The sequence below is a fragment of the Dyadobacter jiangsuensis genome (assembly GCF_003014695.1).
Taxonomy (GTDB): Bacteria; Bacteroidota; Bacteroidia; order Cytophagales; family Spirosomataceae; genus Dyadobacter; species Dyadobacter jiangsuensis.
The window spans coordinates 1-114615 of record NZ_PYAS01000016.1 but is presented as its reverse complement, the minus strand read 5'-3'; the positions used below and the strand labels follow the sequence as shown (position 1 = coordinate 114615).

Here is a 114615-nt window from a genome sequence, read left to right as displayed (position 1 = left end):
ACAGGCCCGCTGGCGACGGCCACATTGGTGCACGTATTGGGTTCGAGCAGTCCGGCACGGGCGCTGATGGAGCTCGGCGGAGGCGAACCGGAGCGGCCGCCTTACTTCAACGAGGATTTTATCAATTTCAAAAACGGTAAGCTATATCTCAACGATGCGCCCGGACTGGGGGTAAAATTTGATCCTAAAAAAGCGACCTTCATCATGGAGGTCAAAGAGAAAACCAAATTCCCGCATCCGATCCTGAAAAGTCCGGATGGCGCTATCCATAACTGGTAACTCCATGAAATCCAACCCGAAATCTACCACTTTGTCGCGCCGGGCGGCCATTCAATCCGTCCTGGGCGTTGCGGCTACGGGCACGATGCTGCTGCCCCAAACTTCGTATGCAGCCAATCCCACGCCTTTTCAGGCATACGGAAAGGTCAAGATCACCAAGCTGGAAACATTTTTGGTAAAGCCACGCTGGATTTTTCTCAAAATCCACACCGACGCAGGCATTGTGGGCCTCGGCGAGCCGCTGCTCGAAGGCCGCGCGCTGACGATCCAGACCGCGATTAAGGAGGTGGAACCATACCTGGTCGGCAAGGACCCGCGTGCCGTGGTGCACCATTGGCAGGCCATTTATCGCCACGCGTTCTACCGGGGCGGGCCGATCCTTACGAGCGCATTGAGCGGCATCGACCAGGCATTGTGGGACATCAAGGGTAAGCTCCTGGGCGTACCTGTGCATGAGCTCCTGGGCGGGCCCACCCGTGACCGCGTGCGTATATATGGGCGCGCGTCGAACGCCGAAGACATGAAGAAGCGTAAAGCCGAAGGGTACACGATCATCAAAACCAGCGTTGCCAAGAAGAACCCGGCGAACATCGTCGAGAACCAGGCGTTCATTAAATATGCTTCCGACAATTTCGCTTCGCTGCGTGAGGCCGGCGGCCCGGAAATGGATATCGCGATCGATTTTCACGGATCGGTTCCGCAGCAGACCTCCAAGGTGCTGATCAAGGAATTGGAGCAATACCAGCCCTTTTTTGTGGAAGAACCTTGCCAGGCACAGAATGTCGATACGCTGGTGGATATTGCCAGGGGCACGCATATTCCCATCGCCACGGGCGAGCGGATTTTTACCAAATGGGGTTTCCGCGAAATCCTCGAAAAAGGGGCTGCAAGCATTATCCAGCCGGATTTGTGTCATGCAGGAGGAATTACCGAAGGCAGGATCATCGCGGGAATGGCCGAGGCCTACTACATTCCGATTGCCCCACACAACCCGATGGGCCCGATTTCGCTCGCTACCGGCCTCCAACTGGCCGCCAGCGTCCCGAATTTCCTTGTCCAGGAGCAGGTAACGCTGGGAGAAGGCTACCTCAAAGAACCATTCAAACTACAAAAAGACGGAACCGTGATGGTGCCTACCAAACCCGGCCTGGGTGTGGAGCTCGACGAAGATGCCTTGAAAGACAAGATCGGCCACGACTGGAAGAATCCGGAGAGCTATAACGCGCTGGATGGGTCGGTGGTGGATTGGTAGGGCGGTACTGTACCGCTGTGCGGAATGGCCGTGGACGATCGACTATGGACCGCCGACGGCCGACCGCTGACAGCCGATCGCATGCTAGGGGCGGTTGGCTGCAACAGCTGAAAATCAAGTAAGATAAAACCTAACGATTAAATCAAGCAATCGGCGGTCGGCGGTCAGTCGTCGGCGGTCGATATTGGAACGGTACATCCATGCTTTCGATAAAATAGAATTTAATAACGTTCAACTATAAATATTCCATGAGAAAATTACTGAGTTTATGCTTGGTGTTGCTCGGCTTGGGGGGCGGAAGTTTGCTTGCCCAGAATGCCAGGGTGACCGGAAAGGTGACCGATCAGGACAATGCAGCGCTGCCCGGCGTGAGTATCCTCATCAGTGGTACTTCGCAGGGTACCGTAACCGACGGAGAGGGGAACTATGTGATCCAGGCGCCGGGAAGCGGCACGCTGGTGTTTTCGTTTATCGGCTATGAAAGTCAGACGGTGGAAATCGGTAACCGTTCGGTAATCGATATCAAACTTGCACAGGGCTCACGCAGCCTGGACGAACTGGTGGTGGTGGGGTATGGTACCCAGAAGAAAACCGACGTTACCGGTGCATTGTCGGTGGTTTCGACGCGCGAGTTCTCGCAACAGCCCATTACCCGGCTCGATCAGGTGTTGCAGGGACGTGCGGCCGGTGTGCAGGTAACGCAGTCCAACGGCGCGCCGGGCGGGGATTCGAAGGTCCGTGTTCGTGGGGCCAACTCGGTACTCGGTAACAACGATCCGCTTTATGTGATCGATGGTTTTGTGGGAGCTAATTATAGTTTGCTGAATCCCAACGATATCGAATCGCTGCAAGTGCTGAAAGATGCGGCTTCGACTTCCATTTACGGTAGCCGGGGAGCTAACGGGGTGATTATCATCACAACCAAAAAAGGCAGTAAGGGTATTAAAGTGAGTTATGAAGGGCAGGGAAGCGTTTCGAACGTGATCAAGAAATTCGATATACTTCCTGCGGGCGAATTCGCGGAGATCGTCAATGCACGTGCAGCTGCCACGGGCTCCAATGCACCGTTTACACAAGCCCAGATCGACGATTTCAAGAAGAATGGCGGTACCGACTGGCAGGACCTGGTTTACCGCAAGGGAAGCGGTCAGCAGCATCAGGTGACGGTTTCGGGCGGGAATGAGAAAACCTCGTTCCTGATCTCCGGTAACTATGTAAACCAGAAAGGGATCGTGAACAACAGCGGTTTCAAGCGGTATGTTTTGAGAACCAATTTGCGCACGCAGATCAATAAGAACCTTGCATTGCGACTCAATTTGTCGGGTGCAAAGACAGCCAACCATAATACCGATGGCGGCGGTGCGCTGATCGAAGCGTTGCAATGGGCGCCTACCACGCCTGCGTATGGCTCCGACGGCCAGCCTACATTCGCGGATCCGACGGGTTCTGTTTCGAGGAGTCCGCTGGATCACTTGTACGACAAGTCTATCGACGTCGAGCGGATGAACATCAACGCCATCGGCGGGCTAAGCTACCAACTGCCTATCACAGGCCTGTCGCTCGACTTGCAATACGCGATCAACTACCTCGACGCGCAGAACAAGAGCTTTAATGGCAAGCGCCTTTCGAATAATAACCCGAATGCAACCCGCTACTCGGCCGACCAGGTGACTTTGCAGAACACCAATGCACTGAACTACACCCGTACATTCGGAAATCACTCGATTACGGCGGTAGCAGTATTGGAAACCCAGCAATTTACCGACAAGAACTTCACAGCCACGGCCAACGGGCTTCGTTTCCCGCAACTGGGTTATGATAACATCGGTGGCAACTCGGCCGCAACCGTGAGCTCGGGCTTCTCGAAATGGACGCTGCTTTCGTTGCTCGGAAGGGTGAATTACGCATTCAAAGACAAGTACCTGGTAACCGCGGCTATCCGTCGTGATGGTTCGTCGAAATTCAGCGAGGATAACCGGAACAGTATTTTCCCGTCGGTTGCCCTGGGGTGGCGGCTTTCGGAGGAGGAGTTTATCAAGAACCTCAATGTATTCTCGAACCTGAAATTGCGTGGAAGCTGGGGTAAAACCGGTAGCCAGGCTATTAACCCTTATGCGACCTTGTCGCCCTACAACTCTACGCAGGTCGGTTTCAACAATACCGGCGTCACGGCCGGGGTGATCCAGGGTAACCAGGGCAACAAGAACCTGAAATGGGAGACCACCACGCAGACCGACGTGGGTATTGAAATGGAGATCCTGAACGGAAGATTGCATTTCGAGGCGGATTACTTCAACAAGAGCACGACCGACCTGCTGCTGAACGTACAGCTGCCCAACTACGCGGGCGGAGGTACGCAGCCGCGCAACGTAGGCGAGATCCGCAACCGCGGGTTCGAGTTCGCCATTGGTGGTACGCCTATCGAAAAAGGGAAATTCAGCTGGGAAACGAATTTGAATTTGTCAACCCTGAAAAACGAAGTGGTGAGCCTCGGCGGGTTACCACGGCTCGGAACGGGAACCGGTGCAGGCGGCGGGATGTCCATCACCAACGAGTTTATGCTCATGCCGGGTCAGCCGCTGGGCTCTTACTGGGGCCTCAAATACCTGGGTACTTTCAAACCCAATGAAGCCGACATCGCTGCCAAACAGGGCCGTGTTCCCGGCGATCCGCATTATGAGGACGTAAACGGCGATAATGCGATCACCACCGACGATTTCCAGATTGTCGGCCACGCGTTCCCGAAACTGACCGGCGGTTGGAATAACACCTTTACCTATGGCGGACTTACACTGAATGTGTTCTTCCAGGGGGCATTCGGCGTGGACAAGCTGAACTACACCCGCGCAGGCGCGATGTCGGGCTCCGGGGAAGCACGCCAGTTTCTGCTGACGGAGATTCGCGACTACTACCGTCCGGGTAATGAAGATTCGGATATTCCTGCATTTACCAAAACTTACCAGCCATTTACGCAATCGAGCCGGTTTGTGGAAAACGGAAGTTTTGTAAGGTTGAAAAACGTGAGCCTGGCTTATAACGTGCCGTCTTCGGTTTTCAAGGATAAGGCCAATATCCGCGTTTTCGCGAGCGCCACGAACCTGTTTACGATCACCAAATACACTGGTCCTGATCCGGAAACGAGCAACGTAGGTTCCAGCACCGACACGGCGATTGGTATCGACCGAGGTTCGTATCCGAATGCGAAGGTGTATACGGTGGGGTTGACGTTGGGATTCTGACCGCGGACCATGGACCGCCGACCACCGATCGTTGGTGGTCGTGCCAGGGTAGGAGTAAAAACAATATTTAAACAACAGACATGAAAAAAATAACCATACTTCTTTTAAGCGGCTTGCTTCTGACCGGAGCTGGTTGCAGTGATTACCTGGATGAGGATACGACCGGGCTTTTGTACGGGCCGAATGTGCTTTCGACGCAGGATGGGCTCGAATCGGCATTGACCGGGGCGTATAAGGGTCTCGCCAACCAATGGACTTACGGCTTTTTGCACCCCTCGGCCAATGCAGCCGTGCTGGGCGCGGACGATGTTACTACGCACCCCGCCAGCAACAAGGCCGACTGGCGGGAGTTTGACCAGTTCAATGTCTCGACTACCAACCAGCGCTCGAATGCGGTTTATAACGGTTGCTACAAGGCCATTCAAGGAGCGAATAATGTGGTCAATAATTACCAGAAAACAGTGGGTACCAAAGCTACGATCGATATCATCGTGGGCGAGGCGCATTTCATCCGCGCGTTTTCCTACTACTGGCTGACGCGCTTCTGGGGCAATATCCCGTTGATTCTGGCAGGGGAGTATTCCGATGATTTGCTGACGGTTAAAAAATCGACGCCGCAGGAAGTCTATGATTTGATCGTCGCCGACCTGAAAGTGGCGGAAACCAATTTGCCGAACGCAAAACGCGATCCGGGACGGCCAAACAAAGGGTCTGCGAAGGCGTTCCTGGCCGACGTGTATCTGACGATGGCAGGCTGGCCTTTGAAACAAACCGACAAATACGACCTGGCGGCTGCCAAAGCCAAAGAAGTGATCGATAATGCAGCGACTTACGGCTTCGAACTGTTGCCGACATTCGCAGCGGTTTTTGAAAACGACCCGGCATCGCCCGGAACGAAGGAGGCAGTATTTCAGATCAGCGGTTACCTCGGTGGAAGCGGTACGGCCAATGCGACTTACGGGAACACCACCATGCCCGGTGAGGAAGGCGGATGGGACGATATGTTTGCGGAGCTGAATTTCTTCCGTGATTTCCCTGCCGGACCGCGTAAGGACGCTACTTTCCGCACGGAATTCGGGCTGGGTGCTACCAAAATCCCCTGGCAGAACAGTTTGACAAAACATCCTTACTACCAAAAATGGTATATCAAAGGGAACATCGTGACGTCGAGCATTTCCCTGCCTTCTGTTATGATGCGTTACCCACATGTGCTGACGATCTACGCCGAAGCCAAAGCCCGCGGAACCGGCGGTCCCGACCAGGCGGCTTACGATGCATTGAACAAGGTACGTTTGCGCGGGCGAGCGGCAGGTACTAAGGCATTAGCACCCGGTGATGGCCTGACAGCGGCGCAGTTCGCCGACGAGGTCGTGCAGGAGCGCGCATGGGAATTCGCTTGCGAGCGCACACGCTGGTTCGACCTCGTGCGTCTCGAAAGGGTGGAGGAAGCCAATGCCAAGAAGAGCGCCGACGATTTGCAGCCGATCAAACCGATCGTGAAAGCTAATTACTGGTTCCCGCTGCCTTATACGGATACTTCCATCAATCCGAATCTGAATCAGTAGCGCACACGGGATTTGTTATTGTTGTTGCATCCCTACGGGATTGATTGAACGGGACGTTCTTCTACCAATGTTACGTGCCTGACGGCACTTGCGAGATCAAGTCGCGTTAGCGACGTAAAATGGGTAGCAAACAAGAATGCATCCTAATATTTGGATAATGCCGTAGGCATGTAACAACAATTAGCAGCAAACCCAACGCAACAATACTTCCGGGCCAATTTTGAAATACAAATACCTTTATAGACCCTATGACGATCCGTTTTCCGATCATATGCTCCATACTTATTGCCGTAACATTCTGCGCGCTGATACCGGCAATCCGCGTCCCGGACGGTCGCGTCCCGGACGACGGTAAGGATGCCGACTGGCCCGTGTACGGCGGCAACAATGCAGGCAACCGCTATTCTGCTTTGACGCAGGTCAACAAGAATAATGTGAGAAACCTCCAACCGGCCTGGACGTACGACACCGGCGAAAACAAACCCGGCGAGCGCGGCATGGATATGCAATGCCAGCCGATCGTGATCGATGGGGTGATGTACGGTACCACACCGCGGTTGAAGGTATTTGCAATCGATGCGGCCACGGGAAAAGAGCTTTGGAAGTTTGACCCTTTTGAAGGAAAGCGGCCGCGGTTCCATCCGACGCGCGGTGTGGTATATTGGTCGGAGGGGAATGACAAACGCATTTTATTTACGGCGGGGGCATCGCTGTTTGCATTGAATGCCCAAACCGGGAAACTGGTTGAGAGTTTTGGCAAAAACGGCGAAGTGGATTTTCACGATGGCCTGGGCGATGCCGCGAATTACGGTTACGACCCTTACCAGTTCAATATCCGGAACACTACGCCGGGTGTGATTTTCAAGAACCTGCTTATTACCGGTTCGTCGGTTTCGGAAGGCGGAGACGCATTGCCGGGGCACATCCGCGCATTCGACATGCGGACGGGCAAAGTGGCGTGGGTATTCCGTACGATCCCGCTGCCGGGAGAGTATGGCTATGAAACCTGGTCGAAAGACTCGTACAGGAAACTGGGCGGCGCCAATTGCTGGGCAGGGATGGTGATGGATGAAAAACGGGGAATGGTGTTTCTCGGAACAGGTTCTCCTTCGGTGGATTTTTACGGCGGCGCCCGGAAAGGCAGTAATCTTTTTGCCAACTGCGTGATTGCGCTGAATGCCGAAACCGGTAAGCGCGTGTGGCATTTTCAAACGGTTCATCACGACCTCTGGGATCGTGATATTCCGTGCCCGCCCAACCTGATCACGGTAAAAAGAAATGGCAAGATGGTGGATGCCGTTGCGCAGGCGACCAAAGACGGCTACGTTTTCCTGTTTGATCGTGACACGGGCAAGCCGCTTTTCCCGGTGAAGGAAGTGGCGGTACCGAATGCGAAGCCGCTACCCGGTGATCAGCCCTGGCCAACGCAGCCCGTGCCCGTTAAACCCGCTCGATTTGCCAATCAGACTCTGACCGAAGCAGACATCACCACGCGCACACCCGAGGCGCATGCTTACGTGCTAGACCGGTTCCGCAACAGCAATAGAGGCCCGAAAAACCAGCCTCCTGATCTGTCCGGAGGGTTGCTGTATGGCATCGGCGGCGGTGCGGAATGGGGTGGTACCGCGGCCGATCCGGAAGGAATTGTGTATGTCAATGGCAATAATATGCTCTGGTGGCTCAAAATGAGGGACGCTGGGGAGATTCGGAGTGGTGAGAACGGTCAGACATTGTCAAGGGGGCAGGTTTTGTTCAATACGAATTGTGCGGTTTGCCATGCTACTGATTCTCAAACCGCCGCTGCTTCCGCAGCCACTCAGGCTTATCCTGTGCTGAAAGACGTCGGCCAGCGCATGAGCCGGGAGCAGATTGGTGCATTGCTCGAAACAGGGCGTGGAAGAATGCCTTCTTTCCAGCATATTTCGAAAGAAGACCGCGCCGCAATTTTGGATTTCCTTTTAAAAACAGAACCTAAACCCGCCGCGAACGACATTCATGCTCAAACAACGACGACCGCGTTCAAAACCAATGCCAGCTTTCCGTACCAGCCTCCTTACGTCAACAACGGTAATGTCCAGTTCAGGGATCAGGACAACTATCCGGCCATTAAGCCGCCCTGGGGCACGCTGAACGCCATTGATATGAACACCGGCGAATACCTGTGGAAAGTAACGCTCGGCGAATACCCCGAACTGACGAAACAGGGCCTCCCGCCAACCGGCACCGAAAATCACGGCGGCCCATTGGTGACTGCCGGCGGCCTGCTTTTCATAGCAGCCACTTACGACGAGAAACTAAGGGCATTCGATACCAAAACGGGCAAGGTTGTTTGGGAATACCAGCTTCCGGCAGGTGGTTTTGCGACGCCCATTACCTATATGGTCGATGGAAAGCAATATATTGCAATCGCCGCCGGCGGTACCAGATATGGCCTGAAACCCGGTGGGAGCTATATCGCATTTGCATTGCCGTGACGCATTTTTTTTCGTCCCGTCGACTGAAGTCGACGGCTGGAAATTGACGGAGATAAAAATGACAAATTCGCATGCCTGCCGACGTAATACAATCTTTTCCCGTCGACTTCAGTCGACGGATGGTACCTAACAAAAAAAGAAACTATGAGTAAACACCTGCTGAGTTGTGACTGGGGAACGTCTTCGTTCCGGTTGAGACTGGTCAATGTGAAGGATCACGATGTGGTAGGAGAGGTGACGTCTCCACATGGCATCGGGGCAGTGTACAATGCGTGGCAGGAAGCGAATGCGGACGGTGCGATCGTGCGGGGTGATTACTATCGGTCGATCATCACAACTCAGATCTCCGCATTGAAAAAGCAAACCGGCCTGGATCTGAGGGGTGTGCCCATCGTGCTTTCCGGCATGGCGTCGTCGTCGATCGGGATGCAGGAGTTGCCCTACGCGCGCCTGCCGTTTGCGCTGGACGGGGCACATCTGGGGATGAAGTACTATGAGGAACAGCCGGGTTTTCCCCATGAAATCACGTTGATTTCGGGTGTGCGGAGCGACCATGACGTCATGCGCGGAGAAGAAACGCAGCTGATCGGCCTCGGAGCTGCAATGGATCTTTCGGGCCGCGACGCGATCTTCATTTTCCCCGGTACGCATTCCAAGCACATGTTCGTGCGTGACGGCCGGCTGATTGACTTCAAGACCTTTATGACCGGTGAAGTTTTCAACCTGATGGCCAATCAGAGCATTCTCAAAGACTCCATTGACCATTATCACCAGTCGGATTTCAACGAAGAAGCCGCAGCCGCATTCCGCTCGGGCATACGCGAATCGGGCACAGGAAATATTTTAAATGCATTATTTACAGTAAGAACCAACCAGCTTTTTGATTTATTAAGTAAGCGGGAAAACGGGATGTTCCTGAGCGGGCTGCTGATCGGCTATGAAATCCGCGATCTGACGAAGGAAACGAATGCGCATCTGGTGCTCTGCGGCGGAAATAACCTGTACCAGTTGTACAAAGCCGCGATTGAAACATTGGGGCTGGCAGGCAGGGCAACGATCATTCCGTCGGAGATTGTAGACCGTGCGGCTACCACCGGGCATATCCGGATTTTTGAGAACCAACATTTAACATTGAATAAAACAAATTTATGAGTGAGCGTACATTTTCGTGGGAGTTGTTCAATAAAGCACCGCTGGTGGGTATTATCCGTAACGTATCGCCGGAGGACGTCAAGCGTATCCTGCCCATTTACCGTGAGGCAGGCCTGACGACCGTCGAAATTACGATGAACACGCCCGGCGCGACGGATATGATCCGCTATGCGTTGGAAAACGAGCATTACGGCCTGAATATCGGCGCCGGAACGGTTTGTACCAAAGACGACCTGGATGCTGCGCTGGAAGCAGGTGCGCAGTTTATCGTGACGCCGGTTTTGAGCAAAAAAGTGGTCAAATCCTGTGTGAAAAAGGGTATTCCGGTATTTCCGGGGGCATATACACCTACGGAAATCTTCCAGGCATGGTCATGGGGTGCGTCGATGGTGAAAATCTATCCCGCGACGGCGCTGGGGCCCGGCTACATTAAGGACGTCAAAGCCCCGATGAACCAGCTCAAACTCCTTCCTACCGGAGGGGTCAGCCTGGAAAACATGGAAGCTTTCTTGAAAGCAGGTGCCAACGGGCTAGGCATCGGAGGGCAGCTATTTGACAAGAAACTGATCCAGGACAAAGACTGGGACGGACTGAAAGCACATTTCCTTCAATTCGCACAAAAACTCGCTTAGCAAATGGGTAAAATCAGGAATTACCGCTGGATCATCGTGGTCCTGCTCTTTCTCGCCACGACCATTAATTACCTCGACAGGCAGATCATCGGTCTCCTGAAACCCATTCTGGAAAAAGAATTCGTTTGGACCGAAACCGATTTCGCACGCATTGTGATGGCGTTTACGGCCGCTTATGCAGTCGGTTTGCTGGTTTTTGGCTGGCTCATCGACAAGATCGGTACCAAGGCCGGGTATTCGTTTACGATCATTTTCTGGAGCATCGCGGGTATGCTGCACGCGGTCGCACGCGGCGCATTCGGGTTCGGGGTAGCACGTGTGGGGCTGGGATTAGGGGAAGCCGGTAATTATCCTGCGGCAGTCAAGACGGTGGCCGAGTGGTTCCCGAAGAAGGAACGGGCTTTGGCAACGGGTTTATTTAATGCCGGTACGAGTATCGGCGTTGTGGTCGCTTTGATACTCGTACCCTGGATTCTGAGCCATTATGGCTGGCAGGAGGTGTTCTGGATTACCGGCGCGCTGGGTTTCGTATGGTTGATTTTCTGGCTCATTTTTTATGACATTCCCGTCAAGCAGAAGCGGTTGAGCGCCGAGGAGCTTCATTACATCCTGAGCGGACAGGGGCAGGACGAAAACGAGGCCGAAAAGCAGCCCGTTAAATGGATCAAACTGTTCACTTTTCCGCAGACATGGGCCTACATTACCGGTAAAGGGCTCATCGATCCGATCTACTGGTTCTTCCTGTTCTGGTTGCCTTCCTATTTCGCCTCCACATTCAACCTGGACCTTAAAAAGCCGAGTTTTGAACTTATGCTGATTTATACCGCAACGACCGTCGGTAGCATTGGTGGGGGATATCTCTCGTCCTGGCTTATCAAACGGGGCTGGCCGACGCTCAAAGCGCGCAAGACGGTTTTGCTGGGGCTCGCATTTTGCGAACTATCCGTGATACTGATCCAGTTTTCCAGCGGCGTCTGGATGGCCGTTGGACTCATTAGTCTGGCAGTGGCATTACATCAGGCATGGGCGACGAATGTTTTCACGCTACCGTCCGACCTGTTTCCGAAACAGGCCGTTAGCTCGGTCGTAGGCATCGGAGGCATGGCGGGAGCCGTGGGCGGTATTCTTTTCCCGATCCTGATCGGCAGCCTGCTCGACAGCTACAAAGCGGCGGGGAACATTCAGGCGGGGTACAACATCATTTTCACAATCTGCGGTTTTACTTATCTTGTGGCGTGGCTGATTATCCATTGGCTCACCAGAACGCCCAAAGTAGTAGAACTCGAAGAATTGCAATGATCATTTTAAGAAGAACCGATTCCGACGCCCCCGATTTCAAAGCATTGGTAAAACTCCTCGACGCCGATCTCGCCGAACGCGACGGTGCTGATCATGGATTTTATGCTCAATTCAACAAAATTGACAAGATCCGACACGCGGTGGTATGCTATGAAAACGACGAGCCCGTGGGCTGCGGCGCCATCAAGGCTTTTAGTGAGGAAGCCATGGAGGTAAAGCGTATGTACGTTTCACCCGACGGCCGCAAAAAAGGCATTGCTACCCGCGTACTCACGGAGCTGGAAACCTGGGCCAATGAGCTAGGCTATGCCCAATGCGTCCTCGAAACGGGCAAACGCCAACCCGAAGCCATTGCGCTTTATGAGAAGAACGGTTACCAGCGCACGGAGAATTACGGACAGTATGTGGGAGTGGAGAATAGTGTCTGTTTTGCGAAGGTGCTCGCGGGCTAGTCCTTCTTAATCGCGGTGATATCGATGGGCGGGTACACGATCATGAGTGTCGGTCCAAAGAAGCATTCCTTTTTTAGGTTTCCGCTGATTGTGTAATCGGGAACTTCGCTATTCGCGCTTTTGGCCCAAAGCGAATCCGCATCGCAGGCCCAGGCGGATGTTTTATTAAGAGTAATAGGGTGCGTAAAAGTAAATAGCCCGGCGCCTTCGTGCACCGCACGGGTGTTTTTAAGCACAAGTACCGCAGGGCCATCGCATCCGCAATCCGGCTGAGGATCCTTTTCGCAGCAGAAAAGTGCCAGTGAAAGGATCGTAAGCGAGGCGTTGGTAAGGAGTTTTTTCATGGCTTCTGATTTTTTCAGGTTCAAAACTGGCTAACTATTCCCTTCAAACCACCCAACAATCACCGGGTACAAATCCGCAACGGTTTGCCCCTTTTTGCGCGCTTTGTAGGTTTTAACTAAAAACTGATTGAAATCCGCAAACCGCCGAAAACCGCGGGCGTTTACCATCATCTCCTCGACATTCGCGATGAGTTTGGCTTGCTCCACGGCGGGGGCGTAGTCGATATACCGGAGGTTGACGAGCGCCCAGTTCATGTATTCGTCGAAAGAGGCTTGCGGGGTATTGTAGCCCCGTGCGGGTTTGGATGGATCGTTCCAGATGGTGAGATCGGAGAATGCTTTTTGAATGCGGGCGCGGTAAGCCGGTTTTTCACCTTCGGGGCCGATGAACGCGTGGTTCAGTTCGGTGAATACGATGTTGCCGTCTTTGACATGAAGCGCCTCGGGCGACCAGCCGGTGGTATTCTCCGGCGTATGGAAGGGAAAGTTGACATGAGCCTGTGCCTCCCGGAAACCGTTGGATTCAAAGAAACTTGCGGATTGGTTATTGCCTACGAGCGGCGACAGGATGATTTTAAATGCATCGTAACGGGTCGAAGGGAAGTTTTTGCCAAGCCAGCGCTGCATTTCGGCGACACCGATGGAATCGCGATAGGCCTTGATAAGCTGGTTGTAGAATGGTTGATGGGCCTTGTAAAATTCCTGAAACCGGCTCGACTTGGCGAACTGTTGTAGATCCGCAATATAGGTGCGTAAGCTGTTACTGTTTGAGCGCCCGATGCGGTCGAAAACAGGGCTTTGAACGATGGTGCCGTCCGCATTCAGCTCGAATGCATATGCGTCCATTTTTAATGCATGGTAAACTCCGTCAACTGCCAGTTCAGTGTTGATTTTTTTTACGGCAGGTTGGTCACGATAGGGCGTGAACCACTCCATCACCTGACTATAATAGTCGGTGTTGCGGGGAATAAGGCCATTGCTCGTCCGCCCTTTGTCGGTCAACGCGAACACGACGTTGAGCAGCTCGTACATTTGCGGAATTTCAACCAATGTTTTGCCACGGTTGGCCTGCTGATACGCTTTTGAAAACTGCGCCCGGGGCATCAGTTTGATTCCCCTGATTTCGGTAAATGCGCTATCCTTCCCGTTGAGGACGAAGGCAAAAGGATAAGTTTTGCCCGGCATAACGTCGAAAGTTATGGAATCGCGGTCGGTGATGAAGCTGACTTTTTTACTTTCGCCTTCAATGTATGTTTCGTACACGTCCGGCCGGACCGAGGGGTCAATACCCCATCCGCCTTTTCGGAACCCGCTACCGTCGCGTACGTCCATGCTCGTACTGCCCGTGTGTACAACACGCACGTGCTGAGCCTGCGCATAGGTGTGTGCGTATAGGCATAGGAGTGTCGACAAGGAGCATTTAGCAACGAGCTTGGCAGAGGTTTTCAAAGCGAGGCGTTTATGTTGATGAAAATATCAATATAAACGCCTATGTAACCTTGAAATACTTTTGAGATACCAAACTATTTTTTCATCAGGCCATTCCTGAACTGAAAACTGGCACTCTGGTACCAGGCAATGGCTTCGTCGAGCAATTGGGTGTTTTGTGAAGCCGGAGTGGTGGAGCCGTCGGTAAAGTTAGGGGTGAATGTAGCGGCAATTCGCTGGGGCTTTAATACGATCAACGAGTCGTGTTTAATGTATCCCAGGCTCTGATAGGTGCTCACAAATGCCCGCTCGCGGCCGGGTTCGAGTTTGAAAATGTCATAACCAAAGAACTTGCTGCGGTAGGAGAAGTTAAGCAAGCCCAGCACAGTCGGCCCGATATCGATCTGGCTCATAAGCCTTGGCATCACGCCGGGTTCGATGAATCCCGGTGCGTACATCATCAATGGTATTTTGTATTTGTTAACCGGCAGATCGGTTTTTCCGGCGCTGGATGCGCAATGGTCGGCCACAATGATAAACAACGTGTTTTTGAACCAGGGCTGGTTTCTGGCATTGCGGATGAACTGGCCGATGGCGAAGTCGGTATATTTTACGGCGCCCTCGCGGCTCGTGTGTGAGGGGATGTCAATGCGCCCTTCGGGATAGGTGTAAGGACGGTGATTGGACGTGGTCATGATGTGGGCGAATACAGGCTTGCCGGTCTTGGAGGCGGAGGCGATTTCACGTGCAGCCAGTTCAAAAAGGTTCTCGTCGGCAACGCCCCAGATGTTCTCATAGTCGATGTCCTTTTTCGAAAGCGCGGTCCGGTCGACCACCTTATAGTTGTTATGGCCGAAGAAATAGCCCATATTGTCGAAGTATCCGTAGCCGCCGTAGATGAACCGGGTCTGATAGCCTTTGTTTTGTAATACGCTACCCATAGAGAAGAGGCCTTCGTTGCGGGGCCGGCGTACGATGGATTGGCCGGGCGTCGGCGGTGTGCATATCGACAGTGCTTCCAGACCGCGGACCGTGCGTGTGCCCGTCGCGTAAAGGTTGGTGAACAGCAGGCTCTGCCGGGCCAGCGAATCGAGCGAGGGTGTGATGCCCTGCGTATTTCCGAAGCTTCCCAGAAAATCGGCGCTGAGGCTTTCCACGCTGATTAGGATGATGTTTTTGTGCAGTTCAGCACCCGTATTGACAATATCCCGCTCAATGGAGAATGGTTTATTATCGGTAAACCTGCTTTCCGGCGTTTTTACCAGCGACCGTATGGTCGACGAGGCCTGTTGATCATCAAGTTTGATATAGAACTGATTGTAATCCAGCTCGTTGTTAAGGTAAGCCGCAAAGAGCTCGTACATTCCGTTGCCAGCCAGCTCGTTGACGTAGACATTGCGGCTAAATTGGCGAATCCTGTTGTCGACCGTCATAAAAACCGTTACAACGATCAGGAAATATGCGCCTATCACCAGCGATCGTCTTCCGAAGCGCATTGGCCCGAAGGCGAACCGGCTGGATAGCCGCGATACCAGTATTGTCAGTAACACGGCCAGGATAAGTAATACGCCGATGATCGTCTCCACCGGGTAAGATTGTCGGATATTACCCACCACTTCCTGCGTGTAAACCAGGTAATCGACCGCGATGAAATTGAACCGGGAGCCAAATTCGTCCCAGAATACCCATTCGGAGACGGCGTTCAGCAAAAGCAGGAACACCAGGATGAACTGTAAGATCCCGGCCGCTATTTTAGACCCCATTTTGCCGGCGTACCTGGTGGGTGTTACCCAGCCAAGCAACATAACAGGAATAAGAAAATACAGGGAATTGAGAATATCATAGAAAAGCCCTATACCGAAAATGCCCAGCATATTGGTCAGGCTGTAATCTACGCCGTTGCCGGCTTTCAGCATCAGGGTAATCCGGGTTAGCATCGAAATGCAGACCAGGAGCAGCGCAATAATCAGAGGGCGGGATAAAAAGGTTGATTTTGAGCGTACTGTGCTCGGTGTTCCAACTCGCTGAGTGGCAGAATCCATTTAGTTAGGTTTTGTTAGGTGGTGTCAGTTGGGCTAATGTACCGTATCAGGCGCTTAACGTACTATTGAATTCTGAATTCTTTTTGAATTTCCGAGTGTAAGGCGGGAAAGGTATTTTGTAGTTTTGATCCCGATAAGTTCTCAAACCCGCATTTCAAGCAATAGCACCATGATCGACAAGCTGGCCCTGATTTATATTGAAAATAAAAAGATACTCGCTGCCCGAAGCCGCGGACGAGACACCTACTACATTCCGGGAGGCAAGCGCGAGTCCGGAGAATCGGATGAAGAAACATTGGTGCGGGAGATTTATGAAGAGATCAGCCTGAGGTTGGATCCTTCCTTGTTGGCGTATTACGGGGAGTTTCACGCGCAGGCGCACGGGCAGCCCGAGGGTGTAGTCGTGAGACTCAGGTGCTACATAACCGGCGAAAGGGGAGAGGTGAAAGCCGCGGCGGAGATCGATGAAGTGTCCTGGCTTGGTTATACCGATCGTCCGAGGGTTTCACTGGCTGCGCAGCTGCTTTTTGACGATTTGAACGCAAAGGGATTGCTTGCCTGAGGCGCACTTTGTCGACAAATGGATGCTGTTGGTCGACGCGTGGAACAAATGTGCCGGCTGGCGGATTATGCCGTCAGTTTAATATTCGTTAGCCACATTCAAATGTCAGATTTAAAAATAGCAAAAACCGATTGGGAGCCGGAAAACAGGCTTATTATCACGCATATCAGCGGCGATTTGGAGAAAGAGGATGTGATCCGCTGGGAGCAATCCCTGTACGAAGCGCTGGACCGGGTAGAGGACGGGGGCACGTTCAGGATTTTTGTGAACCTGCATGGCTTCGCGGCCCTCAACCTGGATGCGCATAAGCATTTCCGCACCATCGTGCCGCTGACGTTGGCGGATTACGATTGGAAAGTGGGATATGTGGCGATGTTTGAAGAGGAAGCCCACCAGCTCGTGCTTTCCAGCAAGCGTAACATCCGGTGCGTTGCCGCGGCGCATTGCCACCAGGACGCGACGAAAATCGAAAAGTACGAATCGCTTTACAGCAGTGCGAACGAGCGTTTTTTCACGGATCCGGAAAAGGCGGAGGAGTGGATACGCAGCATTGCCTGACTTTTGCGAAGCCCATCGTTCAACGGTGGGCTTTGCTTTTGCAGCTTTTCAGGCCTCTTCCTGAATGTATTTTTTGTGCTCCTTGCCCCATTCGATCATCGCGAGAATGATGTTTCCGAAGGTTTTGCAGTACGGAGTCGACTCGTATTCCACCAGAACGGGCGAGTCGGGGTAGACGGTGCGCTTGATGAGCTTGTTCATTTCCATTTCTTTCAGCTCCCTCGAAAGCATTCTCGTGGTAATGCCCGGAATGCTCCGCTCGATCTCCCGGAAACGCTTGTTTCCGTTGCATATCGAATTGATAATGGGCAGCTTCCACTTGCCGCCGATGACGTAAATCGTGTCCTGCAAGGCATTCACTTCTTCGGCCTGATTCCTGACTAATGCCGCTTTTGCCATAACGTAGTTGGTATACTCTGTGATACTGATTACAAAGTTATACCAATAGCCGGTAATTTTGTCTCATTCAAATCAAATTTTACTTAAAATGAACGAGCAAAAGACCATTTTCATAACAGGTACCAGCAGCGGGCTGGGAAAATTGACCGCCAGATATTTTGCGGAAAACGGCTGGAACGTGGCTGCCACGATGCGCACACCCGAAAAGGAAACGGAGTTGACGGCTTACGACAACATCCGGATCTTCAAACTCGACGTGACCGATCCCGCGCAGGTGAAGGCGGCCACCGCGCAGGCGATTGAAGCATTTGGAAAGATCGACGTGGTGGTGAACAATGCGGGTATGGGTACTTACGGCGCGCTGGAACTCGCGAAAGAGGAAGATATCGACTGGCAGTTTGCCGTCAACACGCGGGGGCCGATTAACGTGATCCGCGCATTTCTGCCGCATTTCCGTGCAAGCGGAGGAGGGATGTTTATCAATATCAGTTCGTTTATGGGTATTACCACGGCGGTCCCGTTGGGCTCGCTTTACAATATGTCGAAATTCGCGCTGGAAGGACTGATCGAAGGGCTGTACTATGAGTTAAAACCGTTGAATATCGAATTGCGGCTGATCGAACAAGGCGGGTCGAAAGGGAATAATTTCAGAGAGAGCATCGTCTGGAATACCCATCCCGAAATTACCGCATACGACGGACTGACGAACAAACTCCAATCTATTATGGAACACGCCGGCGATGATCAGCTCGACGATCCGATGGAAATCGTGAATGTAATTCATACCCTCGCGACACGCGAAAGCAACCAATTCAGGAATGTAATCGGGGCGACGGGGAATCAGTTAATGCAAATGCGGCATTCGATGGCCATTGAAGATTACATGGACGCAATGCGGAGCCATTTTTGAATTTCGTTTAAAAAGGTGGCGGGTAACGTCCGCCGCCTTTTTAACGATTTGCCAAAGGATGTTGCAGGTAAATGATGATCAGGTTTAGAAACAGAAATGGAAGTTCAATGGCTACCCCTTTCAAATCTTTTTCCAGTAGGTGAAAGCAAATGATCATTAAAATAGTGGCAGCCATCAGGAAATTACCCCAAACAAATGTTTTTGGAAATAAAATCAGCAGAGCGCTGGCTATCGTGACCACTCCGTTGATCATCACGCCGGTTTTGGTAAAGCCCCATTTGCCGAACATTTCGAGCATTTCCGGCTTTCCGCTGGCCATGGCCCATCCCTGTTTGAGACCCATAAACACAGCGATCAATATCAGAATTCCGTTGATTATTTTCAGGATCATTTCAGTGATTGGTTGGAGGTGAATAGGGTTAATTTAAATCAATTTTTGAAATTCATTTGTTGGTAACCGAAGTTATATTATTTTGGTAAAGAATATAACTACTTCTGATATGAACCTTCTCGCATTTTTGGGCCTGGGCCAAATGGAATTGATATTGGTTTCGGCAATGCTGCTCCCTATGCTGCTGACACTTTGGGCATTGATCGATGCGATCCGCAGCGAGTTTGTAAAGGATATTAATAAACTGATCTGGATTCTTGTAATTCTTTGTTTGCCGCTGGCCGGCGGGATACTCTATTTTTTACTCGCGCGCAAACAAAAAGTAGCAGCCTAAAAACCAAAACCGATGATTTCAGCCATATTACTGTTTATGGGCCTGGGGAGTTTCGGGTTTACGTTGCTGTTTATCATTCTACCCCTTGCCATTACCATCTGGGCATTGATCGACGCCATCAGGAGTGATTTCAAAAAGGATATCAATAAGCTCGTGTGGATCATCGTGATCATTTGCTTCCCCTTTGCCGGTGGAATACTCTATTATTTTCTGGCACCAAGTCAAAAAGCTGGCTTTTGAAAACCGGCGCATTGGAATTATAACTCCGGTTTTTATAATGGACGCGTATAACCCTGTGCCTTTTGCTTTTCCAAAAGCGTTTTAAGCTCCTTTGCAATTTCAGGTTGCTTTTCAAACAGGTTGGCGGTTTCCGAAGGATCATTTACAATATCATAGAGCTGTCCTTCCGGGTCTGAGGCTTCGCCTTTCGACGACCATCCGCCGCTTCCCTTGCCGTCTATGAACTTCCATTTGCCCCGGCGGATAGCAAACATGCCGTCGATGGAATGGTGAATGACGCTGGGCCTGACAGGTGCGGAGTCGCCTGCGTTGCGCAACAGGGGCAAGAAGCTGAAACTGTCCTGACCCGCATTCGGGTCGAGCCTTTGCCCGGTAATGGATGCGAGCGTTTCCATCAGGTCTGTCAGGCAAACAGTTTGTGCCGTTTTGCCGCCTTTTTTGACGACCGCCGGCCAGCGTACAATGAACGGTACGCGGTGACCACCTTCCCAGATATCGGATTTCTCGCCCCGGTAAATGTAATTCGCGCGGTGAGCGGGGTAGATCTCCGCGTCGCCAGGTTTCCAGTCCGCGCCATTATCGGAAGTGAAAACGACGAGTGTGTTGTCGGCAATACCGAGGCTGTCGAGCGTATGCATGACCGCGCCCACGACGGCATCGGTATGGTGCACGAAATCACCATAAATTCCGGCCTTGGAACTTCCCTTATGCGCTTCCGACGGTAGCCAGGGCGTGTGCGGGCTGGACAATGGCAGGTATAAGAAGAATGGCTTCGAGCGGTTTTGGGCAGCGCTCACGATAAAGTTCTTCGCTTCCCGGCCGAAAACATCCAGCGTTTTTTGCAAATCGAAACTCTGCGAACCTTTGCCGTCGCGCCAGAAAACCCCGCGGGGAGTTTTGTTACCCGCAATATCCGTCAAATGCGGATCCGTGGGCTTGCCATTTTGCAGGTAAATGTAAGGAGGAATATCCAGCGAGGCCGGAATTATGAAGCTGTGGTCGAAACCAAGGTCGTTGGGGCCGGCAGTTATGCCTTTTTCGAGGGCGAGGTTTTCATTTTTGGTCCAATCTGCATCATATTCAGCGTGATTGATGCCTTTTGATGCGTCAGTTTTAGCCCAATCAAGTCCCAGGTGCCATTTCCCGACTACACCAGTCCGGTAGCCTACTTTTTTCATCAGATCGGCTACGGTAAAGCGGTCGTTTTCGATAAGCATGGTCGAATACCCTCCCAAAACACCCTTTTTGAGGCGCGAACGGAATGCGTAGCGGCCGGTGAGAATCCCGTAGCGTGTAGGTGTGCACACGGCGGAGCCCGAATGCGCGTCCGTAAATACAAGCCCGTTGGATGCGAGCTGGTCGAGGTGAGGGGTGTTGATTTGCGAATCGGGGTTAAGGCAGGAGAGGTCGCCGGAGCCGAGATCATCGGCTAGTATATAGATCACGTTCGGCTGACGGGTGGCACCTTCGGCGAGGCCTTTTTTGCGAAATACCAACAAGGCCGACGACGCCAGTAACATCATCAGGACCGTGTAACTCAGGTTAGGATAATTTCGGAACATAACGAAACGGTTTCCCTGTTCGGGATGGGGCGGGGTTAAGGACTATTCTACTAGCTTGCTAGACAAATAAAGAGAAAGGCAGAGAGATTTGCAAAAGCGCGGGGCAAAAAAATGACGGCCATTTACAGGCCGCCTGCAACCCACAACAAAGAGTGGCACAGCATTAATCTGCGATTACATAATTGTAGTCCTTGACTAATCTTGGGCTTTTACAAGCCTGTATTTGTGGTCAGTTATCACATTAACTCATGGAAAACAGCAACTTGGTTGCTTGCCGTTCGTTCGTTGACCCGACCGGCGCCGGAAATGAAGTTGCCTAAAAATCCGGTTCCTGTAATGTGATAAAAGAGGTTGCGATAGCGAAATTAACACATTCATTTCTTCTGGCAAAACCTTATCGGATTGATAGGCCCACTCATTTTTTGATAGAGTGGCTGGCATCTGCCAAATGGCAATATACGCCGCATTTCTTGTACCCACAGATGGAATTGCCGCTTAAAAGCCCCTTTTGGCATGGCTTTTGAGGGATTCTGGGCGTATTATGGAAAGTTTATATCAGTCAGCTAACACGGGGAGGCTCATTATCGTCGCGTACCGATTGCCGTTCAAGGTGGTCAGGGAAGGCAGTGAGTCCCGATTATTTCAAAATTCCGGCGGCCTGGTTTCAGCGGTGCTTTCGCTGGTGAAAGATCAGCAAAACGAGGCTTTTGACGCCCACCAGAAGATCCAGTGGATCGGTTTTTCCGAGAATACACCGGAGGAGCTTGAAGGGCAGTCGATGGAGAATGAAAATTTCAGGGCACACCCGGTTTTCATTCCCGAGGAGCTTAACGAAAATTATTATGAAGGCTTCTGTAACAACCTGATATGGCCGCTTTGCCATTACTTCCCTTCGCTGGCACAGTTTCACGACGTGTATTTCGATGCTTACCGCGAGGCGCATGATTTGTTCTTCGAAAAGGTGAAAGAAGTGATCCGGCCCGGCGATGTGGTGTGGGTGCAGGACTATCAGTTGATGCTGCTTCCGCAAATGATCCGCAAGGCGTTTCCGGAGAACAAAATCGGTTTCTTTTTTCACATTCCTTTTCCCTCTTTCGAGATATTCAGGTTGCTGCCTGTGGCTTGGAGAAAGGCGATCGTGGATGGTATTCTGGGCGCCGATGTTGTGGGCTTCCATACCAACGACTATGTGGAATATTTTCTGAAAGCGGCGCGACTTGTCTCCGAATTGGGGAATAAATTGCATTACATCAACCTCGGTAACCGCATTGTTAAGGTCGATTCATTTCCGATCAGCATTGATTTCGATAAATTCAATGATGCGTACGACGATCCGGATGTGACGGCCGCACGTTCCGACGCCCGCCAGTCGCTCAAAGAGAAGATTATTTTCTCCGTCGATCGCCTCGATTACTCCAAAGGCATTATCCACCGCCTGCAAGGCTACCAGCGCTTTCTCGAACAAAACGCCGATTGGCATGAAAAGGTATCGTTTGTGATGGTGGTGGTACCGTCGCGGGACACGATAGAACAATACCAGCAGATGAAATCGGATATCGACCAGACGGTAGGCAAGATCAATGCCGATTTTGGAACAATATCCTGGCAGCCGATCATATACCAGTACCGTTCAATGCCGTACCACGAAATGGTGGGCATGTATACGGCCAGCGACGTCGCGCTCATTACGCCCGTGCGCGACGGCATGAACCTCGTTTGCAAGGAGTATGTGGCGAGCCGCCAGGACGGCCTAGGTGTATTGATTTTAAGTGAAATGGCAGGTGCCGCCGCCGAGCTGGGCGAGGCTCTGATCATTAATCCGCTCGACCGGCAGGACATTGCGGACGCGATCAAAACCGCATTTGAAATGCCCGAAGAGGAGCAAAACAAACGAATGGAGGCCATGCGCGAAAGGATTCGCGATTATGATGTGTTCGCATGGACCAGTGATTTTTTTACCCAAATGACAATGTTAGAATTAGAACACGACCGTTTGCGCCAGGTTTTCCTGAACAACAAAGGTATCGACGCAATCCGGCACGCTTACCAATTATCCAATAACAGGATTCTATTTTTCGATTACGATGGTACGCTCGCGCCTATCGTTCCCGATCCGGCGAAGGCCATTATGAGCGAGGATGTACGGAAGTTGCTGACCGATATTGCCAAGCGGGATACCGTGGTGATCGTCAGCGGCCGCGACCGCTATTTTCTTGACAAACTGTTCAGCAACCTGCCCGTGCATATGATCGCGGAGCACGGCGCGTTGATCAAAGCCAAAGATTCCGGTGAATGGCAATTGAATGAAGGTTACGAGGAAAACTGGAAAGAGGGCATCCGTCCGATGATGCAGATTTATGCCAAACGTTGCCCTGGTGCATTTGTGGAGGAAAAGGAGACGGCGTTGGCGTGGCATTATCGTACCGCCGACGACAAAGAATATGCGAGTCGCCGTGCGCAGGAGCTGTTATGGCAACTCAAAAACTACATTCAACCCGAACTGAATTTGCAGGTAATCGATGGAAACAAGGTAGTGGAGGTTAAGAAGACCGCATTCAATAAGGGAACGGCCACACGCACGTTCGCGGAGGGGAGCGACTTCGACTTCATTTTGGCCATCGGAGACGATACAACCGACGAAGACATGTTCGAGGCATTGCCTGACACCTCTTTTACGATCAAAATCGGGGATGACCTTTCGGCTGCGCGTAATCACATCCGAAGTCAGGACGAAGTTTTCCATTTCCTGCATTTTATGGTTTCACCCGTAGGGGAGTAGCAAGTGCTTTTGTATTTTAGCGGTTCTATGGAGGAACCGCTAAAATTGCTTCATTCGGTCGTTCAGGCCATTCATCCGCTCGATCAGTCCGATTGGGAGGCACTCTCGCTGATTTGGAGGCCTTTCAGCGCCCGGAGGAAAGAGATCATCACTTCCGCAGGCGAAACCGAGCGGTACGTGTACTTCGTGACCGACGGTGTTCAGCGCATTTACTATCTCGACGACCAGAGCCGGGAGGCCACCATCGCATTTACCTACCGGCCATCGTTCGGGGGCATTATCGATTCGGTGATGATGGAGGTACCATCTCGGTATTACTACGAAACGCTTACGCCTTCGAGCTTTATCAGAGCACCTTACACGGAGTTTAAGGAGGTAGCTTATGAACGTCCGGCCATCGAGCGCATGCTGCGCGCGGGTATGACGCAGACGCTTTCGGGCATCCTCGAACGCCTTGTGGAGGTACAATGCTTTTCTTCTGAGGATAAGTTTCGGAATTTGCTCAAACGCAGCCCGCATATCCTGCAACTCGTGCCGCATAAATACCTCGCCAATTATCTGGGCATCGATCCTACCAATTTCAGCAAGCTGGTGAATAAGGTACGGATTTGAAAATGTTGGTTTTTACCAAATATTTCAAAAAACCGGATGTGCAACTTTGCAATATCAAAGTATCGAACGTCCATGGAAACCATTAACAAGAAGGAATTACTTGAAAGACTCGACGACGTGGTCGAGCAACATATTGCGGATGCAGTGGCATTGTTTCAGAACAGGGATAACGAGTTCCTGAACAAGCCATCGGCTACCGGGGGGTGGAGCATTGCGCAATGCCTCGACCATTTGAACAGCTACGGGCACTACTATCTGCCCCGAATGCGGGACAAGCTCCGCGTTGCGCCACCGACTAATGCGGAAGGTTTTACCAGTACCTGGCTGGGCGCCTATTTTATTAAAATGATGGACCCGGAAACTGGTAAGCGTAAGTACAAAGCTTTCAAAGGGCATATTCCGACTTCACAACTGGATTCGGCCAAGGTAGTAAGTGAGTTTATCCGCCAGCAGGAAGAACTGCTCCACCTCCTGCGCGATGGAGTGGATAAAGACCTCGACACCATCCGCATTCCCGTATCAATCCTTCCGCTTATCCGAATGAAGATCGGAGATGTTTTTCAGTTCATCATCGCCCACAACGAACGTCATATGCAGCAGGCAAAACGAAACCTGGTGCCCGAAGGCATTTATTAGCCATTTACTCCTGTGCCGGCCTGCGGAGAGCCAGGCCGGCCTTTTCGCATAAAAAAAGCAGCCACCGGGAAACGATGACTGCTTAGGAAAAGGGGAGTGGATAGCCGATAAACGTCAGTATGTTATGCGAGTTTGAGGCCGTTGGCATCCAACCGGCTCTCATTCATGTTTTCGAGTTTGATAAAGTGGCAGACATAACCGGCCGACCGCAAGGCGAGCTGGATACGGGTAAAATCCGGTAGTTCGGAGGTCAGGGTCAGGAGGAAGTCCTGAAAATCGTAAGCCCAGTGTTTAACATTCAACTGTTTCAGGCAATCGTGCAGCTTTTGCAGCGATTTACTGGCCTGGATATGTGTCCGAAAGAAAATTTTATATGTATTGGCCATTGGTCGTTACGTGAAATTTAAGGTCCGGATGTTACCGGCATGATTTAGATCGTTGACTTAATAATTCAAAGCTAATACTTATTTAAAATGATTCCAAATAAGTAAGGGTGTTTATTTTGGGTTTAAAACAAAAAAGCTTCGCAACCATGATACCAAGTTGCGAAGCTTTTTTGAAAACTCCTTTTATTGCTATATTAAGAATTTATTAGATTTTATAAATTCTTGCAAAATAGTAGGCTAATGCCGTCAGGCCCAGTTCCTTTCCAGGAAGTTGACCCAGTTGCGCCACATAATGTGCTCGATATCGCTCGCAGAGTAGCCCCGCGCGGCCAATAGCCCGGGGATCGTTTGGAGATCCGCGATAGAATCCAGGTCGCCCGGCGATTGCTCTTTACCATAGGCACCGTCCAGGTCGGAGCCGATACCGACGTGCAATGCATTGCCCGCAAGCTGGCAAATGTGGTCGATATGCTGCACGACGTGCTCGATTTTCAGCCCGGTGCTTTCCGGAGTCGATTTGCCGCGTACCCAGCCGGGGATCATCATCCAAGCATCGAACGCCATGCCGATCACGGCGTCGCGTTCCAGCAGGGTCTTGATCATTTCGTCGGAAAACTGGCGGTTGTGCGGCGTAATGGCGCGAACGAGGTTATGACTCGCCCACACCGGACCTTTGTACAAGTCCATGGCTTCCCAGAATGCCGTGTCGCACAAATGGGTCGCATCTAGGATCATATCCAGCAGATCCATTTCGCGGAGCAGGTCTTTGCCTTTTTCGCTCAGGGGCGCGTCCGAGTCCGTCCCGTATGCATACACGCCCGGGCCATAATGCGCAGGCCCGATCGCGCGCAGGCCGTAGCTGTAAGCGGTTTCAAGGTTTTTGAGGCTTACGAACGAATCGGCCCCTTCGAGGCTGAGAATGTAGCCGATCGGCAAGCCCTCGGTCGATTCGGCATTTTGCCATAATTCCAGGTGGCTCCGAAGGCCTGCTAATCCGGTGATCTGCACCATTTCGCCTGCATCTTCCATAGCCTTGTACCAGGCAACCTGCGCCTGCGTAATCGCCCAGGCCTGCGCCTGTGAATGCCAGCCGGGTATTTTGCTGTCGGGCTTAATGTAACGGCCAATTTGCGTGGCCACACAGAGCCCGATATTGCCTTTGCGCATTTCCGGAAAACTCACTACACCTTTGCCGCGGTCCGGCTTGTCGGTAAGGTTTTTTTCACGGTCGCGGATCGAATACAGATCCTGGGTAAGGTCCCGGTTCCATTCCACGGCATTCATGGAAAGGTCAAGGTGTGCGTCGAAGAGGAACATATTGGATGTCAATTATGGTCAGATGATGGTCAGGTATTGCCGGGGTGGTCAAGTATTGTCAGGTATTGTCAGGTGTTGGCAGGTGTTGTCAAGTGTTGTCAGGTGTTTTATTAACCTTGGGAAACAATGAATGACTACACCTGACAGAACTTGACTATACTTGACAACGACGAAACCGGCACTAAATAGTAATGCGTCTGCTGCGTGCCGTGATGCGCCATTCGTCCACCACGTTACCATCCTCGATTATCGTTGCGAAATCGTGCAGCGCTACGGTTGGGCAAATGTGGTAGGGGAGTGCGTAAAAAACGTCGCCGATCTGGATGGCTTCCCAGGCATCGGTACCTACTTGCAGGACACCGTGCTCCTCACTTTGTCCCAATAATGTGTAATCGGGTAGGTTGAGCAGACGAAGCCGGTTTTCTATTGGATTTTCGGCGGCAATGGCTTTATGGCCAAGGTCTATCGTGACAATGCCAGGGGCCGGTTTGGACACTACACGCGTCAGGATTAGTGCGGCGTGTTCGAAGGGCTGGCCGTCGAAACGGTCGCCGTAACCCCAATCCCAAAGCACATTCGTCCCCGGGCTCAGGTAGACATCAGGCCGTAGGGTGTGTACCGTGAATGACGGTGACCCGCCGACGATGATCATCGGTTCGTATCCACACTCGGTTTCAATGCGATCGAGGAGCGGAAGCACTTTTTCGTACGCTTCGTCGGCAGCGGCTTTACGCTCCGAGAATTCCGGATTGCGGATATGACCGTCGTAAATATGCACACCGCCAAATGCGAGTCCTTCGAGGCTATTCACATAGCGATAAAGTGATAACAGGCTTTCGTCGGTGGCATGGCCGGTTCGGTTCATACCGTTGTTGACATCCAGAAAGACGTTCGACCGAAGTCCCTTTGAAATGGACGCTTCATGGAGCATTGCCGCAGTTTGTTCGTTGTCCACAAGTGACGCAAATGTCGTATTCGGAAATTTCGCACGCAGTGCGAAGAGCCGCTCGATATTCGGGCCGACGAGCTGGTAGGCGATCAATACCCACGGTGCACCAGCGCTGGCTACCATCTCAGCCTCGGCAACGGTGGCGCATTTAAACTTGGAAATGCCCGCAGAAAGCTGCTTTTCAACGATCTCCGGGCATTTATGGGTCTTGACATGCGGAACCAGCCGATCAGGCGAGCCGGCAATGCTGACCATACTCCGTATGTTGCTTTCGATGCGGTCTTTATAGAATAGGAGCGACGGAGATATTACTTCTCCGGGGTTGTTGAGCTGGTACCAGGACATGCGGTGCAGGTTTGGGTGACAGTTTGGTCAGGTATTGTCAAGTAGGGTCAGGTGTGGTCAGGTGTTGTCAAGTATCGTCAGGTTTGGTCAGATATTGTCGGAAGTTGTCAGGAAGTGGAAGGAACACATTAAATGACTTTCTGACAACACCTGACTAGAAATTGACTAACTCTTTAGGTATTCATCACTTCTCCTCCAATTCAAACATCGCTTCGATCTCTACCGGGATGTTGTCGGGCAATGTACCCATACCTACGGCGCTTCTTACTCCGATGCCGTTTTCCTCGCCCCAAACCTTTGCGAAAAGCTCGCTGCATCCGTTGATGATGAACGGGTGTTTTTCAAAATCGTCGGTACAGTTCACCATCCCGAGGACTTTGATTACTCTTTTAACACGGTTGAGGCTGCCGAGGTTGGCTTTCAGTGTAGACAAAATAGCCAAACCAACCTGACGCGCAGCGAGCTTACCCTGATCTGCATTCAGGTCCTTCCCGATGCGACCGATAATCAGTTTGCCGTCGTCCTGTACCGTACCATGGCCGGAGACATAAACCCAGCGTTTGTCGACAATCAGCAGGGGTTTGTAAACGCCCAGCGGTTTCGGCGCGGGAGGAAGATTAAGGCCAAGGGCTGCGAAGTTTGATTCTGGGGTATTGTCCATATTAATAAAGTGGATTGAATTTGATTTCTTGACTTACTAAATTTTGAGTCTTGTTTTCTGTAAAGCTTTCTTTTAATCTATAATCCAACTCAAACTATAAATCTAATCTGAGACCGTTCGTTGAAACGAACGGCAAGTCGAAAGGATAAAGATTGAAGATAGGGTGCGGAATACTCTATAATTGTTAAAAAATCTATTACCGTCCGTTTTAACGGACGGAATTGACTAGGACTTTCAACGGGTGGTATTCGCTACACGAACAAATTTAATACCAAAACGCCCAGCAAACCCATTATTGACACAATTGTTTCCATTACCGACCAGGTAAGGATCGTGTCTTTGATGCTCAGGTTGAAGTATTCCTTGAAGAGCCAGAAGCCGCCGTCGTTGAGGTGAGAGAACATCAAACTGCCTGAACCAATGGCGAGTACGAGCAGCTCCGCGGGTACGCCTGCGTTTGCGAGCAGGGGCGCCAGGATACCCACGGTGGTGAGTCCGGCAACAGTAGCGGAGCCCACACAAACACGGATCACCGCGGCTATGGCCCAGCTGAGCAGGAGCGGGGAGATGTCCATTCCCTTGAGGCTTTCGGCAATGTAGGTGCTTACGCCGCTGGCGGTCATGATTTCTTTAAAAACACCCGCGCCGGCGATGATCAGCAGGATGGTGGAAACGCCTTTGAAAGCTTCCTCCATGGATTTGCCCACCTTTTTCATACTCATTCCACGTTTCACACCTAATGCGTAAGCAGCAAAAAGCACTGAAACGAGCATTCCGAAATAGGGCTCGGCCAGCAATGCGATCAGTTTGTTATCGGGATAAATGCGTTTGACACCCGACATAGTGGTGAGTAGAAACACGGGTAGTAACGCGGTAACGACGCTGATGCCCAAGCCGGGAAGTTCGGAAGCAGGGCGGGGTTTTACGTCGAACAGGTCGGCGTCGGGTTTGGGCTGGAAGCGCTTCAATGTTTTTCCAAAAATAGGACCGGCCACCGCGATAGCTGGCAGCGAAACGATCATCCCATAGAATAGGGTCTTACCCAAGTCGGCATGCAGCTGGCTCGCAATCGCCGCCGGGGAAGGGTGGGGTGGGAGGTACCCGTGAGCGACCGATAATGCGGATAACATTGGAATACCTATATATAATAATGGTAACCGTGCGGTTGCACTGATCATGAAAATCAGCGGGATCACGATCACGAAACCTGCATTATAGAACAATGGAATACCTATCACAAACCCTGCGAGGGCCATGCCCCACTGGATATATTTCTGACCGAAAAGGCTGATCAGCGCATCGGTAATGCGCTGGGCCGCACCACTGTCGGCGACCATCTTCCCTAGCATCGCCCCGAACCCGACAATCAGTACGAGGTCGCCCAGGGTCCCTCCCACACCTTTCTGGATGGCTTTGCTTACCGTGTCCACTTCCAGCCCGCTCGCGAGCCCGAGCGCGATGGAAACCAGTAAAAAAGAAATGAATGTGTCGATTTTAAGCCAGGCGATGAGTAGAATTAGGGCGAGGATCGCGATAAAGGTTAATAGTAAAGGCATAGGTGAAATTGTCGAAAATTAAGCTAATGCTAATAAGCAGGAAGAACGGGATTTTTAATGATAGATGCCAATTTAGTTTTCCCCGGGATATTTCTGAAAGGTAATGCGCGGATAGTCACGCATATACGCCCCAGGGGCCGAAATAGCACAAAAGATAGTTTGTTAGAATGCTTAAAAATGGCGAAATTTGACTTTTTAGTACCAACAAGATTGTATTAATCCGCTGGGCGATTGAATCTATCGGTTTAGCCCAACTTAAAATTTTGATTCTTTTCTAATCGTTTATGGCAGAATCTTCTGGTGAAAACATTATCCCGATTAATATCGAGGATGAAATGCGTGGAGCCTACATCGATTACTCGATGTCCGTTATCATCTCCCGCGCTTTGCCCGACGTTCGCGATGGTCTGAAACCCGTTCACAGACGGGTCCTTTATGGAATGGACGATCTGGGCGTAAGTTACAACCGGTCCCATAAAAAATCGGCTCGTATTGTTGGGGAGGTTTTGGGTAAATACCACCCGCACGGTGACTCATCGGTCTATAACACGATGGTGCGTATGGCCCAGCCATGGTCGTTGCGCTATCCGCTCGTCGATGGTCAGGGTAACTTTGGGTCTGTCGACGGTGATAACCCGGCAGCGATGCGTTATACGGAGGCAAGGCTGAAAAGAATTGCTGATGAGTTGCTCGCCGACCTGAACAAGGACACGGTTGATTTCCAACCCAACTTTGATGACTCGCTGAGCGAGCCGTCGGTACTTCCGGCCAAATTCCCGAACCTGCTCGTTAACGGGTCTTCCGGTATCGCGGTAGGTATGGCCACCAACATGGCGCCGCACAACCTGGGCGAAGTGGTAGACGGGGTACTCGCTTACATCGACAACAACGACATTACAATCCCGGAACTGATGGAGCACGTAAAGGCTCCTGACTTCCCGACGGGTGGTATCATTTACGGCTACAATGGCGTTCGTTCGGCCATGGAAACCGGCCGCGGAAGCATTATCATGCGTTCGAAGGCGCAGTTCGAAGTTTCTAAAACCGGCCGCGAGCAGATCATCGTAACCGAAATTCCTTATATGATCAACAAGGCGGCGATGATTGAACGGATCGCGTCGTTGATCAATGATAAGAAACTCGAAGGTATTTCCGACATCCGCGACGAGTCGGACCGCGAAGGTATGCGCATTGTTTTCGACCTGAAAAAAGATGCTATACCTAATATCGTTTTGAACCACCTGTTCAAATACACACCGCTTCAAACCTCTTTTGGGGTAAACAACGTGGCGCTCGTAAAAGGCCGCCCGGTGTTGCTCAACCTGAAAGACCTGATCAAGCATTACGTCGACCACCGGATTGTGGTAATTACCCGCCGGACGGAATACGAATTGCGCGAAGCGGAAAAACGTGCACACATTCTCCAAGGTTTGCTGATCGCGCTCGATAACCTCGACGCCGTGATCGCATTGATCCGTGCAGCCCGTGACCCGGAAACTGCGAAGACCGGATTGATGGAGCAGTTCAGTCTGTCGGAAATCCAGGCACGCGCGATCCTTGATATGCGCTTGCAACGTTTGACCGGTCTGGAAAGAGAGAAAATCGTGAAGGAATATGAAGAGATTATGCTCCTGATCGCCGACTTGAAAGACATTCTGGCCAACGAATACCGCAAGTACGAAATCATCAAGACCGAGCTGACCGAAATTAAGGAACGCTACGGCGACGAGCGCAGGACACAAATCGAGTTCTCCGCAGAGGAATTCAGCGATGAAGATATGATCGCCGACGAGGAAATGCTCATTACCATTTCCAAAGAAGGTTACATCAAACGTACGCCGCTTTCGGAATACCGTACGCAAACAAGGGGAGGGGTTGGTTCCCGCGGTGTGAAAACCAAGGATACCGATTTCACCGAGCACTTGTTCTCCGCGACAATGCTTAACTACCTCTTGATATTCACCGAATATGGTAAGCTATTCTGGATGAAGGTTTACGAGGTGCCGGAAGGAAGCAAGACTTCCAAAGGCCGCCCGATCCAAAACCTGATCAGCCTCGAATCCGGTGATTCGATCCGTTCGGTGATCAATGTGAAGACATTGTCGGATGAGGATTATATCAACAACAATTACCTCATTATGTGTACCGAGCAGGGCACTATTAAAAAGACTTTGCTCGAAGCCTATTCACGTCCGCGTACGAATGGTATCATCGCTATTTCAATCAATGAAGGCGACCGCCTGCTGAACGTGGCATTGACCAACGGTGACAACGATATTGTGATCGCGTCTGCTGCCGGTCGTGCGGTTCGTTTCAACGAAAAAGGCGTAAGACCAATGGGCCGTACCGCTGCCGGTGTGCGTGGTATCAACCTGAACGATCCGGAAAACAAGGTAATCGGAATGGTTTGTATCAGCCGCGAGGATGCACAGCTGCTCGTAGTTTCGGAACATGGTTACGGAAAACGCTCTGCGATTGATAGTTACCGCGTTACTAACCGTGGTGGTAAAGGGGTTTCGACCATGAATGCAACCGACAAGGTGGGTAAACTGGTAGCTATCCGCGAAGTAACGGAAGAGGATGATCTGATGATCATCACGCGCAATGGTATTGCGATCCGGATGAGCGTACTCGACATCCGCCAGGCAGGACGTAACACCCAGGGTGTGAAACTGATCCGCCTGAACAGCACCGACGAAATTACTTCGGTAACCCGCATTCTGAAAGACCCGGATGAAAAAGCCGAGGAAGAACTCGATGAAGAAGGCAACGTAGTTGCTAAACCGGTAGCACAAGTGGAAGGTGCTTCGGCGGAAGATGTAATTGTTACGGATGATGAGTTGGACGAGGATGAGGAAATTGCCGACGACGAAGAGGAAGACGACGAAGAGCCTTCCGACGACGCAGAGGCATGATTTTTGTAAAAATTATATTAATTGATTTATATTTAGAACTCGAACAATCAATCACAACCAAAGTTAATATTTATGAAAAAACTGTTTTTTGTTTCTGCACTTAGCCTGTTCGGCTGTGCTGCGATGGCGCAGGACGCTGTGAACAAGGCTTTGGTAGATGGATTTCGTAAGGACAAAGAGAAAAGCGATAAAGATGCCAGTGACCCGAAAGCAAGTGCCAAGGCTTCATTCTGGCTCGAACGCGCCAAGCTTTATGAAAACATAGCCCTACAAGGTTCAGAAGTAGATTCTAGTGCAGCAAAAACGGCTTTGGAAGCCTACAAAAAGGTTGTTGAGCTGGATGTTACGAAAAAAGGGGAGCCAGGTAAATCTTCGAAAGAAGCCGCTAACATCATCGCGGGCGGAGAAGGAACCCAGCTTTTCAATGCTTTCGTAAAACAAGGCGCAGAAAAATACCAGGCTAAGAATCTGGGCGGTGCCTTGGAAATGTTCCAGGCAGCTCAGGAGATCAACAAAAAGGATACTTTGGCATCCCTTTATGGTGGTATCGCGGCGCAACAGCTTGACAAAAAGGATATTGCAAAATCTTCTTTCGAGAAATATGCTGCTAACGGCGGTAAAGATCCCAGCGTTTTCTACGGTCTGGCTCAGCTGTACCGTTCAGAAAACAACTTCGACAAGGCTATCGAAACCTTGAACAACGGTTTGAAACAATCTCCGGGTAACAAAGACCTGAAAGCGGAAGTTGTGAACATCTTGCTTGCTTCGGGTAAAGAAGATCAGGCTATCCAGGAGCTTGAAGCTTTGGCAGCAGCTGATCCAAAAAACACCCAGAATGTGGTAAACCTGGCTATTTTGTATGATAACATGTACAGAACAGCTACCGACAAAGTGAAGCAACTGAACGCCAAAGTAGGTTCCGGAAATAATGCTGCCAGCACTGCGGAGAAAGGTCTTGCTGCCGAAAAGGACAAGATCGCTGTGTATGACGGAGAGGTAAAACGTATCGGTGCGTTGATCAAGAAGCAGCCTAAGAATGCGGACCTGAAACGTCAGCTTGCAGACGTGACTGCTAAGAAAAAGGAGAGCGTCGAAGCGGTTGCTAAACTCGAAGGTGAAGTGAAAGTTGCGCAGGAAGCTGCAAAAGGACAAGATGTAGCTGCAATGCAAAAGGAGCTTGCTGACGCGAAAGCAAAACAAAAAGAAGCGAGCGACAAAGCTGTGTTGAACTACAAAAAGGCTTTGGAGATCGACGCAACGAACTACGACGCGCTTTACAACCTGGGTGTTTTCTACTTCAACGAAGCGGTACAGCTGAAAGGCGAAGTGGATAACATGAACATGACTGAATATCAGCAGCGTGGTAAAGAAGTTGAAGGCCGTGTTTGCGGTAAATTCAAAAAAGCGAAACCATACTTTGAAAAAGCAATCCAGGCTAAGGACGAAGCTGAGGCTAAGGACAACCTGACAAACCTGAACGGCGTTCTCGAACAATTCGCTGCGAAAGGTGTTGCATGTATTGAAGAATAATAAATGGCGCGTAGTTTCGCATCATGAATAGAAGAGAGCATCAGGAAACTGGTGCTCTGTTCGTTTAGGAATATCTATTTAACATAATATAAATTATACAACAATTATATAACAACGCAACAGTGAATTACCAGCGACCCATTTGGCTTCGCAACCACGCACTAGCCTTGCAACCTACGGTCAACGTTTTCGATCGCGACGAGGTTTTGATAGCCTGGCCTGGATATCGGGTTGGAATTTTTGTTGAAATCTCAGGCGCTTTAATTCGGTTTGTTTTCGGTGCTAACTGGCTGAAATTGAGATTTCTTTCCGGGTTTTTCGACGCTTAAAAAACAGGATGATAAAATGCAAAATTGCCTGAAAATAGCTGTTTGAGAGCTTTTCCAGCGTTTCAAACAGCATTTTCAGGCAATTTATCAGAGAAAACCTTGAAAGTATCCCGGTTTCAGATCAGACTATATCACAAATCTTTACACATTCAGCCAAAGAAGCCAACGGCTCGCGCTTTGGAATGAATTCCTGCGCGACAAATCCTTTGTACCCGGTTTCAACAATCGCTTTCATGATCGCAGGGTAATACAACTCCTGACCTTCGTCGATTTCGTTGCGGCCCGGGACTCCGCCGGTGTGGTAATGGCCGATGTATTTGTGGTATTGCTTAATGGTCGCGATCACGTCGCCTTCCATGATCGACATGTGGTAAATGTCGTAAAGCAATTTGAAATTTTCGGAACCCACCATCTCGCAAAGTCCGGCGCCCCAGGCGGTATGATCACACATGTAGTCACGGTGATTGACTTTGCTGTTGAGCAATTCCATGATCATCGTAATACCGTACTTTTCAGCGGATGGCATCAGACGGCGCAGACCGATGGCACAGTTCCGCATACCGTCATAGTCGGACATCCCGCGACGGTTACCGGAAAAGCAGATGACCGTTTTGTAGCCGGCTTCTTTCAGTTTTGGAAAAAGGTCCTCGTAACTTTTGACGAGCTCGTCGTGCAGCGCCAGATCGTTGAAGCCTTTTTCGATTCCCATTCCTGCGCCGTTAGGCAGCGCGCACGTGAGTCCGTACTTTTTTAATGTCGGCCAGTCTTCTGGTCCAAGGAGTTCAATGGAAGTGATACCGATTTTCTTACATTCCTGTGCGAACGTGTCGAGCGGAATTTTTCCGTAACACCATTTACACACCGAGTGATTGATCTTACCATTGAGTTTAGTACCGAGTACGGATTCCGTTTTTGCAAAAACTTCCGAAATGGACATCACTCCGGCTGCGGCGGTTCCTGCGGCTATATTTTTTATTGCGTTTCTTCTGGTTGACATAATCTAAAGTATTGAATATCAGTACTAAGCAATATCGCAAATGGTAACCCCCTGCTTCAATGAAGCCAGATCGTCGCCGCGGCTAGGCACGAACTCCTGCCCTACGAATCCCTTGTAGCCGGTTTCTACAATGGCTTTCATAATCGATGGATAATAAAGTTCCTGGGTTTCGTCGATCTCATGACGGCCCGGCACGCCGCCCGTGTGATAGTGCGCAATGTACTTGTGGTATTTTTTGATCGTCGCGATCACGTCACCTTCCTGTATCTGCATGTGGTAGATATCGTAGAGTAGCTTAAACTTCTCAGAACCAACCGCTTCGCACAGGGCTGCACCCCACTCCGTCCGGTCGCACATATAATCTTTGTGATTGACTTTACTGTTCAAAAGCTCCATCACCAACGTCACATTATACTTTTCACAAGTCGGGATCAATTTGCGGATACCTTCGGCGCAGTTTCGGATGCCGTCATAATCCGACATTCCGCGGCGATTACCGGAGAAGCAGATAATCTTGTCGTAACCCGCCGCGCGCACTTTCGGGATCACATCTTCAAATCCTTTGATCAGCTCTTCGTGGTTTTTCGGGTCGTTGAACCCCTTATCAATGCTGCGGGTCAGTCCTTCGCCCCAGGGTAATGCACAAGTAAGCCCGTACTTTTTGATCACCGGCCATTCCTCCGGACCAAGCAACTCGATAGAGGTCAGCCCGATCTTCTTACATTCCTGCGCGAACGTCTCCAGTGGAATTTTACTATAACACCATTTGCATACGGAGTGATTAATCTTGCCGTTGAGCTGCGGCCCAAGCGCTTTTTCCGACGCAGCAAATGCCTGAGCGAGCTCGCTCGAAAACGTGCCCAACCCAGCTGCGGCAGCCATGTTTTTAAGCGCTTTTCTTCGATTTGAAAGTGACTTCATTTATTAGTTAACTATCTGATATAATATAAGTTAATTATTGCTTTGGGCCATAGCCCCTACCCTTTTTCACGCTTTGAACGCTTTGTTATATACGTTTTACTTTTGCCTCTATTTCCCGTTGCCGTATCCACAAAAAAAGTAGTGATGCTACCGGATCCATTTTTGCTTTGAAAGCATCAGGATCAACACGCAGCACCACTATCTTAAGCTTAATTAATTATAATCTACTCAAAAAATCGTTTGATCTATTTTCCGCTTTTCGGCGCGCCGGATTCGGAATAGATCGGGTTATTTTTGTTACCGCCAGCCATCAGATAAGCCACCAAGTCTCTCAGTTCGTTCGGGTTCAAACCGTTGATCAGGCCTGGGAGCATGATGGATACCGGAGAGATTTTGCTGGACACCACATCCTTCTTGGCCACTTTCCGGATTGTTTTCGGATCGAACGGGTTTTGTGACACATAATAAAAGTTGGCATCCTGGTTTACCTCACGGCCAACGATCGACTGTCCGTCTTTCATCTGGAACGAGATCGAAGCATATTGGTCAGATACCGCTTTGTCCGGTTCGATAATCGCTTCGAGCATATCTTTTACTGAGAAGCGGGTTCCCAACTGAGTCAGCTCAGGACCAACGTCAGCGCCTTCGCCCTGGATTGTGTGGCACCGGCTACAAAGCACAGCGGAGAAAATTTGCTTGCCGCGTTCGAAGTCACGGTTAGCGAGACTGTCTTTTACGAGTTCAACAGCCTGATCTACTTTCCATCCACGGCCTGGTCCTTTCGGGGTGTAGAGCTTCACCAGGTCGTTTCCTGTTCCTGTAAGTAGCTCAGATCCAGACAATTTGTTGTAATAAGCCACTTTGTCGCTTGGTACGTGTTTCAATGCGAGCTGACGAGCCTTGTCAATGAAGCCGATGTAGCTGCGTCCGCCCTGGTAGCTGAATGCCTTATGGAACCATTTGAAATACTCCTCGCGTGAAGCGGGTGTCCAGCCGGTTTTAGCGCTGCTCAACATGATCGCGTAGAAAGTCTGTTGCTGCGGCGGCATCTTTTCCAGGAGACCGGCCAGGTCGAGACCATATTGCGGGTTACGCAGGATCAGGTCGGCCGAAGCGGTTACCATTTCATTGTCCTTGTCATCGAACTTCTCGTTTTTCGCAATGAGCGCCAGAGTTTTTTCAACCACTTTCGGAGCCTCGATAGTTACGAGGATTTTCGCCAAGAATCTGTTCTGCAATGCGTTAGCAGACGGATATTTTGGGTTCAGGTAAGCAACCAAAGCAGCTTTCGTAGCGGCGTCAGGCTGACCAGTGCGGTAGAGGATTACTTCCACAGCACGCAAAAGCGCTTGTTTGTTCAGGTCGTCAAGTTTCGCGTAATCGATAGTCGTCAGTTTTTTCAAGAGCGGCCCTCCTACTTTTGTAGAATCCCCCTGGCGACCCAATGCAATAGCCGCATAAATGATCGACTGAGGATCCTTCTCTGCATAAACCTTAGCTTCCCACTGGCTCACAGGCTGGTGTTCGATGGCCAAACGACCGGCATAACGAAGGAAACGATCCGGGCTTTTCAGCAACGGCCAGGCCTGCTCGATCGCTTTCGGATCTTTCTTTACATGGTATTCTTCGATAGCTGTACGTTGCTTGTGCTCAGGTGTAATCACTGGCGTAACCGCATTCGATCCTGGTGCAATGTTTTTGTAATCACCATAATACACGCGGTAAAGGTCCGATTCCAAACGACGCCCCCCAGTCAGGAAGTACAGCGCACCGTCAGGGCCGATTGCACCGTCGGTCAACGGAAGCGGTGCTCCTGAAAGGAACTCTTCGTGATCAGCAGTGTAAGTAGAACCGCTCGGTTTCAGGTGCAAACCGTGGACAATACCAAAGCTCCAGTCGAATGCGAGCAAAGTGTTTTTGTACTTCGCAGGGAAGCGGGCGTCTTTCAGGTAAATCAGGTTCGTTGGAGATCCCTGCCCGATATTCATCACCGGTGAAAGGAAATCGGCAAATGCAGGCGACGTGTTGGCAGAACCTGTTCTCCAACCGAATTCGCCACCGCTTACCGCATGGCAAACACGTGTAGGACGATACCAGGGTGTTCCGAAGTCCCATTCCATATCCGAGTCATAGGCGAAAAGATCGCCTGCTTCGTTGAATGCGATATCATACGGGTTGCGGAAACCGGCTGTGTACAATTCCCAGTTTTTCCCTTCCGGATCGGTATGGGCAATCCAGCCGCCCGGTGCATGGCGGTCAGTTGCGTGGCCGCGCGGATCCTTGATGAACGGGAAAAGGTTATCGTTTTTCCAATTCGGCATCAAACGGTAGATATCCATTTTGGGCAGGTCGGTGAAGTTACCGGCTACTACAAAAAGCGATTTCTGATCCGGAGCCATCACAATGCTGTGCGGTCCGTGCTCGCCTTCGCCTGTCAGCGGTTTGATGAGCGTGATCTTATCGTATTGATCATTGTTGTCGGTATCCTGCAAACGGTACAAACCGCTGCCTTTCGGGAAGCGTGCGTTCGACCGGTTGTTGATCATCACGTAAAGGCTATTGAATGCGTAGAGCAAGCCGTGGGCATAGCCCATCGCCACTTTCGCGGTATCTCCTTCTATTTTAAGGACTTCAACCTGAGGTTTATCGGTAGAGCCGATCGCCGGCAGTACCAGACGGTACAGTCCGCCGTATTGGTCGGAAGTAATCATTCTTCCCTTGTTGTCGAACGTCATGGACACCCAGGAGCCGTTCTTCTCTTCCGAAACACTGTATAAATGATCGGCCTTGAAGCCTTCCGGGAGTTTCAGTTTGTCGACCTTTGAGCCGGGAGGACGGTGCTTGGCAGTTCGGTTACTTAGCATCACTCCACAGAAGACCCCTACGGCGAGCAGTACCGCGAGCGTCATCGGAAGTTTTAACCATTGTTTTTTTGTGTACATTTTACAGCTCAGAGTTTAAGTAAATATGATTGATAAAAAAGGATGAAGCGCCGGGATGTGTCTGATTGACGTAATTTGTTTCGTCTTAAATAAAGCAAACTAAAACTTTAAATAATCTGATATTGCAATATTAGATTGAAACATCCACGCTACTATCCTGTTCTGTGGGGTATCGGGCTGATAAGTATGTATATAATGGAAAAAGTGCAGCGAGCTCGCGCCTGCTGCACTTTTTTCATTCTTTTACATCCATCAGAAATGTGGCGTCAATGCAGCTTCAACAGCAGGAAGACCGTAGTAGTCGTCCAGAACCGTGAATGCATTGCTTGGCGGAACGGCGTCGGACGGGAAGTAGTAAGCTTGCGGATTTGCTTTCACTCTGGCCCCGTAGGCTCCGATAATCTCTTTCACGCGTCCCGTGCGGGTAAGGTCGAACCAGCGCTTGTTTTCGAAAGCCAGCTCTACCCTTCTTTCCTTGAAGATAGCCTCGCGCATATCCGCCTGCGACGCAGCCTTCGTAGCCGCCAGTCCGGCGCGCGTGCGTACCTGGTTCAGGTAGGTAGCAGCATCGGCAGGTTTACCCTGTTCGTTCAGAGCTTCGGCAAGGAAAAGCAATGTTTCTGCATAACGGTATACAGGCCAGTTCTGACCCGTGTTATTGTGCAGCGAATGCGTCCGGGCGTACTTTTTAATGTAAGGATACGTCTTGTTGGTAACCCGGCTTCCGCTCAATGTCACGTAGCCGATGGAAATATCCTTTCTTTTGTCACCGGTTTCATATGCAGCGATGATGTCAGGCGTCGGAATGTTGTTACTTTCCTGGGATGTGCCCTGCGGGTTGGATGTTCCGGTAATGGGTGCAATCTCCTGCGCTGTGATCGGTGAAGGAATGAAACGGTAGATCTGGTTGCCGTTGTACCCTGCCGATCCCTCCATATACTGGATCTCGAAGAGCGACTCCTTATTGTTCTTGTTGCCGCTGGTTGTCGAGAATGCATCGTTGTAATCAGGCATCAATGTGTACTGACCGCCGGATACGATTTCTTTCAGCAATGTCTCAGCCTGAGGCCATTTCTTTTGGGTAATATAAAGATTGGCCAGCAACATTTTAGCAGTTCCCGAAGTAACGCGTCCTGCCTCCTGGGTTGCCTTATCCAAAAGTCCCGCAGCAGCTTCCTTCGCATCCTTTTCGATCTGTGCGTAGAGATCTTCGGTAGTGGACAAAGGCAGCGGAGCATCATCACGGCCAGTAACCGGAACAAGGTGCATTGGAACTTTACCAAAGAGGCGAACGAGATCAAAATAGCAGAATGCACGCAGGAACAATGCCTGGCCTTTGAGATTGGCTTTGGAAGCAGCGTCAAAATCGACGCCGTCTATCAATGCCAGGATCTGGTTGGCGCGCGCAATAACCCTGAAATTCAGGCGGTATTGTACCAGCACGTTGTCGTTAGCTGTTACGCCATTTGCAGTAGGTACCGCGAAATCGGCTACGTTTTCTGTCGGGTCCACAGCGCCGTAGAGCGTGTTCCGGGCGTAATACGTATTGTCCGAGTGCATTTCTTCTAAAACCCAGGCTCGTTCGTTATACATCTGACGGAAGGGCTCGTATGCCGCGTTGACGGCTTGTTTGAAATCACTCTCGGAGGTGAAAAAATTATTGGAAGTCAATGCAGTTTCCGGGTTGACTGTCAGGAATTTATCCCCACATCCGGTCACCAAACCTGCTGCCAGAATCCAGGCCGCTATATATTTTGTTTTCATTTCTATCGGAATTAAGATGAGATGTTTTACAAGCTAGGGCTAGAAGTTCAGGTTCACACCCACCGTCCACGTACGTGGAACAGGATAGTTGGACAAATCCACACCTTGGCTCAGGTTGCCACCATCACCCTGTCCATCGCCTTGCGCGCTGGTTTCCGGGTTAGGTCCACCCCAATATTTTGTAAAAACATATACTTGCTGAACGCTGGCATAAAGGCGGGCCGACTTGAAGAACTTGTTGATTCCGCCCACGTTGTATCCCAGCGTAATGTTCTTGATCGTAAAGTAAGAAGCATTAGCGAGGAAGTGCGAACTGTTCCAGTCACGTTCCACACCGGTGTAAGTACCGCCATTGTTCGTAGCGCCATACATACCTTTACCGGGGGTTATCACAGTCTGCGCTTCGGGTTTACCCGTTACAGGATTCGGACCGTTTTTCACACGGAACCGGTCTTTAGCTCCTGCTACCATATTGAATACCCCATCGAGGTTGGCTGTGCTGTACAAATGGCGTACCCAAAGCTGATTACCCTGTGAACCGGAGCCAACGATTGAAAAATCCCAATTGCCGTAGCTGAGGTTGTTCGTGATACCATAAGTAAATTTCGGGAAGGGGCTGCCGATAATTGTACGGTCATCATTGTCACCGCCGTTGGTGATCAGCTTATCGCCATTGATATCCTTGTACTTAATGGTACCGATAGCCGATCGACCCGGGATGATTGGCGAATTGGCCAGTTCTTCCTGACTCATGTAGAAACCTTCCTTAACCAGACCGTAGAATTGACCGAACGGCTGACCCACCTGCGTAATATGGAATGTACCATACACACGGTCGATACCGGGAGCCAATTCCATTACCTTATTCCGGTTAAACGAAATGTTGGCATTGGTTGTCCATTTGAGTTTGCCTACAAGGTTGCGGGTAGTCAGGCCGAACTCGTGTCCCCAGAATTTGATCTCTCCGATGTTATCATTGTAGTTGGAAAAACCAGACTCCTGTGGAACCTGAACTGCGTAAAGCAGGTTCGTGGTACGTTTTGTGTAGAAATCGTAAACCAACTGGATACGGTCGTTAAACATACCAAGGTCCAGACCTGCGTCGAATTGCTTGGTTGTTTCCCAGCCCAGATTACGGTTAGCAAGTGAAGTAACCGCTGCACCTGTTGCCACATTCGAACCGTTGACGATGTTGATCGTGTTGCTAACCAGACCGTATTGGGTGTAGTTACCGATGTTGTTGTTACCGATCACACCGAAACTGGCGCGGAGTTTTGCAAAAGATACTTTTGGCATCGTCTGCATGAAATTTTCATCCGAAACAACCCAGCCAACGGATGCCGAGGGGAAAGTACCCCAACGGTTATCAGCACCGAAACGGGAAGAACCATCGGCACGTAACGCAGCCGTAAACAGGTATTTACCTTTGTAGTTATAGGTCAAACGTGAAATGTAAGACATCAATGCCCACTCATTGGCCCCATTGAATGTGTTGGAACCGGAAATACCATTTACGTTGAAGGAGCCCCCACGGTCGATGTTGATCGCACCCTGGATAGTCGGAAGGCGGTCGTCCGTGTAAGTGTTGGCTGTAATACGGTCAAATTCCTGACGGAATCTTTGAAGCGTAACCCCACCCAGCAACTCAAAATTGTGCTTTTCGTTGAAGCTATGGTTGTATGTTGCAAGGTTTTCATTCAACCATGAAAAGTTCTGATAGTTCTGACGGATCGAAACAGCTGTCGTCGGAATCGCAACGTTGATATTGCTGGTAGCTGTCGATGGGTTGAAGAAGAAGAACTTGTTACTCTCCATCTCAACATTCAACGTCGATTTCAGTGTCAGGCCCTTAATTGGCGAGTACTGAAGGTATGTGTTACCCAGCAATTTGTTGATCTTCGTTTCATTGGTAAGCTCGTTCGCTGCACGCACCCAGTTCGGGTAGGCGAAGATATTACCCGTAGCATCAGGAAAGCGGTTGAATTTCGTAAGTTCTCCATTTGCATCGCGTATAGGCATAACCGGCCATGTGTGCAATGCATTAAAAAGAACGCCCGTACCGCGGTCACCATCCGTTCTCGGGGTATTGTCGTAAACGAACTGAGGGGCTACATTGAAACCGATTTTTACTTTGCTCGAAATATCATATTCGGTATTCATCCGCAGAGAGTAGCGCTTGTAATTGTTGTTAAGCACTACCCCTTTCTGATTGAATACACCCGCTACGAGCGATGTACGCATATTCTCTTTGTTGGAGCTTACCGTCAGGTTGTAGCTCTGGATGGGCGCAGTACGAAGCAATGCATCGTACCAGTCGTTGTTTTTGCCGCGGTAATCCTCCGGATGTTCAAATTCCTTTGGTACCGTTTTGTTTTCATCCTCATACATCTCCTTCTTGAATTGTGCGAATTCTTCGGCATTCAGCATTTTGATGCGTCCTCTCATTGGCACCTTCTGAATACCTGCATAAGCGTTGACGCTCACAGACATCTTGCCGGGTGTTCCCCGTTTGGTAGTAATCAGTACCACACCATTAGCTGCCCGCGAACCGTAAAGTGAAGTCGAAGCAGCATCTTTCAGAATGGTAATGTCCTCTATTTCATCCGGGTTCATCTGGCCGATGGTACCGGTGATCGGGAAGCCATCGATTACATAAAGCGGATCGCTACCGGCTGTTACCGATACCTGGCCGCGGATACGTACCGACATCCCTTGCCCCGGCTTACCGGTGGTCTGGTTGATCTGCACACCGGCAAGGCGTCCTTGCAGTTTTTGAGTAACCTGCGATACCGGAATATCTTTCAGCTCCTCACTTTTTACGGTTTGGACCGCACCGGTAATTTCTTTTTTCAACTGGCTACCGTAGCCCACTACCACCACTTCGGTAAGTGCTTTGGCATCGGTGGCAAGTTTAATATCCACCGTAGACGCTGCCCCCAGAGGTACTTCCTGCGTAAGGAAACCTACGGAAGAGAAAATGAGGACACCGCCTCTGTCAGGGACATTGATGGAGTACACGCCTTCCGCGTCGGATACGGTTCCAATGGTAGTGCCTTTAAGTACCACACTCACACCCGGTAGTTTTTCACCGGTGTCGTCGGTAACCCTTCCCTTGATTGTCCGGTCGGCGGTGATGTTGCTACTTACCACCAGCGGGTTAAGATTCAAACTATTATCGGCCATCGCGTTGAATCCGCAAGCAACTCCAATGAGCGCCTGGCCCACCGAAAGTTTCAGGATCGAATTCAATCGGGCACCATAAAGGGATTGTCGAAATTGATTCATAAGCTTCATTTTTAGATTTAGTAATTAGCAGAGGCCCCGGAGCATTGTCTGAAACGCCCGGGTAGCGGGGTTAATCGGTTAAGCTTTGTATTCTCATAGTCATCGGTTTAAGTGAATAATTGTCGGGATTGGGGAAAAACAGCGTTCAGGTATGTAAAAAAACGGTGTTGTCTGATCACGAAACGGATGGCTTCCCTGCGTGTAAACAGGCCTGGAAGCTGGCAGATCTATCGTTGATGAAGATTTTGAAATACTTTAAGAAATAAATGTCTTTGTGACGCATAAAAGACAATTATTCATGCTTAAAGTAACATTTATGCAATAGTAGAACGATTGCCAGAACAGACTGTCCTGCTCTGTCTGGTTTTGATTAATATTTCATTAACATGAGTTTTTTGGATATATCTTATATATGGCAAAGGAATGCCGTCCGTTCGCGGTAAGGCGATGGTCTTCAATATAGGATACGAGGCAGGTGAGGTAGTAAGAAATATGTCCGCCGGAAAGCTGGCTATCAGCATGTTCCGGCGGATCAAGTAGGTAAAATCAAATGAGCAGCTCTTTCACCGCGAGGCCTTTTCCATCAGGTGTTGTATAAAACGGCCGCTTTTCGATTTCGTACTGGGTATCCGGCGGAATACCTAATGCGTGGTAGATCGTTTGGTGGATGCCGTCGATCTTAACAGGATTTTCAATGGTCTTGCAGGGGCGTTCATCGGCAGTCTTGCCGTAGACAAACCCTTTTTTGATACCGCCGCCGAACATGAGCATTGAGCAACCGTCGGTGAAATGGCGGTGCATGCCGTAGAATTTGAGATCCGAAAGAATGTCGGGCTGGGCAACCTGCTCTTTCACTTTGGCGTCAGGACGCCCTTCCACCATCATATCGCGGCTGAACTCGCTCGCCAACACGACCATCGTACGATCGAGCAGGCCTTTCTCATCAAGGTCTTTAATGAGCTGGGCAATCGGCCCGTCGATTTGTTTCTTCATATCCTGCAAGCGGGTGTGCCCATTTTCATGCGTATCCCAACCTTTGAATGGCTCGTACTCAGTGGTGACACTGATGAAGCGTGCACCCTGTTCAGTGAGCCGGCGGGCGAGCAGGCAACCGAGCCCGAAGCGGCCGGTATTGTAAATGTCGTAGCTCTTCTTAGGCTCGGTACTGAGGTCGAACGCTTTCGATTCCGGTGAATTGAGCAATGCATAGGCTTGTTCCATGGATCGTTTCAGCGACTCACGCTGGTAATCGCTGCCGAACTCTCCTACCGGACTGTTATTGATGAGCTCATTGTACAACTGGTTCCGGCGTTCGAATCGCTTCGCGTCCATGCCCACGGGCGGCCGCACACTTTCGAGGCCCTGGCTGGGGTCGGGAATGAAGAACGGCCCGAACTCGTTGCCGAGAAAGCCAGCTGTGTGGAATGCTTTGAGCTCTTCCGCCTCACCTACCGTGAATCGCTGACCAATGTCGATGAACGCCGGGATGACCGGATTTTTCGGTCCGAGCTCCTTCGCGATCCAGGAACCCATGTGCGGTGCGGCCACGGTTTGCGGTGGCTCATAGCAGGTGTGCCAATGGTACTGATGACGCGAATGAAGGATGTGTCCCATGTCGGCCGCGACGTACGAACGGATCAGCGTTCCTTTGTCCATCACCTGCCCTATCGATTGCAAACCATCCGAGAAATGGATGCCGTCGAGCTTGGTGGGGAATGATTTGAATGTGCTCAAAACGCGGTTGCCTTCCATGTCTTTTTCGAACGGCGTATAGGCTTTCGGGTCGAAAGTTTCGGTGTGCGCCATGCCGCCTGCCATCCATAAAAGTATCACCGTGTCCGCCGAAGAATTGGCTCCTGCCTTGCCCCGGCATGAGGTAAGCAGGTTTGATATGGGTGCTCCCGCTGCCAAAGCAGCCATCGTAGCGGCGCTGGCCCGTTGCAGAAACTCCCTCCTATTCCATTGGATATTCATTTCTTATTTTATTTTAAATGATTGTATGTCAAGAGTTTGATATTATTTGCATTTTATACTTTAAATACTTTTAATATTTATAATTAATACTGAAAATTTCATTCTTTATATACATTATAAATGTTTGTACTGTATTTAAAGTGCTATTCATTTGATATTTTAAATACGGATTATTTGTATTATACATTTAATATATCAACTGAAACTCGGGTACCAGCGCAATCGCCCAGACAAGGTCTTGGATACCTTCTTCGCTCGGCGTTGGGCCGAGGATTTTTTTCGCTGCCGCAAGCTCCTTCGGCACCGGGGAACGGCCTAATGCCTTTCGGTAAAGTGCGGTCACGAGCGAGTCCGATGTCGGGTATTGCGACTTCCATACCTTCGATCCGGCTTTGAGGGTTTCCGTGAATTTCGAGCCGTTCGTAAGTTCCAATGCTTGGAGCAGGTTGGCCTGGGAAGTACGGCCGGTACTCACCGTCTCGCGGTTCGGGCGCCCGAGCGAAGTAAGGAAAGGGTCATTCTTTACAAACGCCGCGCGTGGGAATGGCAACCGAGACTGGATATCTTCCGGAAGCTTCTTCAATGCAAGTGCGGTGTCGGCATACATGGGCGTAAAGCTCGTGCTGATCGCGTCGGCGAACTGTTCGGCGGTAAGCCTTCTGCGTACCATGCCGGTAAACTTGAAATCGTTCGCCATCATATCGCCCGCGTCTTTCACCGACGTCGACGGCAGTTGGTAGGTCTTCGAGGTGACGATCGTGTAGATGAGCTTTTTGACATCATAGCCATTGGTCACAAAGTCGGACGCCAGCCAGTCGAGCAAGTCCTGGCTCCAAGGCAAATTATCCATGGCATCCACAGGCTCAACAATGCCGCGGCCCATTAGCTGCGCCCACACGCGGTTTACGAGCGTGCGATACAATCTTCCGTCTTTCGGCTGCACCAGGAAGTCGGCCAGCTGGCGGAGGCGTTTTTCAGTACTTGCATTCACTTCGATTTCACCCAATTCCGGGTAGAGCATGCGGGTTCCCGCGATTTTGCCCGTAGGCTTGTCGCAGCGGTTGATTTCAAGCAGGGTGTCCGCAAAGATATTGGCAAATGCATAAGCGTCGGCCAGTTTCCAATCGCTGATGAAGCTATCGTGACAGGACGCACATTTCAGGTTTAAACCCAAAAATACCTGGGCTACATTCTGGGCCGCCTGCATTTCGGTGCGCTGGCTGGAATTGATCGTCCCGCGCCATTTGATACCTTTAATAAAGCCTTCGGATTCCTTATTGGGGCTGATCAGCTCTTTCACGAACCAGTTGTAGGGCTTATTATCCAGCAAACTCGCGTAAAGCCATTTCGAAATACCGAAGCGCCCGCCGGTAATGTAGCCGGTTCCGTCGTAATCGTTCCGGAGTGCGTCGTTCCAGAATGTCATCCAGTGCTGGGCATAGGCGTCGTTTTGGGACAAGAGCTCTTTGGCAAGTAATTCACGCTTGTCGGGGCGGGTATCCGCTACAAACGCATCCACCTTTTCCGGGGCTGGAAGCAGTCCGATAATGTCGAGATAAACACGTCGAATGTAAGTGCGGTCGTCGACTACCGGTTTCCAGCTGCCCTTATTCTTTTGGAAATATGCATTTACAAAAAGATCCACAGGCTTGTTGAGCTCGGTCGTAGCGGCGGGTACCTGCGGCGTACGCGGCGCAAGATCTGCCACACGGTAAATGCTTTTTTCTTTGCCATCGGGCCAAGGAGCACCTTTTTCAATCCAGAATTGGAGTAGTTTTACTTCCTTCTCCGTCAGGCGCTTGCCTTTGGTGGGCATCGCTTCCTTGTGGCCTTTGGGCAATGAAATACGGCGGATTAGCTCACTTTTGTCGGGATGATTCGGAACAACTACCACGCCGTGCTCGCCGCCTTTCATAATGGCGTCTTTGCTATCGAGCCGCAGCTCGCCTTTCATTTTGGCTTCGCCGTGACAGCTATAACAGTTGTGTGCCAGGATCGTCCTGACTTCCACATTGAGATTCTGTATTTGTTCCGGGGTTAATGCACCATTGTTGGTCAGCACGAAATCGGCTTCGGTTTCTCCTTCCGGCTCCACCGTTTTGTCGGCGCCGGGCAGTACGCTGGTGAGATAATCTTCACCGTGGGTAAGCATAGCGCCGTAATGGCCTGCAAATGAAACGCCGAATACGGTGGTGAGCAACAGCCCACGGAACAGGCTCCTGTTGCCGGAACGCAAAGTAAATACCGTAACGAGGGAAAGCACCATTGTGGCGATTCCAGCCCAGCGGTGGATTTCGAGATTGGTACCGCTGGAATCTTCGGAGCCGGCGAGTAGCAGGCCGAACACTACGGCCAGCACTGCGCTTCCCGCGCTCACCCATGTGATAATGCGCGTGCCATCGCGCAGGACGGTCGATTTGTGCTTCCAGTCGATGAGTTCAAAAAGCAATGCAATGCAGAGAAGTCCAATGGGGAAATGGACCAGTAAGGGGTGCAATCGTCCTAAAAATTGCCAAAGCCAGAAAGTTTCGGTTGCTTGGAGTAACACAAGTTCAAGGGGTTAGTGGTTCAGGAATACCTGCGGCGGTATTCCGCAATCATACAATACTAAAATGCAGCGAAGTGAATAGTATCCTGTGCTGTCTTGTTATGAATAATAAATATTCATGATTTTCTAAAAAGGTTTATATAAATAGTGATTGAGCTACTGCATTGGCTATTAGAATTATAACGAGATTTTTCATGGATTAGTTATAAAATTTAACAGGAGAGGCATATGGAATGTCTCTCCTGTATGTTCAAATCGCTCACACGGATCAATAACCCGGGTTTTGGATCAGCTTAGCGTTGATCAGGATCTGTGGTGCCGGCAGAGGGAGAACGTACTCATTCTCGGTGTAGACGTAGTCCGTCGAGTTAAATGGCACATTGCCCCGGTCGACAGTCGGTTTCGCACGCTCCTGCGCACCGTGCGCATTCATGAATGCCGCCCATTCAGCCGGTGTTTTGGTCCTTTTCAAATCAAACCAGCGGTGGTTTTCAAATGCCAGTTCCAATCTCCTCTCTTTCAAAACTGCTGTCCTGAACGCCGCCTTATCTGCAATGGCGAGTTCTTCGAGTCCCGCACGTTTCCGGACTTGGTTCAGATAGCCCAGCGCTTCTGCGGTCGGCCCGGACTGCTCGTTAGTCGCTTCTGCCAACATCAGTAGGACATCGGCATAGCGCAGTACCGGCCAGTTGGTGTTAGTACGGCTCACGATCGTATGCGGGTAGTTGTATTTCGATACGTATGGCACCGGATACACTTTTCCATCCAGCGTGAAGCTGGTTTTCAGGGAAATGTCTTTCCGGAGATCCCCTTTTTCATAGGCCGCCATAATGTCGTTGGTAGGCACGTTCCGCCCGCCGTTTGCACCTGCCGCATAGCCGGTTACCGCTCCTTTTGAAATCCGCGGTGCAAAAACATACTGAAAGTTGCTCCACTCGCCGAGGTCGTTATCCCCCTGATACTGAATCTCGAAGATAGATTCAATACCGTTTTTCTTGGCGGGCGCGGGGTCAAAATTGTCGGCATAATTCGCATTCAGTGCATAGCCAAGCTTCGTTACTTCTTTCAGTGTTGCCAGGGCATCGGCGTATTTCTTTTGCGTCAGATACGCCTTGCCGAGTAAGCTCAGCGCCGCACCTTTGGTCGCACGACCTTTGTCCGCAGCGGCGGTATATTTCTCAGGCAATCCTGCGGCGGCATCTTTCAAATCCTTCTCGATTTGCGCCCAGGTTTCCGCTTCCGTCGACCTTACCAGATCGAATGCGGGATCCGGAACAGACAGTGTGGAGGTGACGATGATCACGCCGCCAAAGTACTGTACCATATTGAAATACATGTAGCCCCGAAGGAATTTCAGCTGCGCTTGCACTTCCTTTCTGCCGGTTTCGCTCATCGTCGCATCCACCATCTTTTCCAGGGTCAGGTTGCAGTTGTACAAAGTGGCGTAATACCCGTTCCAGAGGTTAGCGATCTCCCCGTTGCCGGAGTTGACGGTCCCGAATTCGAATGCTTCCCAGCTTCCCGCACCACCGCGATCTGCGGGGTTGAGGTCCACAGTGGTGTTGTCCGTCTGGAACTCTCCGAACAAATACCCGGTGTTTGTCAGCGTCTGTACACCGCCGTACACGCCGTTCAATGCCTGTTTTACCTGGTCTTCATTTTTGTAAAACAAATTCACCCCTACCTTCGTCGGATCCGACTGGTTGAGAAAGTCTTCGCTGCACGAAGACGCGAGCGTTGCGAGGAGCATAAGCCCTGCTGCTGTTATTCTATTCATCTTGATGCGATTTAGAAGTTGATCTTGATACCAGCCGAAAAGGTTCTTGGAACAGGGTACGATTCGTCATCGTTGTTGAGCTCCGTTCCGCCTCGCACGCCTGCATCCGGGTTGTTGCCGGGATACTTGGTGATAATCAGCAGGTTTGCTGCATTGATAAATACCCTTGCGTCGGAAAGCACTCCTTTCACTTTCGGGAAAGTATAGCCGATCGTGATGTTTTTGATCCAGGTATGCGTGCCATCGTAAACATAACGATCACTACTCTCGCGCGACCATTTGAAGTAATCCGTTCCGCCTTGTGAATGCTTATCGTTGGGGTTTGGCCCGGGGTTTTCGGGCGAACGCCAGCGGTCCTTCGCTTTTTCGAGCACGTTGAATACCCCATCCATATTCATGGTCGAGGCTTCGATGTTGCGGTAAACGTCGAACTTGTAGGCGCCCATCAGCAAGATATTGAAATCGAATGCCTTATAATCTCCTCCTACTGTCCATGCCCAGTTGAATTTGGGGTTCGGGTTACCGATTTCCGTCATGTCTTTCGTGTCGTAGGATACGATTCCGTCAGGACCTCCGTCGGGGTTTCCGTGCAAATCTGCGAACTTCATCGCACCAGGCACCGCACCCTCTTGTACCGGCGATTCGTTGATCTCCTTCTGGGTGTTGAAAATGCCGATTTTCTTGTAGCCGAAGATCATCCCGATCGGCCGGCCGACTTGCTGGATGTTATAGCCTCCGTATTGACTTCCGTACAACAAGAAGTCGTTCTGCCCGCGTATTGCCAGTACTTTGTTCCGATTGAAAGTAATGTTAGCATTGGTTCTGAGGTTAACTTTCCCTACGCGGACACGGTAGTTAACAGCCAGCTCGATACCTTTGTTCTGTACTTTTCCCAGGTTTTTGAGCGTAGAGGTAAAGCCCGAAACCGCCGGAATGCTGTAAGGAAGCAACATGTCGTCTGTAATTTTCTTGTAATATTCAAACGTGAAAACCAGCCGGTTATCGAATGTAGCAAGGTCGAAACCAATATCGGTCTGATTCGATTTTTCCCATGTCAGCTCAGGGTTTGCGAAGCGTGTAACCGTTTTACCGGAAGCCAGGGAATTGTTGAATATGTAATTGTTCAAACCTAGGAAAGCCAGGCTCGCATAGTTGCCGTCATCGCCTGCATTTTGTCCGATACCAAAGTTGTTGTTGGCGCTGACGTTGTAGCTGTTGTTACCTGTCATACCCCAGCTAGCCCGCAATTTAAGATCATTCAGCCATGCCGCTTTGGGCATAAACTGTTCCTCGGAGAGACGCCAGCCAACGGATGCCGCAGGGAAATTGCCGAACTGATGCCCTTCGCTAAACCGTGAGCTACCCTCGCGGCGGAAGCTCGCGGAAAGCAGGTATTTGTCTTTGAAAGCATAGTTCAGCCTTGCCAGGTAGGCGATCATCGTCCACTTTCTTTCGATGGAGTTGGACGACCGAATACTACCAACACCCAGGTAGGGAGTCAGGTCGTCCGGAAACGTGTTAGCTGAGCCGTAAAGGCCCTTCACGACCTCCTGCTGCGCCGAATAGCCCACCATTGCATCGATGTGATGGTTCGCTCCCAGGTTCACGTTGTACGTAAGTAATTGATCGGCAGCGAAGTTTTTCAGCTCTTCCGAGTCGTCGCGTTCGGTGGCAATGCGTGGCGGAGCACCATTGGAAAGCGTCGCGATGGCGTTTCCGATAGTCGAGGGAACATATTCTTTATAGGTATTATAATTGATTTTCGCATTCACGGATGAGCGGAATTTCAATCCGGGAAGAATGTTGAACTCCACATATCCGTTAGCCAGTACATCCGCGATGTTCCGATTCCGCTTGACGTTTTTGAGCACATACAATGGATTGGGGAAGCCGAATATGTCACCGACCCCAATGTGGTAAGGGATCAGCTCGCCTTTTTCGTCATACGCCGGCCGCCGCGGATCGCTGATCAGCGAGAGACCGACCAACGCACTGCGGCCGTCGGTGCTGGCGAGGCTGGATTTGGAATAGCTTCCCGCGACATTCATCCCCATTGATATGAACTTGTTGATATCACCAAAAAGGTTGGTCCTCACCGAAGCCCTGTCGTACCCGGTATATTGCAGCGCACCATCCTCTTTGTAGTAGCCCAAAGAAACGACCGATTTGATAGGCCCTTTACCCGAAGATAAAGTAACATTTGCGTCCTTGTAAGGTGCATTGTTGTTCAATATCAGATCGAACCAGTTGGTGGAGTACTGGGTTTCGGAAGGTTTTCGAAAATCGGCTGGTATCTGTTCCTCAGTAGGTTGCACGCCATTTTTCAGTACATATCTGCCGATGTAGACTTCTTTCAGAAACTGTGCGAAGTCGGGTCCGTTCAGCACTTTCGTTTTGCGCGATTCGGGCACGTTCTGAATACCATAATCGAAGGACACGCTGAGATTCGTTTTCCCCTCTTTCGCGGACTTTGTGGTAATAAGTACTACGCCGTTCGAGCCCCGTGCTCCATAAATTGCCGTTGAAGCGGCATCTTTCAGCACCGATATGGTTTCAATATCGTTGGGGTTAAGGTTTTGGCCGACTGAAATACCGACCGGGAAACCGTCAATTACATAGAGTGGATCACTACCGGCACCCAATGAGCTGATACCGCGTACTTTTACTTCAAACTGTTGGCCGGGCGTACCACTCTTTTGTTTAATGATGACGCCGGGAGCTTGTCCCTGGATCATGCGGGTCACGTTGGATTTGGGTACCTCTCCAATGTCTTCTATACTAATGACGGATACAGCAGAAGTAATGTCGCGCTTGCGCTGGGTACCATAACCCACCACGACTACTTCTTCCAATGCTTTGTTATCCACGGCTAATTGAATGTCCAAAGAGGTCTGATTTCCCACTGTAATCTCTTTTGGTACGTACCCGACGAAAGAGAAAACTAAAACCGGGCTGCCTGTTTCAGGAACATTGATGTTGTAGCGGCCCTCGGTATCTGTTACAGTTCCGGTACTGGAGCCTTTCACAATGATACTTACACCCGGAAGTCCGGCGCCGTTTTCATCGGTAACTTTCCCACCCAGCGACCGGTCGGTGGTCGCCAGAATCGGGTCCTTCATGGGGGCTGCCGTCGCCGGGGCTTGATAGAAGCCTGCAATTGCAACGCCGAACAATACCTGGCCGAGCATCAGCTTTCGGAGCGGACGCAGCCCGGTATCGAATCTTAATTGTCGAGATTGATTCATACGTTCAGGATTGGAATAGTTAATGATTGAATAAGTAAAATGGGTTTCAAGCTTGGGATCTTTCCATAGGCAGTTGTTTGGGGTGGAACATGGTGGCCGAGCGGCCGGAACGGAATAATAAAATTCAAACATACCGGCGAGAGCCAAAATGTTTGACATTGAAGTACATATCACACACTATGCTTGATATGTACAATAAATGATTTGAATTATATCATTTTTACAATAGTATCGGTATTTGAATTCCATACTATCCTGTGCTGTCCGGTATACTACCAAAATTGTGAGTTGGACACAATTAAATTATTGTTGGCTTGCTAATGAGAAAGTTAACAGCACCTTAAACATGTAAGAGTCAGCCGGCGATAATCGGTGCCGGAGGGCCTCACTCGCATCACGCGAGTTGTGGGGAGGTTTTGGAAGGGACGAGCGTTACAACGACGCAGTCGGATCTTTTTGGGAATCGAGTGACGGTAGTAGTGATACGTTTCGCATTTCGATGCCGCTGGCCGGCATCGAAACGATTTTGAGTTTAAAATGGCATCGGAGAGCTGCTATGACGGAATATTGAATTTGGTGCCGTCCTTTTGTCACCCTTGTTTGAATTCCTGAAAAGTGCCGTCAGAATAGAAAATAAGCACTTTTTCGATCTTTTTGTCCGGTAAAACGACCGGTTTCTCCTTAACGACATTCGGCTGTGTGGGCTGCGGAGCGGGAACTGCTTTTTTACGCGATTCTAAGACGGGTTCATTAACTGTCGCGGGGGCTGTGGCAGGCAGTGGCTCGTCGTCCAGAATCCAACTGATGCCGAGGTCGGGGAAGCGCTTTACAATTTTTTGTACCATGTCCAGACTCGGCTTGTTTCTTCCCGCAAGTATATGTGACATACTCGATCGTTGTATCCCTATTTCATCAGCAAAGAGCGACGGGGTGATATTTTTGTCAATCAGTATCTGTTTAATCTTGTCAGTGAGATCCATGTTGTAATTTATAAAATGTGATTACAAAAGTAAACACTGCGAATTAAAATTGCAATATATAAAAGTTAATTACTACAACATGACTAATTTGAATAAGTAAATAGATGTCAGTTGTAAATCATAAACTATATAATTGTTGTATGAATACATTTGTAAATGACAGGTTCGGGCAAAAAAATAAGTGCGGCACGAAGATTTCATGCCGCACTCAGATTGCGTTATTCGGATGATTTTCCGGAGAACTACACCGCTACGCTATTGTCGCGAAGCGCATCATTCAGTGAAGTTTTGAGGTCTGTGCTTGGTTTACGCTTGCCGATGATCAATGCGCAAGGTACGTGGTAAGTACCTGCCGCAAACTCCTTGGGCAATGTTCCAGGGATTACAACAGAATCCTCAGGTATATATCCTTTGTATTCCACAGGCTCGCTGCCGGTAACGTCGATGATTTTTGAGCTACCTGTAATCGTTACTCCTGCGCCCAAAACGGCTCTTTTTCCAACACGGGCACCTTCCACAACAATGCAACGCGAGCCGATGAAAGCACCATCTTCAATAATTACGGGAGCTGCCTGAACTGGTTCGAGTACCCCTCCTATTCCTACTCCGCCGCTCAAGTGAACGTTCTTTCCAATCTGTGCGCAGCTTCCTACGGTTGCCCAGGTATCCACCATTGTACCTTCATCTATATAGGCACCGATGTTTACATAGGATGGCATGAGCACTACTCCTTTGGAGATATAAGCACCATAGCGGGCCACAGCCGGCGGCACTACCCTTACTCCAAGCTGCTCGTAGCCGGATTTTAGTTTCATTTTATCGTGGTACTCGAAAATCCCAACTTCACTCACGTGCATTTGCTGAATTGGGAAGTAGAGAATGATGGCTTTTTTTAGCGCTTCATTAACAATCCATCCCCCATTAGCATTGGGCTCCGCCACACGCAGCCTTCCTTTATCAACCTCCTCTATGATATCGCGGATAAAATTCTTTGCTGATTCTTCTTTCAATAATTCCCGGTTCGCCCAGTAATTCTCAATTTGTTCAGTAAAATTCATGTTAAAGTATAGAGTTAATAATAATCATTTAATTGATTGTAAATCAGATAGTTATGCGCAGAATTAATATAAAACCGAAATATTGATTTACTAGCAGCGCACCACACTCACGAGAGCAGGAACTATGGCACAATATTATAAGTTATTAATGTAGAATCAAAGCAGCAAAAGGAAGAATAAGGATATAGATTAGCTACTATATTTAGTAATTTAAATAGCTCAGGTTACTAAAATTTTGCACTGCGTTTTACTAATTTACTAAACGCGGTGTCTTTTTGACTCGTAAATACCTAATTTGTTATATTTCCTGTATATGCTTTTCATCCGCATACATTTTTATTAATATTGCGGCTGAAATAACCAATCTACCTCGATATGTCAAAAGTAAAAGTCGCAATCAACGGATTTGGCCGCATCGGTCGCCTTGTTTACCGTCAAATCTATAACATGGAGGGCATCGATATCGTAGCCATCAATGATTTGACAAGTCCAAAAGTGTTAGCACACCTCCTCAAATACGATACTGCACAAGGACGTTTCGACGCAGATGTTAAGTCTACCGACAATTCAGTTGTCGTAAACGGCGAAAACATCGTAATCTACGCACAACGCGATCCTTCGCAAATTCCCTGGGCTCAACACGATGTTGATGTAGTTCTCGAATGTACTGGTTTCTTCACCAGCGCAGAATCTGCAAGTGCACACATCAAAGCAGGTGCTAAAAAAGTGGTTATCTCCGCTCCTGCTACCGGTGACCTGAAAACAATCGTTTTCAATGTAAACCACAACATTCTCGACGGTTCTGAAACCATCATCAGCGGTGCATCTTGTACTACTAACTGCCTTGCTCCAATGGCGCAGGTATTGGAAGACAAGTTTGGTATTGTTAACGGCTTGATGACTACCATCCACGCCTATACTAACGACCAAAACACCCAGGATGCTCCACACCCGAAAGGTGATTTGAGAAGAGCAAGAGCCGCTGCACAAAACATCGTTCCAAACAGCACCGGTGCTGCAAAAGCGATCGGCTTGGTATTGCCTTCACTGAAAGGTAAACTCGACGGCTCCGCTCAGCGCGTTCCTACTCTTACAGGTTCATTGACTGAATTGACTGTTGTTTTGGGCCGTGAAACCAGCGTTGAAGAAATCAATGCTGCTATGAAAGAAGCCGCCAACGAAAGCTACGGTTACACAGAAGACGAAATCGTGAGCAGCGATATCATCGGTATCAGCTACGGTTCACTGTTCGACGCTACTCAGACTCGCGTTCAGAAAGTAGGTGACGTTCAGCTTGTTAGAACTGTTTCATGGTACGACAACGAAATGTCTTACGTGTCTCAGCTTGTAAGAACTGTTTACTACTTCGCCGGCTTGATCCAGAAGTAATATAACATACTTTAATACAAAAGGGCCCGTCCCGGCATATGCTGGAACGGGCCCTTTTCTGTATAGCTCGTGCTAGACGAGCTCTGCTTTAATGTATTTGATGGTATAACCCTTGGCCGTGAAAATGCCTTCGTAATGCGTACGTACACCATGATGCTCGTCCAGCAAATGCGACTGGTACAAATCGTAGGTATGCTCGATAATGCGGAAATTCGGCGCTTCGGCGAGTGTCTGCAATGTGTATTCATACAGGAAATCGCTGTCTGTTTTAAGAAAAAACATCCCTCCTTCTTTCAGGAATCCCGCATATTTAGCGAGGAAACTTGGGTTGGTAAGCCGGTATTTCTCGTTGCGATCCCGTACCTGCGGGTCGGGATGAATGAGCCAGATCTCACTCAATTCCCCTTCTCCGAAAAACTCTTGCGAATATTGAATACCTGCCCGGAGGAAAGCGACATTCGATAAATTCTGCTCGGTAGCGAGCGCGCTACCCCGCGCGATCCGGTCGCCCTTGATATCGACACCGATGAAGTTCTTTTCCGGGAATTTCTTACCCAATCCAATTGTATATTCCCCTTTGCCGCACGCCAGCTCCACTACAATCGGACTTTCGTTGTTAAAGTATAGCTTGTTCCAATTGCCTTTTACTTCCGAGTAGAGCGGTTTCCCTACTTGAACCACATTTTCTGCCTGCTCACTAAACTTGTAATGATGTAACTTTCTTCTTGCCATTATACTTGTATGCTCTATAAACTTTCAATGTCTGCGACTACAAAGGTACTACCGCCAACGTAAATTGCGTCGGTCGATGCGGAATCCCTGACAGCCTCTTCCAGCGCTTCGTTTACATTTCCGAAGGTCTTTCCTGCCAAGCCGTGTTCAAGGGCTCTGGATCGCAATTCTTCCGCCTTTAACGCCCGCATGTTGGAGGGCTCACAGAAGTAATATTCCGCATCCCTGGGAAACAGCGATAACATGGTCGAAATATCCTTATCGCCGACAAAGCCGATTACAAACCGCTTTCTTCCTTCACAAAGCGTATCGAATTGAGCCAGGGTGATGGTGAGCCCCGCGGTATTGTGTGCCGTATCACAATAAACGTCAGGATTTTGGCGCAGCTGCTGCCAGCGTCCTTTCAGCCCTGTGATCGCACTTACGGATTGTAGTGCCCTTTTAACCGAATCGTCTGTTATTTTCCAGCCTTTTTTAACAAGTACTTCTTTCGCAGCCCATACCCCGGCAATGTTCTTCAATTGGTACGAGCCGGTCAGGTCCGCCGCCAGGTCCTTTGAGACAGTAGCTCCCGAAACCTTTTCTATCACATCCACGAGCATCTTACCCGCTGCGAGTTTGCCAAACTTCACCTCAAATGCATTGGACGCAAACGTCAATGGTGCATTTGAGGTCTTGGCCGCTGCGGTAATTACGTCCCCGATCTCCGCATTCTGGTATTCACTTACCACAACCGGAACACCGTTTTTGATAATTCCTGCTTTCTCGCCGGCGATTTTGCCCAGCGTATCGCCCAGGAATTGCATATGGTCGAAGCTAATATTGGTAATAACCGATAGCTCCGGTGTGATCACATTCGTCGAATCCAGCCGGCCGCCCATACCCACTTCTATCACGGCCACGTCCACATTCGCTCTCTCAAAATAGGAAAAAGCCATTGCCACAGTCACCTCAAAGAAGGAAGGAGATAATCTATCGATGTTAGATTTTTGATCAGCAACAAACTCGATAATGAACTCCTCGGGTACACACGCGCCATTTACGCGTATGCGCTCACGAAAGTCCTTTAAATGAGGGGAAGTATACAATCCCACCCGATATCCCGACTCTTGCAGGATAGCAGCCAGCATATGCGACGTACTTCCCTTACCGTTGGTGCCGGCAACATGGATGGTGGGATACTTGTCCTGTGGATCGCCGAGGGATTTACACAATTCCCTGGTAGTATGAAGGCCCGGCTTGAAAGCACGGGCCCCGATATTCTGAAAAACCGGCAATCTGTCGTACAGATATCCGATCGTTTCCTGATATGTCATTTAGGTATTAACGTGAACGTATTTTAAAAGTAATGGTACCAATCGATTCATCTGGCACATTGGCCGATTTCGGCACGAAAGTGAGGTCCCTGACGGCGCTCTTATACTTGTTGACCACCGCATAATCGGTAACAGTTGTCGCCTGGGTAATCACGCTCTTCACACGGCCATTGCGATCGACGGTAATTTTGAAGGTAATATCACCCGTGGCATCCGAATTATCATCTACAACCGGTCTTCTGGACCAGCTCCAACCCGATAGGTTAAGCCCCACGTTCGTTCCACCTCCGCCGCCTTCGCCTTTGTAGGTTTTGGCGAAAAGGCTACCGGTTTTGGATCCTTTATCACCTACACCTTCCGCGTCGTCGCCATTATTGTTACCGCCAATGCCTGTCTTGGTTCCATTCGTACCGTTGCTTCCTGATTTGCTGCCGGAAGATTTGCTGAATAATGCATCCTTGTTGACGGCCTTCTCCGGAGCTGGTTTCGACACGGGTGCCGAAGCGTTTTCACTACCAGTCGATTTTTTCACGTCAGTCTTCTCCGGAGCTTCCACCGGGCTCTCTACCTTAGAAGTTATCGCGGGCTTCTCAGCGACGGTTTTTGCAGGCTTTGGCGATTCTATTTTAGGCGGTGTGGGAGGTGTCGGCTTCGGCGTAGCTACCGATTTCACCTTTTTAACCTCTTCCGCATCCGCTTTCATGTTCTCTCTTACCTTGCTGTCGTTGGGTTTATTGTAGGTCTGCACGTCCCCTCTTCCCACTTTACTGGTTCCGTAGTTGACCTCGACGAACAACTCCATGGGTTCGACTTTCGGAAGTGATGAGCTAAGACGGATGAAAAAGAATATGCCCAACATGGCCGCGGTAATCCCGAAGGACCACGCCCATGATATTGCGATTCGCTGCCGGTCTTCTGCCTGTAATGTGATCATTTATCAAAAAATGGGTTTTCTTTCGGAAAACGTAAAAGTAGTAAAAAACGTATGCAACAAAAAAGGAGGTCGACTGACCTCCTTTCTCTATTTCCAGGTTTAGAACCTTATTTTTTCTTGAAAACCCAACCTGCTTCGCCGATTACCTTTTTCAGTTCGTTGGCAGCGCGGTAGGCATCCGATTCATTGTCAAACCCATCCACGGCAACCTTCACTTTCTTGCTGCGTTCGTCTCCGGGGATAATCAATGCTTTTGTGAGTCCTTTTTCTTTCAGCTGTGCGAGCAAAACATTTGCTTGTTTGGTTCCTTTGAATGCACCGGCGACCACGTAAAATTTCGCAGAAGCTACCTCCCCAGGCTTGGCCTCCGCTACGGCAGGTAATGTAGTCGGTACGGTTGTAGCGGTTTCAGTTGTAGCGACAGGCGCTGAGTCTACCGGCATGGAATCCACTTTCGCTGCAACCACTTCGGCAACTGGTGCTGGTTTCGGCGCTTCAACTTCCTCGTTCTTTACCACGGTTGTTTCAGCAGCTTCTTTACGGCTGAACATTTCCGAGAACGGGTTCAGCGTGCTCTTGATATATTCATTCTCCGTATTGACCAGAAAAAAGCTCAATCCGCAAAGCAAACCTGCGATTACCGCCGCCGCAGCCCAGCCTGTCCAGCGACGCGGCCGTGCTTCGGTTTCCAGTTCAACCACTTCAACATCGTCGCTGATGTATTGTGCCGGGTTTAATGCAGCAACCGGACGAGCCTGTGTTACAGCTGCTTTGATCTTCTCGAAGCCGTACCACTCATCTTTAAAGTACTTACCTGTGTTAGGTTCAAACACCAACTTGCCTTCCACATTCTGTTTGAACTCACCAATACCTGCAATGCTGGCTTCGCCGTTAATATCGAGGCCGGATCTCAGGCGATCGGTATAACCCTTGATGTAATCCACCGCATCTGCGTGTGTCACCTTCTCGTGACGCGAAATGTAGTTTGCCAGCAAGCCATCATCCAGCTTCAAATACTCATTAAACGCAAGTCTTTTGACAGGCGGCGCGAAAATCCCCGAATTACCATCATAAACCGCAGGTACCTGATGCGAGAGCAAGGCACCGAAGCCGGGAATGATCACGAATTCGTATTCTCCAATGAGTTTCCGAATGACTGTTTCGACTGCTATCATGAAGCAAAGTTTGGTGTTAACTGAGCGAAGTTAAAAAGAAAAAGACAATCCCGCAATAAAGTTCAGGCCTTGTTGCGGGTAGTATTGATACCGCTGGTAACGTTTACCCAATACGTTGTTCAGGTTCACAAATGCAGAGAAGTTCCTGGTTAACAGGTAGTCGATTTTAAGATTCAGGTCGGCGATTACCGGAAGTTTTGTCACTTCTCCGGTCTGAAAATTTTTCGCTTTCAACCCTCTCAGCATATAAAAATCCGCCGTTACAAAGAGCTTTTTGCTGATGGTAAGGGCATTGAACCAGTTCAAAGTAAGGTCAGGACGATGCCATGGTTCTTCCACCTTATCCACCGCATAATCGAAGAAATTCGCCTTCAGGGAAGTTTTGAACAACTCATTGAAATTATATCCGGCCTGCGCGGAAATCGTCAGCACCTTGGTCTTACCCGGATCGTAAATGGCCGAGAAACGTGAGGTATCCGATAGCGAGTTGTTGTAAGAGTAAAAATTCCGATAAGAGGTGTAAGCCACTTTACCCTCGTAGTTAATGCCGGTGCCGGTCTCGCCTTTCACTCCTGCGCTGATATCCGAAGTCTTTTCGGTATTCATCACGAGCACATTTGGTCCGAGCCACTGGTTCTCGCTCAGCATGCTTCTCAGCGTATTCCGTACGATATCGCCATTCCAGCCTGCGAAAATGTGTATGCCTGAAAACGGGGTCACATCCAGGTTGACAGCAGGAAATGCCTTCGTGCGGTTGATATCCAGCTGGCTATCCGTCTCATTAACAGCATTAATACCTGCCGAAACCGAGAACATGTCGTTCACGTACTTGAACGTAGGTTTAACACGGAACAAGTTACGGTTGTAGGTAAAGTAATCGACACGCTGCGACACATAAGCGTCGGCTTCCAGCAATGCAAAAAACGTTTCTGAAATAGGTACCGAGGCCGTGAGGTTAGTCCCCCAATCGATTTCCGACGCATTGTAGCGGTCTTTCAGCGTATTCAGGCTCGTTTTCACCGAATAATCCACCAGTACCGAAGCGTCGGTGTTTTCAAAGCCCAGATTGAACCCAAACTGGTTGAGCGTCTGGCGAATCGTATCGCGGTCCACTATCACACCTTCCGGTTGCGGTTTGTAGCCGTAGAAGTAATAGTTCTTGCGGTCAAAATTGAAGCCTGCATCGACTTTATACTTAGAACGGATATACTTGCCGCCAATCTTGAAACCGGTGGCTGCATTAGCCGAATTCTTACCATCTACGGGCCCGTTCGCGGCTGAAAGGTGTTTCAGCTGCACGGTATATGCGAGGTCTTCCTTGGGTCTTCCCCCCACAAACAGTTCGCCAAGGAAACGGCCGTAGTTACCGCCGCCTGCTTTCACGTAATTGTTCAGCACATCGGGCTCGTCCTTGCGGCTCTGCTCGTCCGACGAAGCAGCTACCGCCGGGGTGAGTTTCGGGGAAGCGATGTTGATTTCCGGATCGATGATCTGATAAGACACCTTCTTCTTGCCGGTTTCGCCTTTCACTGGCTGCACCTTGTCGAAAACCCGGTCGGCCGGGGCAAATTCTATGCTTTTATCCTTTAAAATTTCGTATGTCTGGCTTTCAATCTCTCCTTTTTGCGCAACCGCGAACTGGGAAGAGAAACCCAGCGCCAGCAAAAACAGGGAGGAACGTAATATCTTGGAATGCGTCATGGTAACGGGTTTTTCTGTTTAATGAAACCGTAATTCACGGGTTACTTTTCAATTTTGTTCAACTTCTCTTTGGCCATTTCAACCGCCTCCTTATCATCGGAATTCTCGATAATGGAGTTAAGCGTCGCCTTCGCCTGAACCTTCTCGTTCATGCCCACGTACACGTCCGCAAGCAGGATAAACGAGCGTGCGCGCCAGAAGTCGTATCCCTCGAAATTTTTACCCATATCAATGATGGCAGTCTCCGCTTCCTTGTATTTCTTCTCTTTGTAGAGGACCATGGCCGACCAGTAAGCTGCTTCCGCACCGAACTCATCTTTGGATGAAGCCGAAACTTTTCGGAACTCTTCGCCGGCCTTTTTCAAATCGCCCTTCTCGTAAGGTACCTTACCGAGGTACAGGTGCGCCTTTCCGAGGCTTGCAGGAACGATATTGCCCATGTTAATGATCTCTTTCGCATAATACAGCGTCGAGTCGTAGCTTTTCAATGTGAAATACGTATCCATCAGGCCGGTCCATGCAGTAGCCTGATCCTTCTTGTTTTCGGCATTGCGCGAAAGCACCCGGAAGCTCGTCACCGCATTGTTGAAGTTACCGCGACCGATTTCCAGCTCAGCCGAACGCTGCGCTGCTGCTCCAACAAACTGCGAGCGGTTTTGCTGAACCACTTTACCGTAATATTGAAGTGCTTCATTCACGCGGTTAGTCTTGTCGTATGATGAAGCGATGAAATAAGTAGCATCATACTGGTGCTTGCTGGCGGGGTAACTTTGCAAGAAAGCCTGTAATGCCGTAATCGCATTATCGTACTTCTCGGCGTAATACAGGTTACGCACATTGTCGAACTCCACACCTTCCAGCTTCTCGTTGCCAGGGTTGTTTTTACGCACAACACCCAGCACCTGGTTGAACTCCTCCGGACGCCCCACTGCCGAGTAGCTTTCCTGGATACCTTCCAATGCGCTTTCAGCAGACGGCGAATCGGAATATTCGGTCAGGATCTTGCGAAAATCGACGATTGCCTGCTCGTACACCTGCAAGTTGTAATATGACTGTGCGCGGCGCAGCAACGCAGCCGGAATAAGCGTGCTTTTCGGCTTCTCGTTGATCATCCGGGTAAAACCCTTCACCGCTGCCGAATAGCTCTGGTTTTGGAAATCGATGTCTGCCAGCTGGAAGTAGGCATTGTCCAGGTGCTTCGACTGCGGGTACTGGCTGATCAGCAACTCGAACTGGCGTTTTGCTTCCGCCTCGCGGTTCATGTACACATAGGCGCGAGCTTTCTGGAACAACGCGTAATCCTTATCCACTTTACCTTTCGCTGCTACCTGCTCGTACGTACGGATGGCCTCGTTGTAGTTCTTGGCAGCGAGGTAGCAGTCGGCCAGTCTCGCATGTGCGTCCTCGATCATATCCGCCTCCATTCCTTCGATGTTGTTGGTAAAGTCTCGGAAGTAGGGCAGCGCCTGGCTGTATTTCTTTTGGTTATAATAAATATATCCCAAAGCGTACAAGCTTTTCTTCGAGTAAATGCCTGCTTTGGGGTTCTTGGCAATCTGGTTGTACAGCGTCGCCGCTTCATCGACACGCTTTAACCCATAAACCGACTCCGCCTTGTAAAACGATGCGGAATTGAAAAGCTCCACGTCGATCGGGTATTTCAGCGACTTCTCGAACATTTCAATTGCAGGTTCAAAGCGTCCCGCATTGAAATCCGTCACACCCTGGTTATAAGTCAGCCTCTGATAGGTACTATTTATTTTAGCATTACGCGATTTCAGGCCCTCAATGTACTTTATCGCTGCCGAACTATTGCTGGCGCTGGCGTATCCTTCGGCCACTAATTCGGTCGCTTCCTCGGTATGTTTGCTTTCCGGGTACTTCGCCATGTAGTTATTCAGCTCCTTTACGGCATCGGTGTTATTACCGAGTTCCAGCTGCACTTTTGCATGGTTATAAGTCGCTTCTTCTTTCACTACCTGGTTGAAATCCAATGACGCAGCATTGCCGAATGATGTTAAAGCATTACTTAAATTAGTAGTCTTTAAGTTGCTGATTCCCAGTATATATGAAGCGTACTGCGAAACAGAGTCCTTGCCGTTTCCGATTGGCTTCAATGAGGTTATTGCTCCCTCAAAGTTGTTGTTGCGGAACTGCGCGTGGCCATAATGCAAGGCCACTGTCGGCGGTACTGCACCTGGCTTCATACGCTTGTAGCGCTCGTAAGCTTTAACGGCATTAGCATAATCCCCTTTCTCGTAATAGACCTCTGCTACATACAAAGCAACATCGTCGAGCTTGGTGTTACCCCGCTGCGCACCAAGAATGCGTTCACCGTAGGCAAGGAGCTCATCAAACTTTTTAAGCTGATACAGCGAAGAAATGATCCAGTTAGGGGCCTCATTCTTATAATAAGGATGCTCTTCAATCCGCTTGAAATCCTGATAGGCTTCTTCGAAGTTATTTTTCTGATAATTGATGACGCCGGCGTAGAAAGATGCATCGCCCGCATGCTCGAAACCCACCTCTGCTTTCACCTGGTTGAACAACGGAAGAGCGAGATCAGGTTGCTTGGTATTGTAATAAGACATCGCGAGGCGGTAGGTGCTTTCCAGCCTCCCCGCTCCTGCCCCCGGTAAGTCTACTGCCTTTTCCAGGTACGTAATGGCCTTTTCGTAGTTGCCGCTTTCATAATAATACTTTCCCAAATCACTGTAAATAAGCTGCGCTTTGGGGTGTTCGGCGTGGTTCTTGACAAACCTGTCAACCTGCACTTCGGCCTCGGGATAGTTCAGATATAGGCCTGTTACAGCCACATAATACTCGGCCGTAACCTTATTGTAATCGCTCGTGCTGAGCAACTTATCCTGCGAATTCAGGAATTCGCCGAATTCCTGCCTTGCAGCTACGTAATTGGACTTTGCGTAATATTCGAGGCCGTTGCGAAAATGTGCTTCCGGCTCCGTAATACTAAGCGTATTCTGGGCTACTACGGAAGACGCGCCTACACATACAAACATGCCGATGGTGGAGGCGCTGCGTTTAAAAACCATAGATACTGAGTTGGTGGAGTTTTGAATTAAGTTTTTGTGGTCTGCCATATCCTGACAAAAGAATATTTTGGTCCTCACTTACCGCTTAAAATTGTTTGCTATCTAACGAAAAGCGCTTTAAAACCGTATACGTCTGCTTGTCGGAAATACGCCGGAAGCGCTAAAAAAGCACATTATTCCGGACTAACGTGCCGTTGAAATCAGCATGCATGGCATCGAACCGGGAAGCGACGGCTTGTGTGAAAGCTTCGTCCATACAGGCTTCCAGCTCTTCTGTCGACGCTACTTCGTAATCATCGATTTTGTAAGTTTGCTCATACATTCCTGATTCGATCTTGATGATGTACTTGCTGTTCCATTGGTAAAGACCGATTTTGTAGCGAGGGTTAGGGATGTCCTTGATGTACCTCATAACTGGTGTTCTTACTATTACTAATTATATGTTATTCAAATTCAATACTTTAATTCAGCTACTTTTTTTAGTACTAACATTACTAAACTGTACAAGCCAGAGCAAAAAAGATGCGGCTGATTTTTTCCTGAAAGGCAATCAGGCTCTCGGTCAAAAGAACTATGCCGAAGCATTGAGGCTGTACGACGAAGCGATTGCCAAAAATGCAGATTTTTCGGACGCCTATCTCAACAAGGGAATAACTTTGTTGAAATTGGGTCGCGTTGAAGATGCCCATGAGATTTTAACAGAAGCGATCCGCCTTGATCCTACACTCGTACAGGCAAATCTCGTCCGGGCGGAAGCATCACTGGATTTGGGCCGTCTGAACGATGCCAAAGCCGATCTGGAACAGATTGAAAAGGAATATAAGGACTCTACCCGCTTCCATCTCGTAAAGGGTAATCTGCTCGACGCGCAAGGTAACTCGTCGCTGGCCATTCCTGAATATGATCGCGCCGTGCAATTGAGCAAGACAAACACGGAAGCATACGTAAACCGCGGCGCTGTGTATTACCGGATGGGCTCATACAATGAGGCAAGGCTGGATTTCGAAACTGCCGTAGCCCTGGATCCCGCACAACCGCAGGCATTGAACAACCTAGGGCTCATTGCCTCCAAAAACAAGCAGTGGCCGGTGGCAATCTCGTACTTCGACCAGGTGCTTGGCCGCGATCCTGCCGAGCCCTATTCACTCAATAACAAGGCCTACGCATTGCTGCAAACAGGCAAGCCGGAAGAGGCTCGCGTGCTTATTGAAAAATCGCTGGATAAGCTGCCTAAAAACGGCTATGCGCTGCGTAACCTGGGCATCTATTACCAGCAGCAAGGAAATAGCTCAGAGGCGTTGAATGCATTCAATAAGGCCATCGAAATAGCAGAGCCTGTGGAATTGCTCTACGGATTGACCGGGCAGGCCTATCTGGCACAAAAAAACACCGCAGAGGCGTGTAAAATATGGAAGCAGGGAGTCGTGTTAAAAGACTCCCTCGCTACTGCCGAGGCCGCCAAATACTGTCGGTAGCAACTGCCCCGATACTCCTAGTGAGCCGCACGTTTTAATGCCTTCCAGGCTCGCGTGTTTTCGGCGGGATCGGTGAATCCTTCCAGGAGGGCGATCCCGTCGAAATCCAGAAATTCCTTCACAATCCCTTCCGTATCCGACAGATCGGAAACACGGAAATATGCAATCCCCGAATCTTCACAGGTGCGTTTTGCCGAGAACGAATGCCTGGTCTCGAAGAAAGTTTCCAGCTCCGGCAAACTTCCCGGGCCGTCGATCATCCGGAAAATGTTTCCGCCGGCGTTGTTCAGCACAACGATTTTCAGGTTCTGTGGAAGGTTATCGGTGAGCAAGCCATTTCGGTCGTAGAGAAACGCAACGTCGCCTGTGATCAGTAAGGTCCGTTTGCCGTTCACCCTGGCCGCCCCGATTGCGGTACTTACGCATCCATCGATACCACTTGTTCCCCTATTCGCCAACACCCCCGACCATTCGTTTTCGACCGCCAGCACGTTCGCATATCGAACAGACATGCTATTGGCAATATGTAACTGATGATTATCTTTTATAAACTTAAATATTGAATCTAACAAAGTTAAATCACTGAACACTGATAGACTTTTCAGCATTTCGTACTTTTTTTGGCATGCATTTCGCTCATTTTGCAACCATAATGATTGAAATGAAGTGTCATGCCCCAAGTCTGAGTTCTCAACAAAAGACTGATAATCAAGCTTTTCAAATAATTTACCGAAAAATAAAGCCGCATTCCCGGGGATATCCCTCGTTACCGACTGGAATGGATCGGCCAGATAAGTATCCTCACTGACATTCCAATGGTAGCGCGGGGGATTTTTACGGATAAACTGCTTGAATTCCTTTGAAAGGAACGACATTCCGAACGTAATCAGCAAATCGGGGCGGAGGTTTTCGACCTCCTTTGAACCTAAAAAGAGATCGTGGTGACGAATGACTTCCTTTCCGGACAAGTTAGCGATGCAATCACCCAATACTGGAATCTGCCACTCCTCGTTAATCCGATCCAGTACCCCATTTAAAGCAGCATCCGGCTTCCCCTGGCCGCCAGCTATTAGGATTCTAGACGCGCTTTCCCACTCGTCGAGCAGCTCTTCCCAAACCGCCTGCGGCCACACGATCTCTTTCTCCTGCCTATTGATAATCCTCACGTCACCGGAGGCAATGAAATCCTCATTGGCAGACGGATAGAACGGCTCCCGGATGGGCACATTAATATGCACGGGGCCATTCGGACTGACTGACGCCAGGTTAATCGCCTCATTCGTAACCCGGTTGATCGCCCATTGTACGTCGGAATGCTGGTAATCCGGCGATATTTCGAAGGAACGCTTCACATGCTGCCCGAAAATGCCCGTCTGATAGATCGTCTGTCCGTCATATTGGTGCTGCCATTCTTTCGGCCGGTCGGCTGTGAGTACCAGCAACGGTATTTGCTGAAAAAACGCCTCAGAAACGGCCGGAGCAAAGTTGTATGCCGCACTACCCGAGGTACAGATCAAAACCACCGGAGAATCGATTTGCTGGGCCATTCCAAGGGCAATGAAGCCTGCCGAGCGCTCGTCCATACACACGTGCGCCTGGAAGCCTCCGTGACGCGCGAATGCGAGCGTAAGCGCAGCGCTGCGCGAGCCTGGTGAAATAACGACATGGCGGATTCCCTGCCGGTAGCAGATTTCCGCCATGTCGATCAAAGGTTGTAAAATAGCCATGGAAAACTTCCTGTCTGAAAATGAAAATAGCCTCCCGAAAGAGGCTATTAAAGTAATTAGAAGGTTTGCATTGAAATATGCATTAACCCAAATAGGTTTTCAAAGCTTTGCTTCTGGAAACGTGGCGCAATCTGCGGATCGCTTTTTCCTTGATCTGACGCACGCGTTCGCGAGTGAGGTTGAACTTCTCCCCGATCTCTTCCAAAGTCATTGCATGTTCGCCATTCAGACCGAAATACAGGGCAATTACGTCCGCTTCGCGCTGCGTAAGCGTGCACAATGCGCGCTGTACCTCTTTGCGGAGCGATTCATTCACGAGACCCGAATCCGGTTTGTCTTCCAGGTCGTTTTCCAGAACGTCCAAAAGGCTGTTTTCTTCCCCTTGTACGAATGGCGCGTCCATAGACACGTGGCGACCGGAGATCTTCATGGTATCAACAACCTCAGAAGAAGAGATTTCCAATACTTCCGCCAACTCCTCAGGTGATGGCTCGCGTTCGAATCGCTGTTCCAGCTCTGAGAAAGTTTTCGAAATTTTGTTCAGTGAACCTACACGGTTGAGGGGTAAACGTACGATACGTGATTGCTCCGCCAACGCTTGCAGGATCGACTGGCGAATCCACCAAACTGCGTATGAAATGAATTTAAAACCCCTCGTTTCGTCAAAACGCTGTGCTGCCTTGATCAGACCGAGGTTACCCTCGTTGATCAGGTCACCCAACGACAAGCCTTGATTTTGATATTGCTTTGCAACGGACACCACGAAACGGAGGTTCGCCTTGGTCAAACGTTCCAAAGCCAACTGGTCTCCATCCCTGATTTTCTGAGCTAACGTCACCTCCTCATCCGGCGTTAGCAAATCCACCTTACCGATCTCCTGCAAATACTTATCTAACGATTGACTTTCACGGTTGGTAATTTGCTTACTGATCTTTAGCTGTCTCATCTATGTCTTTATTAAGTATGTTATATAACGACGTTTACCGTTCCTGCCTAGAAGAACACTGAATTAATCTTTTTTGTTCTCAGGCTTTGGTAACAATACTTTGCGTGAAAGGCGGTATTTGCCGGTTTTCTTGTCGATTTCGACGAGCTTCACCTGCACCTCTTCTCCTACTTCCAGAACGCCATCCATTTTTTCGAGGCGCTCCCACTTGATCTCGGAAATGTGCAACAAACCGTCTTTGCCAGGGAGGAATTCTACGAACGCTCCGAAAGGCATGATCGACTTAACTTTACCGGTATAGATTTCACCGATTTCAGGGACCAGAATGATGCCTTTAACCCGTGCAACTGCCTTATCCATGGAAGACTTATCGGCAGAGAATATACTTACGAAGCCTGCGCCATCTTTCTCTTCGATAGAGATGGTTGCGCCGGATTCTTTTTGAATGTCCTGAACCACTTTTCCGCCTGGTCCGATCACCGCACCGATCATCTCACGATCGATCTTGATCACGATAGCGCGTGGTGTGTGAGGTTTCAGGTCAGGACGGCTTTCGGTGATGGTTTTGTTCATTTCACCAAGGATGTGCAGACGGCCCGCTTTGGCTTGCATCAAGGCTTCTGTCAACACTTCAAATGAAAGACCGTTCACCTTCATGTCCATCTGGCAGGCAGTGATACCTTCCGATGTTCCGGTTACTTTGAAGTCCATATCTCCCAGGTGATCTTCATCGCCAAGGATATCTGAAAGCACCGCGTATTTGCCGGTTGCTTCGTCAGAGATAAGTCCCATTGCGATACCCGAAACAGGTGCTTTGATTTTCAGACCTGAGTCCATCAGCGCCAATGAACCTGCGCAAACTGTCGCCATGGAAGACGAGCCGTTGGATTCGAGGATATCGGAAACGATACGGATAGTATACGGGTTGTCTGCCTCGGGAGGAAGCACTTTTTTCAATGCACGCAATGCGAGGTTACCGTGACCTACCTCACGACGGCCAGGGCCGCGGTTAGGCTTCACTTCGCCGGTTGAGAAACCTGGGAAGTTGTAGTGCAAAAGGAATTTGCTGTAACCGTATTTCAACGGGGTGTCAACGATCTGCTCGTCCTGCTTGGTACCAAGTGTTACTGTGGTCAAAGATTGTGTTTCACCACGTGTGAACAATGCCGAACCATGTGCATTCGGCAGGTAATCCACTTCCGAAGCGATCGGTCTTACCTGGTCGAGTTGACGGCCATCAAGACGGATTCTTTCGTCCAATACCAACCGGCGTGAACCTTCCCAAACCAGGTCGTTGAAATAGCGTTTCGCCAGACCTTCGTTGAATTCCGCAGCTTCTTCTTCCGTAATAGTAGTTTTGAATTCTTCCCAAACCGCTTTGAAACCGTCTTTTCTAACGTTTTTGTTGGTAGAACCCTGCTGAGCGACAGCATATATTTTAGGATACGCGAATGCGCGAACGCGTGCTTCAAGCGCCTCGTCGGCAGGATCGCCTACGTATTCTCTCTTTTCAGCTTTACCAACAGCCGCTTCGAATTCTTTCAAAGCAAGGCATTGGGTTTTGATAGCTTCGTGTGCAATTTTCAATGCTTCGATCACTTCCTCTTCGGAAACTTCGCTCATTTCACCTTCCACCATCGCGATATCGTTATACGTCGCGCCTACCATGAGGTCGAGGGTTGCATTAGCCAATGCAGTCGTGCCCGGGTTGATCACGTATTCGCCGTCGATTTTCGCAACGCGAACTTCTGAAACCGGTCCGCCGAAAGGAATATCGGACGCCGCCAATGCAGCTGATGCTGCCAATGCAGCGAGCGCGTCAGGCAATGCTTCTGCATCCGCAGAGATCAAAAGGATATTTACCTGCACTTCCGCGTGGTAATCGTCCGGGAACAATGGGCGCAATACGCGGTCAACCAGGCGGCTGGTCAAAACTTCGTGATCGGACAGCTTGCCCTCACGGCGCTGGAAACTTCCCGGAATACGTCCCGCAGATGCGAATTTCTCCTGATAGTCAACAGACAATGGCAGGAAGTCGAGGCCTTCCTTAATATCCTTGTTAGCAACAACCGTAGCCAGCAACATGGTGTTACCCAGTCTAACTACTACCGACCCGTCGGCTTGTTTGGCTAATTTTCCTGTTTCAATTGTGATTTCCCTGCCGTCCGGTAAGGTTATAGTCTTGGTAACTATATTAAAGAGCATAGAATATTTGATTTTTGTAGCTGTGAAACGCCATCCTGACGTCCCGGTAAGTTCTTGTTTTTTCCGCAAAAAATCAGGGAACTTTCACATATGTCAAGTTCCCTGATTTTAAAATTACTTACGTATGTTCAATTCGGCGATGATCGCACGGTAGCGATTGATGTCTTTTTTGTAAAGATAATCCAACAATCTTCTGCGCTTTCCTACCATTTTGAGGAGGCCCAGACGTGTATCATTATCTTTCTTGTGCGTTTTGAGGTGCTCGTTCAGATAATTGATACGGTACGTAAATAAAGCAATTTGTGATTCAGCAGAGCCGGTGTCACCGCTCTCCTTTTTAAAACCTTTCGATTCGAAGATCTCGCTCTTCTTTTCCGCGGTTAAATACATGATTGTAACAACAGATTAAAGTGATATGTAGTAATTACGGCACCTTGCCGCAAATAAGGTTGCAAAAGTAGGCTTTTTAAACCGCTTTTTAAAATAATTTAAATTAAATATCAGTGATAAGCTCCCTTTTGCCAAATCTACTTGCCCATTTCGACTTAATTCTTTTGAAGAACATCTGGTAGACGTCTTTATCGAACAGCCGTGAATCGCTTCGTGCGCGATCGATGAAGTAAATTCCGGCCGAAAGCAGGATCGTATTTGCCATCCACGCACCAATCGGAACCGCGACCAGCCCTTCTTTCACCCATTTATCCCCCTGGTTGGTCAATACATACAACAGGATAAAGAATAGGATCGAGACCAGCACCGGCACCCCGAATCCGCCTTTCTTAATGATAGCCCCCAGCGGCGCGCCGATCAGGAACATAATCAGGCAGGAAAGGGCCTGGGTGTATTTGTGATGTCTTTCCAACTCGTATTTGCTCGCATCCTTCAATTTCGCCTGCAAATAATCCTGCTGCGACTTGATGTAGCTCAGCATGCTATTCGAAGCCGCCTTCGTATTCATCAGGATATCCTTCTTCAAACTGTCGGAAACGGGCTTCGTCAGCAAAGAGTCGATCCATTTGCCGGACTTGATCGTTTTATCCGTCCCCTCCCGGTAGTTATACGAATAATACTGCTGGCTCCCAGCAACAAGATTCTTCTTGGTCTCCTGATAGGAATTGCGCAACGAATCCGCCGTTGAAGTGAGGTCGCTGATGTTCTTCATAAACTCGTGGTATTTGAACTGCCCCTCATCTGTACGCTTCATACCAAACGACGCAAGACTTTCCGTAAGGCGGTAATGCCTGAATGATTGGCGGTTGAAGTTACTATAAGGCGTCTGCGCCCCCGCCGGAGTGGAAATATACACAGGCCTCGAACTGCCCGATCCCTGCTCGTCGGTATACCGCGTACCGTTGTACAATTCGATCACCAGGTAACGGTTCTCGTTAATGGCGTACATCCTTCCCGAATCGGCCAGGATAATTTCGGTATTCCCCAACTCATACGACCGGCTGTTGTGCTTGTAGATCACCATGCCGATCATCTTGCCGTTTTCCAGCTTTTCATCAACTTTGATGCTATACCCCGGCAAATCATTGTAAAAAATCCCTTCCTTGATCTTCAATGTAGCCTTGGTCGTTTTGATATCATATAGAAGGCTGTACCCTTTCAGGTTGGCCCAGGGCGAAACTCGGTCGTTAAAAAAGAAAGAGAAAACGCTGATCCCGATCGCGACAATAAACATCGGCAGCATAGCCCGCACCACGGAAATACCTGCGCTTTTGATAGCCGTAAGCTCAAAGAACTCGCCCAGGTTTCCGAATGCCATCAGTGAGGACAGCAGCATGGCCAGCGGCAATGCAGTAGGTACGGTAATGAGACTAAAAAAGAAGAATAGCTGTGCATAGTCCATGACATTCAGGTCCTTCGACACGAAGTCATCTATATAAAAGATCATGATCCGCATCAGGAAGACGAACACCACGACCGACATTGTAATCACAAAAGGTCCCCAAAAGGACGTTAAAATAAGCTTGTCCAGCTTTTTCATCAACTGCCTACTATTTCTCTTAAATTATCAATAAATCCCTCCCACAACGAAGTCAACTCATCTTTATCCTTGTTCGACGAGTAGTCGATGATCCGCAAAAAGGTTGTCTGGGTTAACTCGCTTACTTCTAATTTTAGTTCCAGATGGTTGTTGTCGAGATTGTCTTCGCTGGTATCCTCGAAATCGAAACGCACCGCTTTGTTAATCCTCAGTCCTGTCTGCCGGGCTATGTGGCTGTCGCCGTCCCATTGGAAATCGAACCGGTGGTCGGGCAGCACAGTAACCTTCTCGGCAAACCATTGTTGGAGCCCCGAGGGCGTGGAAATATATGGAAAGAGAACTTTTGGGGAGGATCGCAATTCAAATTCTGTAACAAATTTATATTTTTCCATATGTGCTGAAATTAAAGGAGCCGCCTCGTTAGCGATCGCCTTATGTGCTGATTTAAAAGTTGTAATATAACATAAATCGACAATAAAAGCGTGTAAATTTAAATTTGTTGTTTTAAAAATATGCGAAATTTACGCTAAAAATGGACAAATGGGTTGCATCGTAATATTCTTTAACATACTTTTGCACCACAATACAACGGCGGGGTAGCTCAGATGGTTAGAGCGTAGGATTCATAACCCTAAGGTCGGCAGTTCGATCCTGCTCCCCGCTACACGATAAAGCCCCTTTTTGGGGCTTTTTTTATGTCGTTTTCAAGATTTGTAAAACATATGTGAAACATCGAGCGCTTGAAAATTGTCAGCGCTCATGATCCTTATCATGGTCGCGGGGCTTGAACTTTTTTGCAAATTCACTCTTACGCCTCTCTCTTTCGGTCATATCCTCGAATAGCTCCTTATTCTCCTTGGCAATTCTGGCCTTCTGCTGGGTGCGGATATTTCTGATAACTGACTTGTCAGATGGAAGCTCAATGTCCTTCATGCGCTCCTTCATTTGTGCAGTCCGTACTGAGAACTTGTTCGGCTTGTCGCGAAGTTTTTTCAACAAATCGAAGCTTCTGCCGTTTTCGTCGATAATCATGAATGGACGGCGGGTTGTGCTGGACGCAACTGTGTATCCGTAATCTTTGCAACGATCAAAAAACTCCTGTCCGGTCTTGGATTTCTGCCAAGCATCAATGACATTTTTAGTCAGGATAGGTCGGTTTTCGTTGCGCTGCGGTGTTCGCGCATGGCCTAACTTAATCTCACAAGTGGCTCTTGCACGGTCATTACCTTTATAGGAGTGGCTATCAGAAATGAACCTTCCCAATTCTACACTGTACCGCTGATGCGTAGTGTGCATATGCCATTTACCATCCTTCAAGTGCTTCTGTGCTGCCCAAGGCTGTCCATGTAATCCCTGCTCTTTGGCAAGGGTATCGATACAAAACAACCAGTCTTCATCGGTCATTTTGTGACTTTCATCCCTGTCCGGGCTGATGATCGCATGGTAAATAGATTTGCTTCCCTTTGTCAGTTTTGCAAACCTGTCCATCTCAATTATGGATGCAGTAAGATCGTCCGGGTTCGAGGTCCCCCACGCCCCGAAAAATTCGACACGTTCGTTCTCGGCAGGGGTTTGAAGGTACTGGGCAAGCTGCTTGCCATTCCCCCGAGAGGCACCACGGATAATCATTTTAGTCCCTTCGATATAAGTTGCCCTGCCGCCATCAGCTCTGTCCTGACCATCATCAGGATCTCATCGGAGACATTACCTTCCTTGGCAAGCAAATCAAGGTTCTTGCTGATTTGTTGCACTGCCGCAAGACCTTTGAGCATTTCCTCTGCCTCCGGTGTAGGCTTCAAACGCATAGGCTGAACTTCTGCCATACGAAATCTCCCCCACTCTGAGAGGGTCATTCGGGCTTCCCGAGCGTTGCGCTCAGCAACGGTTAGCTCCGAGTCGCTAAAGCAGATTTGAGGCTTGTTTGTTCTTTTTTCGAGAGAAGGTTTTCGCGCCATGGTTTTTAAACGTGAGGGTTAAGGGAGAGTGTAACGTCTCCTTACAAGATGGTTCTGGACGGGTCAATAACGGAGTTTTGATACGTATAGAACACGTCTTGCTATACTACGCTATACTACGAAAACATGCACATGAAAACAACCCCCAATCGGCTAAATCCCAAACTTTTACACCCTCAATCATTCCATGAAAATAAATCCCCAAGTGGTTACACGCATTAAATAAATTAATAAATATCTTGGCAAAGTTAAACCTCACCTATATCAGTTATGCAGAACAACCAACCTCCTCAGTGGACGGCTGACGACATCCTCGCGCTGTTCCAATCCCCCAAAAATCCAGAAGCAAAAGTCAAATACATTCTCTGGGCAGTCGGTATCTTCCTAACCCCTATTACGCTTGCCGGTGCTGTGTGGGGCTTTATCAGGGCTTACAATCGGAAGCTCTACAAGCTTGACGTCGCCCCTACCCTTGCACCCCTTCACCCGTTTGCCCGTGTGTCGATGATTATTTTCGCCGTCGGGATATGGGTAGTTCTATTGGTCGGGTTCTTCATTATATCCCATGTGTATCACTGGATCGTGGGAAGTAATGGTGATCTGTTTCCTCTATTGGCGTACCTGACCACAAATCTTTTTATTACTGTCGTGGTGATGGTTGCCTTCAACCGCTGGCGGGAAAAGATGTTTCTGTTAAAGGCTGATATGAACCGTTACGGATCAGCGAAGTGGGCAACCAACGACGATTTAAGACCATACGAAGGTAAGAAGGGACTGTATATTGGCGGTGGTTATACTTATCCGAAGCAAGGGCATTTACTCTCGGTCGCAGGGACGCGTTCAGGGAAATTCACAAACCTCATAGCGCCCAACCTTCTCGGAATTGGCGGGTATGATGGTTCGTGGTTTGTAATTGACCCCAAGGGTGAATGTGCTTATGTGACGGCAAATTACCAGCGACAATCAGGCAAAGATGTTCGGGTTATTGATCCTTGGAAGGTATATTCGACAAGTCCAGACCGCTATAACCCCCTTGATGTAATGGACGCCACGAATACCGAATCATTGGGCGATGACGCGGCTATGATCGCTGAAATGATCGTTCCCGAGGATGCCAAGACTTCGGACCCGTTCTGGAATGACCGCGCCAGATCGCTGATTACTGCATTGATAATACATTGTGTTATCGAGGGATCGAAGGGCAATTGTTCACGAGAGCTTGCGACGGTGTGGAGATGGCTAAGAAAGTCCGAGGAAGATTTTAAGGAATTGCTCACTGACATGGCGGTAAGCGATAATGAGATCGTTGCGCTGACCGCTACCGAGGTTCAGTCAGTAATGGTCAACTCCGAAAAAACTTTTGGTAGCATAATGTCAAGCTGCCACTCACAGACTGATTTCTTAAAATCCTCTGCATTGCAGGATTCAATGTCGGAATCTTCATTCGATATTAACGGGATCTCCGATGGCAAAACCGCGTTGTATTTGATTATCCCCCCGGATAAGATGAACAGCCAGTCAAAATGGCTTAGGCTGGTGGTTGCAACCTCATTGAGGGCTGTTGTCAGGACACGGAATAAGCGCGTAACCTTCATTCTGGACGAGTTTCCATCACTCGGGAAGATCAACGATGTTAGCAGCTTCATGGCTATGGGTGCGGGGTATAACATCACCCTCTGGCCGATATTTCAATCTCTGAGCCAGTTGCAAGCCATCTATGGCAGTTCTTGGCAGGTGTTCATGGCAGGTGCTTCTGTGAAGCATTTTTTCGGGATCAACGATGCTTTCACAGCCGAACATGTTTCAGGATTGGCGGGAAAGGCCACGTATGTGGTTTATGACAGAAATGTTGTAGGGGACGAAAAAGGCCAACCAAACGCCCGACCATTGGTAACTGCTGATGAAATCAGGCGGGGTTCTTCTGATAAGATATTTACTTTCATAGATCAAAACCCTATCGCAGAATTCCAGAAATGGCCGTATTACGAAATGAAGCAAGCAAAAGAACGGTCTGACAGAAACCCTTATTACGAGGAGACTATCGGGGTCTAAGTGTTTGTCTCGGTGAATTAGCCCGATACGCACTTTGCAATCCGCTCGTATTCCCTATATGAGCAGCACTCAGGTCTTTATGACCGTCATAAAGATGATCCATTGATCCAAAATGTACGCCTTCCGCTTCCAGAATTGAGGCGAGGGCGTGCATTGTTCTTTCCCCTGAGCCTGACACGTCATGGTCGGTAAACGATAGGACACGGGCGATTTGAACGTTTTTGGACGTAAGGTACTCTCCAACAGAAGAAATCATGCTGTCGCCGTTGCTGACAATATATTCCTCATTTGGCTTTGGCAGACCTTTCAAGTTAAGCCAGGTCAAAAAGTCGAAAAAGCCAGTAAACACAAAAGCAGTTACGTCCGTTGCCTCTGGATGGGCTGGAAAGGTACTGATAGCCTTTGGGCCGATGCATGTTTTGAAGGATTTATGCAGACGGGGGTTGTAAATATTTATCTCGTGGCCTTCCTTATCGTTTTCGAAAGCAAAAGCATAAAACGTCTTTTTCGTCTCATTGTCGTAAATGCTGGACTGTTTAACGTAGCGCTCCACCAGACCTTTGGGAAGTCTGCGGCGGTCAATCTCTTCTTTCAGATTTGCGGCTGTCACACGGTCTGACAGCTTTTTGATCTGATAATGATCTGAATAGGTCATTGCCTTGGCTTCCTTGTAAATGGTGGTGCGTGGGATTGTATCGAATGCTTCCAGAGCTTTCAATGCCTGTTTGGTGCTTTCGGGGTCATTCCGTTTCAGTCCGTGGAAGTCCACCCAAAGATCGATCACGTCACCCTTCGGTAGATGGTGACCCCAATCTTTAAAGCTGTTGGTTCGCTCGTCGATATGGAATGAAGCAGTTTTCTCATTCCGAAACGGGCTGAACCATACAGTGATGTGTGGCTTGATCCGCTTGTGCAGCTTCGCCCCCAGCCTTTCGGCTACGTCACTTATTGGTATGGTTTTGGCTTGATCGACGTTCATAATCTATTGCTTGGATGATGGCGTGAAGTTCGGATAGTTCTTCGGTGGGCAGTACTCCGGCATCAATAATGGTTGATCCGATATGAATACTGGAAATGCTTCCCATATCAACGCAAAAAGTCGTCCTAATCCATTTTACACCATCCGGCCTGATTGCCTTCAACTCTTCGCGGCTGCGAGTGTAGCGAATTATTAACCGAGACATATCTAAACCAACAAATTTTTCCTTCGGTCCTAAATATTTTGCAATGAATGAATAACAGCAATAATCCTTGTCTGTATTATCGGACATAGAAACATAGCTGAACTCTTCAGGTCTTACATAACAATAAACCCTTGCATCAATCTCATCCAGCTTTTCCGTATCATTCGGATCAACGGTTTCTATTAATCTAAGGATCGTTTCAGCTTCAATCATTACATAACCTCCTTCATGATGGTTTTTACGGCCCTGCTATATGGTGCTTTACGTTCGATAGTAACCCAAACGGCAACAACCTTATTTCCTTCATAGCAGTTTTGCTGGGCAAAGGATTTGCTCTTAAAGACCATCGGACATCCATTGAGGTCTTTATCAATTCGGCCTGATCTTCCAATCACGCCCCACATTTTTACTTGGTTCATTCCTGTACTCCTAATCGTTGTTTCAATGCTATCCACTCTGGATGGGTTTTGAGGTCTTCTATTTTGATGTGGGCGTTTAGCCAGTTGTATATTTGATCGTTGTCTATCGGTGTAGGTAATGGCCCGCAGCAACTTTCATCCCCGCAATGGTTTCTTCTCATAGCTCTACTCCTGTCACTTCACAATAAACAGCGTATATAAGAATCAAGCCGACAATGGCGCAGAAGGTGATGGCGAGGATTGTTTTAAGGTGTTCGGTCATTTAGATATCCCTTTTTTGAACTCGTTGTAAGCGGCTAGTTTATCTCTTGCAATACAGTTGTAGCAATCGCATTCACCGGGAGGGCTACACTCATATCCTGCAAACGGCTTTATGGCTTCCGCAAGATCGTCAGCATATTTCCCCAAGTCCATTGCAAGCAGAGATTGATGATTATAACTTTCCATGCTCAAGGGCATAGGCGGCAACGATGCACGAATCTCAACCAATTTGTCAGTCGTTGCACGCAATTCTATAATTGCATCATAAAGATCTTTCGAAGTAGCATCGCTCATCAAATCACCTTCTTCTGCTCACCATGGAGCGCTAGGGTTCTCATTTCAGTGTTTATTGCTCTTGCAGCGATGTGGCCGCGTGATGTGCCCTTTGCGACACGTGAGGCGTATTTCATGCCTTCAAAGAAGCGCTTTACTTCAAGTGGTGTCGGCTCCGGGCGTGGGTTGGCGAGGTTGTATTCGTGGAGTTGCTGGAGAATGTTCATGCGTCACCTTTGGTTTCAGCATCTCGATAATTCCTTAGTCCGGCGCAATAGGCATTAACAGCTATTTTCTCTTCAAGATAGGCTTGGATTTCCTGTACAGAAAACGCTTCTAGCACTTCTCGTACTGTTGTTTTTCTTGTGTCTGTTGGTAAGTTTTCGGATATATACGGTTTACCGCCCTGAACTCGATAGTCATTAATGTAGACACATCTCCTTCCAATAATATCAATAGATATCTGACGGCTGCACAATTCATTTTGAGGTCTTTTAGCGTATGCTTCATTCCATTTGCACATGGTATTATCCTTTCAATAGTGAGGTTATAAAGCATCCAGCGAATAAGATGCATAGTGTGGCTAGGGCGAGGTGGATTATATCAGACATGGCGACTCCTTACTGGCTCAAAATGTTGTAGGCGTTGCTGTCTTCATAGCGGATTTTATCGCCATCCCACATAGGGCCGAGAAGTTTGGCAAAGGTTGGTTGGTTTTGAAGTTCGGCTCGGTTGTGGGGATTATCGTTATATCCTTTGTGTTCGTACCCGAGGTTAGCAGCGAAGTCGATCAGGGCGTCAGTGGTGGTTTCCTGAACAGTGAAGCCCTTTCCTTCGCAGAAGGTTACGATAATGGCTTTCATTATGCACCTGCCTTTTCAATGTTTAACGGCTCTCTCAGACTGTTAAAAGCGCGTCGGGCATTGTCAGTTAATTGACGCTGCCAAGCAGAAAATCTCAGAGACCAGCGAAAACCGTTCTTTTTGAGTAATGAGCGGGCTTCCTCAGTGGGCTTTCCGTCAAAAATCAATTGCAGTCTGTCTTCATCATAGTTCTCGACAACTTCCAGTCCTTTAAAATAATGTGTTTTGTTTTCCTTGTCGGTTTTGCGTCGATCAACCGCCTTCAAATATGACAGAGCATATTTCTGCATGTTATCGTAATAGGCAAGCATTTCAGTTGAGCGCTTGTGTTCCGCGCTGTTTGCCTTTTCTGCTTTTCGAACAGGAAAACGAGCTGGGCCAGTAATCATAGAAGATAGACAACGGGATGTAGCCGACAACCAAGCTTGGGTGCGCTTTCTGTATCCTTCGCGCAGTTTGTCAAAAACTTGCTGCCCAAGCTCCTTGTCTTCCGTGTTCTCTGCGATGAAAGAAGCTAATTTAGTCATTGTCTGAATGTACCCATCTACGACGCTATCACCGCGCTTTTCGGGAGAAAAACTTACATTGAAATATGCACGGCGGGCGGTTTCTCTGTTAATGTCGTTTTCGATTCCGGTGATATTGATCACTGCATATTCTCCTTAAATTCTTGATATATGTTGGTGAAGTAGGGCTTGTAGAAGTAGAACCGTGCGTTAATCACGGCGTGGGTAAAGGCGCGTAACTCATCCATCGATCTGCTCCAAGATCATGTCATCGAATGCATCAGTGGTTTGGATTTCGCGGAACTTGCCGTTGTATTCCAGTTTGACGCTTTCGATCTCAGCGCCGCCATGGATACCGACATCACGCTCGGCAGGATACGTAGAATAAGTTACTTCGATTTGGTGGCCGTTGTAGTCAAAATTGAAAGTGTCGGACATTGTTTTCTCCTTGGTTGTGAATACACCGTATCACTAAATGATACGCTCGTCAACAACTTTTTTGAAGAAATCGCAATTATTTTTTAGGGCGAGATGGCTTGTGAACCAACCTTCTAACCCTTCTGCTTTTACCAGCTATGTAAAGGTCAATATAGAGTTTTCCCTTGTATGACTTGGGATTCCAATTGAAGTGGTATACCTCCGCTAGCTCAAGTTCGTAACGATCATGGGGTGGAATGGTAATTGGCCAGTCATAAGGACCACCTCGATCATCAGCTCTTCTTTCGACAGGCCAAACAAAAAACTTTCGTCGCTTCCATGTCATCTCCCAGTCTTTAATCAATATTGGTGTGGACGACAGATTTGTCAAAATAACTGAATTCCATTCTTTTTGTTCGTGCTTCGGCCTTCCTTCAACGATAATTCCACGGCGGTCGCGGCGATATTGAGAAATCTGAATCCATGCCAGTGGCACTGATATTAATAATGCGATAATGGCTGTAACAAGCGCTGCGAATGCTATTGAGTCTGTCGTGTTCATACCCAAATATCAGCAAAATCCTTCTTTCTTCCTCCCGATAGCCCCTTGTGCCGAAGGCGCGCCGAGCCTATACTTTCTAAAAAAAGGAGACACCATGTCGAGATTACTTACCCCCGCCGAGCAAGCCTTACTTGAAGAAAACGGTATGCGTACTGATCAGGGAAATGAGATTGACCCGCCGCCGGTTGTCAAACTGTTCGCCGTAAATGGGGTTGCTACTTGGTTGCTGACAGAGCTTAGTCCCTTTTACCCTGGAATGGCGTTTGGGTTGGCGGACTTGAACGATGGCAAGCCTGAGCTGGATAATGTATTCATGCCAGAGCTGGAAACAGTCCAGTTTGATGATGATGGCGGATTCATTGTCGAGAAGGATGAAGACTTTAAGCCGGAGTATCCCCTATCTGTGTTCACCGAAGCGGCAATAATGTGCGGCAAAATCACAGAAGATCCAGAGCAGTTGGCGTTGGCCCAAAGGCGTTTAGAATCGCGAGCGCCTTAATTAGCGATTTTCTGAACAATATCCTAGGAAAATTTTGTTTTTTCGACAAATTCCGTTATCTTTGTGTAATGCCATAGGTATGGCAGGTTTAAACATGCATAAGGAATCATTTAATGACATTCCGAGAATTCGAAGATCAATTAGTTGATCAAACCGTTAACGACAGCAGAAACAAGTCGTTAGCACCCTTCCTTGGCCTCACGGTCAAACAATTGTCCAAACTGAGTTACGGTGTCTCTGATGAGCGAGACAAAGACGGAGCAGTGACACACTACGTTGTGACGTTTCATGACGATAACCCGCCGAAACTGTTATCAAAAGTGAAAGGCCTAGAAAACGGAAACATGGTTATTTTACCACCGCACGTGTTCGGCTGACCAGACGAGAAACTTCATTTGACATTCGCTTGATCCCTCATAACGAGGTAATCGGGCATAAATACATTTGAAAGTACAGGACAGTGGCCGCTCTCAATTTCGAGGGCGGCTTTTTTTTGCACTTCTTTTGAGTACTGAACGACGTCCGGCTGCGCGTTAAAAGGAACCGTCTCGCAAGCGGTTAACAACGCCAATGGCATCAGGGCGATTATTGCGGATTTCACGTTGTTTCTCCTTTACCTGTACGATCTTTTCAATTGTGACGGTGCGTTGCTTCTCTTTGCCGTCTGAGTATCCAGACCAGTAACCAAGGGTTATCCCCAAAATGAACGCTGCGAGGCCGATGGCAATAGAATTCAAGACTGACACAGGCTCATCTCCTTCATTCGGCGCTTAGGTAATCCCATACAGCCATTGGCTGCAATTTTGCAATCCGTTTTCTTCACGAACGTCCAGCGCATTAGCTCCTGACATGCCTGCGGGTGGCCTGCATTCAGCTTTCTACGCAAGGTGGATGTTCTGAACGCATTCAATCCAACGTTATAGGTGAATGACGTCAAAGCTGCCCATCGGCTATTCGTCATCGGAGTGTCAACCAGATACCAGACGGCTATCCCAATGGCGCGAAGCTTGGTTCTCAGTAGAAAATCACATTGCTCTTTCGAAACCGGACCAGATGGCTTCTGCCCTTCAGTTTCTCCATAGCACCATGTCCACACGCCTCCAATATCCTTGTACGGAACGGATCGAAAACCTTCCTCGACTGCGACAAACGGAACTGCAATGGAGAGCATCGCCGCGACGGCAGCGCCAGTAAGTTTATTTCCCAGAGACATCGAGCTTTCTTTCCTTGTTCCACTTCCAGATAATATAGAGCGTTTGAACAAAGAAATACAAGGCGGTGCAGATCCCTGCGTACTCAGCGGGGCTAAGTCCAAAAACAAGAAATCCCCCTGCGACTTTGGAGCTGGCGGTCAGGACTTCGAGCTTGGCTTCCATTCTCTTCATTCTCTCTGTTTAGTAGTGATGGTATAAGTAATCCATGTGGTTTAGTCGTCTCTGCCACGTTTATCAAAGTATCCAAGTGTAGAGATGTACAAATTGCTGTTACTGGCCGCGACGCGGGTTCTGATCTGTCCAGATGTATTTGTCCAACAGGTAGCCTCACCGCCTACGACGGAGGAGTTAGCACCATCCTGACCTTGAAGCGTAGCCAGTGGGGCGACAGTTGCGCTCGGGGCAAGATCAACGGTGTCAGGCGCACTCAGATATAGAGCAGCAAATCCCCCCGCATTACCATTCGTAATCGAGGCATTGACGCTTGCCTTTAACTTTAAGCCAATCGGGACTGACAAGGTTTTAAGAACGGCCGTGGTCACTGGCGATGCGTCGCTCACATCCAGAATGGGTGTAAGATATTCGAATTCATCCCCGCGCTGTGCATATGGGCGGATCGCCCCCGTTGCATCGGTTTTGAACGAGGCAATACGGCGTCTCTCGGTGAAACCACTTGAAGCGACAAAGGCTGTCCCGGAAGGAACAAACTTGTAATCAACTGCGTAAGTTGTCGGGTTGTAGATGGCGAACAGGTCAATCGTCTGGTTATTGGCCTTAGCAGAGCCTGATTGCATCCCCCCGGCGTTGTTTCCTGCCGCCCAGGTTGCGTCTTGCTGTTTCGTCATGGCGACAGATTGGATTACCGTCCCCTCGTCTGTGGCAAACCATACGCCACCAGCAATCGTAATGTCATTGGCAACATCCGCCGCGTTGCTTGTTTCTGGAGGTGCCTTGCTGCGAGAAAGCCTGCCTAATAAACCTCCACTTGCAGGGTAAACAAGCTCAAACCAGCCAGAGACAGGTTTATAGACAGCTTCAAAATAACCGCCTACTGCCAAAACATTGGCAGCAGGATCGACACCGTTTACCTTAATATTCTTGTTGCCGAGGGAATTAACGTTTACTTGTAGCGCTCCTGCGGCATTAGCCTGAGTTGCGAAACCGCGAATAGTCATCGCATCTGAGTATGCTTTCGGTGCAACAGGGAGGGTTAATGTGAGTGCGTTGGCTGTGCCGCCAACTACGCCGAAATGCTCAATAAAGTTTAGGTTTTCATCTCTTGTCGGTACAATATCAGCGATGAAACCAAGATAGACGTTCTTGGTGCCGGACCCGAAATTAACGGGCGCGTTGGCATTTGAAGATTTCAGTACGGTATTTCGCGCCAATGTATCGGGAGAGGCATCTGTTACCGTACCAATGCCGCATTCCCACGAAACAATGACCCCAGAAATATCAGCTTGTGTGATCGTGTAAGGAACTTTCGCACCGCTACCAACGCCAGTGACAAACGCTTGAAAGCCGTCTACCGGCCCACCGAGCGAAAGCGTCCCTGTTCCAGTGGTGGTGGATGTTTCAAAAACGCGATCTGCTGTTTTCAGTGTCATACGGGAATTTCCTCAATGCGGAAAGCTTTGTTGAACAGGGAGAATTGATAATTCACCTTTGGATTGATTATTTCCATCGTGCCATAGTACGAGCGGATTTGCAAAAAATCTTTTGCGTCGGGATCAGGAACAAACAAAACATCCTTTGTACGCCCACAGGCCAGTTCCAAGGCGTATATCTTACCGAACATCTCAGCCTCGTTTGAATACCCGAGTGCGAAATCTGCCGTTTTGTATTTCACAAACTCTCGTGGAACCTTACCGCCTGACACCACCCGGCTTACGCGTGACGGATCAACAACACCTTCCGCAAGGCCGTAATCCATGTTTGTTTCTGGCTGGAAAGCGTTACTAATATAAAGTCGGCCAATATCAATGTACTCAGCGCCTGTGTCCACTACATCGATAAACCAGTATCGGTAAGTCTGGGCAGAGAAGAAGGAAAGAAACATATTCTTTTCCAGCGGGTATCCACTGTCAGAAAATCCTGTTTGATTTGATCGGGCTGGTAACAATCCCGTGTCATACGGTGCTGTGCCTGCGTCATTCGTGTTTGAGGCACGAACTCTCACCGAAGCTGCGGCAGAGCAATTGTGTGCTATTAATGCAACAAGATTTATTTCTTTTGAATTGAGCAGATCAATCGTCAACGAAACTGTGTCTCCAATAACCCGGTAAACGGCTTTCAAATCCATTTTTTGAAGGTTCCCGATAGATAGATCACCGGCTCCTGTTGTTCCGGTAATGGTCGCTGCATCAGATAGAGTGGCGCTTGCCAAAATCATATTCTGCATGGCTTACCCCCACAATTCAAATACAGTTGCGCCAGTTTCAGCGTCCTCGGATATGCCGGAAACCATAAAGACCTTTCCGTTATCAAGGTTGAACCGATTGTATATCAGTTTCACCTGATCGCCAATGTATAATTTGAATAGCTCACGGTAAACCGTCAGTTGGAAAACCTGTCTCGGCTCGCTGTAAACGGACACAAGACGATCAAGAAGTATCTGTGCATTGGCTTCGTCAGCAATGTTCGTGTAGAAAATCTTTTCCACCATCTCTCTGCTCTTACCTCGGACACCGCGATCTTCATTTGTAACGAATCGGTATTCATTCGAGACAAAGGAACGTATGTCATCGGTGGTTGCCGATGCAAGCTCGCTTTCGTCCTGAACCGTCCACGCAGGGGCGTAAGCGACAGAAACACGCCAGGCGGGTTTAGTCACACGGTCTAATTTAATTCCCTGTTCATCAATGTCATCAATGGAAATTGTTGTCGTTTCAAGCGTTGGTGGTGAAACCGTACCAGCAAACAACAGCCCTTGCCGGGTAAAAGTCCAATAAGCCCCTACCCCTGAAATGAGGTCATTGATTGCATCACTGGCGGTTAAATTCCGATTGATGTAGATCCCGACATCTCCGGCCAAAACGGTATCAAGCTTATTCAAAGAGCCACCGTCGATGTATTCAGGCTCAATCGGATTAAGTCCGAGGCGTGTTGTAACAATTCTTTCGATGATGTCGCCTGTCTTTGAAACGTACCCCCCGGAATTTTCACCCTGAACATCAAGGGTAATTCGTCCTGCCGGGGTCGATCCAAGCTTTACAAATCCGCCTGATAGCTGCGTTTTGAACTGGCCGGGAGATACTGAAGCCGCCGTAATGTCCGCAACATCTCCACCGTTTGTTAGCGCAACACCTCGATCACGGCACGCATCAACTGCGAGTGCTGAACCGTCGTGAAATTGGTAGATGAGGTTGACCGAATCTACCAGAACAGGCTCGACGTTCTTGCAGACACCATAGGCAAGCGGTTTATAAGTGTTGGCAATGTCAGAACCACCATCAATCCCGCCCGTTCCGCCGTAAATGCCTGAAACAATCTGTTGATCGGTTTTTGAACGGTTATCCTTAATCGTCAGGGTGAATTGGTCGTCATCCCCGTCAAAATCGTCAATTGCGCCATCGAAGATTGTTGCAAAATCCTGATAACGAAACCACTTTGCCCCAGCCTTTACAACCACCCTTCGAGATGACCAGTAATAATCTACCAGTCTATCAAGATCACCATTGCCATTCTGGATCACGATTGAACCATAAGACTGGTTGCTATTCCCGAATTCATCATTTGAAAGCACTGAGACATCGAACTGGAAGGCGTTATTGACCTGTCCGATGAAGTATTTATTTGCGAGTGTGTCTGTGGGCTTGGTAACAAATCCCGCATCAGAAAGGCAGATAAGCGTCACACCTCCATAGTAATTAAAACCATACTGGCTGATTGGCAGCGTCCCATACGGCGGCTCTCCGCTAAATGAGCTCTCCTGTGTGAGGTCATAAGGATAAGCCTCAATCAGATAAACAAGCTGGGCATCCGGATTTTGTTGAAGCGTTACAAATGGATCTGGCGTGGAATGGTCGAGATCATCCGCCAGTTGGCTGATGGCTAGATCACCAAAGAAATTCAGGTATTCGGTCATGCAGCTACTTTCATGTAGTTCAGTAGTCGCTCCATTACCTTACGCATCTTTACGGTTTCCTTACGGCTTGCACGGGCTTCCTCTGTGTTTTCCTGCATTAGTGCCGCTACCTGCTGGTTTCCACGGACAATATCACCGGAAACATTACCGGACAACGCCATTATTCCTGCCGTTTGCCCTGCGGTGTAAACCTGCTCACCGCCGTTCATACGAACTAATTCACGGCCTTGCTCACCCACCATCGCCAACCCGGGTGAAGCGGAGTTTGTACCCTTCGCGTACCCGGGAACGCCTGCGGCTCTCGCAATCTCACTAACACTGGAACGTACAAAGCTTTCCAATGCAACAAAACTCACAGATGATGCATAAATGCCACGTCCAAGCTCAACAAGCGTGGCAGCAGCGCCCAAAAGATCACTTGTGACGGTCAAATCGCCACCCTGGGCGGTTTTCAGAAGATCATCAAAATTGCGTTGTGCAAGTCCAAGCTTCTCCAATGGGGTCAGTGAAGAATTGTTGCTCAACGACTGTCCATCAAGGAATGCCTTGAATGTCTTGGTCATGTCCTCCAAGCTCGCAAATCCTGCGGCCTGAGCTTTCAACGCTCCCACGGCAGCATCTCGCTGCTTCTCAAGCGCTTTTGTGTACTCCTCAATAGGCAATCCGAGATTGGTTGCAGTTTCCAGCAACTTTTGCATGTTGTCATTGACGGTTTTGATCGCAGTAGCAAGTTGGTCGGCGGCAAGGTTCGGATTAATCGCGTCTTTATAAGACTGACCGAACGCAAAGGCGTCAGAAAGCGCAGAAGCGTTCTGAGTGCCAACCTTCCCTAAGATTTGACTAAATGTTTCATCCAGCCCTGTAATGCTGTTTTGAAGGTCGGTGAATATCTTGTCAGTGAACGCTTGGGAGTTATTTCCGAAGTTTTGACCGTTGTACCGCAAACCATCTCGGCTACCCACAACGATATTGGCAGAGCCATTGACCGCACCGCCGTACTGTTTAATCGTCGCAATAACGCTCGACATTGTGCTGAATATCGCATCGCGGTAATTCGCGTTCTCCTGGCTGAATTTCTTACCGGTCTGGCCGTTGGTAGACAATGCGCCTGAGGCGAAGTCCAGTGTACCGCCTTGTGCTTTATCAGACGGTTTTCCACCGCCAAACAGCCCGCCAAGAGCAGATCCGACAAACCCGCCCAATCCGGCACCAATCGGACCACCCAGCAATCCACCGGCTAATGAGCCGAGTGTAGATGCACCAGCGTTCACAAACATATTCTTATTGCCAAGGCCGAGCAGGGACGCTCCTAGCCCACCAATTGAGCCATAGCCCAATGCAGACGAAAGCGTTAAGCCCGCGGTTTGTCCGGGCAGAAGCGGCCCCATAAAGTTTGAACCGACATTCGCAAAGCCGAATTTTGAGCCGAATGTGTTAATCGCTCCACTGATACCAGAGGAACCCAGCGAATTACCAAACAACGCTTTACCACCGCTGTAAAGGCTTCCAAGGTTACCAAGAAAACCAGAACTCCCGACTGTCGTTCCGACTGTCCCACCAGTGCTTGAAGCTGCCGCAATCGCACCGGATGATAAACCAAACGCTCCACCAACTGCCCCAACCAATGAAATGACAATCGGACGGGCAAACGCCTGATATGCAAGATCAGCAAGGAAGTTTTTAAATGTGTTCTTCCAGCCGTTCAAAAGAGCCTTGAAACCACCATCGCTTTCCGTGAAGGCAGATTTGAAAGCATCCTTGAAACCGTCATCAATCTCGCTTGCAAGGGATTGGAACGCCTTACCCACCGGACTGTTCAACTCAGCTTCAACGCGCAGTTTGTCCAGTTCCTCACGGGCGTTTTGAATGTTCTTTGCAATCGCCATGCTCTGCTCAGTTGTCTTGGCGAATGGTTTTAACTTCTCCATCGCTTCGATTTCGTCGTGGAGCTTTTCAGTCTCGGAACGGGAATCCTTGATTGCATCGGTGAGCTGCTGCTGGATTTCTTTCTGTGCTTTCAGGGCTTCCTTGTTCTCTTTACCCTTTTTAGCAATCTCACCGGCGATTTTGGCGTATTCCTGAGAAATAGCGCGTTTTTCAGTTGTAATTGCCGAACTGAATTCATCACCGAACAAAGCGTCTTCACGCTCTTTACGTGCTGCGTTGGCTGCTGAGAACGCACCGCCAATGTCGGAAGTTTTAAACAGATCAATTTGCGAACGGTCTACGCCCATCCATGCTGGGGCGTTGCTTTTTGCCCAGTTAATCGCCTGAATGGCTTTGTTGATACCGGTAAGCATCAGGTTTACGGCTTCCTGAACACTTGCAGCCAGATAATCGAATGTCGTGGCGAGGCCGTTATAAATCATTTTTGCCCCAACACCAACTGACCTTAAAGCCAAACCGATAGCATTGGTTGCTCCGGTTGCTTTGTTGGCTTGTGCAATGACCTGCTCGAAGCTATTGACCATCTGTTTTCCGCCCTGTTCGGCAGTTTTGGGAAACTGCTCAAACTCCGAACGGACTTTCTCGGTCTGGTTCAAAACTGCGGCGAAAACATCACTGGAAAGTAATTTGCCCTCAACAACCAATTGGCGCATCTGTCCGGTGGTCACGCCCAGTTCATCTGCAATCGCTTTGCCGACCGCCGGAATATTCTCCATGATCGAGTTGAATTCTTCTGCGCGTGTGTATTGGCTGGAAAGCGCCTGACCCAACTGGGTAAGACCCGCCTTCATTGCTTCTGGAAGTGCTCCTGACGTCACACCAAGCTTTGTAACAGTCTCGGTGAAAACAATCATATCATTATTAGTGGCTTTGATCTCTTCACGAACAAATGAAAGACGTTGGAGAATAGAAAGGCTGGTCGCCATTTCACTCCCTGTCGCATTTGAGATTCGACGCAGCTCACCCATCATCCGGGTTGCTTCTTGTGTGCTTCTGGCTACGCTCTTGAGCCTTGCTTCCATGACCGTAAATTGGTCAGCAGATTTAACGCTCTGCACCAAACCTAAAGCCACACCCATCGCAGAAAGTGCCGATTTAAGACTGTTTGTAGCGGAGGTCGTAGCTCTTACTTGGTTTTCGAGCTGCTTTGTGGAAGCGACAGCACCCTTACTGGAAGCACTAATATCGTCGAGGGATTTTTTGATAACGCGACCGCCAGAGGTGTCTCCGGTAATCCCTACAACGATATTTACGTCAGTCATTTCGACCCCTTGCGCTTCTCTTCAAATTGATAAGCGGCGTTCTCCAATGACCTGATATGGCTTTCCAAAACTGTGAAATCTTCAATGTCATTCACTCCGTTTCGTATTGCCCATCTGTCAATGGAAGACCAAGGTATCGGGCCTACGCTCATTCCAATTGGTTTATCATACCTCAGTTCGTGGTATGCAATCAAGTAAAAGTCCAAGCCGGGAAGAAGTTTAGGGCGACGGTCTAATGCATCAACTTTTTTACCGCTGTGCTGTAAACCTTGAAGCCATTCAACCTTATCGCCCCACTCCAGTTCCCAGGCAAGGACTTCAATTAGTTTTTTGCTTCGGCCTCTGTTCTTTTCTTGCGGAAGTTTGCAGCGTCAGAAGCGTCAGATTGGATTTTGGTGAACAGATCCGGCGCAGCTAAAAACAACCTGACCAGACCCTCTTTTGCGTCGTCATTGTATGGAATGCTCACGCCGTCAGCGGTTTTCAGACCGACGATAACTGTATCAGTGTAAATTTCGGCCATCAACTGATTGGCTCTTTGGTCTTCTTCGCCTTCTGCAACTTCTCCGCGTGCCTCTAGATAAGGCAGAACCTTCTCCTTCATAGCTTTCACATACGCATGGTTGCGGTGAACTGCTCGGCGCAAAATGAATGTACCGTAACGGCCATAGTCGAATGCGACGCCTGCGGAAGTTTCGAGGTTTGTATCAGTCTCAAAACCTTGATGCAAAGTCTCGAGGAATGACGACAACAGATCTTTGGCAACTTTTGGAGATGCTGGGGTTTTAGGCTTGGACATGTGTGATCCTTCGGGTTGGACGGAAGCGGCCTGCCCGAACAGACCGCCCCCTAACTTGCAAGTATTCAATTAGCCCTCGGGTAGGCATTCGGTTTACGGTGTGCGCGTAATTCTCATTTGAGCGGCTTGTGTCGCATCGAAATAGGCTTGGAAGCTGATCTTCTGCATAACGTCTTGGTTGTTGCCATCGGCAGCGATGTTGTTTGCTGTCAGTTTCAGCTTTGGAATGAAGAATGTGTATTTCGCTGTGGATACGCCACCCAGAGAGAATGTCAGGTCTGCCGCAGTATCGGCGAGGAACAGTTCGAACAATTCTTGGCTATCGAAATATGCTTCCATCTCACCAGTAACAACGAATTGACCCGCACGGATGCCTTTGCTCGCAACCTGACCCATAACGGCCTGTTGTTCCAGGTTGTTTGTGATGTTCAATGATAGGGACATCAACTGAACTGTACCGCCGCCTGTGATTGACAAAGCTGCGAAGTTATTGGCGGCGTTGATGACAGGGTTTGCGTTTGGATCGGTGTAGGTCGCGCCTGCGATAATTGCCTGAGCAGAAGTCGTTGTCTGGCACATCATATTAAACGAGCCGGTAACGATCTCCTTTGCACGCATATTCAGCGAAAGGCTGTTTACAACAGCTCCCGGATAGCGGTGGAATTGGTTTGCAGTTGCAGCAAAGGTTTTTTCCAGTGTGAATGATTTACGAGTTACGCCGTTTTTCAGGACGTTTGTTGCCCACGTGCTGTACATCAAGCTTTCAAGGAAGTCATCGAATGTCCCATAGGAAAGCTCAAAGTTGATGTCGCCACCAGCTTCCTGACCGACACGAGTCATATCCGCGACGTTACGATCCGGGCGAATCTCGTTGCTGGAAACGTACTGAATAGCCGGGGAAAGGCTTTCACCAGTCATGCGCAGTTTTTTGAAGACAGGCGTTGTAGGTGTGACACCGTATGTTGCTTCGGCGACATAGCCCAAGCGGGTTTGTGAAGAATCAGTCATGGATGGCTCCTTGGTTAAGCGATAACGTCATAATAGAATTTGGATAGCACGTTGATCTGATGCCACCCTGCGCCGTCATTACCGATTTCTCGCGCCTGAACGTCATAGAAGGTTATACCAGAAATTTGCTTTCCTTGAAAGATGGGAATGATTAAATCAGCCTTTTTTCGGGCGTCCTTGCTGGCGTTACCCTGCGGCTGAAAAATCTGCGCGGTGATTAATCCTTCGCGGCGAAACTTGTTGCTGCTCGGTGATCCGATGCTGGCCTGATAGCCATCGACATGAGCAATTTTCAAGCGCACCCACGTTTCACTGTTCGGAATATCAAACTTCACGTCATCGTATGCGACTTTGGTGGTTGCGCCCCATGCGATCTTAAATGCATTACGAATGGCGGCTACTGCGGATTCATAGCTCATTTCAATTCCCTCGCAATGATCTGCTTGGCTTGACGAGAAGCCAGCATAAGCCCTTTATCAACGAAGTTTTCAGGGGCTTGCGAAGACCAGCCTTCATTCAATCGCTGGATGTACGGAAGGTTGTTTGAGATGTAGATCGTGTCCTTGACCTTGTATTTGGCCGTCACGTTGATCGCCTGAACGGTATCTGGGGCATCAGTGCTTTCAGTGACAGATAAATCAACGGTGTTAATGTCGATATTCCAGTTCGCACGAGCGCGTCCGCCAACATAGCCGGGCGGTGGATCGGATTTCCAGAGGTCAGGATTACCAACAGGAGTACTGATAACGATATTTGTGTAAGCCTGCAATGCGTAGATCCGAACAGCCTTTTCTAAGGAGCCTTCGACCTTTTTCTTGTATGCGGCTTTGATTTGCTCATCAACGGTCATTTTCTGACCTGCAACTTATAAATGAGCGGTGTGTCGCCTGGGCGGATAATGTCAAGCGGCAGGACTTTGTATTCGTAGTCACCGTCCACCAGAATATCATTGTGCTGTGGTGGGGACGCCAGTGAAGAAGCGGCAATTAGGACTTTCTTGTCATCTCGCAGGATGATCGTGCCGTCAATCTCGTTCTGTTCAAACTTGGTAAACAGGGCGATAACAGACACATCGGCAGAACTCCCACCGGAAAACGAATCAGTCGCAGGATCGTAATCCCCCTGATTGTTGCGGCGCAAAATGACAGACCGACCGAATTCCTCAATCTGCTCTTTCGCCAGTTCAGCCATTTCACCGTAAAAGCTCATACGCGCACCGTTGGTACGTTAATGCCGTTGCCGGAAAGGTATGGGCGCAATAGGCCATCAACAGCAGGGCGCTTCGTGCTGGTAAAGGGGGATGCGAAGTATTCAACCTCGATCACATCGACCTTTTTGAATTTCGTTTGTCCGTTTGGGGATATGGACGGATTTAATGTGGCTGTCAGGGCTTCCAGTGCCAACACACATACAGCTTGCTTGACAGCGTTTGGAATAATGTTATTGGCGACATTCTGGATGCCGGATCGCGGCCAGTTCAGAGGCTGGTCTGCTTCAACCAAGCAACCTTTCCATGAATATTTTTCTTGCAGATAATCAGTGGCGCGGATCAGGGCAGCTTGTTTTACAGCATCGGTGCCTGTCCAGCCGGTATTATTACGGTCGGAGTGGTAGCTGTTCGCGAAATCCAAATCAACGAGTGAGTTGGCTCCCTCTACAATGCTTCCATCTTCGACCGTAAGTGTCATTTAATATCCTATTTGCTCAACGCTGCAATGTGGTTATCAACGTCAGTTTTGGTAATTGCACCGTTTTGGCCTGTGCCTACAACTTCCTCGATATTCACGCCATTTGCTTGTGCATGTTTAATGGCAGCATCGGAAGCCTTTACCGGGTTCATCGGAGCTTCTTCTTTTCGGTTTGGATCAAACTGAGCATCAATGATCTTATAGCCCTTTTCACGCAGCTCTTTCTTGCGTTCCGGGGTAACTGGGTGTGGTTCGTAGATGATTTTTTCAGACATGGTCTATCCTCTTGGGTTGGAAGAAGGGCGGCTGTTACACCGCCCCATCAATTATTTAGAAGCGTCGCCGATAGCGATAACGCCAGCGGTGTGCTTGATACTTGTCGCTGTTTTGTCCCAGTTGGAACCTGTAGCGAGTTCAGCATCAGTCGGGGATTTACCGCCATTGGCCTCGTCCCATGTGTAACCCTTCAGGCCCAGACCGAATGTGTAGTCTACCTGCATGGTTGTTTCGATACGAGTTTGTCCGTTTGTTGTTTCGATGTTGGAGATCACGTCACCACCGTCATGAACGATAGCGGCGCTCTCAACCAAGCCCAAAACCTTCTGCTTGTTCGGTGTGCCCGTAACGTACAGAGCCGGAGCGTCTGTTACGATCACCGCTTTACCCAGAATGTCAACAACTGTTACGTTGCCTGCCTGGAATAGCTGTGTGGCGTTTGCAAGGTTCTGGCCGATGAACTTGTGGTAAACCTGACCAGTCATCACGTCAGCAACGATTGAACCGGAATGATCGCCGAACTTCGCGTGAGCGTCGTTAATGGCTCCGTATGTCAGGCCGAGTGTTGCGGATACGTCGTTTGTGGCAGCAGCTTGGTTACCGATAGCGGCGCATAAAGCGGCGATTGCTGTGTTCAGTTGATCGGACATCAGAGCTTCGGCAAAGTTACGGGAAGCAACTTCAATGCCTTCGGCAGTTGGTTTTTGCAACCATGTCAATTGACCCGGCTCAAAACGAATCGGACCGAAACCACCAGCAACCTTGACGGAACTGTTTTTCAACTGTGTCAGGTCTGTTGGTGTTGCGGACGCCTGAGCAGCATAGCGGTCAACACGGCGTTGAGCTGAGTGAATGCTTGCGAAGAATGATTCCTGCAAGAAATCACCTGTAAAGCCTTCTGTTGTCAGACGGATAGCGCCACGTGAAGCGGAGTTGAATTTGTTGACCATTTGAGCCAGTGTTTCGATTGTCGCTGGCATAATGTATTCATTGAAGACTTGCATTTGAGAGAGTGACATGGATGATCCTATTTGTCAGAGAGTTGAAATTTTTGTGCGATTGCTGCGGTTCGTTCCTCACGAGTACCACCCATATTCGCGGTTGCAGTCTGCGCTTTGCCCTGACTGTTTGATCCATTGGACCCGCCACCACCGTTGGTCGGAGCAGCAATGAAGTGTTTACCTGAGTCGCCTTGCGACCATTCGGTAATAAACTCACCGATGGCCTTACCACCAATGAGTGCAGTTACAGCCCCATCAACCTCACCGATCTCTGGTGTGTGTCGTGCTTTGATATGGTCTTTCGCCATTTCAAGGAACTGTGGGGCTATTTTAGCCTTAATTAACGCGTCTGTCAAACCATTATCAATCAATACCTGATTTAAGCGAGCTTCGGCCTTTGTTGCCTTGTCGGAAGCGGTGTCAAGTTCGCGTTTATGCTTCGCCTCGAGCTGCTGTTTGATTTTCTCAATGTCGCCGGATTTGTTGGCGGCTTCTTCTTCGGCGATGCGCTTTGCTTCTTCGGAAGCCTCTCTGGTTTCCTTTTCTTCTTTCAGCTTGCCGAGCAATTCAGCATTCTTTTCCTTCAATCCCTTCGTAGCCTTGTCAACGGCTTCGTCAACAGCTTTTTTCAGATCTTCTTCGGTGATAGTCATTTTAGCCCCTTGGGTTCAAATTAGACGGCCTTACCGTCCGAATGTTTTTTGCCAAATCTCAGCGTCACGCTGTTTCAGCTCGTCAAGTGTATATGATCTGCCTTGTTTGTCAACAAACCTCTCAATCGGAAGACCATTGCGAAACAGCTTTGCAGCTTTCACACCAAGGACTTCATTTTGAACAGATATAGATTGTTTCTTCAACCATGCACCGTACGTCATATCGGAAGGAACCGGACCAAACACACTAGCTCGTGTACCCTTGATGGATGTTTCACCCAGGAATGGAACCGTCTTTGATCGGCAGTTGAAATGGATTGGTGGTCGCGGCCCCTCACCGATTGGGAATATCTTACCATCATTCGCCCGGCATGGTGCGGATGTACGACTATCCAGAGTAGAAACCCACTGCACGCCTTTGATTATATCCTCGTTGGCGGCGTAAAGTTCTTCGCTTGCGTGTGTGGCTGTGCTGGCGATTGCTGTGTTTATCAGTGAAGCGGCCTGTCGGCGCCCGATCTCCAAAACGCCATCACGGTAATTCAGGGAGCGTGTTCCTATCACCCTGCGAATGATTTCATCGGTGGTTTCGCCTTCCGATATGCCGATCTTTACCGCGTCATTCAGTCTTTTACGCTCGGCAGCGTTTAAACTCGAAAACCAATGCTTCAACAGATTGCCTTCGAATGGCCGGGATGTCACAACAGCCTTCAATTGCGTAAGGGATGGCTTTTCAAGACTGACAGCAACGGCTGATTTACTTACCTCTTCAATCAATCTTTGCTGGAAGTCGGCCTCATGTACCGCAAAATCTTTCAGGATTTCGACGGTTTTAACCTCTGCTACTTTGTAAAGGTCAGAACGCATGGCCGTGATTTCGGCCAGCATTGTCTCAATTCTCTTTTTCGTGGCATCTGAAAGCTTATACCCACGCTCACTGATTGATGACAGCCTAGCGGCCAGTTTCTCGCGAAGGTCAGCGTCTGCGGAATTCAAAAGAGCGATTATTTGCCGGACTGTTCCGGCTTTGAACCGTTCCAGCCATACCATGTGCCGAATGGATGCGTCCTGAATTTCCTCATTCGGTGTCATTTGTCATTGTACCCAGTGGTGGGGGTGAATCGGCCTTGCGCTCCTGCTCGTCTTCGAATGTCAGGGTTTCCCCTACCACCTCGCCAGCTTGCAGGGCTTCAAAGAACGTTTCTTCGGATACTGCACCTGATTGCCATGCCTTCACCCACGCTGTGAGCGAAGCGGCATCCATCGGCATTGGCAGGAAGTCTTTGTTGATCTCAAAACGTACATCGCCTTTCGCCCCGCCCCATTCAGCCATGAAAGCAAGAGCCTGTTGCAGGGACATTTCCACCGTTCCGGCAATGTCTCCGAGAACGCTGTTCTCACCACCGCGACGGATACCGGCTGTTTCTGCGGCTTCCGCTGCTTTCTTTTCCGGGGCAATCATACGCGCACCAAGTGCCGCGAGCATGTTTTCCTTACGATCCATCAGCTTTTCGAGCGTGGCAAAGCCATCAGCCCCAACGTGAACGAACCCGACTTTACTGTCCACATTCGGAAGCTGCCATGATGTTCCGGTACCGAGAGCGAGCTTTGGGGTATCCGAGGCATCAATGCCCGTAATGTACGGAGTCGGTAATCCTGACACATGAGCGCCATTTTCGAGGTCAGCGCTGTTCTGGTAGTGGGAGATGTTCACATATACCATGTCTTCAATAGGCGGGTTCTGCACCGATCCGTCGGATTCTTCGGCTGCACTGAACCAGAACGGTATCCAGTCCAGCGCCTTTCCGTTCATAAACGGGGTCACTGTCTGGATAAGCTCCCAACTTCCCTTATCACCGGACGCCCAGACAAATTGCTGATAATAACCGTTTTGCAAGGTTAGTTGGCGGATCTGCTTCTTGTAGGCTGTGTTTAATACCGGCTCATTCAAGAATACATTGGTCAGGATGGTCTTTGATCCTACTCTCTCCAGTATCCAGTTCAAAATGTTCTCGGCTGTGTATCCTGCGATGTATGGTCGAATATCCATCTTCGCTGCGTCGTTGATCGTCAGGCTCGCGCCTTCTACCAGTTGTGGGGCAAGCGGGTAGTCAACAAGCAGACCGTATCGGCCTACTTTCATAACTTCTTCCAGGTTCTTCTTTGCCAGACCGTTGAATGAAATTCCGGTCATGGTGATGTCTTCCAGCCACGGTTTCATCATTTCCGGCGTCACCAGAACGGGTTTCTTACGGAATACCAGTCCTTTCATGCCCTCCACGGTTCGGCCTGTGGCGTTGTAATACAGCGCACGGGAGCGGTATTTATCGTATTCGTCGGTGGATTGACCTTCCAGCTTCGGCAGGTACTCTTCCCCGCCTTTATGAATGGCACGCTGTCCAGTGGCGGCATCCCGGCATCGTTTCCATACTTTTGAAAACTCATCGTATTCGGGGTGCTTTTGATCTGGATTCATGAAAGGCTCCTTGTTTCGATAAGGATACCAGATATTTGCCGGGAAGCAATATTAAATTCTGTTTCAGGAACTAATCAACGTAGATGCGGGTTGCAGTGGAATAATCAAATCATTATGAATTTTATATCCGACGTGCTTACCTTACTCGACCACCTGGGCAATATTGGCTGGGCTGGCGGTGCCGTCTGGATGGGGTACAAATGGTATACAGGAAGCTTCACAGACGGTCTGGCCTCTTTTGAGAGCCACATAAAAAAAATTTCAATCTTGTCGTAAACCAAAGATTATTCTGAAAACATGGTGACCCAGCCTCTCACGGCCTGTGCGGAACCAAACCAAATAATATTCTGAATTTCACTGCCCTCCGACCTTCGCCATTGACATTGTTCTCTTGATAACCGGGTACTTCTTCGCCAGAAAATAACCCTGTGCATCGTTGATGTGATCGAAGCCACTGGTCTTATCCGGCTCCCCATTCTTGTCATACGCCTGCTGTTCCAAACTCTCCGTCAACCTCGGGCAGTTATTGGTATTCACCAGCCATCGCCGTTGCCCTGTGGAATTCAGGATCATTCCATTCACTGACAGGACCCGATCCTTCACAGCGGGATTCGTGCCGTCCACTTGTACAGAGAAACCCGACTGCCGTAAAATGGACAGGTCGCTTTCACTTGCGTTTACGGACTTACGGCTCTGACCGCTGGCATCCGGGTAAATGGAAATCGTACGGTTTGGGTATCGGTCTTTCAGCATACTCACCATCGTCGGGGTATCCCTCACACCTGTAAGCTCATTCACTGAGAATGGCATACCTTCGCGGATCACGTTAATAACCGCCGCCATATTCATGACGTTGAAATCCATCCCGATGTGTAGCGGCTCGTGGTCACGCATTACCGCGTCGGCGTGATTCAGGTGGCGGTCGAAATCCGGGTACACACTGCCACTGGCAAGGTTGACGAATTGTCCACGGAGGTAAGCGTTGATTAGCTGTGGCGGGTATGATGCCAGTAAAGAAGGAATATAATCCGCAGGGAGGTTCAGTTCGTTATCGAATGTGCTGGCCTGCACCATCCCGTACATATCAGCCAGTTCCGGGACATCCCGTAGCTTCTTGACAAACGTCTGGTAAACGAATTTGAATCCCTCGGGCGTCGTCGTCACGTCAATCCCGTTCAACAGACCTGGCTCATTGTAACGCATACGGGCGATGATCTTCCGCCATGCGAGTTCCGCCTTGTCGGTCTTCATCACGTCCAGCTCGTCGATCAGCGCTTTACCGATCTTGAAACCCACGATCTCGCTGGGCTTTTCCATCGACCGGCACAGGATTGTCGTCCGGTAAATGCCGTTTGAATACAGGTCAACTTCCTTGTTACTCAGGTGTATTTTAGTCGTAAGTCCCCAGTCATAGGCTACTTCGTCGATAGTCGGGTAGAAAATATCCCGGATCTGTCCATACGTCGGGGCGAAGTATCCGGCGCTGATATGCGGATGCTCCCATGAGTGCTTACAAAGCCCTGCACATCCAACCCATGTTTTGCCAGAACCGAACCCGGCGACAAACCCTTTGAACTTGTGAGGCAAGGCCAGAAATCTTGCTTGCGGCAGGTTTAGCTTAGGCATCGACCTTCCGGGCGTCGATCACTTCTACTTTTACCAGAACAGGAACCGCTTCTTCGTCCTCTCCTTTCGGTAGCTCCATTGGGGATGGCTTCCCGTATGCGCGATCCAGTAATTCACGGGCGGCGGAGATTTTGACGACATCCTGCTTTGAATTGGTCATCAGTCCGAACAGGACTTCGATTGCGGTGTTGGCGTAGGATTGAGCCAGATAACGGATGTCGGCGCTGATAATGTTCTTTGAACCAGCCTTCCGCCCTCCTGTCTTTCTTCCCTTGGCCATTCCTACCGCATTCTATTTTAGATGATTATGGTTAAGGCTTTACAGCCGTCCATCCGCGATTCAGGTATTGGGTCTTATTGATTTCATACACGCCGAACGCGTAAATCAACCATGAAAACCCACACGTGGGTATCGCGAGCAGAGCTGACAACAGGAAGTGCTTGAAATTCCCCTTCATCAGGAAATACAGCGGCCCGAACATCAGGCACAGGAGGAATGAGAATGGTGTAGTGGCTGTCGCAACGTATCCGTTGGACGGATTCTTGAACTTATCAATGTATTTACTCACGTTGCGCCCCTTGGGTTAAACGGTTGGAGCCTTGCTCCGATGGTTAATTGTAACTGATTTGATACTGGTGGTCAAATGCTTAATTTTGCACAAAACCCCTTTATCATATGAATGAAAGTTTACAATCTGCTCGAAACATACATCAAATCCTTATCGTTGTCTGCACGATCATCGGTGTGTTCGCTATTTCTGTTAAGCCAACCGAGAACCGTTTTGACTTAGCATTGAATGAGCTGAAAACTTTACAAGCCGTTATGGACTCCGTGAATTCTGGCCGAATGGAAAGCATTAAGCTTGACTTAGCAGCCAACAACGATGACTTCATAGCGAAAAGAATAAATGGGAAAATTGAGTTTAGTGACAAGACAGCATATTCATACAAAACTCTCGGTGTCTTTAAAAGAGAAATGGGCGATGCATGGTCTATGATGGACACAATCATCTACCTCGGTTTGTCGAAGTACAAGGCTATGCAAATATCACAAGCTGAAATCCCGGAGATTATTGATTTTGAAGGCTTTCCCGTATTCGCAAGACCAAGCTTGTCTGATGGGTGGTTCACATTCCCCAAGTATGTTCCGACGTATAGCTATCGGGATAGGTTTGCAACTAATAATCTACTTCCAAATAAAAATGATCCGAAGACTGCATTTCCAAGACTTATGGATGTTTGGGAATTTGTAAAAGACAAAAACTTCGATGATGCAAAAGTCATCCTACAGCAAGAAGGGAATGCCACTCGCAAAGATGGTGGCAATGAAATTGAGCTGGCCGGTCTGAAGGTGTCTGGTGAATTTATGTATTTCACAGGCCCCTTTATCGCTTTCATTCTACTGCTGTACCTTAAAATGTTAATCGACCACATCAATACGATTAAAGATGTGGAGAATAAGGACTTGACGGAGTTCCCCTGGATGCTTCTCTTTCGCCATCCTTTAAGTCGGTTCGCTGGATTTTTCTCGATCTACCTATATCCAGTCGGTGTTTCAATCGGGATTATAATTGCCTCCGGCTTGACGGAAAAACTTAAATGTTACTGGAGCCTTGGCTACTTTGCGTGCTACGCTGTTGCCTTAATCTTCTTTCACAAAAGTTTCCAAAAATTGAAACTGCGAATCAACTCAGCTAGGTGAATGTTCACTAAAACGGTTTATCCCTAATTTCAATACTTACTTCTGCTGTTGCTCCACCAGAGCACAAAGATATCCTTTGATTATCAGGAAGCGAACTCACGTCAAAGTTTCCCATTGAACATGCTAGGCCGCTGTCAAAGTCGTGGATTTTTCCTTTGTCGTCCTTCGCTAACAGACTTACGTTAAGTGCACCACTTTTGGCAGGTAAATAGATTGGATAAAAAGACGACGATTCTCGAGTAGTAAGTTTAGCCCAAATCACTGGAACTGGGTAAACTATTCTATTTTCTCCTATCATTAAGGCTATTCGGACAGAATCAAATTTCTGATCTTTCGATTCTACAGACACCTTTGTTATCTTAAGAAAGTATACGTTGGTAACAGGCTCTCCTTTACCGTTATTATTCATATAAGCGGCAGCTAGACTGAACGCACCAGTCACTATGGCTACCCAAACTGCTTGTGCTAATTTGAATTTCTCGAACCAGCGCTTTTCGCGTACGGGAAGTTGATCTTCAATTTTCATTCTGATGATAAAATTTTGGAGATGAACGGGTTAGTAATTATAGCGAAAAATCACAAATCATACTAGATAGTGAGTAGCGACAATTACAGGCATAATAATTACCCAACCACCTCCTGACCATCCGGGCGACCAGTGCATTTTCGGAAGCCGCGTCCTTCTGGCATTGTCGCTATTACTTGTTATCTCACCGCCAAGTTGAAAGGTACAGTTGGAACCGAAGTGGTTCGTAAGCTATCAGGCCGTTTCTTTTCGGACGTAGATTGCTGTTTCAGTAGGTGAATCTTTTCCATCCAGATAATGATTGCGCTGCTTCACTATAATTTCATCAGGAAAAACGCCTGGCTTGATGCCCATGCCGGGCATTGGCTCCTTCTCAGGTATTCTGAGTGTAATTGTTTTTCCACCATTCGATAGCAACATAAGACTATCTCCTGTAACCTGTCCATGTGAACCGCACTCCTGCACAGAGCGTGAGATCATTGAGTCGTGCAGCTCTCCATCACGTTTTATGCGGCTCGCAAAGAAAGGTTTCCGGTCTTTTGTCGCTGGCCGGAAAGCGCTGGGAAATGAAGACTTACATGACAAATCCATTAGGGCTGTTGTAATTTATATGCGATTCATCGTACCCCAGATAATTGAATGAGTCAATTGATTTTCTCACGACGGATTTGTATTTTTCAGTTACAAACCCGACCTCATGACAGAAGAACAACGCAAACAAGCCTACGCGGAGATGGAGCGCCGTATGGCTATGTCCCATCCAGAAGTTGAGATCCCGGTTAAACAAGCGCCTGATCGGTCTGCAATGCAGGCGAGAATGGAACAGGTTTACCAAGAAAAGGAAATACAGCCAGTGCTTCCTAAACCCATCCCAGTAGTCGAGCAACCGAAACCAATTGCAGAACTGCCGAAACCGCGAGTATCGCCCGTGACAGTCGAAGCTCCCGTTGTGCCGCCCGTAGTCGAGCAGCGAGTCGCCTATTCTCAACCTTTAAAGCAAAGTCCACCCGCAGTAAAACCAGTTCTTCCAATCGAGAAGATTCATGAGCCATATCTCCAGTCGGAAAAGGAGCCTGTGAATTGGCGGGATGTTGGACGTCGATGGAAGATTGGGATTGGAATTTTCCTTGTAATCGTACTGATTCTCGTTGAGATGTGGTTTGTACTGTCATAGCGTCGAATGGCTCGTATTCTGCGTTTTTGCGACTATAATCTTTCATAAATCCCCCTATCATAAATCTCTATCATCATGGCTGAAAGCAATTCTTCGGCTGGCAAGTGGGTCATCAGGATACTACTCGTCATCATTTTCGTCCAACTATTGAAGTATTGTGGCGATAAACCCGAGCCTGTCAAGTCCACCGCCTCACAGTCATCACCACCATCGTCCGAAAGCATCAGTAAGGTGTATCGCTTCACTCTAACGGAATGCCTCGGTAAGGACTTGGTGAAGCCCGCGACCTTCACCGTTGATCCAACGTCCACAAATTGGGAACTCGACTTTAACAACGGTACATCCCTCACATACACCATAATATCTGGCAATCAGTACGATCCGATGTGTGGACTGAAAGCAAAGGACAGCTACGGCGACCGCTGTGAGATCTGCATAAAAAAGGAAGGCGATGAAACTGTTGTAACATTTGATTACTCCGGCAAGAAACTGGTTTATAGGGGTTCATACATGAATTGACTTCCAAAACCCTCGGAGTAATTCACGCCAGTTCCATGGTCGCCAGTCATCCTCATAAAGGTTTGACTTACCAATGTTGCAGTACTGACACAGTATTTGCAGATTGTTTATATCCAGTTCCAGTCTTGGAAACTTTGACCTGGGCTTGATATGATCGACGTGCATTTTCGCTCTCGGTGGCGTTAAGCCGCAGCACATACATTTCGGGCCGTACGTTCTCAGCGCCCGATATCGGAGTTTGTACCATGCGTCTGAGGTGTAGAAATTTTCTTTCAGGGTTGTCTCCTATGTTCAGTTAATAGTCCGCTTTCCGCTATTATCCTGATACCAGAACAATAGACGGTTCCCTCTCGGGGCTATCTTCCTCCGTGTATACCCAGACTAGACGTTAGGATCAATTTGTCGCTGACGACAATATGATCCCCGGTGCCTCAATCCGCCTGATCCAACTGTTTGAGCGCTGCTCGATCCGTTGGCGATAACATCAGTTTAGCGGTCTGGATGCGTCCATAGCCTAAGCGGGCATTTGAACGGGGCGGAAATCTCGTCATTTGGCGTCCGGCTGCTTAATTCCATAGCCATCGAAGTAAAGACCCCCACGGATAGACGGTTTTCAGTAGACGGAACCGACAACGCTGGGCAAAAAATCAAACTAATGGATGTTGACATTGTTGGTGAGTGGTACTATTATACCTCTATCACCTAACTGTCCCTGAAGCATCCAGTTAGTCGCCCTGTGGATTTCTGCCAGAAACCATGGGGCTTTTTCTTTTTGTAGCACTAAGCGGCCACTTTGTACACCTTTTTCTGGGTTAGTTCTCCGAGATGCATATTTACCAGCACCGGCTCAATGTAAGTAACACGTCCTGATTTATACCGACGAACGTGTCCACGTCTCCAATGTGGTTTACGCTTTAGTCCGGTTGGACAATGCTCGCCTTTTTCTTCATTGGCGGCAGGAGGATTTCGAATAATTGTATATCCAGAGTATTCGTATTTGCCTTTCTTGGATCGGCTATCATTCAACCTCTGGGAAATCTCAACTTTCTCCCTGCGCATCGACTTCATAAAAATGATTAGCAGTACAACTGCCATCAGAGATGAGATTTGCTGCGAATGGTCATTAGGGCACCAGAAATAGTTACCCTTGAACTCAACATTTCGGTCTTGGCGTGGGTCAAGAAACTTTCCTCTCTGGCTGACAAGGTACTCCTGCACCTTCCCATTATCCATGTGGTAGATGAAGTACGCTCCATCCATCTTGATAAAAACGTAGAAATTGTGGTACGGAGGCTTCAACAAACCGGCTTTCAGAAATTCCTGAGCGGTTTCGTCAAACGTCGGGTCTTTCGCATTCTCCAAAATGTCATTCAGGTAGAAAACAGGAACATCATTATTTCGGACATTGTGGTGGTGAAAGAAATCGTCGTGGATCATTCCTTATCTCCTTGAAAAAAGTCTAGTGCGTTGTAAATAATATCTCGGTATTCAGATACCGCTGGAAGGATTTCATCAAGCGGAAACCACTTGCCCGGACCCTTTCGTAAATCATCCAACGCCAAAACCACAGCTACTTCTGGCATATCCTTGATGTCACGATACAGCATTTCATAAACCATATCGTTTCGGTCAGTATCTGGGTTCTTTGCGTCTGCCTCGAAAAATGGCTTGAATGCCTGCAATGCCACAAAATACCTTGTCACAGTTGGGGAGCATGGTCGTATCAGCTCGATAAGGCCACGGACAACGCTTTCATGCGTCATCCCTTCCGGCATGGTGTAACTAGAATGGTAAGTAGTTTCCATCCCCGTCATATCCGACTTCCAGCCGTGTTTCGCTACGATCTTTCTGGATGACTTTAATTGCCGAAGCCATTGCATTGCGGATTCCGCTCTTTCTAGGCTGATTGCTGTTTCCCTCGGCTTGCTTGCTTCGATCATCTGCTCGGTAGTCATTTTCCCACCGGCTTTGATTAAGCCATGTTGCAGGGTGGCAGATATATTCTCGGGCTGTGCCGTTACGGTCACACCATTGCTGATATTCGATAGCACCGTTGATAAGTTGTTCATCGGTTGCCCCCTGCTTGATTGCCTTGGTATAGGCTTTCAGCGCCTGCGCTTTGTTGACGCGTCGGGGATAGAGTGAATAAAATTTCTCGAAAGACATTCATGTGTTCTCCGCCTTCTTCGCCTGAGGAAAGTGGGGCTGTCCTATCCGGCGAAGGATGAAACAGGACACCGTGCCCGGCTGCCCCATCATCACTTTATCCTACGAGATAAGAATGTCAATACCTAAATGAGTCCGTCAAGGTACGGTCTGATAAGAAAGGAGGAAGTATTTGGTGCTTTCTTTTTTAGTTGTCGTCTGTGGAGTATAAACGACCTTTATATCAAACCTATAAATATCGGTACCAATATTGATGTGGTCACCTTTGATGACTTCCACTATATCAGCATTAATCCGCCCCTTCACGACAGAATTATCCTCCATATTCCAGACCTTGAAGGATGGCTCAGCTGCATCAATATCAATCTCAAGAAATGACCCCTCTATTATCTCGATGTCTTCAATAACATCAAATTGCTCTTGTAAGATTTGGCTCAAAATTGCAGCCCTTTCAACGCCGAGAACCGTTGATCGGAACTCCCCGGTTATTGGATTTGCATAGCTTGCATTCAGCGTTGCATCGTTTTTTATTACAGCGTTAACAATCGTGGCAAAGCTCTTCCAGTGCGAATCGGATCTGGTTCTGCCTATAACGTATTCCAAGTCTTCTTTTGTGCTGGAGTTTAATAAGCTGATTAAGAGGGAAATTTCCCGTGTCTCTCTTTCAAGGAATAAATCTCGACTAACATTGACTTCAATCGTCACCCCGAGTGAAGCCGCACGCAAATTAGAAAAAGCGAGATATTTGTCTTGATTCCTGCCATCAATCGAAAGGAAGGTTTTGATAATATTTACGATGGGAGTGACGACATTAAAAATGGCATAGGGTTTGACATTTTGAACAAGATTTCGGCTCTGCAAATAAATATCAAGGACAACCTTGTTTTTTCTGATCGCAAACCCAACTAACTCGTGTGGATTAACCACAGCAGGCTGAACTTTTATGGATACAGCATAGCCTGGGTTGATCATTCCCAGATTGTTGAAGTAGTAAGACGGCACTAAAAATGCGGCAGTGTCATCCCCGTTGTCGAGGTTAAAGGTTGCGATGAACACAGAATTGCTTTCCGCTTTATGAAAGGCGTCATGAATTGAGAGATTCCCCGATTTTACGTCATTCAGGCGATCTGAACTAACTTGAAGTATTGCTCTCAACTCCTCCTCCTCGCTCATGGAAACCAAGTAACTTAGGTACTTGTTGCCACCCTCATCGCTCTCAACGGTGAGAATTGGGAAATCGATGAAGTCCAAAACCTCCAAAACGGTCAGAGATGGGTAAAGCTTTTCTAGCCTATATTTTTCGTCGATATCTTCTAACATTCTTGCAAATCTAATACTTCCAGCTGATCAATCGTAAAATCCCTGTAAAACCAAAAGCTGTGATGCCCCGATTCATCTTCATACTCAGATACACCGTGAGCATGGTTGACACTCAACTGCACAATATAGTTACCAAGGATTTTATTTCTCTCTCGCGCTCTAGCAAAAGCAGCTCTGGCGTTGTCGTAGCTATCAAAAAAGGAAACCGCGTGCGCTATGCATAAATCTTTATACCTCTTATTCTCTGGCTTCAAACGAGCTATTGGGATGAAATCTTCCTCAGCTAATGTTCTATCGGCGGTTATCCTGTAAACGGTTTCTTCAATATTGCACGCATTTAAAGGAGGGCATTGATCTGGTAAATTTTCTCTCCACATGAAAAAATTACATTTATTAGAAAAGCGATACTGTATTTATTATACTCGAAAACAGCTTCAAGCGGCGGATATTAGTAATTTGATAGCTTGTATCAAAATATTTCTTATCAACCGGAAAGTGCCAAATGACACTAATCAAAAGGTGCTACTAGACCCTAGATCCACCCTTAAAGCGTTAATTTGCTCTTCTTCAGTCTCATACAGCTCGTAATCTTCCTTCTCATTGGCATATATCTTAGGGAATGGCTGCTTGCGGCGCTGGCGGGTATTGTTACGCTTCACTTCATTTCTGCGTGCATCGTGGTATTTTATTTCTTTCGTGGTCATTTGTTCGTAATCCTGATCTCTACACGTGGGTTCGTTTTGTCCACTCCTACATGATCCCATGATTCGCTGTCAACAATTTCGTAGTTGTCGTCGGCAATTACACCCTGGCTCACCAGATAATCAGTCACTGCTTTGAAGTACGATTGCCCGTCCCGTTTACGGCGGCACGGCCATGCGAAAGTGTAATGAATGTGTACGGGCGTTGAAATTCCTGCGGCTTCCAACTGTGGGCAGGCCGCTTTCCATGCCTTGTATTTCTTTGATGGGAAACGCTTCTGTTTGGACCCGCCGCCGAATAGGGAGTTAACGCTGGGCGGGAATGGCAGGATAATAATCATTCATTGACAGTATCTTACAAAGCGCTGACTGTCAATCGAAAATAATTTCAGTTTTGTGCATTTTGTTGTTGACTGATACGTCCGTTGATGATACGTTCAAATAGTCAACAAAGGAGACAGCATGAAATACCGCATTGAAAAAGGGATACCAATCCCGGATGCACACCCCGGCGGCGAGCAGAAATTCCCATGGGATAAATACACCCCGGTCGAAGCGCCGGTCAGAACCTCACCCCTTTCGGATCTTCAAGTCAGTGAAAGCTTCTTCGTACCAAACGTCCGTGAATGGAGGTATGCCGCCGTTTACCAGAGACGTCACCCCAAAAAGCAATTCCTAACCCGTCAGGCAAAGAAGGGTAAAGCTCTCGGCGTCCGTGTATGGAGAACGAAATGACGACGCCTCAGCAAGCCGCAAAAGATGGTATTGTACACCGCCTGATCCATATTTTTCCATCCATGTCACTCGACGAGATGGTGGCAAAAAGCGGTCTACCAGAACATGTCCCGGTGGCCGTGGATGAACTGGTTGTTGAAGGTAAGATCGAATATATCAATGGCCGCTACGTGTTGAAAGGAAAAATGTAAATGTCAATTTTAGAAGATCTCTCGGCACCGTTTGACCCATCACTTGTATCGTGGCGTGTCGGTTCAACAACGAAAAGCAAAGACAAGGGCATGGCGCTCGCGTACATTGATGCTCGGGATGTCATGAAACGTCTGGACAAAGTTCTTGGCCCTGAAAACTGGAAAGATCGTTACGAATACTACGGGAATACTGCCATTTGCTATCTTTCAATTCGCATTGATGGCGAGTGGATTGAAAAAGCTGACGGCGCTGGCGATACTGCGGTTGAAGCTGAGAAGGGTCGCATATCGGACGCATTCAAACGAGCTGCTGTAAAGTGGGGAGTTGGTCGTTATCTGTATGACATAGATTCAGTATGGGTTAATCTCGAACAGCGTGGAAATTCCTACGCCATCCCGAAAGCCGAGTACGATCGTCTTCAAAAATGCCTGCCGGGCAGTAAGATTGATCCCGGCCCACCGGAACCGGAACCAATCACTGCTGAACGCATGGCGTTCATCATCAAAGAGATTAATAGTGCTAAGGACGCCGCAACGGTTAGAAAATTAAATGCTGCCGCGCAAGTTGAATGTGAAAAAGCAAATGATGCAGCCGCATGGCAGGAAATTCTGAAAACTGCCAAGGAAAGAATAAACCAACTACAACCACCACAGGAGAATACAATTGACCCAACCAACTAATATCGGCGGCGTTGCCGGAGAACGTCTAATCCAGCTAATTGAGCGCGTGGAAAGACTGGAAGAAGAAAAAGCAGGTCTGGCCGATGACATCAGAGATGTTTACGCAGAAGCAAAATCTGCTGGCTTTGAAACAAAGATCATGCGCCAGATTGTGAAGCTTCGCAAAATGGATCGCCAGAAGCGTCAGGAACAGGAAGAAATTCTTGAAATGTACAAGTCAGCTATCGGATTGGAGTAAGTAAATGTCCTCTGTTAACAAAGTAATCATCGTCGGCAATGTCGGGAAAGATCCCGAAATCCGAACAGCGCAATCCGGTTCTCGTTTTGCTAGTTTCTCCATCGCGACGTCCGAAAGCTGGAAAGATAAAGCCACAGGTGAGCGTAAGTCCAAAACTGAATGGCACAACATCGCAATTACCAATGATGCTCTTGTCGGAATCGTTGAACGCTACGTCAAGAAAGGCTCGAAGGTTTACATTGAGGGCCAGTTGCAAACCCGTAAATGGACTGACAATAACGGTGTTGACAAATACACAACCGAAGTTGTCCTGAAGCCATATAACGGTGAGATCGTATTGCTTGATGGCAAGCCTGACGGACAGTCTGGTAATGGCACGGAATACGCACAAGCTTCAAACGGAAGCAGCTACTCAACTGGAGGAAGCTTCGCTAATGATTTAGACGATGAGATTCCGTTTGCTTGGGTTTCCGCACTTATTGTTCCAATCACAATGATTTTGGGAGCGGTGGCATGAAGACCGTTTATTTAGACATTGAAACAATCCCAGCGCAAGATCCATCAATTGTAGATCATATCAAGGAGGGTGTGAAAGCACCTTCCAACTACAAAGACCCTGAAAAGATTGAAGCATATATCGCCGAAGCTCTTGAAGGAGAGGTGTTGAAGACCTCATTTGATGGAGCATACGGCCATGTTGTAAGTATCAGTGTTGCGATTGATGATAATGATCCAGTGAATTTTCATGCAGAAACCGTCGATAAAGAAGTTGAGATATTGAGCCAATTCTATTCCTATCTTGAAGAAAATGGGAAAATTAACGGATATACTGGTTCTACGACTTTTGTCGGTCATAATATAGTTGGGTTTGACCTACCAATGCTTAAAAAACGATCAATGATCTTGGGTATTAAACCTTACGGCACGATCCCGTTTGATGGTCGTCCTTGGGACAAAAACCCTTATGACACCATGACGCAATGGGATGTAAAGAACTATTGCTCACTCGATAAGCTGTTAAAAGCTTTCGGATTGGGTGAAAAGGGTGAAGTTGACGGATCAATGGTCTATCAAATGTGGCAAGATGGTAAGCATCTGGAAATTGGAAAGTACTGTTCCGAGGATGTTACCAAGGTGCGTATGCTACACAAACGAATGGTTTACGCCGCATAATGGAACAAACATTCATCATTGCCAATGAGCAAGTCAGAAAAAACGCGATGTCTGCTCTCATGGATGCGCCCATTGGCAGTGGTGTTTCGTTCACCAAGAAAAAGAAGACCCGTCAGCAGGAAAAGTACCTACACGTAATTATCAATATTATCTGTAAGCACAATGGAGCTGATCCGGATGATTTGAAGGACGATATTAAAATTCCAATTCTCGGGTTTACCGAACACACTCACAATGGAAATACATATGTCAGAGTTAAATCATCTAAGCACATCTCTGATGATCAATACGGTAAACTAATCGATGCAGCGCTAATTGTTGCCGATTTTCTTAATATAAAAATCCATCCACCCTCATACTACGGATACCAGTTTCATGACCCACGATCTTGACGGTCAAATCTACATCTCAATAAGCCACTGGGGACTGTTCCTTGCTATTTCCTAAGCCAGCCAAGAAAAAGAAAGTCAAACAGGGTGACGAAGGTTTTCTGAAATTCCTTCGCACCCTCCCCTGCCTTTGCACGGGAAAGATGGGACAGGTTCAGTCACATCACCTGCTGGATACAGGATTACGGGGCATAGCATTGAAAAGCCCTGACCGCTACTCGATACCGCTTGATTTCCAAATCCATCGGAAACTCCACGATTTTGGTGATGAGACGATTTTTCTCGCTGGTTACGGGATAACCGACGCTATGAGTATTGCAGATCAATTCTACGAATGCTACCTAAACAACGATGACGACACACCCTATGATATGATAATGAGGAGATTTATATGAGTGAATGGAAGCCCATCGCAACAGCGCCCAAGGACGGAACATTCCTTTGTAACGATTCGTCCTATTCAGGTGAAAAAATTTGTATAGCTATGTTTCATGGCGGAGATATTATTAATACTGATTATTTCGGGGACGTGATACATCCCACCCATTGGCATCCCCTACCAAAACTACCGGAGAATAAAAATTGACCGACCTTTATGAGCAAATCACATTCAAAATCATTGAACAACTAGAACGAGGCACCGCTCCTTGGAGACAGCCGTGGACTGGCGGAATGGATGCGCCATTCAGAATCCCGGAGAATAAGACCACAGGTTGGAAAATTCGGTGAAATTGACCACCTCAATACGGTTTAAACTGACCACCTGTTCCGGCTGAAATTGACCGCCTTGTTTCGGAGCAAATTGACCA

General features: G+C 48.9%; 113 protein-coding genes, 1 tRNA gene and 1 pseudogene (1 of these 115 only partly in view). 37 read left to right on the top strand and 78 right to left on the bottom strand.

The features are described 5' to 3' along the window. From CLV60_RS27830 to CLV60_RS27790, 9 genes and pseudogenes are all read left to right on the top strand, one after another. Positions 1-279, top strand: partial view of a mandelate racemase/muconate lactonizing enzyme family protein gene (locus tag CLV60_RS27830; RefSeq protein ID WP_106598679.1) — the final stretch only. Its footprint begins 963 nt before the window's first position; 279 of the gene's 1242 nt are visible here — the last part of the coding sequence; its start codon lies off the left edge, out of view; its stop codon occupies positions 277-279. Between the two features lie 4 nt (positions 280-283). Continuing rightward, positions 284-1531 (top strand): galactonate dehydratase, encoded by a 1248-nt coding sequence (gene dgoD / locus CLV60_RS27825; RefSeq protein ID WP_106598678.1) that lies wholly within the window; start codon positions 284-286, stop codon positions 1529-1531. 248 nt (positions 1532-1779) lie between these two features. Further along, positions 1780-4770, top strand: coding sequence for a SusC/RagA family TonB-linked outer membrane protein (locus CLV60_RS27820; RefSeq protein WP_106598677.1), 2991 nt, complete (start codon positions 1780-1782; stop codon positions 4768-4770). 80 nt (positions 4771-4850) lie between these two features. Further along, the gene (locus CLV60_RS27815; RefSeq protein ID WP_106598676.1) at positions 4851-6335 is read left to right on the top strand and encodes a RagB/SusD family nutrient uptake outer membrane protein; all 1485 of its coding nucleotides are present in this window, start codon (positions 4851-4853) and stop codon (positions 6333-6335) included. A 248-nt stretch (positions 6336-6583) separates the two neighbouring features. Further along, positions 6584-8740, top strand: a pseudogene (locus tag CLV60_RS27810) (outer membrane protein assembly factor BamB family protein); the annotation flags it as partial. 213 nt (positions 8741-8953) lie between these two features. Next, positions 8954-9961, top strand: coding sequence for a 2-dehydro-3-deoxygalactonokinase (locus CLV60_RS27805; RefSeq protein WP_106598674.1), 1008 nt, complete (start codon positions 8954-8956; stop codon positions 9959-9961). Further along, positions 9958-10593 (top strand): bifunctional 4-hydroxy-2-oxoglutarate aldolase/2-dehydro-3-deoxy-phosphogluconate aldolase, encoded by a 636-nt coding sequence (locus CLV60_RS27800; RefSeq protein ID WP_106598673.1) that lies wholly within the window; start codon positions 9958-9960, stop codon positions 10591-10593. Before CLV60_RS27805 ends, CLV60_RS27800 begins: the two co-directional genes overlap by 4 nt. Positions 10594-10596: 3 nt before the next feature. Then, positions 10597-11892, top strand: a complete 1296-nt coding sequence (locus CLV60_RS27795; protein ID WP_106598672.1) for an MFS transporter — start codon at positions 10597-10599, stop codon at positions 11890-11892. Beyond that, the gene (locus CLV60_RS27790; RefSeq protein WP_106598671.1) at positions 11889-12344 is read left to right on the top strand and encodes a GNAT family N-acetyltransferase; all 456 of its coding nucleotides are present in this window, start codon (positions 11889-11891) and stop codon (positions 12342-12344) included. The genes CLV60_RS27795 and CLV60_RS27790 overlap by 4 nt, the downstream gene beginning before the upstream one ends. On the opposite strand, the gene CLV60_RS27785 is transcribed toward CLV60_RS27790, so the two are convergent. From CLV60_RS27785 to CLV60_RS27775, 3 genes are all read right to left on the bottom strand, one after another. Continuing rightward, a complete protein-coding gene (locus tag CLV60_RS27785) occupies positions 12341-12688 on the bottom strand; it encodes a hypothetical protein (RefSeq protein ID WP_106598670.1) in 348 nt (115 codons plus the stop codon). The genes CLV60_RS27790 and CLV60_RS27785 overlap by 4 nt on opposite strands. 30 nt (positions 12689-12718) lie before the next feature. Beyond that, on the bottom strand, positions 12719-14137 hold the full coding sequence (locus CLV60_RS27780; protein WP_146151604.1) for a DUF4932 domain-containing protein: 1419 nt from the start codon (positions 14135-14137) through the stop codon (positions 12719-12721). Positions 14138-14211: 74 nt separating this feature from the next. Then, positions 14212-16032 (bottom strand): LTA synthase family protein, encoded by a 1821-nt coding sequence (locus CLV60_RS27775; RefSeq protein WP_229211154.1) that lies wholly within the window; start codon positions 16030-16032, stop codon positions 14212-14214. A 295-nt stretch (positions 16033-16327) separates the two neighbouring features. Between CLV60_RS27775 and CLV60_RS27770 the strand changes: the two genes are divergently transcribed. Further along, positions 16328-16720, top strand: a complete 393-nt coding sequence (locus CLV60_RS27770; RefSeq protein ID WP_106598667.1) for an NUDIX hydrolase — start codon at positions 16328-16330, stop codon at positions 16718-16720. Between the two features lie 102 nt (positions 16721-16822). Further along, the gene (locus CLV60_RS27765; protein WP_106598666.1) at positions 16823-17278 is read left to right on the top strand and encodes a hypothetical protein; all 456 of its coding nucleotides are present in this window, start codon (positions 16823-16825) and stop codon (positions 17276-17278) included. A 48-nt stretch (positions 17279-17326) separates the two neighbouring features. Here the strand turns inward: CLV60_RS27765 and CLV60_RS27760 are convergent, their stop codons facing one another. Further along, positions 17327-17677, bottom strand: coding sequence for a winged helix-turn-helix transcriptional regulator (locus tag CLV60_RS27760; RefSeq protein ID WP_106598665.1), 351 nt, complete (start codon positions 17675-17677; stop codon positions 17327-17329). A gap of 88 nt (positions 17678-17765) precedes the next feature. On the opposite strand from CLV60_RS27760, the gene CLV60_RS27755 reads away from it, so the two are divergent. Next, a complete protein-coding gene (locus CLV60_RS27755; protein ID WP_106598664.1) occupies positions 17766-18587 on the top strand; it encodes an SDR family oxidoreductase in 822 nt (273 codons plus the stop codon). 40 nt (positions 18588-18627) lie between these two features. Here the strand turns inward: CLV60_RS27755 and CLV60_RS27750 are convergent, their stop codons facing one another. Next, positions 18628-18978, bottom strand: a complete 351-nt coding sequence (locus tag CLV60_RS27750) for a DoxX family protein (protein WP_106598663.1) — start codon at positions 18976-18978, stop codon at positions 18628-18630. 109 nt (positions 18979-19087) lie between these two features. Here CLV60_RS27750 and CLV60_RS27745 point away from each other — a divergent pair, with 109 nt between their 5' ends. Both CLV60_RS27745 and CLV60_RS27740 read left to right on the top strand, forming a co-directional pair. Next, complete coding sequence (locus tag CLV60_RS27745) at positions 19088-19312, top strand: PLDc N-terminal domain-containing protein (RefSeq protein ID WP_106598662.1); 225 nt, start codon at positions 19088-19090, stop codon at positions 19310-19312. 12 nt (positions 19313-19324) lie between these two features. Further along, positions 19325-19552, top strand: coding sequence for a PLDc N-terminal domain-containing protein (locus CLV60_RS27740; protein ID WP_106598661.1), 228 nt, complete (start codon positions 19325-19327; stop codon positions 19550-19552). A gap of 32 nt (positions 19553-19584) precedes the next feature. Here the strand turns inward: CLV60_RS27740 and CLV60_RS27735 are convergent, their stop codons facing one another. Then, positions 19585-21114, bottom strand: coding sequence for a sulfatase family protein (locus CLV60_RS27735; protein WP_106598660.1), 1530 nt, complete (start codon positions 21112-21114; stop codon positions 19585-19587). Between the two features lie 541 nt (positions 21115-21655). Here CLV60_RS27735 and CLV60_RS27730 point away from each other — a divergent pair. From CLV60_RS27730 to CLV60_RS27720, 3 genes are all read left to right on the top strand, one after another. Continuing rightward, positions 21656-23893 (top strand): bifunctional alpha,alpha-trehalose-phosphate synthase (UDP-forming)/trehalose-phosphatase, encoded by a 2238-nt coding sequence (locus CLV60_RS27730; RefSeq protein WP_106598755.1) that lies wholly within the window; start codon positions 21656-21658, stop codon positions 23891-23893. A 27-nt stretch (positions 23894-23920) separates the two neighbouring features. Further along, a complete protein-coding gene (locus CLV60_RS27725; protein WP_106598659.1) occupies positions 23921-24505 on the top strand; it encodes a Crp/Fnr family transcriptional regulator in 585 nt (194 codons plus the stop codon). Between the two features lie 72 nt (positions 24506-24577). After that, the gene (locus CLV60_RS27720; protein ID WP_106598658.1) at positions 24578-25141 is read left to right on the top strand and encodes a DinB family protein; all 564 of its coding nucleotides are present in this window, start codon (positions 24578-24580) and stop codon (positions 25139-25141) included. Positions 25142-25263: 122 nt separating this feature from the next. Here the strand turns inward: CLV60_RS27720 and CLV60_RS27715 are convergent, their stop codons facing one another. The 5 genes from CLV60_RS27715 to CLV60_RS27695 all read right to left on the bottom strand — a co-directional run bounded on the left by CLV60_RS27715 (position 25264) and on the right by CLV60_RS27695 (position 30355). Continuing rightward, positions 25264-25527, bottom strand: coding sequence for a hypothetical protein (locus tag CLV60_RS27715; protein WP_106598657.1), 264 nt, complete (start codon positions 25525-25527; stop codon positions 25264-25266). Positions 25528-25773: 246 nt separating this feature from the next. Then, a complete protein-coding gene (locus CLV60_RS27710; RefSeq protein ID WP_106598656.1) occupies positions 25774-26844 on the bottom strand; it encodes a dipeptidase in 1071 nt (356 codons plus the stop codon). A 181-nt stretch (positions 26845-27025) separates the two neighbouring features. Continuing rightward, positions 27026-28138, bottom strand: coding sequence for a D-TA family PLP-dependent enzyme (locus CLV60_RS27705; RefSeq protein ID WP_106598655.1), 1113 nt, complete (start codon positions 28136-28138; stop codon positions 27026-27028). A gap of 184 nt (positions 28139-28322) precedes the next feature. Then, a complete protein-coding gene (locus CLV60_RS27700; protein WP_106598654.1) occupies positions 28323-28799 on the bottom strand; it encodes a RidA family protein in 477 nt (158 codons plus the stop codon). 251 nt (positions 28800-29050) lie between these two features. After that, positions 29051-30355 carry a gluconate:H+ symporter gene (locus tag CLV60_RS27695; RefSeq protein ID WP_106598653.1) on the bottom strand — a complete coding sequence of 435 codons (1305 nt, stop codon included), beginning with the start codon at positions 30353-30355 and terminating at the stop codon, positions 29051-29053. 284 nt (positions 30356-30639) lie between these two features. Between CLV60_RS27695 and gyrA the strand changes: the two genes are divergently transcribed. Further along, on the top strand, positions 30640-33270 hold the full coding sequence (gene gyrA, locus CLV60_RS27690) for a DNA gyrase subunit A (protein ID WP_106598652.1): 2631 nt from the start codon (positions 30640-30642) through the stop codon (positions 33268-33270). A gap of 72 nt (positions 33271-33342) precedes the next feature. Further along, positions 33343-34800, top strand: coding sequence for a tetratricopeptide repeat protein (locus CLV60_RS27685; RefSeq protein WP_106598651.1), 1458 nt, complete (start codon positions 33343-33345; stop codon positions 34798-34800). Positions 34801-35250: 450 nt separating this feature from the next. Here the strand turns inward: CLV60_RS27685 and CLV60_RS27680 are convergent, their stop codons facing one another. The 11 genes from CLV60_RS27680 to CLV60_RS27630 form a co-directional block, all read right to left on the bottom strand. Continuing rightward, positions 35251-36126: a hydroxypyruvate isomerase family protein gene (locus CLV60_RS27680; protein WP_106598650.1), complete on the bottom strand. Its 876-nt coding sequence runs from the start codon at positions 36124-36126 to the stop codon at positions 35251-35253. A 24-nt stretch (positions 36127-36150) separates the two neighbouring features. Continuing rightward, positions 36151-37008: a hydroxypyruvate isomerase family protein gene (locus CLV60_RS27675; RefSeq protein WP_229211153.1), complete on the bottom strand. Its 858-nt coding sequence runs from the start codon at positions 37006-37008 to the stop codon at positions 36151-36153. A gap of 284 nt (positions 37009-37292) precedes the next feature. Then, complete coding sequence (locus CLV60_RS27670) at positions 37293-39989, bottom strand: c-type cytochrome (RefSeq protein WP_106598648.1); 2697 nt, start codon at positions 39987-39989, stop codon at positions 37293-37295. A 252-nt stretch (positions 39990-40241) separates the two neighbouring features. Next, positions 40242-41753, bottom strand: a complete 1512-nt coding sequence (locus tag CLV60_RS27665) for a RagB/SusD family nutrient uptake outer membrane protein (protein ID WP_106598647.1) — start codon at positions 41751-41753, stop codon at positions 40242-40244. 39 nt (positions 41754-41792) lie between these two features. After that, entirely contained in the window at positions 41793-45038 is a 3246-nt protein-coding gene (locus tag CLV60_RS27660; protein WP_106598646.1) for a SusC/RagA family TonB-linked outer membrane protein, read from the bottom strand. 546 nt (positions 45039-45584) lie between these two features. Beyond that, positions 45585-47012, bottom strand: coding sequence for a DUF1501 domain-containing protein (locus tag CLV60_RS27655; protein WP_106598645.1), 1428 nt, complete (start codon positions 47010-47012; stop codon positions 45585-45587). A 187-nt stretch (positions 47013-47199) separates the two neighbouring features. Continuing rightward, entirely contained in the window at positions 47200-49509 is a 2310-nt protein-coding gene (locus tag CLV60_RS27650; protein ID WP_106598644.1) for a DUF1549 domain-containing protein, read from the bottom strand. A gap of 319 nt (positions 49510-49828) precedes the next feature. Then, positions 49829-51337: a RagB/SusD family nutrient uptake outer membrane protein gene (locus tag CLV60_RS27645; RefSeq protein ID WP_106598643.1), complete on the bottom strand. Its 1509-nt coding sequence runs from the start codon at positions 51335-51337 to the stop codon at positions 49829-49831. An 11-nt stretch (positions 51338-51348) separates the two neighbouring features. Beyond that, the gene (locus tag CLV60_RS27640; protein ID WP_310589404.1) at positions 51349-54582 is read right to left on the bottom strand and encodes a SusC/RagA family TonB-linked outer membrane protein; all 3234 of its coding nucleotides are present in this window, start codon (positions 54580-54582) and stop codon (positions 51349-51351) included. Between the two features lie 590 nt (positions 54583-55172). After that, positions 55173-55562 (bottom strand): helix-turn-helix transcriptional regulator, encoded by a 390-nt coding sequence (locus tag CLV60_RS27635; RefSeq protein WP_106598641.1) that lies wholly within the window; start codon positions 55560-55562, stop codon positions 55173-55175. Between the two features lie 242 nt (positions 55563-55804). After that, complete coding sequence (locus CLV60_RS27630) at positions 55805-56620, bottom strand: 2,3,4,5-tetrahydropyridine-2,6-dicarboxylate N-succinyltransferase (RefSeq protein ID WP_106598640.1); 816 nt, start codon at positions 56618-56620, stop codon at positions 55805-55807. Between the two features lie 375 nt (positions 56621-56995). Here CLV60_RS27630 and gap point away from each other — a divergent pair, with 375 nt between their 5' ends. After that, a complete protein-coding gene (gap, locus tag CLV60_RS27625; protein WP_106598639.1) occupies positions 56996-58009 on the top strand; it encodes a type I glyceraldehyde-3-phosphate dehydrogenase in 1014 nt (337 codons plus the stop codon). 72 nt (positions 58010-58081) lie between these two features. On the opposite strand, the gene trmB is transcribed toward gap, so the two are convergent. From trmB to CLV60_RS27590, 7 genes are all read right to left on the bottom strand, one after another. Continuing rightward, positions 58082-58741 carry a tRNA (guanosine(46)-N7)-methyltransferase TrmB gene (gene trmB / locus CLV60_RS27620; RefSeq protein ID WP_106598638.1) on the bottom strand — a complete coding sequence of 220 codons (660 nt, stop codon included), beginning with the start codon at positions 58739-58741 and terminating at the stop codon, positions 58082-58084. Between the two features lie 14 nt (positions 58742-58755). After that, positions 58756-60057 (bottom strand): bifunctional folylpolyglutamate synthase/dihydrofolate synthase, encoded by a 1302-nt coding sequence (locus CLV60_RS27615; protein ID WP_106598637.1) that lies wholly within the window; start codon positions 60055-60057, stop codon positions 58756-58758. Between the two features lie 7 nt (positions 60058-60064). Further along, positions 60065-60991 (bottom strand): hypothetical protein, encoded by a 927-nt coding sequence (locus CLV60_RS27610; RefSeq protein ID WP_106598636.1) that lies wholly within the window; start codon positions 60989-60991, stop codon positions 60065-60067. A 107-nt stretch (positions 60992-61098) separates the two neighbouring features. Further along, positions 61099-62166, bottom strand: coding sequence for an HU domain-containing protein (locus tag CLV60_RS27605; RefSeq protein WP_106598635.1), 1068 nt, complete (start codon positions 62164-62166; stop codon positions 61099-61101). 30 nt (positions 62167-62196) lie between these two features. Continuing rightward, positions 62197-63867 (bottom strand): TonB-dependent receptor, encoded by a 1671-nt coding sequence (locus CLV60_RS27600; protein ID WP_106598634.1) that lies wholly within the window; start codon positions 63865-63867, stop codon positions 62197-62199. A 41-nt stretch (positions 63868-63908) separates the two neighbouring features. After that, entirely contained in the window at positions 63909-66920 is a 3012-nt protein-coding gene (locus CLV60_RS27595; RefSeq protein ID WP_229211152.1) for a tetratricopeptide repeat protein, read from the bottom strand. A 160-nt stretch (positions 66921-67080) separates the two neighbouring features. Then, entirely contained in the window at positions 67081-67332 is a 252-nt protein-coding gene (locus CLV60_RS27590) for a hypothetical protein (protein ID WP_106598632.1), read from the bottom strand. Between the two features lie 28 nt (positions 67333-67360). Here CLV60_RS27590 and CLV60_RS27585 point away from each other — a divergent pair, with 28 nt between their 5' ends. Then, positions 67361-68395 carry a tetratricopeptide repeat protein gene (locus tag CLV60_RS27585; protein WP_106598631.1) on the top strand — a complete coding sequence of 345 codons (1035 nt, stop codon included), beginning with the start codon at positions 67361-67363 and terminating at the stop codon, positions 68393-68395. A 17-nt stretch (positions 68396-68412) separates the two neighbouring features. Here the strand turns inward: CLV60_RS27585 and menD are convergent, their stop codons facing one another. From menD to CLV60_RS27555, 6 genes are all read right to left on the bottom strand, one after another. Further along, entirely contained in the window at positions 68413-70122 is a 1710-nt protein-coding gene (menD, locus tag CLV60_RS27580; protein WP_106598630.1) for a 2-succinyl-5-enolpyruvyl-6-hydroxy-3-cyclohexene-1-carboxylic-acid synthase, read from the bottom strand. 82 nt (positions 70123-70204) lie between these two features. Then, complete coding sequence (locus CLV60_RS27575; RefSeq protein ID WP_015810559.1) at positions 70205-71068, bottom strand: sigma-70 family RNA polymerase sigma factor; 864 nt, start codon at positions 71066-71068, stop codon at positions 70205-70207. Between the two features lie 63 nt (positions 71069-71131). Beyond that, positions 71132-73273: a polyribonucleotide nucleotidyltransferase gene (gene pnp / locus CLV60_RS27570; protein ID WP_106598629.1), complete on the bottom strand. Its 2142-nt coding sequence runs from the start codon at positions 73271-73273 to the stop codon at positions 71132-71134. Between the two features lie 114 nt (positions 73274-73387). Beyond that, positions 73388-73663 carry a 30S ribosomal protein S15 gene (gene rpsO, locus CLV60_RS27565; RefSeq protein WP_031527901.1) on the bottom strand — a complete coding sequence of 92 codons (276 nt, stop codon included), beginning with the start codon at positions 73661-73663 and terminating at the stop codon, positions 73388-73390. Positions 73664-73766: 103 nt separating this feature from the next. Then, positions 73767-75263 (bottom strand): LptF/LptG family permease, encoded by a 1497-nt coding sequence (locus CLV60_RS27560; protein WP_106598628.1) that lies wholly within the window; start codon positions 75261-75263, stop codon positions 73767-73769. Then, on the bottom strand, positions 75263-75655 hold the full coding sequence (locus CLV60_RS27555; RefSeq protein ID WP_106598627.1) for an START-like domain-containing protein: 393 nt from the start codon (positions 75653-75655) through the stop codon (positions 75263-75265). Before CLV60_RS27555 ends, CLV60_RS27560 begins: the two co-directional genes overlap by 1 nt. Before the next feature lie 198 nt (positions 75656-75853). On the opposite strand from CLV60_RS27555, the gene CLV60_RS27550 reads away from it, so the two are divergent. Next, a tRNA-Met gene (locus tag CLV60_RS27550) sits at positions 75854-75927 on the top strand. A gap of 86 nt (positions 75928-76013) precedes the next feature. On the opposite strand, the gene CLV60_RS27545 is transcribed toward CLV60_RS27550, so the two are convergent. Continuing rightward, on the bottom strand, positions 76014-76892 hold the full coding sequence (locus CLV60_RS27545; RefSeq protein ID WP_106598626.1) for a relaxase/mobilization nuclease domain-containing protein: 879 nt from the start codon (positions 76890-76892) through the stop codon (positions 76014-76016). Then, positions 76889-77086: a hypothetical protein gene (locus CLV60_RS34160; protein ID WP_146151603.1), complete on the bottom strand. Its 198-nt coding sequence runs from the start codon at positions 77084-77086 to the stop codon at positions 76889-76891. Before CLV60_RS34160 ends, CLV60_RS27545 begins: the two co-directional genes overlap by 4 nt. 402 nt (positions 77087-77488) lie before the next feature. Here CLV60_RS34160 and CLV60_RS27535 point away from each other — a divergent pair, with 402 nt between their 5' ends. Next, complete coding sequence (locus CLV60_RS27535) at positions 77489-79270, top strand: type IV secretory system conjugative DNA transfer family protein (protein ID WP_106598624.1); 1782 nt, start codon at positions 77489-77491, stop codon at positions 79268-79270. On the opposite strand, the gene CLV60_RS27530 is transcribed toward CLV60_RS27535, so the two are convergent. The 10 genes from CLV60_RS27530 to CLV60_RS34360 form a co-directional block, all read right to left on the bottom strand. After that, positions 79257-80249 carry a hypothetical protein gene (locus tag CLV60_RS27530; RefSeq protein WP_106598623.1) on the bottom strand — a complete coding sequence of 331 codons (993 nt, stop codon included), beginning with the start codon at positions 80247-80249 and terminating at the stop codon, positions 79257-79259. The genes CLV60_RS27535 and CLV60_RS27530 overlap by 14 nt on opposite strands. Further along, positions 80212-80667, bottom strand: coding sequence for a hypothetical protein (locus tag CLV60_RS27525; protein WP_106598622.1), 456 nt, complete (start codon positions 80665-80667; stop codon positions 80212-80214). Before CLV60_RS27525 ends, CLV60_RS27530 begins: the two co-directional genes overlap by 38 nt. After that, complete coding sequence (locus CLV60_RS27520; protein ID WP_170118879.1) at positions 80667-80909, bottom strand: hypothetical protein; 243 nt, start codon at positions 80907-80909, stop codon at positions 80667-80669. Before CLV60_RS27520 ends, CLV60_RS27525 begins: the two co-directional genes overlap by 1 nt. 222 nt (positions 80910-81131) lie before the next feature. Further along, positions 81132-81428, bottom strand: coding sequence for a hypothetical protein (locus CLV60_RS27515; protein WP_106598620.1), 297 nt, complete (start codon positions 81426-81428; stop codon positions 81132-81134). Then, the gene (locus CLV60_RS27510; RefSeq protein ID WP_106598619.1) at positions 81428-81634 is read right to left on the bottom strand and encodes a hypothetical protein; all 207 of its coding nucleotides are present in this window, start codon (positions 81632-81634) and stop codon (positions 81428-81430) included. The genes CLV60_RS27515 and CLV60_RS27510 overlap by 1 nt, the downstream gene beginning before the upstream one ends. Further along, positions 81631-81930, bottom strand: coding sequence for a hypothetical protein (locus tag CLV60_RS27505; RefSeq protein WP_106598618.1), 300 nt, complete (start codon positions 81928-81930; stop codon positions 81631-81633). Before CLV60_RS27505 ends, CLV60_RS27510 begins: the two co-directional genes overlap by 4 nt. 97 nt (positions 81931-82027) lie before the next feature. Beyond that, positions 82028-82270 carry a hypothetical protein gene (locus tag CLV60_RS27500; protein WP_106598617.1) on the bottom strand — a complete coding sequence of 81 codons (243 nt, stop codon included), beginning with the start codon at positions 82268-82270 and terminating at the stop codon, positions 82028-82030. Then, positions 82270-82920: a DUF8626 domain-containing protein gene (locus CLV60_RS27495; RefSeq protein WP_106598616.1), complete on the bottom strand. Its 651-nt coding sequence runs from the start codon at positions 82918-82920 to the stop codon at positions 82270-82272. The genes CLV60_RS27500 and CLV60_RS27495 overlap by 1 nt, the downstream gene beginning before the upstream one ends. Positions 82921-83016: 96 nt before the next feature. After that, complete coding sequence (locus CLV60_RS27490; RefSeq protein WP_106598615.1) at positions 83017-83214, bottom strand: hypothetical protein; 198 nt, start codon at positions 83212-83214, stop codon at positions 83017-83019. A gap of 76 nt (positions 83215-83290) precedes the next feature. Then, entirely contained in the window at positions 83291-83755 is a 465-nt protein-coding gene (locus tag CLV60_RS34360; protein WP_170118878.1) for a hypothetical protein, read from the bottom strand. A gap of 94 nt (positions 83756-83849) precedes the next feature. Between CLV60_RS34360 and CLV60_RS27485 the strand changes: the two genes are divergently transcribed. Next, on the top strand, positions 83850-84254 hold the full coding sequence (locus CLV60_RS27485) for a DUF2958 domain-containing protein (protein ID WP_170118877.1): 405 nt from the start codon (positions 83850-83852) through the stop codon (positions 84252-84254). A 733-nt stretch (positions 84255-84987) separates the two neighbouring features. On the opposite strand, the gene CLV60_RS35065 is transcribed toward CLV60_RS27485, so the two are convergent. The 18 genes from CLV60_RS35065 to CLV60_RS27385 all read right to left on the bottom strand — a co-directional run bounded on the left by CLV60_RS35065 (position 84988) and on the right by CLV60_RS27385 (position 100665). After that, the gene (locus CLV60_RS35065) at positions 84988-85425 is read right to left on the bottom strand and encodes a lysozyme (RefSeq protein WP_374755661.1); all 438 of its coding nucleotides are present in this window, start codon (positions 85423-85425) and stop codon (positions 84988-84990) included. Positions 85426-85450: 25 nt separating this feature from the next. Further along, positions 85451-85630: a hypothetical protein gene (locus CLV60_RS27465; RefSeq protein WP_146151602.1), complete on the bottom strand. Its 180-nt coding sequence runs from the start codon at positions 85628-85630 to the stop codon at positions 85451-85453. 50 nt (positions 85631-85680) lie between these two features. After that, positions 85681-87075: a hypothetical protein gene (locus tag CLV60_RS27460; protein ID WP_106598609.1), complete on the bottom strand. Its 1395-nt coding sequence runs from the start codon at positions 87073-87075 to the stop codon at positions 85681-85683. After that, positions 87072-87869, bottom strand: coding sequence for a hypothetical protein (locus tag CLV60_RS27455; protein WP_106598608.1), 798 nt, complete (start codon positions 87867-87869; stop codon positions 87072-87074). The genes CLV60_RS27460 and CLV60_RS27455 overlap by 4 nt, the downstream gene beginning before the upstream one ends. Before the next feature lie 3 nt (positions 87870-87872). Then, the gene (locus CLV60_RS27450) at positions 87873-89555 is read right to left on the bottom strand and encodes a hypothetical protein (RefSeq protein WP_106598607.1); all 1683 of its coding nucleotides are present in this window, start codon (positions 89553-89555) and stop codon (positions 87873-87875) included. Next, positions 89552-92764, bottom strand: a complete 3213-nt coding sequence (locus tag CLV60_RS27445; protein WP_106598606.1) for a tape measure protein — start codon at positions 92762-92764, stop codon at positions 89552-89554. Before CLV60_RS27445 ends, CLV60_RS27450 begins: the two co-directional genes overlap by 4 nt. Then, positions 92761-93066 (bottom strand): phage tail assembly chaperone, encoded by a 306-nt coding sequence (locus tag CLV60_RS35160; protein WP_445438694.1) that lies wholly within the window; start codon positions 93064-93066, stop codon positions 92761-92763. Before CLV60_RS35160 ends, CLV60_RS27445 begins: the two co-directional genes overlap by 4 nt. 20 nt (positions 93067-93086) lie before the next feature. Then, positions 93087-93563, bottom strand: coding sequence for a phage-derived protein YdaY family protein (locus tag CLV60_RS27435; RefSeq protein WP_106598604.1), 477 nt, complete (start codon positions 93561-93563; stop codon positions 93087-93089). Positions 93564-93656: 93 nt separating this feature from the next. Further along, positions 93657-94571, bottom strand: coding sequence for a phage tail tube protein (locus CLV60_RS27430; RefSeq protein ID WP_146151601.1), 915 nt, complete (start codon positions 94569-94571; stop codon positions 93657-93659). Between the two features lie 14 nt (positions 94572-94585). Next, on the bottom strand, positions 94586-94990 hold the full coding sequence (locus CLV60_RS27425; protein ID WP_106598602.1) for a phage tail terminator-like protein: 405 nt from the start codon (positions 94988-94990) through the stop codon (positions 94586-94588). Then, entirely contained in the window at positions 94987-95421 is a 435-nt protein-coding gene (locus CLV60_RS27420; protein WP_106598601.1) for a hypothetical protein, read from the bottom strand. Before CLV60_RS27420 ends, CLV60_RS27425 begins: the two co-directional genes overlap by 4 nt. After that, positions 95418-95780, bottom strand: coding sequence for a hypothetical protein (locus CLV60_RS27415; RefSeq protein ID WP_106598600.1), 363 nt, complete (start codon positions 95778-95780; stop codon positions 95418-95420). The genes CLV60_RS27420 and CLV60_RS27415 overlap by 4 nt, the downstream gene beginning before the upstream one ends. Further along, positions 95777-96259 (bottom strand): DnaT-like ssDNA-binding protein, encoded by a 483-nt coding sequence (locus CLV60_RS27410; protein WP_106598599.1) that lies wholly within the window; start codon positions 96257-96259, stop codon positions 95777-95779. The genes CLV60_RS27415 and CLV60_RS27410 overlap by 4 nt, the downstream gene beginning before the upstream one ends. 8 nt (positions 96260-96267) lie before the next feature. Next, entirely contained in the window at positions 96268-96534 is a 267-nt protein-coding gene (locus tag CLV60_RS27405) for an E3 binding domain-containing protein (protein ID WP_106598754.1), read from the bottom strand. A 51-nt stretch (positions 96535-96585) separates the two neighbouring features. Beyond that, positions 96586-97554 carry a major capsid protein gene (locus CLV60_RS27400; RefSeq protein WP_106598598.1) on the bottom strand — a complete coding sequence of 323 codons (969 nt, stop codon included), beginning with the start codon at positions 97552-97554 and terminating at the stop codon, positions 96586-96588. 8 nt (positions 97555-97562) lie between these two features. Then, entirely contained in the window at positions 97563-98189 is a 627-nt protein-coding gene (locus CLV60_RS27395; RefSeq protein ID WP_106598597.1) for a hypothetical protein, read from the bottom strand. Between the two features lie 30 nt (positions 98190-98219). Further along, entirely contained in the window at positions 98220-99239 is a 1020-nt protein-coding gene (locus tag CLV60_RS27390) for a minor capsid protein (protein ID WP_170118876.1), read from the bottom strand. Positions 99240-99267: 28 nt separating this feature from the next. Then, positions 99268-100665: a DUF4055 domain-containing protein gene (locus CLV60_RS27385; protein ID WP_106598595.1), complete on the bottom strand. Its 1398-nt coding sequence runs from the start codon at positions 100663-100665 to the stop codon at positions 99268-99270. Positions 100666-100779: 114 nt separating this feature from the next. On the opposite strand from CLV60_RS27385, the gene CLV60_RS34355 reads away from it, so the two are divergent. Continuing rightward, positions 100780-100941, top strand: coding sequence for a hypothetical protein (locus CLV60_RS34355; RefSeq protein WP_170118875.1), 162 nt, complete (start codon positions 100780-100782; stop codon positions 100939-100941). Between the two features lie 78 nt (positions 100942-101019). Here the strand turns inward: CLV60_RS34355 and CLV60_RS27380 are convergent, their stop codons facing one another. From CLV60_RS27380 to CLV60_RS27370, 3 genes are read right to left on the bottom strand one after another with little or no spacing between them, the layout of a single operon-like run. Then, positions 101020-102291, bottom strand: coding sequence for a terminase large subunit domain-containing protein (locus CLV60_RS27380; protein ID WP_106598594.1), 1272 nt, complete (start codon positions 102289-102291; stop codon positions 101020-101022). Beyond that, on the bottom strand, positions 102284-102571 hold the full coding sequence (locus CLV60_RS27375; RefSeq protein WP_106598593.1) for a hypothetical protein: 288 nt from the start codon (positions 102569-102571) through the stop codon (positions 102284-102286). The genes CLV60_RS27380 and CLV60_RS27375 overlap by 8 nt, the downstream gene beginning before the upstream one ends. 31 nt (positions 102572-102602) lie before the next feature. Further along, positions 102603-102860, bottom strand: a complete 258-nt coding sequence (locus CLV60_RS27370) for a hypothetical protein (protein ID WP_211302281.1) — start codon at positions 102858-102860, stop codon at positions 102603-102605. Positions 102861-102967: 107 nt separating this feature from the next. Here CLV60_RS27370 and CLV60_RS27365 point away from each other — a divergent pair, with 107 nt between their 5' ends. After that, positions 102968-103993, top strand: a complete 1026-nt coding sequence (locus tag CLV60_RS27365) for a hypothetical protein (RefSeq protein WP_106598592.1) — start codon at positions 102968-102970, stop codon at positions 103991-103993. Between the two features lie 7 nt (positions 103994-104000). Here CLV60_RS27365 and CLV60_RS27360 read toward each other — a convergent pair whose 3' ends face one another. After that, entirely contained in the window at positions 104001-104519 is a 519-nt protein-coding gene (locus CLV60_RS27360; protein WP_106598591.1) for a hypothetical protein, read from the bottom strand. A gap of 234 nt (positions 104520-104753) precedes the next feature. Further along, positions 104754-105110, bottom strand: coding sequence for a hypothetical protein (locus CLV60_RS27355; protein WP_146151600.1), 357 nt, complete (start codon positions 105108-105110; stop codon positions 104754-104756). A 106-nt stretch (positions 105111-105216) separates the two neighbouring features. On the opposite strand from CLV60_RS27355, the gene CLV60_RS27350 reads away from it, so the two are divergent. Then, positions 105217-105693: a hypothetical protein gene (locus tag CLV60_RS27350; RefSeq protein ID WP_106598589.1), complete on the top strand. Its 477-nt coding sequence runs from the start codon at positions 105217-105219 to the stop codon at positions 105691-105693. A gap of 75 nt (positions 105694-105768) precedes the next feature. Further along, a complete protein-coding gene (locus CLV60_RS27345) occupies positions 105769-106212 on the top strand; it encodes a hypothetical protein (protein ID WP_106598588.1) in 444 nt (147 codons plus the stop codon). Here the strand turns inward: CLV60_RS27345 and CLV60_RS35060 are convergent. The 8 genes from CLV60_RS35060 to CLV60_RS27305 all read right to left on the bottom strand — a co-directional run bounded on the left by CLV60_RS35060 (position 106198) and on the right by CLV60_RS27305 (position 110740). Further along, positions 106198-106410 carry an HNH endonuclease gene (locus CLV60_RS35060; RefSeq protein WP_106598587.1) on the bottom strand — a complete coding sequence of 71 codons (213 nt, stop codon included), beginning with the start codon at positions 106408-106410 and terminating at the stop codon, positions 106198-106200. The two genes, CLV60_RS27345 and CLV60_RS35060, sit on opposite strands and share 15 nt — an antisense overlap. Positions 106411-106992: 582 nt before the next feature. Continuing rightward, positions 106993-107649 carry an AcrVA2 family anti-CRISPR protein gene (locus CLV60_RS27335; protein WP_106598586.1) on the bottom strand — a complete coding sequence of 219 codons (657 nt, stop codon included), beginning with the start codon at positions 107647-107649 and terminating at the stop codon, positions 106993-106995. Next, positions 107646-108017: a hypothetical protein gene (locus CLV60_RS35210; RefSeq protein WP_510185977.1), complete on the bottom strand. Its 372-nt coding sequence runs from the start codon at positions 108015-108017 to the stop codon at positions 107646-107648. The genes CLV60_RS27335 and CLV60_RS35210 overlap by 4 nt, the downstream gene beginning before the upstream one ends. Beyond that, the gene (locus tag CLV60_RS35205) at positions 107995-108378 is read right to left on the bottom strand and encodes an LvrA C-terminal domain-related protein (protein WP_106598584.1); all 384 of its coding nucleotides are present in this window, start codon (positions 108376-108378) and stop codon (positions 107995-107997) included. The genes CLV60_RS35210 and CLV60_RS35205 overlap by 23 nt, the downstream gene beginning before the upstream one ends. Positions 108379-108516: 138 nt before the next feature. Continuing rightward, positions 108517-109698 (bottom strand): DUF6575 domain-containing protein, encoded by a 1182-nt coding sequence (locus tag CLV60_RS27320; protein ID WP_106598583.1) that lies wholly within the window; start codon positions 109696-109698, stop codon positions 108517-108519. Beyond that, positions 109692-110075 (bottom strand): hypothetical protein, encoded by a 384-nt coding sequence (locus CLV60_RS27315; protein ID WP_106598582.1) that lies wholly within the window; start codon positions 110073-110075, stop codon positions 109692-109694. Before CLV60_RS27315 ends, CLV60_RS27320 begins: the two co-directional genes overlap by 7 nt. Before the next feature lie 135 nt (positions 110076-110210). After that, positions 110211-110402, bottom strand: coding sequence for a hypothetical protein (locus tag CLV60_RS27310; protein ID WP_106598581.1), 192 nt, complete (start codon positions 110400-110402; stop codon positions 110211-110213). Then, positions 110399-110740, bottom strand: a complete 342-nt coding sequence (locus tag CLV60_RS27305; RefSeq protein WP_106598580.1) for a RusA family crossover junction endodeoxyribonuclease — start codon at positions 110738-110740, stop codon at positions 110399-110401. The genes CLV60_RS27310 and CLV60_RS27305 overlap by 4 nt, the downstream gene beginning before the upstream one ends. Positions 110741-110861: 121 nt before the next feature. Here CLV60_RS27305 and CLV60_RS27300 point away from each other — a divergent pair, with 121 nt between their 5' ends. The 9 genes from CLV60_RS27300 to CLV60_RS35050 all read left to right on the top strand — a co-directional run bounded on the left by CLV60_RS27300 (position 110862) and on the right by CLV60_RS35050 (position 114535). Further along, a complete protein-coding gene (locus tag CLV60_RS27300) occupies positions 110862-111134 on the top strand; it encodes a hypothetical protein (protein WP_106598579.1) in 273 nt (90 codons plus the stop codon). Beyond that, a complete protein-coding gene (locus CLV60_RS27295) occupies positions 111119-111325 on the top strand; it encodes a hypothetical protein (RefSeq protein WP_106598578.1) in 207 nt (68 codons plus the stop codon). Before CLV60_RS27300 ends, CLV60_RS27295 begins: the two co-directional genes overlap by 16 nt. Next, positions 111326-112006 carry a Rad52/Rad22 family DNA repair protein gene (locus CLV60_RS27290; RefSeq protein ID WP_106598577.1) on the top strand — a complete coding sequence of 227 codons (681 nt, stop codon included), beginning with the start codon at positions 111326-111328 and terminating at the stop codon, positions 112004-112006. It abuts the gene before it with no gap. Beyond that, positions 111990-112244, top strand: a complete 255-nt coding sequence (locus CLV60_RS27285) for a DUF2312 domain-containing protein (RefSeq protein ID WP_106598576.1) — start codon at positions 111990-111992, stop codon at positions 112242-112244. Before CLV60_RS27290 ends, CLV60_RS27285 begins: the two co-directional genes overlap by 17 nt. Positions 112245-112248: 4 nt before the next feature. Beyond that, positions 112249-112761 carry a single-stranded DNA-binding protein gene (ssb, locus tag CLV60_RS27280; RefSeq protein ID WP_106598575.1) on the top strand — a complete coding sequence of 171 codons (513 nt, stop codon included), beginning with the start codon at positions 112249-112251 and terminating at the stop codon, positions 112759-112761. After that, positions 112758-113417, top strand: coding sequence for a 3'-5' exonuclease family protein (locus CLV60_RS27275; RefSeq protein ID WP_106598574.1), 660 nt, complete (start codon positions 112758-112760; stop codon positions 113415-113417). The genes ssb and CLV60_RS27275 overlap by 4 nt, the downstream gene beginning before the upstream one ends. Then, positions 113417-113809, top strand: coding sequence for a hypothetical protein (locus CLV60_RS27270; RefSeq protein WP_106598573.1), 393 nt, complete (start codon positions 113417-113419; stop codon positions 113807-113809). Before CLV60_RS27275 ends, CLV60_RS27270 begins: the two co-directional genes overlap by 1 nt. Positions 113810-113850: 41 nt before the next feature. Beyond that, positions 113851-114201, top strand: a complete 351-nt coding sequence (locus tag CLV60_RS35055; RefSeq protein ID WP_106598572.1) for a DUF968 domain-containing protein — start codon at positions 113851-113853, stop codon at positions 114199-114201. 187 nt (positions 114202-114388) lie between these two features. Further along, positions 114389-114535: an ArdC-like ssDNA-binding domain-containing protein gene (locus CLV60_RS35050; RefSeq protein WP_106598571.1), complete on the top strand. Its 147-nt coding sequence runs from the start codon at positions 114389-114391 to the stop codon at positions 114533-114535. Positions 114536-114615: the final 80 nt, after the last annotated feature.

What these genes read in the sequence shown, in the direction of transcription:
- CLV60_RS27760 (WP_106598665.1), bottom strand. Translation starts at nt 17,677, where the DNA reads ATGGCAAAAGCGGCATTAGTCAGGAATCAGGCCGAAGAAGTGAATGCC.
- CLV60_RS27645 (WP_106598643.1), bottom strand. Translation starts at nt 51,337, where the DNA reads ATGAATAGAATAACAGCAGCAGGGCTTATGCTCCTCGCAACGCTCGCG.
- CLV60_RS27610 (WP_106598636.1), bottom strand. Translation starts at nt 60,991, where the DNA reads ATGATCACATTACAGGCAGAAGACCGGCAGCGAATCGCAATATCATGG.
- CLV60_RS27290 (WP_106598577.1), top strand. Translation starts at nt 111,326, where the DNA reads ATGTCAATTTTAGAAGATCTCTCGGCACCGTTTGACCCATCACTTGTA.
- CLV60_RS27560 (WP_106598628.1), bottom strand. Translation starts at nt 75,263, where the DNA reads ATGAAAAAGCTGGACAAGCTTATTTTAACGTCCTTTTGGGGACCTTTT.
- CLV60_RS34160 (WP_146151603.1), bottom strand. Translation starts at nt 77,086, where the DNA reads ATGGCAGAAGTTCAGCCTATGCGTTTGAAGCCTACACCGGAGGCAGAG.
- CLV60_RS27425 (WP_106598602.1), bottom strand. Translation starts at nt 94,990, where the DNA reads ATGAGCTATGAATCCGCAGTAGCCGCCATTCGTAATGCATTTAAGATC.
- CLV60_RS27345 (WP_106598588.1), top strand. Translation starts at nt 105,769, where the DNA reads ATGGCTGAAAGCAATTCTTCGGCTGGCAAGTGGGTCATCAGGATACTA.
- CLV60_RS27590 (WP_106598632.1), bottom strand. Translation starts at nt 67,332, where the DNA reads ATGAGGTACATCAAGGACATCCCTAACCCTCGCTACAAAATCGGTCTT.
- CLV60_RS27745 (WP_106598662.1), top strand. Translation starts at nt 19,088, where the DNA reads ATGAACCTTCTCGCATTTTTGGGCCTGGGCCAAATGGAATTGATATTG.
- CLV60_RS27375 (WP_106598593.1), bottom strand. Translation starts at nt 102,571, where the DNA reads ATGGCCAAGGGAAGAAAGACAGGAGGGCGGAAGGCTGGTTCAAAGAAC.
- CLV60_RS27715 (WP_106598657.1), bottom strand. Translation starts at nt 25,527, where the DNA reads ATGGCCAATACATATAAAATTTTCTTTCGGACACATATCCAGGCCAGT.
- CLV60_RS27310 (WP_106598581.1), bottom strand. Translation starts at nt 110,402, where the DNA reads ATGACCACGAAAGAAATAAAATACCACGATGCACGCAGAAATGAAGTG.
- CLV60_RS27415 (WP_106598600.1), bottom strand. Translation starts at nt 95,780, where the DNA reads ATGAGCTTTTACGGTGAAATGGCTGAACTGGCGAAAGAGCAGATTGAG.
- CLV60_RS27505 (WP_106598618.1), bottom strand. Translation starts at nt 81,930, where the DNA reads ATGTGCAAATGGAATGAAGCATACGCTAAAAGACCTCAAAATGAATTG.
- CLV60_RS27305 (WP_106598580.1), bottom strand. Translation starts at nt 110,740, where the DNA reads ATGATTATTATCCTGCCATTCCCGCCCAGCGTTAACTCCCTATTCGGC.
- CLV60_RS35060 (WP_106598587.1), bottom strand. Translation starts at nt 106,410, where the DNA reads ATGTGCTGCGGCTTAACGCCACCGAGAGCGAAAATGCACGTCGATCAT.
- CLV60_RS35210 (WP_510185977.1), bottom strand. Translation starts at nt 108,017, where the DNA reads ATGGAAACTACTTACCATTCTAGTTACACCATGCCGGAAGGGATGACG.
- CLV60_RS27605 (WP_106598635.1), bottom strand. Translation starts at nt 62,166, where the DNA reads ATGATAGCAGTCGAAACAGTCATTCGGAAACTCATTGGAGAATACGAA.
- CLV60_RS27385 (WP_106598595.1), bottom strand. Translation starts at nt 100,665, where the DNA reads ATGAATCCAGATCAAAAGCACCCCGAATACGATGAGTTTTCAAAAGTA.
- CLV60_RS27790 (WP_106598671.1), top strand. Translation starts at nt 11,889, where the DNA reads ATGATCATTTTAAGAAGAACCGATTCCGACGCCCCCGATTTCAAAGCA.
- CLV60_RS27720 (WP_106598658.1), top strand. Translation starts at nt 24,578, where the DNA reads ATGGAAACCATTAACAAGAAGGAATTACTTGAAAGACTCGACGACGTG.
- CLV60_RS27585 (WP_106598631.1), top strand. Translation starts at nt 67,361, where the DNA reads ATGTTATTCAAATTCAATACTTTAATTCAGCTACTTTTTTTAGTACTA.
- CLV60_RS27350 (WP_106598589.1), top strand. Translation starts at nt 105,217, where the DNA reads ATGACAGAAGAACAACGCAAACAAGCCTACGCGGAGATGGAGCGCCGT.
- CLV60_RS27740 (WP_106598661.1), top strand. Translation starts at nt 19,325, where the DNA reads ATGATTTCAGCCATATTACTGTTTATGGGCCTGGGGAGTTTCGGGTTT.
- CLV60_RS27635 (WP_106598641.1), bottom strand. Translation starts at nt 55,562, where the DNA reads ATGGATCTCACTGACAAGATTAAACAGATACTGATTGACAAAAATATC.
- CLV60_RS27465 (WP_146151602.1), bottom strand. Translation starts at nt 85,630, where the DNA reads ATGGAAGCCAAGCTCGAAGTCCTGACCGCCAGCTCCAAAGTCGCAGGG.
- CLV60_RS27450 (WP_106598607.1), bottom strand. Translation starts at nt 89,555, where the DNA reads ATGACCGAATACCTGAATTTCTTTGGTGATCTAGCCATCAGCCAACTG.
- CLV60_RS27660 (WP_106598646.1), bottom strand. Translation starts at nt 45,038, where the DNA reads ATGAATCAATTTCGACAATCCCTTTATGGTGCCCGATTGAATTCGATC.
- CLV60_RS27675 (WP_229211153.1), bottom strand. Translation starts at nt 37,008, where the DNA reads ATGGCTGCCGCAGCTGGGTTGGGCACGTTTTCGAGCGAGCTCGCTCAG.
- CLV60_RS27700 (WP_106598654.1), bottom strand. Translation starts at nt 28,799, where the DNA reads ATGGACAATACCCCAGAATCAAACTTCGCAGCCCTTGGCCTTAATCTT.
- CLV60_RS34355 (WP_170118875.1), top strand. Translation starts at nt 100,780, where the DNA reads ATGAATTTTATATCCGACGTGCTTACCTTACTCGACCACCTGGGCAAT.
- pnp (WP_106598629.1), bottom strand. Translation starts at nt 73,273, where the DNA reads ATGCTCTTTAATATAGTTACCAAGACTATAACCTTACCGGACGGCAGG.
- dgoD (WP_106598678.1), top strand. Translation starts at nt 284, where the DNA reads ATGAAATCCAACCCGAAATCTACCACTTTGTCGCGCCGGGCGGCCATT.
- CLV60_RS27360 (WP_106598591.1), bottom strand. Translation starts at nt 104,519, where the DNA reads ATGAAAATTGAAGATCAACTTCCCGTACGCGAAAAGCGCTGGTTCGAG.
- CLV60_RS34360 (WP_170118878.1), bottom strand. Translation starts at nt 83,755, where the DNA reads ATGAACACGACAGACTCAATAGCATTCGCAGCGCTTGTTACAGCCATT.
- CLV60_RS27295 (WP_106598578.1), top strand. Translation starts at nt 111,119, where the DNA reads ATGGAGAACGAAATGACGACGCCTCAGCAAGCCGCAAAAGATGGTATT.
- CLV60_RS27510 (WP_106598619.1), bottom strand. Translation starts at nt 81,634, where the DNA reads ATGAACATTCTCCAGCAACTCCACGAATACAACCTCGCCAACCCACGC.
- CLV60_RS27805 (WP_106598674.1), top strand. Translation starts at nt 8,954, where the DNA reads ATGAGTAAACACCTGCTGAGTTGTGACTGGGGAACGTCTTCGTTCCGG.
- CLV60_RS27315 (WP_106598582.1), bottom strand. Translation starts at nt 110,075, where the DNA reads ATGTGGAGAGAAAATTTACCAGATCAATGCCCTCCTTTAAATGCGTGC.
- CLV60_RS27665 (WP_106598647.1), bottom strand. Translation starts at nt 41,753, where the DNA reads ATGAAAACAAAATATATAGCGGCCTGGATTCTGGCAGCAGGTTTGGTG.
- CLV60_RS27275 (WP_106598574.1), top strand. Translation starts at nt 112,758, where the DNA reads ATGAAGACCGTTTATTTAGACATTGAAACAATCCCAGCGCAAGATCCA.
- CLV60_RS27710 (WP_106598656.1), bottom strand. Translation starts at nt 26,844, where the DNA reads ATGTTCCTCTTCGACGCACACCTTGACCTTTCCATGAATGCCGTGGAA.
- CLV60_RS27420 (WP_106598601.1), bottom strand. Translation starts at nt 95,421, where the DNA reads ATGACCGTTGATGAGCAAATCAAAGCCGCATACAAGAAAAAGGTCGAA.
- CLV60_RS27535 (WP_106598624.1), top strand. Translation starts at nt 77,489, where the DNA reads ATGCAGAACAACCAACCTCCTCAGTGGACGGCTGACGACATCCTCGCG.
- CLV60_RS27320 (WP_106598583.1), bottom strand. Translation starts at nt 109,698, where the DNA reads ATGTTAGAAGATATCGACGAAAAATATAGGCTAGAAAAGCTTTACCCA.
- gap (WP_106598639.1), top strand. Translation starts at nt 56,996, where the DNA reads ATGTCAAAAGTAAAAGTCGCAATCAACGGATTTGGCCGCATCGGTCGC.
- CLV60_RS27460 (WP_106598609.1), bottom strand. Translation starts at nt 87,075, where the DNA reads ATGACACTGAAAACAGCAGATCGCGTTTTTGAAACATCCACCACCACT.
- CLV60_RS27455 (WP_106598608.1), bottom strand. Translation starts at nt 87,869, where the DNA reads ATGCAGAATATGATTTTGGCAAGCGCCACTCTATCTGATGCAGCGACC.
- CLV60_RS27680 (WP_106598650.1), bottom strand. Translation starts at nt 36,126, where the DNA reads ATGTCAACCAGAAGAAACGCAATAAAAAATATAGCCGCAGGAACCGCC.
- rpsO (WP_031527901.1), bottom strand. Translation starts at nt 73,663, where the DNA reads ATGTATTTAACCGCGGAAAAGAAGAGCGAGATCTTCGAATCGAAAGGT.
- CLV60_RS27600 (WP_106598634.1), bottom strand. Translation starts at nt 63,867, where the DNA reads ATGACGCATTCCAAGATATTACGTTCCTCCCTGTTTTTGCTGGCGCTG.
- CLV60_RS27630 (WP_106598640.1), bottom strand. Translation starts at nt 56,620, where the DNA reads ATGAATTTTACTGAACAAATTGAGAATTACTGGGCGAACCGGGAATTA.
- CLV60_RS27670 (WP_106598648.1), bottom strand. Translation starts at nt 39,989, where the DNA reads ATGTACACAAAAAAACAATGGTTAAAACTTCCGATGACGCTCGCGGTA.
- CLV60_RS27820 (WP_106598677.1), top strand. Translation starts at nt 1,780, where the DNA reads ATGAGAAAATTACTGAGTTTATGCTTGGTGTTGCTCGGCTTGGGGGGC.
- CLV60_RS27775 (WP_229211154.1), bottom strand. Translation starts at nt 16,032, where the DNA reads ATGCTGAAAGCCGGCAACGGCGTAGATTACAGCCTGACCAATATGCTG.
- CLV60_RS27555 (WP_106598627.1), bottom strand. Translation starts at nt 75,655, where the DNA reads ATGGAAAAATATAAATTTGTTACAGAATTTGAATTGCGATCCTCCCCA.
- CLV60_RS27390 (WP_170118876.1), bottom strand. Translation starts at nt 99,239, where the DNA reads ATGGTATGGCTGGAACGGTTCAAAGCCGGAACAGTCCGGCAAATAATC.
- CLV60_RS27400 (WP_106598598.1), bottom strand. Translation starts at nt 97,554, where the DNA reads ATGTCACTCTCTCAAATGCAAGTCTTCAATGAATACATTATGCCAGCG.
- CLV60_RS27430 (WP_146151601.1), bottom strand. Translation starts at nt 94,571, where the DNA reads ATGACTGATTCTTCACAAACCCGCTTGGGCTATGTCGCCGAAGCAACA.
- CLV60_RS27515 (WP_106598620.1), bottom strand. Translation starts at nt 81,428, where the DNA reads ATGAGCGATGCTACTTCGAAAGATCTTTATGATGCAATTATAGAATTG.
- CLV60_RS27595 (WP_229211152.1), bottom strand. Translation starts at nt 66,920, where the DNA reads ATGGTTTTTAAACGCAGCGCCTCCACCATCGGCATGTTTGTATGTGTA.
- gyrA (WP_106598652.1), top strand. Translation starts at nt 30,640, where the DNA reads ATGGCAGAATCTTCTGGTGAAAACATTATCCCGATTAATATCGAGGAT.
- CLV60_RS27355 (WP_146151600.1), bottom strand. Translation starts at nt 105,110, where the DNA reads ATGGATTTGTCATGTAAGTCTTCATTTCCCAGCGCTTTCCGGCCAGCG.
- CLV60_RS27640 (WP_310589404.1), bottom strand. Translation starts at nt 54,582, where the DNA reads ATGAATCAATCTCGACAATTAAGATTCGATACCGGGCTGCGTCCGCTC.
- CLV60_RS27695 (WP_106598653.1), bottom strand. Translation starts at nt 30,355, where the DNA reads ATGCCTTTACTATTAACCTTTATCGCGATCCTCGCCCTAATTCTACTC.
- CLV60_RS27300 (WP_106598579.1), top strand. Translation starts at nt 110,862, where the DNA reads ATGAAATACCGCATTGAAAAAGGGATACCAATCCCGGATGCACACCCC.
- CLV60_RS27395 (WP_106598597.1), bottom strand. Translation starts at nt 98,189, where the DNA reads ATGACTATCACCGAAGAAGATCTGAAAAAAGCTGTTGACGAAGCCGTT.
- CLV60_RS27500 (WP_106598617.1), bottom strand. Translation starts at nt 82,270, where the DNA reads ATGAAAGCCATTATCGTAACCTTCTGCGAAGGAAAGGGCTTCACTGTT.
- CLV60_RS27485 (WP_170118877.1), top strand. Translation starts at nt 83,850, where the DNA reads ATGTCGAGATTACTTACCCCCGCCGAGCAAGCCTTACTTGAAGAAAAC.
- CLV60_RS27435 (WP_106598604.1), bottom strand. Translation starts at nt 93,563, where the DNA reads ATGTCCAAGCCTAAAACCCCAGCATCTCCAAAAGTTGCCAAAGATCTG.
- ssb (WP_106598575.1), top strand. Translation starts at nt 112,249, where the DNA reads ATGTCCTCTGTTAACAAAGTAATCATCGTCGGCAATGTCGGGAAAGAT.
- CLV60_RS27405 (WP_106598754.1), bottom strand. Translation starts at nt 96,534, where the DNA reads ATGTCTGAAAAAATCATCTACGAACCACACCCAGTTACCCCGGAACGC.
- CLV60_RS27410 (WP_106598599.1), bottom strand. Translation starts at nt 96,259, where the DNA reads ATGACACTTACGGTCGAAGATGGAAGCATTGTAGAGGGAGCCAACTCA.
- CLV60_RS27785 (WP_106598670.1), bottom strand. Translation starts at nt 12,688, where the DNA reads ATGAAAAAACTCCTTACCAACGCCTCGCTTACGATCCTTTCACTGGCA.
- trmB (WP_106598638.1), bottom strand. Translation starts at nt 58,741, where the DNA reads ATGGCAAGAAGAAAGTTACATCATTACAAGTTTAGTGAGCAGGCAGAA.
- CLV60_RS27770 (WP_106598667.1), top strand. Translation starts at nt 16,328, where the DNA reads ATGATCGACAAGCTGGCCCTGATTTATATTGAAAATAAAAAGATACTC.
- CLV60_RS27735 (WP_106598660.1), bottom strand. Translation starts at nt 21,114, where the DNA reads ATGTTCCGAAATTATCCTAACCTGAGTTACACGGTCCTGATGATGTTA.
- CLV60_RS27815 (WP_106598676.1), top strand. Translation starts at nt 4,851, where the DNA reads ATGAAAAAAATAACCATACTTCTTTTAAGCGGCTTGCTTCTGACCGGA.
- CLV60_RS27730 (WP_106598755.1), top strand. Translation starts at nt 21,656, where the DNA reads ATGGAAAGTTTATATCAGTCAGCTAACACGGGGAGGCTCATTATCGTC.
- CLV60_RS27765 (WP_106598666.1), top strand. Translation starts at nt 16,823, where the DNA reads ATGTCAGATTTAAAAATAGCAAAAACCGATTGGGAGCCGGAAAACAGG.
- CLV60_RS35205 (WP_106598584.1), bottom strand. Translation starts at nt 108,378, where the DNA reads ATGTCTTTCGAGAAATTTTATTCACTCTATCCCCGACGCGTCAACAAA.
- CLV60_RS27270 (WP_106598573.1), top strand. Translation starts at nt 113,417, where the DNA reads ATGGAACAAACATTCATCATTGCCAATGAGCAAGTCAGAAAAAACGCG.
- CLV60_RS27725 (WP_106598659.1), top strand. Translation starts at nt 23,921, where the DNA reads ATGGAGGAACCGCTAAAATTGCTTCATTCGGTCGTTCAGGCCATTCAT.
- CLV60_RS27655 (WP_106598645.1), bottom strand. Translation starts at nt 47,012, where the DNA reads ATGAATATCCAATGGAATAGGAGGGAGTTTCTGCAACGGGCCAGCGCC.
- CLV60_RS27575 (WP_015810559.1), bottom strand. Translation starts at nt 71,068, where the DNA reads ATGAGACAGCTAAAGATCAGTAAGCAAATTACCAACCGTGAAAGTCAA.
- CLV60_RS27615 (WP_106598637.1), bottom strand. Translation starts at nt 60,057, where the DNA reads ATGACATATCAGGAAACGATCGGATATCTGTACGACAGATTGCCGGTT.
- CLV60_RS27800 (WP_106598673.1), top strand. Translation starts at nt 9,958, where the DNA reads ATGAGTGAGCGTACATTTTCGTGGGAGTTGTTCAATAAAGCACCGCTG.
- CLV60_RS35065 (WP_374755661.1), bottom strand. Translation starts at nt 85,425, where the DNA reads ATGCTCTCCATTGCAGTTCCGTTTGTCGCAGTCGAGGAAGGTTTTCGA.
- CLV60_RS27685 (WP_106598651.1), top strand. Translation starts at nt 33,343, where the DNA reads ATGAAAAAACTGTTTTTTGTTTCTGCACTTAGCCTGTTCGGCTGTGCT.
- CLV60_RS27750 (WP_106598663.1), bottom strand. Translation starts at nt 18,978, where the DNA reads ATGATCCTGAAAATAATCAACGGAATTCTGATATTGATCGCTGTGTTT.
- CLV60_RS27755 (WP_106598664.1), top strand. Translation starts at nt 17,766, where the DNA reads ATGAACGAGCAAAAGACCATTTTCATAACAGGTACCAGCAGCGGGCTG.
- CLV60_RS27490 (WP_106598615.1), bottom strand. Translation starts at nt 83,214, where the DNA reads ATGTCCGACACTTTCAATTTTGACTACAACGGCCACCAAATCGAAGTA.
- CLV60_RS27795 (WP_106598672.1), top strand. Translation starts at nt 10,597, where the DNA reads ATGGGTAAAATCAGGAATTACCGCTGGATCATCGTGGTCCTGCTCTTT.
- CLV60_RS27365 (WP_106598592.1), top strand. Translation starts at nt 102,968, where the DNA reads ATGAATGAAAGTTTACAATCTGCTCGAAACATACATCAAATCCTTATC.
- CLV60_RS27705 (WP_106598655.1), bottom strand. Translation starts at nt 28,138, where the DNA reads ATGTCCTGGTACCAGCTCAACAACCCCGGAGAAGTAATATCTCCGTCG.
- CLV60_RS27525 (WP_106598622.1), bottom strand. Translation starts at nt 80,667, where the DNA reads ATGATTGAAGCTGAAACGATCCTTAGATTAATAGAAACCGTTGATCCG.
- CLV60_RS27445 (WP_106598606.1), bottom strand. Translation starts at nt 92,764, where the DNA reads ATGACTGACGTAAATATCGTTGTAGGGATTACCGGAGACACCTCTGGC.
- CLV60_RS27530 (WP_106598623.1), bottom strand. Translation starts at nt 80,249, where the DNA reads ATGAACGTCGATCAAGCCAAAACCATACCAATAAGTGACGTAGCCGAA.
- CLV60_RS27335 (WP_106598586.1), bottom strand. Translation starts at nt 107,649, where the DNA reads ATGATCCACGACGATTTCTTTCACCACCACAATGTCCGAAATAATGAT.
- CLV60_RS27380 (WP_106598594.1), bottom strand. Translation starts at nt 102,291, where the DNA reads ATGCCTAAGCTAAACCTGCCGCAAGCAAGATTTCTGGCCTTGCCTCAC.
- menD (WP_106598630.1), bottom strand. Translation starts at nt 70,122, where the DNA reads ATGGCTATTTTACAACCTTTGATCGACATGGCGGAAATCTGCTACCGG.
- CLV60_RS27545 (WP_106598626.1), bottom strand. Translation starts at nt 76,892, where the DNA reads ATGATTATCCGTGGTGCCTCTCGGGGGAATGGCAAGCAGCTTGCCCAG.